94 protein-coding genes and 1 riboswitch (2 of these 95 running past the window's edge) are annotated in these 115,343 nt (G+C 48.9%); of the genes, 57 read left to right on the forward strand and 37 right to left on the reverse strand.

Going from position 1 to position 115,343, the window contains the following annotated elements; all coding sequences use genetic code 11:
• The 4 genes from pgm to glgB form a co-directional block, all read left to right on the forward strand.
• Window positions 1-1,298, forward strand: partial view of a phosphoglucomutase (alpha-D-glucose-1,6-bisphosphate-dependent) gene (gene pgm, locus ACO6UX_RS21900; RefSeq protein WP_422450411.1) — the 3' portion only. 346 nt of this gene lie to the left of the window's left edge; 1,298 of the gene's 1,644 nt are visible here — the last part of the coding sequence; its start codon lies beyond the left edge, outside the window; it ends in the stop codon at window positions 1,296-1,298.
• A gap of 174 nt (window positions 1,299-1,472) precedes the next feature.
• On the forward strand, window positions 1,473-2,696 hold the full coding sequence (glgC, locus tag ACO6UX_RS21905) for a glucose-1-phosphate adenylyltransferase (protein ID WP_422450412.1): 1,224 nt from the start codon (window positions 1,473-1,475) through the stop codon (window positions 2,694-2,696).
• Complete coding sequence (locus ACO6UX_RS21910; RefSeq protein WP_422450413.1) at window positions 2,686-4,137, forward strand: glycogen synthase; 1,452 nt, start codon at window positions 2,686-2,688, stop codon at window positions 4,135-4,137. Before glgC ends, ACO6UX_RS21910 begins: the two co-directional genes overlap by 11 nt.
• A gap of 368 nt (window positions 4,138-4,505) precedes the next feature.
• Window positions 4,506-6,734: a 1,4-alpha-glucan branching protein GlgB gene (glgB, locus tag ACO6UX_RS21915; protein WP_422450414.1), complete on the forward strand. Its 2,229-nt coding sequence runs from the start codon at window positions 4,506-4,508 to the stop codon at window positions 6,732-6,734.
• Window positions 6,735-6,779: 45 nt separating this feature from the next.
• On the opposite strand, the gene ACO6UX_RS21920 is transcribed toward glgB, so the two are convergent.
• On the reverse strand, window positions 6,780-7,463 hold the full coding sequence (locus ACO6UX_RS21920; RefSeq protein WP_422450415.1) for a DUF2726 domain-containing protein: 684 nt from the start codon (window positions 7,461-7,463) through the stop codon (window positions 6,780-6,782).
• A gap of 342 nt (window positions 7,464-7,805) precedes the next feature.
• The gene (locus tag ACO6UX_RS21925; RefSeq protein ID WP_269675240.1) at window positions 7,806-8,102 is read right to left on the reverse strand and encodes a cold shock domain-containing protein; all 297 of its coding nucleotides are present in this window, start codon (window positions 8,100-8,102) and stop codon (window positions 7,806-7,808) included.
• Window positions 8,103-8,533: 431 nt separating this feature from the next.
• On the opposite strand from ACO6UX_RS21925, the gene ACO6UX_RS21930 reads away from it, so the two are divergent.
• The 4 genes from ACO6UX_RS21930 (at window position 8,534) to ACO6UX_RS21945 (ending at window position 14,370) form a co-directional block, all read left to right on the forward strand.
• On the forward strand, window positions 8,534-9,400 hold the full coding sequence (locus tag ACO6UX_RS21930) for a cation diffusion facilitator family transporter (RefSeq protein WP_422450416.1): 867 nt from the start codon (window positions 8,534-8,536) through the stop codon (window positions 9,398-9,400).
• A gap of 405 nt (window positions 9,401-9,805) precedes the next feature.
• On the forward strand, window positions 9,806-10,933 hold the full coding sequence (locus tag ACO6UX_RS21935; RefSeq protein WP_422450417.1) for a hypothetical protein: 1,128 nt from the start codon (window positions 9,806-9,808) through the stop codon (window positions 10,931-10,933).
• Between the two features lie 306 nt (window positions 10,934-11,239).
• Window positions 11,240-13,210, forward strand: coding sequence for an ankyrin repeat domain-containing protein (locus ACO6UX_RS21940; protein WP_422450565.1), 1,971 nt, complete (start codon window positions 11,240-11,242; stop codon window positions 13,208-13,210).
• 365 nt (window positions 13,211-13,575) lie between these two features.
• Window positions 13,576-14,370, forward strand: a complete 795-nt coding sequence (locus ACO6UX_RS21945; protein ID WP_422450418.1) for a hypothetical protein — start codon at window positions 13,576-13,578, stop codon at window positions 14,368-14,370.
• Between the two features lie 152 nt (window positions 14,371-14,522).
• Here ACO6UX_RS21945 and ACO6UX_RS21950 read toward each other — a convergent pair whose 3' ends face one another.
• The 6 genes from ACO6UX_RS21950 to ACO6UX_RS21975 all read right to left on the reverse strand — a co-directional run bounded on the left by ACO6UX_RS21950 (window position 14,523) and on the right by ACO6UX_RS21975 (window position 22,772).
• Complete coding sequence (locus tag ACO6UX_RS21950; RefSeq protein WP_422450419.1) at window positions 14,523-15,053, reverse strand: hypothetical protein; 531 nt, start codon at window positions 15,051-15,053, stop codon at window positions 14,523-14,525.
• A 155-nt stretch (window positions 15,054-15,208) separates the two neighbouring features.
• Complete coding sequence (locus ACO6UX_RS21955; RefSeq protein WP_422450420.1) at window positions 15,209-15,928, reverse strand: hypothetical protein; 720 nt, start codon at window positions 15,926-15,928, stop codon at window positions 15,209-15,211.
• A gap of 272 nt (window positions 15,929-16,200) precedes the next feature.
• On the reverse strand, window positions 16,201-17,382 hold the full coding sequence (locus ACO6UX_RS21960; protein ID WP_422450421.1) for a hypothetical protein: 1,182 nt from the start codon (window positions 17,380-17,382) through the stop codon (window positions 16,201-16,203).
• Window positions 17,383-17,698: 316 nt separating this feature from the next.
• Entirely contained in the window at window positions 17,699-19,252 is a 1,554-nt protein-coding gene (locus ACO6UX_RS21965) for a SpoVR family protein (protein WP_422450422.1), read from the reverse strand.
• On the reverse strand, window positions 19,239-20,528 hold the full coding sequence (locus ACO6UX_RS21970) for a YeaH/YhbH family protein (protein WP_422450423.1): 1,290 nt from the start codon (window positions 20,526-20,528) through the stop codon (window positions 19,239-19,241). Before ACO6UX_RS21970 ends, ACO6UX_RS21965 begins: the two co-directional genes overlap by 14 nt.
• 321 nt (window positions 20,529-20,849) lie before the next feature.
• Entirely contained in the window at window positions 20,850-22,772 is a 1,923-nt protein-coding gene (locus tag ACO6UX_RS21975) for a PrkA family serine protein kinase (protein WP_422450424.1), read from the reverse strand.
• Between the two features lie 482 nt (window positions 22,773-23,254).
• Between ACO6UX_RS21975 and ACO6UX_RS21980 the strand changes: the two genes are divergently transcribed.
• A complete protein-coding gene (locus tag ACO6UX_RS21980) occupies window positions 23,255-24,037 on the forward strand; it encodes a sulfite exporter TauE/SafE family protein (RefSeq protein WP_422450425.1) in 783 nt (260 codons plus the stop codon).
• 263 nt (window positions 24,038-24,300) lie between these two features.
• Here ACO6UX_RS21980 and ACO6UX_RS21985 read toward each other — a convergent pair whose 3' ends face one another.
• Complete coding sequence (locus ACO6UX_RS21985) at window positions 24,301-24,897, reverse strand: DUF84 family protein (RefSeq protein WP_422450426.1); 597 nt, start codon at window positions 24,895-24,897, stop codon at window positions 24,301-24,303.
• 264 nt (window positions 24,898-25,161) lie between these two features.
• On the opposite strand from ACO6UX_RS21985, the gene ACO6UX_RS21990 reads away from it, so the two are divergent.
• The 3 genes from ACO6UX_RS21990 (at window position 25,162) to ACO6UX_RS22000 (ending at window position 29,547) form a co-directional block, all read left to right on the forward strand.
• Entirely contained in the window at window positions 25,162-27,693 is a 2,532-nt protein-coding gene (locus ACO6UX_RS21990) for an inositol phosphate phosphatase SopB (protein WP_422450427.1), read from the forward strand.
• 118 nt (window positions 27,694-27,811) lie between these two features.
• A complete protein-coding gene (gene lgt / locus ACO6UX_RS21995) occupies window positions 27,812-28,717 on the forward strand; it encodes a prolipoprotein diacylglyceryl transferase (protein WP_422450428.1) in 906 nt (301 codons plus the stop codon).
• Window positions 28,714-29,547 carry a thymidylate synthase gene (locus ACO6UX_RS22000; protein ID WP_422450429.1) on the forward strand — a complete coding sequence of 278 codons (834 nt, stop codon included), beginning with the start codon at window positions 28,714-28,716 and terminating at the stop codon, window positions 29,545-29,547. Before lgt ends, ACO6UX_RS22000 begins: the two co-directional genes overlap by 4 nt.
• Before the next feature lie 73 nt (window positions 29,548-29,620).
• On the opposite strand, the gene ACO6UX_RS22005 is transcribed toward ACO6UX_RS22000, so the two are convergent.
• Entirely contained in the window at window positions 29,621-30,745 is a 1,125-nt protein-coding gene (locus ACO6UX_RS22005) for a protein-tyrosine phosphatase family protein (RefSeq protein ID WP_422450430.1), read from the reverse strand.
• A gap of 1,533 nt (window positions 30,746-32,278) precedes the next feature.
• Between ACO6UX_RS22005 and ACO6UX_RS22010 the strand changes: the two genes are divergently transcribed.
• Both ACO6UX_RS22010 and ACO6UX_RS22015 read left to right on the forward strand, forming a co-directional pair.
• Window positions 32,279-33,100, forward strand: coding sequence for a hypothetical protein (locus ACO6UX_RS22010; protein WP_422450431.1), 822 nt, complete (start codon window positions 32,279-32,281; stop codon window positions 33,098-33,100).
• Between the two features lie 232 nt (window positions 33,101-33,332).
• Complete coding sequence (locus ACO6UX_RS22015) at window positions 33,333-34,427, forward strand: hypothetical protein (protein ID WP_422450432.1); 1,095 nt, start codon at window positions 33,333-33,335, stop codon at window positions 34,425-34,427.
• Between the two features lie 8 nt (window positions 34,428-34,435).
• On the opposite strand, the gene ACO6UX_RS22020 is transcribed toward ACO6UX_RS22015, so the two are convergent.
• The 3 genes from ACO6UX_RS22020 to ACO6UX_RS22030 all read right to left on the reverse strand — a co-directional run bounded on the left by ACO6UX_RS22020 (window position 34,436) and on the right by ACO6UX_RS22030 (window position 37,005).
• On the reverse strand, window positions 34,436-35,491 hold the full coding sequence (locus ACO6UX_RS22020; protein WP_422450433.1) for a succinylglutamate desuccinylase/aspartoacylase family protein: 1,056 nt from the start codon (window positions 35,489-35,491) through the stop codon (window positions 34,436-34,438).
• Window positions 35,492-35,598: 107 nt separating this feature from the next.
• Window positions 35,599-36,501 (reverse strand): 30S ribosomal protein S6--L-glutamate ligase, encoded by a 903-nt coding sequence (rimK, locus tag ACO6UX_RS22025; RefSeq protein ID WP_101747669.1) that lies wholly within the window; start codon window positions 36,499-36,501, stop codon window positions 35,599-35,601.
• A gap of 327 nt (window positions 36,502-36,828) precedes the next feature.
• Window positions 36,829-37,005, reverse strand: a complete 177-nt coding sequence (locus ACO6UX_RS22030) for a hypothetical protein (RefSeq protein WP_422450434.1) — start codon at window positions 37,003-37,005, stop codon at window positions 36,829-36,831.
• Window positions 37,006-37,463: 458 nt separating this feature from the next.
• Between ACO6UX_RS22030 and yccS the strand changes: the two genes are divergently transcribed.
• Window positions 37,464-39,614 carry a YccS family putative transporter gene (gene yccS / locus ACO6UX_RS22035; RefSeq protein ID WP_422450435.1) on the forward strand — a complete coding sequence of 717 codons (2,151 nt, stop codon included), beginning with the start codon at window positions 37,464-37,466 and terminating at the stop codon, window positions 39,612-39,614.
• Window positions 39,615-40,253: 639 nt separating this feature from the next.
• On the opposite strand, the gene ACO6UX_RS22040 is transcribed toward yccS, so the two are convergent.
• The 4 genes from ACO6UX_RS22040 to ACO6UX_RS22055 form a co-directional block, all read right to left on the reverse strand.
• Window positions 40,254-41,507, reverse strand: coding sequence for a hypothetical protein (locus ACO6UX_RS22040; RefSeq protein WP_422450436.1), 1,254 nt, complete (start codon window positions 41,505-41,507; stop codon window positions 40,254-40,256).
• Between the two features lie 531 nt (window positions 41,508-42,038).
• Window positions 42,039-43,184, reverse strand: coding sequence for a M20 family metallopeptidase (locus ACO6UX_RS22045; protein WP_422450437.1), 1,146 nt, complete (start codon window positions 43,182-43,184; stop codon window positions 42,039-42,041).
• Between the two features lie 480 nt (window positions 43,185-43,664).
• Window positions 43,665-44,675, reverse strand: coding sequence for a phage integrase (locus tag ACO6UX_RS22050; protein ID WP_422450438.1), 1,011 nt, complete (start codon window positions 44,673-44,675; stop codon window positions 43,665-43,667).
• 23 nt (window positions 44,676-44,698) lie between these two features.
• Window positions 44,699-45,028: a helix-turn-helix domain-containing protein gene (locus tag ACO6UX_RS22055; protein WP_422450439.1), complete on the reverse strand. Its 330-nt coding sequence runs from the start codon at window positions 45,026-45,028 to the stop codon at window positions 44,699-44,701.
• A gap of 228 nt (window positions 45,029-45,256) precedes the next feature.
• Here ACO6UX_RS22055 and ACO6UX_RS22060 point away from each other — a divergent pair, with 228 nt between their 5' ends.
• The 9 genes from ACO6UX_RS22060 to ACO6UX_RS22100 all read left to right on the forward strand — a co-directional run bounded on the left by ACO6UX_RS22060 (window position 45,257) and on the right by ACO6UX_RS22100 (window position 51,626).
• A complete protein-coding gene (locus ACO6UX_RS22060) occupies window positions 45,257-45,472 on the forward strand; it encodes a MerR family transcriptional regulator (protein WP_422450440.1) in 216 nt (71 codons plus the stop codon).
• Between the two features lie 21 nt (window positions 45,473-45,493).
• Window positions 45,494-45,802, forward strand: a complete 309-nt coding sequence (locus tag ACO6UX_RS22065) for a hypothetical protein (RefSeq protein WP_422450441.1) — start codon at window positions 45,494-45,496, stop codon at window positions 45,800-45,802.
• Window positions 45,803-46,227: 425 nt separating this feature from the next.
• The gene (locus ACO6UX_RS22070) at window positions 46,228-46,518 is read left to right on the forward strand and encodes a hypothetical protein (protein WP_422450442.1); all 291 of its coding nucleotides are present in this window, start codon (window positions 46,228-46,230) and stop codon (window positions 46,516-46,518) included.
• Window positions 46,518-46,730 (forward strand): hypothetical protein, encoded by a 213-nt coding sequence (locus tag ACO6UX_RS22075; protein ID WP_422450443.1) that lies wholly within the window; start codon window positions 46,518-46,520, stop codon window positions 46,728-46,730. Before ACO6UX_RS22070 ends, ACO6UX_RS22075 begins: the two co-directional genes overlap by 1 nt.
• A 19-nt stretch (window positions 46,731-46,749) precedes the next feature.
• Window positions 46,750-46,953, forward strand: coding sequence for a major capsid protein (locus tag ACO6UX_RS22080; RefSeq protein ID WP_422450444.1), 204 nt, complete (start codon window positions 46,750-46,752; stop codon window positions 46,951-46,953).
• A gap of 94 nt (window positions 46,954-47,047) precedes the next feature.
• Window positions 47,048-48,421, forward strand: coding sequence for a virulence factor TspB C-terminal domain-related protein (locus ACO6UX_RS22085; RefSeq protein WP_422450445.1), 1,374 nt, complete (start codon window positions 47,048-47,050; stop codon window positions 48,419-48,421).
• Window positions 48,422-48,447: 26 nt separating this feature from the next.
• Window positions 48,448-48,765, forward strand: coding sequence for a DUF2523 family protein (locus tag ACO6UX_RS22090; RefSeq protein WP_422450446.1), 318 nt, complete (start codon window positions 48,448-48,450; stop codon window positions 48,763-48,765).
• Window positions 48,766-48,895: 130 nt separating this feature from the next.
• Window positions 48,896-50,200, forward strand: a complete 1,305-nt coding sequence (locus ACO6UX_RS22095) for a zonular occludens toxin domain-containing protein (RefSeq protein WP_422450447.1) — start codon at window positions 48,896-48,898, stop codon at window positions 50,198-50,200.
• Between the two features lie 118 nt (window positions 50,201-50,318).
• Entirely contained in the window at window positions 50,319-51,626 is a 1,308-nt protein-coding gene (locus ACO6UX_RS22100; RefSeq protein WP_422450448.1) for a hypothetical protein, read from the forward strand.
• Between the two features lie 409 nt (window positions 51,627-52,035).
• Here the strand turns inward: ACO6UX_RS22100 and ACO6UX_RS22105 are convergent, their stop codons facing one another.
• Window positions 52,036-52,254 (reverse strand): hypothetical protein, encoded by a 219-nt coding sequence (locus ACO6UX_RS22105; RefSeq protein ID WP_422450449.1) that lies wholly within the window; start codon window positions 52,252-52,254, stop codon window positions 52,036-52,038.
• Between the two features lie 637 nt (window positions 52,255-52,891).
• Here ACO6UX_RS22105 and ACO6UX_RS22110 point away from each other — a divergent pair.
• From ACO6UX_RS22110 to ACO6UX_RS22130, 5 genes are all read left to right on the forward strand, one after another.
• Complete coding sequence (locus ACO6UX_RS22110) at window positions 52,892-53,869, forward strand: hypothetical protein (protein ID WP_422450450.1); 978 nt, start codon at window positions 52,892-52,894, stop codon at window positions 53,867-53,869.
• Window positions 53,856-55,655, forward strand: a complete 1,800-nt coding sequence (locus tag ACO6UX_RS22115) for a hypothetical protein (RefSeq protein WP_422450451.1) — start codon at window positions 53,856-53,858, stop codon at window positions 55,653-55,655. Before ACO6UX_RS22110 ends, ACO6UX_RS22115 begins: the two co-directional genes overlap by 14 nt.
• 44 nt (window positions 55,656-55,699) lie before the next feature.
• Window positions 55,700-56,602, forward strand: coding sequence for a hypothetical protein (locus tag ACO6UX_RS22120; protein ID WP_422450452.1), 903 nt, complete (start codon window positions 55,700-55,702; stop codon window positions 56,600-56,602).
• A 33-nt stretch (window positions 56,603-56,635) separates the two neighbouring features.
• A complete protein-coding gene (locus ACO6UX_RS22125) occupies window positions 56,636-57,580 on the forward strand; it encodes a restriction endonuclease (RefSeq protein WP_422450453.1) in 945 nt (314 codons plus the stop codon).
• Window positions 57,581-57,853: 273 nt separating this feature from the next.
• Complete coding sequence (locus ACO6UX_RS22130) at window positions 57,854-58,618, forward strand: alpha/beta fold hydrolase (RefSeq protein WP_422450454.1); 765 nt, start codon at window positions 57,854-57,856, stop codon at window positions 58,616-58,618.
• A gap of 81 nt (window positions 58,619-58,699) precedes the next feature.
• On the opposite strand, the gene maiA is transcribed toward ACO6UX_RS22130, so the two are convergent.
• The 6 genes from maiA to ACO6UX_RS22160 all read right to left on the reverse strand — a co-directional run bounded on the left by maiA (window position 58,700) and on the right by ACO6UX_RS22160 (window position 64,286).
• Window positions 58,700-59,326 carry a maleylacetoacetate isomerase gene (maiA, locus tag ACO6UX_RS22135; protein ID WP_422450455.1) on the reverse strand — a complete coding sequence of 209 codons (627 nt, stop codon included), beginning with the start codon at window positions 59,324-59,326 and terminating at the stop codon, window positions 58,700-58,702.
• Between the two features lie 5 nt (window positions 59,327-59,331).
• Window positions 59,332-60,687 (reverse strand): fumarylacetoacetase, encoded by a 1,356-nt coding sequence (gene fahA, locus ACO6UX_RS22140; RefSeq protein WP_422450456.1) that lies wholly within the window; start codon window positions 60,685-60,687, stop codon window positions 59,332-59,334.
• A gap of 52 nt (window positions 60,688-60,739) precedes the next feature.
• A complete protein-coding gene (gene hmgA / locus ACO6UX_RS22145) occupies window positions 60,740-62,038 on the reverse strand; it encodes a homogentisate 1,2-dioxygenase (RefSeq protein WP_422450457.1) in 1,299 nt (432 codons plus the stop codon).
• A gap of 382 nt (window positions 62,039-62,420) precedes the next feature.
• Window positions 62,421-62,645, reverse strand: a complete 225-nt coding sequence (locus ACO6UX_RS22150) for a hypothetical protein (protein WP_422450458.1) — start codon at window positions 62,643-62,645, stop codon at window positions 62,421-62,423.
• Between the two features lie 363 nt (window positions 62,646-63,008).
• Complete coding sequence (cpdA, locus tag ACO6UX_RS22155) at window positions 63,009-63,797, reverse strand: 3',5'-cyclic-AMP phosphodiesterase (protein WP_422450459.1); 789 nt, start codon at window positions 63,795-63,797, stop codon at window positions 63,009-63,011.
• Between the two features lie 24 nt (window positions 63,798-63,821).
• Window positions 63,822-64,286, reverse strand: coding sequence for a DUF1249 domain-containing protein (locus ACO6UX_RS22160; protein WP_422450460.1), 465 nt, complete (start codon window positions 64,284-64,286; stop codon window positions 63,822-63,824).
• Between the two features lie 207 nt (window positions 64,287-64,493).
• Here ACO6UX_RS22160 and ACO6UX_RS22165 point away from each other — a divergent pair, with 207 nt between their 5' ends.
• Both ACO6UX_RS22165 and ACO6UX_RS22170 read left to right on the forward strand, forming a co-directional pair.
• Window positions 64,494-65,882 carry a TolC family outer membrane protein gene (locus ACO6UX_RS22165; protein WP_422450461.1) on the forward strand — a complete coding sequence of 463 codons (1,389 nt, stop codon included), beginning with the start codon at window positions 64,494-64,496 and terminating at the stop codon, window positions 65,880-65,882.
• A gap of 116 nt (window positions 65,883-65,998) precedes the next feature.
• Window positions 65,999-66,289 carry a hypothetical protein gene (locus ACO6UX_RS22170; RefSeq protein WP_422450462.1) on the forward strand — a complete coding sequence of 97 codons (291 nt, stop codon included), beginning with the start codon at window positions 65,999-66,001 and terminating at the stop codon, window positions 66,287-66,289.
• A 6-nt stretch (window positions 66,290-66,295) separates the two neighbouring features.
• On the opposite strand, the gene waaA is transcribed toward ACO6UX_RS22170, so the two are convergent.
• Complete coding sequence (gene waaA / locus ACO6UX_RS22175) at window positions 66,296-67,585, reverse strand: lipid IV(A) 3-deoxy-D-manno-octulosonic acid transferase (RefSeq protein ID WP_422450463.1); 1,290 nt, start codon at window positions 67,583-67,585, stop codon at window positions 66,296-66,298.
• 114 nt (window positions 67,586-67,699) lie between these two features.
• On the reverse strand, window positions 67,700-67,948 hold the full coding sequence (locus tag ACO6UX_RS22180) for a hypothetical protein (protein ID WP_422450464.1): 249 nt from the start codon (window positions 67,946-67,948) through the stop codon (window positions 67,700-67,702).
• Window positions 67,949-68,452: 504 nt separating this feature from the next.
• Between ACO6UX_RS22180 and ACO6UX_RS22185 the strand changes: the two genes are divergently transcribed.
• From ACO6UX_RS22185 to ACO6UX_RS22205, 5 genes are all read left to right on the forward strand, one after another.
• The gene (locus ACO6UX_RS22185; protein WP_422450465.1) at window positions 68,453-69,943 is read left to right on the forward strand and encodes a cobyric acid synthase; all 1,491 of its coding nucleotides are present in this window, start codon (window positions 68,453-68,455) and stop codon (window positions 69,941-69,943) included.
• A gap of 59 nt (window positions 69,944-70,002) precedes the next feature.
• The gene (locus ACO6UX_RS22190) at window positions 70,003-70,602 is read left to right on the forward strand and encodes a cob(I)yrinic acid a,c-diamide adenosyltransferase (protein WP_422450466.1); all 600 of its coding nucleotides are present in this window, start codon (window positions 70,003-70,005) and stop codon (window positions 70,600-70,602) included.
• A 318-nt stretch (window positions 70,603-70,920) separates the two neighbouring features.
• Window positions 70,921-71,108: riboswitch (cobalamin riboswitch) on the forward strand.
• A 132-nt stretch (window positions 71,109-71,240) separates the two neighbouring features.
• On the forward strand, window positions 71,241-72,257 hold the full coding sequence (locus ACO6UX_RS22195; RefSeq protein ID WP_422450467.1) for a cobalamin-binding protein: 1,017 nt from the start codon (window positions 71,241-71,243) through the stop codon (window positions 72,255-72,257).
• Window positions 72,258-72,315: 58 nt separating this feature from the next.
• Entirely contained in the window at window positions 72,316-74,166 is a 1,851-nt protein-coding gene (locus ACO6UX_RS22200; RefSeq protein ID WP_422450468.1) for a TonB-dependent receptor domain-containing protein, read from the forward strand.
• Window positions 74,167-74,307: 141 nt separating this feature from the next.
• Complete coding sequence (locus tag ACO6UX_RS22205; RefSeq protein WP_422450469.1) at window positions 74,308-74,874, forward strand: cobalamin adenosyltransferase; 567 nt, start codon at window positions 74,308-74,310, stop codon at window positions 74,872-74,874.
• A gap of 46 nt (window positions 74,875-74,920) precedes the next feature.
• On the opposite strand, the gene ACO6UX_RS22210 is transcribed toward ACO6UX_RS22205, so the two are convergent.
• The 3 genes from ACO6UX_RS22210 to ACO6UX_RS22220 all read right to left on the reverse strand — a co-directional run bounded on the left by ACO6UX_RS22210 (window position 74,921) and on the right by ACO6UX_RS22220 (window position 79,924).
• Window positions 74,921-78,010: an efflux RND transporter permease subunit gene (locus tag ACO6UX_RS22210; protein WP_422450470.1), complete on the reverse strand. Its 3,090-nt coding sequence runs from the start codon at window positions 78,008-78,010 to the stop codon at window positions 74,921-74,923.
• Window positions 78,011-78,013: 3 nt separating this feature from the next.
• Entirely contained in the window at window positions 78,014-79,117 is a 1,104-nt protein-coding gene (locus ACO6UX_RS22215; protein WP_422450471.1) for an efflux RND transporter periplasmic adaptor subunit, read from the reverse strand.
• Between the two features lie 90 nt (window positions 79,118-79,207).
• Window positions 79,208-79,924, reverse strand: coding sequence for a TetR/AcrR family transcriptional regulator (locus ACO6UX_RS22220; RefSeq protein WP_422450472.1), 717 nt, complete (start codon window positions 79,922-79,924; stop codon window positions 79,208-79,210).
• A gap of 302 nt (window positions 79,925-80,226) precedes the next feature.
• Between ACO6UX_RS22220 and ACO6UX_RS22225 the strand changes: the two genes are divergently transcribed.
• Window positions 80,227-81,165 (forward strand): CNNM domain-containing protein, encoded by a 939-nt coding sequence (locus ACO6UX_RS22225; protein ID WP_422450473.1) that lies wholly within the window; start codon window positions 80,227-80,229, stop codon window positions 81,163-81,165.
• A gap of 24 nt (window positions 81,166-81,189) precedes the next feature.
• Here the strand turns inward: ACO6UX_RS22225 and ACO6UX_RS22230 are convergent, their stop codons facing one another.
• From ACO6UX_RS22230 to ACO6UX_RS22240, 3 genes are all read right to left on the reverse strand, one after another.
• Window positions 81,190-81,336, reverse strand: coding sequence for a hypothetical protein (locus tag ACO6UX_RS22230; RefSeq protein WP_422450474.1), 147 nt, complete (start codon window positions 81,334-81,336; stop codon window positions 81,190-81,192).
• An 18-nt stretch (window positions 81,337-81,354) separates the two neighbouring features.
• Window positions 81,355-82,881: an IucA/IucC family protein gene (locus tag ACO6UX_RS22235; protein WP_422450475.1), complete on the reverse strand. Its 1,527-nt coding sequence runs from the start codon at window positions 82,879-82,881 to the stop codon at window positions 81,355-81,357.
• A 165-nt stretch (window positions 82,882-83,046) separates the two neighbouring features.
• Entirely contained in the window at window positions 83,047-85,632 is a 2,586-nt protein-coding gene (locus ACO6UX_RS22240) for a hypothetical protein (RefSeq protein WP_422450476.1), read from the reverse strand.
• Window positions 85,633-85,953: 321 nt separating this feature from the next.
• On the opposite strand from ACO6UX_RS22240, the gene ACO6UX_RS22245 reads away from it, so the two are divergent.
• From ACO6UX_RS22245 to ACO6UX_RS22340, 20 genes are all read left to right on the forward strand, one after another.
• Window positions 85,954-87,192 carry an NAD(P)/FAD-dependent oxidoreductase gene (locus ACO6UX_RS22245; RefSeq protein WP_422450477.1) on the forward strand — a complete coding sequence of 413 codons (1,239 nt, stop codon included), beginning with the start codon at window positions 85,954-85,956 and terminating at the stop codon, window positions 87,190-87,192.
• Window positions 87,189-88,010 (forward strand): aldo/keto reductase, encoded by an 822-nt coding sequence (locus ACO6UX_RS22250; protein ID WP_422450478.1) that lies wholly within the window; start codon window positions 87,189-87,191, stop codon window positions 88,008-88,010. The genes ACO6UX_RS22245 and ACO6UX_RS22250 overlap by 4 nt, the downstream gene beginning before the upstream one ends.
• 232 nt (window positions 88,011-88,242) lie before the next feature.
• A complete protein-coding gene (locus ACO6UX_RS22255) occupies window positions 88,243-89,706 on the forward strand; it encodes a sigma-54 dependent transcriptional regulator (protein WP_422450479.1) in 1,464 nt (487 codons plus the stop codon).
• Window positions 89,707-90,295: 589 nt separating this feature from the next.
• The gene (locus ACO6UX_RS22260) at window positions 90,296-91,153 is read left to right on the forward strand and encodes a P-loop NTPase (RefSeq protein ID WP_422450480.1); all 858 of its coding nucleotides are present in this window, start codon (window positions 90,296-90,298) and stop codon (window positions 91,151-91,153) included.
• A gap of 59 nt (window positions 91,154-91,212) precedes the next feature.
• Window positions 91,213-91,893, forward strand: a complete 681-nt coding sequence (locus tag ACO6UX_RS22265; protein ID WP_420810348.1) for an RNA polymerase sigma factor FliA — start codon at window positions 91,213-91,215, stop codon at window positions 91,891-91,893.
• 242 nt (window positions 91,894-92,135) lie between these two features.
• Window positions 92,136-92,597 (forward strand): rhodanese-like domain-containing protein, encoded by a 462-nt coding sequence (locus ACO6UX_RS22270; RefSeq protein WP_422450481.1) that lies wholly within the window; start codon window positions 92,136-92,138, stop codon window positions 92,595-92,597.
• Window positions 92,598-92,902: 305 nt separating this feature from the next.
• Window positions 92,903-93,562: a cytochrome c biogenesis heme-transporting ATPase CcmA gene (ccmA, locus tag ACO6UX_RS22275; RefSeq protein ID WP_422450566.1), complete on the forward strand. Its 660-nt coding sequence runs from the start codon at window positions 92,903-92,905 to the stop codon at window positions 93,560-93,562.
• Window positions 93,531-94,247, forward strand: a complete 717-nt coding sequence (gene ccmB / locus ACO6UX_RS22280) for a heme exporter protein CcmB (RefSeq protein WP_422450482.1) — start codon at window positions 93,531-93,533, stop codon at window positions 94,245-94,247. Before ccmA ends, ccmB begins: the two co-directional genes overlap by 32 nt.
• Window positions 94,248-94,395: 148 nt before the next feature.
• Window positions 94,396-95,130: a heme ABC transporter permease gene (locus ACO6UX_RS22285; protein ID WP_422450483.1), complete on the forward strand. Its 735-nt coding sequence runs from the start codon at window positions 94,396-94,398 to the stop codon at window positions 95,128-95,130.
• Window positions 95,130-95,459 carry a heme exporter protein CcmD gene (ccmD, locus tag ACO6UX_RS22290; RefSeq protein ID WP_422450484.1) on the forward strand — a complete coding sequence of 110 codons (330 nt, stop codon included), beginning with the start codon at window positions 95,130-95,132 and terminating at the stop codon, window positions 95,457-95,459. Before ACO6UX_RS22285 ends, ccmD begins: the two co-directional genes overlap by 1 nt.
• On the forward strand, window positions 95,456-95,950 hold the full coding sequence (gene ccmE / locus ACO6UX_RS22295) for a cytochrome c maturation protein CcmE (protein WP_422450485.1): 495 nt from the start codon (window positions 95,456-95,458) through the stop codon (window positions 95,948-95,950). Before ccmD ends, ccmE begins: the two co-directional genes overlap by 4 nt.
• Entirely contained in the window at window positions 95,940-97,952 is a 2,013-nt protein-coding gene (locus ACO6UX_RS22300; RefSeq protein ID WP_422450486.1) for a heme lyase CcmF/NrfE family subunit, read from the forward strand. The genes ccmE and ACO6UX_RS22300 overlap by 11 nt, the downstream gene beginning before the upstream one ends.
• Window positions 97,949-98,527 carry a DsbE family thiol:disulfide interchange protein gene (locus ACO6UX_RS22305; RefSeq protein WP_422450487.1) on the forward strand — a complete coding sequence of 193 codons (579 nt, stop codon included), beginning with the start codon at window positions 97,949-97,951 and terminating at the stop codon, window positions 98,525-98,527. The genes ACO6UX_RS22300 and ACO6UX_RS22305 overlap by 4 nt, the downstream gene beginning before the upstream one ends.
• Window positions 98,524-99,066, forward strand: coding sequence for a cytochrome c-type biogenesis protein (locus ACO6UX_RS22310; RefSeq protein WP_422450488.1), 543 nt, complete (start codon window positions 98,524-98,526; stop codon window positions 99,064-99,066). The genes ACO6UX_RS22305 and ACO6UX_RS22310 overlap by 4 nt, the downstream gene beginning before the upstream one ends.
• Window positions 99,066-100,241, forward strand: coding sequence for a c-type cytochrome biogenesis protein CcmI (ccmI, locus tag ACO6UX_RS22315; protein ID WP_422450489.1), 1,176 nt, complete (start codon window positions 99,066-99,068; stop codon window positions 100,239-100,241). Before ACO6UX_RS22310 ends, ccmI begins: the two co-directional genes overlap by 1 nt.
• 301 nt (window positions 100,242-100,542) lie before the next feature.
• Window positions 100,543-104,052: a chromosome segregation protein SMC gene (gene smc / locus ACO6UX_RS22320; RefSeq protein ID WP_422450490.1), complete on the forward strand. Its 3,510-nt coding sequence runs from the start codon at window positions 100,543-100,545 to the stop codon at window positions 104,050-104,052.
• 256 nt (window positions 104,053-104,308) lie between these two features.
• Complete coding sequence (gene zipA / locus ACO6UX_RS22325; protein ID WP_422450491.1) at window positions 104,309-105,505, forward strand: cell division protein ZipA; 1,197 nt, start codon at window positions 104,309-104,311, stop codon at window positions 105,503-105,505.
• Between the two features lie 84 nt (window positions 105,506-105,589).
• Entirely contained in the window at window positions 105,590-107,644 is a 2,055-nt protein-coding gene (ligA, locus tag ACO6UX_RS22330) for an NAD-dependent DNA ligase LigA (protein WP_422450567.1), read from the forward strand.
• Between the two features lie 142 nt (window positions 107,645-107,786).
• Window positions 107,787-108,368, forward strand: a complete 582-nt coding sequence (locus ACO6UX_RS22335) for a hypothetical protein (RefSeq protein ID WP_422450492.1) — start codon at window positions 107,787-107,789, stop codon at window positions 108,366-108,368.
• A 446-nt stretch (window positions 108,369-108,814) separates the two neighbouring features.
• Entirely contained in the window at window positions 108,815-109,426 is a 612-nt protein-coding gene (locus ACO6UX_RS22340; protein WP_422450493.1) for a hypothetical protein, read from the forward strand.
• A 185-nt stretch (window positions 109,427-109,611) separates the two neighbouring features.
• Here the strand turns inward: ACO6UX_RS22340 and ACO6UX_RS22345 are convergent, their stop codons facing one another.
• The 5 genes from ACO6UX_RS22345 to ACO6UX_RS22365 all read right to left on the reverse strand — a co-directional run.
• Window positions 109,612-109,848, reverse strand: a complete 237-nt coding sequence (locus ACO6UX_RS22345; RefSeq protein WP_422450494.1) for a YheU family protein — start codon at window positions 109,846-109,848, stop codon at window positions 109,612-109,614.
• The gene (gene tsaA, locus ACO6UX_RS22350) at window positions 109,848-110,600 is read right to left on the reverse strand and encodes a tRNA (N6-threonylcarbamoyladenosine(37)-N6)-methyltransferase TrmO (RefSeq protein WP_422450495.1); all 753 of its coding nucleotides are present in this window, start codon (window positions 110,598-110,600) and stop codon (window positions 109,848-109,850) included. Before tsaA ends, ACO6UX_RS22345 begins: the two co-directional genes overlap by 1 nt.
• Before the next feature lie 126 nt (window positions 110,601-110,726).
• On the reverse strand, window positions 110,727-111,884 hold the full coding sequence (locus tag ACO6UX_RS22355; protein WP_422450496.1) for a MalY/PatB family protein: 1,158 nt from the start codon (window positions 111,882-111,884) through the stop codon (window positions 110,727-110,729).
• Window positions 111,885-112,161: 277 nt separating this feature from the next.
• Entirely contained in the window at window positions 112,162-113,283 is a 1,122-nt protein-coding gene (gene mnmH / locus ACO6UX_RS22360; RefSeq protein WP_422450497.1) for a tRNA 2-selenouridine(34) synthase MnmH, read from the reverse strand.
• 179 nt (window positions 113,284-113,462) lie between these two features.
• Window positions 113,463-115,343 carry the end of an Ig-like domain-containing protein gene (locus ACO6UX_RS22365; protein WP_422450498.1) on the reverse strand. The gene runs 8,853 nt beyond the window's last position, so 1,881 of the gene's 10,734 nt are visible here — the last part of the coding sequence; its start codon lies beyond the right edge, outside the window; the stop codon is at window positions 113,463-113,465.

A 115,343-nucleotide genomic window follows, 5' to 3' on the forward strand; every position in this document is an offset into this window, starting at 1 on the left:
CGCCAACGCCTGTTATCTCCCATGCCATCGTTTCCTATAATCGCTGTCACAGCAAGCTGGCGGACGGGGTGGTCATCACCCCTTCCCACAATCCACCGGAAGATGGCGGTTTTAAATATAACCCGCCCCATGGTGGCCCGGCAGGTAGTGATATTACCGGCTGGGTGGAAAAACGGGCCAATGAGCTGATCGGTGAAAACCTGTCTGGCGTTAAAAGAATCTCTTTTGAACAGGCGCTAAGATCCGGCAAGGTTCACAAGTATGACTTCGTTAGGCCTTATGTGAATGACCTGGAAAATGTGCTGGATATGGCGGCCATTGCCAACGCTAAACTGAGCATTGGTGTTGATCCTCTGGGCGGTTCAGGTTTGCACTATTGGGCACCTGTTGCGGATCGTTATGGTCTTGATCTGACGCTGGTCAGCAAGAAAATTGATCCGACCTTTTCGTTTATGCACCTTGATAAGGATGGCCGGATCCGTATGGACTGTTCATCCTCCTCCGCCATGGCCGGACTGATCAACCTCAAAGATGACTTTGCTATTGCTTTCGGGAATGACCCGGACTTTGATCGCCACGGTATTGTGACCCGTGGTCATGGATTGCTGAATCCAAACCACTATCTGGCTGTCGCCATCCAGTATCTCTATACCCACCGTCCGCAATGGTCACCAGAGGCGACTATCGGTAAGACGCTGGTTTCCAGTGCCATGATTGATCGTGTCGCCAATGGTCTGGGTCGTACCGTGACTGAAGTTCCGGTCGGGTTTAAGTGGTTTGTTGATGGTCTCTCAGCAGGCACTATGGCATTTGGCGGCGAAGAGAGTGCCGGAGCCTGTTTCCTGCGCCGGGATAGTAATACCTGGTGTACCGATAAGGATGGTTTCATCATGGCGCTGCTGGCGGCAGAAATTACCGCCGTTACCGGGCGTGACCCTGGCGAACATTATCAGGAGCTTACCCGGAAATACGGTGCTCCGGTTTATCAGCGGCTCGATGCTGTAGCCAATGATGCCCAGAAGAAAGTGCTTGCTGCATTGAGTCCAGAACAGGTTAAAGCAGAAAAACTGGCGGGTGATCCTATCATTGCCCGTTTAACCCACGCACCTGGCAATGGTGCCGCCATTAGCGGTCTGAAAGTGGTTACCGAGCGGGGCTGGTTTGCAGCCAGACCTTCCGGAACCGAAGCCGTTTATAAGATTTATGCTGAAAGCTTTGAAGGGAAAGAGCACCTTTCCCATCTGCAGAGTGAAGCTCAGGAGATTATCGCCGAAGTCTTTAAGGCAAATGGTGTTTGAGGTGAGCTGAATGAGCCTGACATCAGAATGCTTTGTCTGAGGCTGGCAATAGGGGGGGGCTGGCTTTCGGCAGGAGGGGGATTCTTTCGGGGTATTGCTTGCAATGGCCCGGAATGGGTCAGGGATTGACCTTAATACTTTCAGATCGTAATGCATAAAACAGGAAAATCGACCATGGCTTCAGTCCTTTCCATGATCCTGGCCGGAGGGGTAGGGTCCAGGCTTGCTCCACTCACGAGCATAAGAGCAAAGCCAGCGGTTCCTTTTGGCGGACAATATCGAATCATCGACTTTGTGCTGAGTAATTTTGTGAATTCCGATCTTCACAAGATTTATCTGATTACTCAGTTCAAGTCGCACTCACTGAGCAAACACCTGCAACGTTGCTGGCGTATTGCCGGTCTGGCGGATAAGTTTATTGATACGCTGCCAGCCCAGATGAATACCGGCAGTGACTGGTATCAGGGCACCGCGGATGCGGTGTATCAAAACCTGAATCACATTGAGTCGCACAACCCCGATCTGGTTTGTGTCTTTGGTGGTGATCATATCTACACCATGGATGTGCGGGATATGGTTCAGTATCACCAGCAACACAGTGCTGACTTGACCGTTGCGGCGATTCCCGTACCGGTTAATCAGGCCCATCACTTCGGTATAATCGAGGTTGATGAAGATGGTCGTATGATCGGTTTTGCCGAAAAGCCAAAGGATGATGTGAAGACCATTCCCGGCAATCCGGACTTTGTGCTGGCTTCAATGGGGAATTATGTATTCACCAAAGAGTGTCTGGTGCAAGAGCTGCTGGATGATCACGCCAATGAAGGGTCTGACCACGATTTTGGCAAAAACATCATTCCATCCCTTTACCCACGGGCAAAAGTCATGGTGTATGACTTCTCCGGAAATACAGTTCCTGGGGGCAAAAATAACGGCTACTGGCGCGATGTAGGTACCATTGATTCATTCTGGGAAGCGAATATGGATCTGCTGACCAGTGAACCGCCCATCGACCTGCATAATCAGGGCTGGCCGATTCGTACCTATATTCCACCCTATCCACCGGCCCTGATTGCTTTTGATCGTGAAGAGCGTAAAGGTCAGATCAACAACTCCATGGTGGGTGTGGGTTGCGTATTCTATGACATTTATATGCATCGCAGTGTGGTGGGTTACAACGTCAAAATTGGCGACAATACTCACATATCTGAATCGGTTATTCTTCCCAATGTCACCATCGGTGAAGATGTCGTATTGAACCGGGTTATTGTGGATAAGCGTGTAGAAATTGCACCGGGAACCCGCATCGGTGTTGATCGTGAAGAGGATCTTAAACGCTTCAAGGTCACTGATTCTGGTCTGGTGGTTATTCCCAGAGGAGCAAAAGTTGGGTTCTGATTTAAACATACTTTTTGCGGTATCAGAGCTGGCAGGTATTGTCAAAACCGGAGGGCTGGCCGATGTGGCCGGCGCTCTCGGGCCCTGGATGCGCAAGCTCGGAAATGATGTCCGGGTGATTATGCCCGCCTACCGTCAGGCTCTGGAAGCGTTGACAACGGATGTTGCCGGAGCTGGAGAAGTTTGTCTCGGCTCACAGGGAAAAATGGGTTTTGCCATAAGACAGGGAACGTTTGAAGGTGTCCCTGTTTACCTGATTGAGCATAACCATTACTTTGACCGCAGTGGTCTCTACACCCATGAGGGTGAAGGTTTTGGTGATAACACTGAGCGATTTGCTTTTTTTTGTAAAGCGGCACTTCAGGTCTGCCGGATTTTAAGCTTTAAGCCGGATATTATTCATGGCCATGACTGGCAGTCAGCACTTCTGCCTTACTACCTGAAAACCCATGAGTCTGGCAATGCTTTCTTTGCTGATACACGGACTGTCCTGACCATTCACAATGGTGCCTATCAACAGCATACTGACCGTGCTTTACTGGACGTGTTGGGGATCGATCACCACTGGTATACCCCGGATTTCTTTGAAGACCATGGGCATATTAATCTGCTCAAGGGCGGTATTGCCTTTGCTGATAAAATCACTACCGTGAGTCCAAGGTATGCTGAAGAGCTGCAGACAGATCTTGGATCTCATGGCCTTGCCTATATCATCGGGCGAAGAAAGCAGGATTTTTCCGGTATTCTTAATGGCTGTGATTATCAACAGTGGAACCCTGGAACAGACGCTTTGCTGCCAGCCAATTACTCCCTGCATGATCTTTCTGGCAAGGCGGTCTGTAAGCAGGCTTTGCAGGAACAACTGCAGTTACCGGTGAGCACCGATAAACCTCTGTATGGGCTGGTCAGTCGCCTTGCCGGGCAGAAAGGTTTTGCTTATCTGATACCAGCCCTGTGGCAGTTTTTGCAGGATGATGTTCAGGTTGTACTCCAGGGGGCAGGTGAGCGGACTATTGCCGCTGAGCTGAGCCGGTTGGTCAGTGCCTTCCCCGACAAGTGTCGCTTTGTTAAGGCTTATGACAACCGTCTGGCGCATCTGATTGAAGCAGGCTCTGATTTCTTCCTGATGCCTTCATTGTTTGAGCCCTGCGGCCTTAACCAGATGTACAGCATGAAGTACGGTACCCTGCCCATTGTTCGGGCGGTTGGTGGGCTGGTGGACACCGTTAAAGGCTATAATTCAGCTGGCGGGGAGGCAACCGGGTTTATGTTTGATTCGGCTGACAGTGATGCCCTGTTGCATTGTCTTAATCAGACCAATGTCGTTTATCAGGATGGGCAACTGATGAGTCGATTGGTGGTTAATGCCATGAATGAGTCATTTACCTGGGAGCAGTCTGCCCTGGATTACCTTGAGGTTTATCGGGCTGCAGTTGGCTAGGAGGCTGACCGAAAATAGACTGCCCTACACGGCAACTGCTCCTGCGTTGCTCTAGCTCCTGCATCCATGCAGTCGTACGGTGGCAGCAAATTGGTCTAAAAATTCGCTTTTGTTCGGCAAATAGCCCCGCTATTCACCTCACAAAACCGAATTTTTATCCTCAATTTTCTGCCATCCTCGCTACGGGGTCGCCTAGATGGGCGCTATTCTCGGTCAGCCTCCTAGCGACAAGCCCCGGAGTGGCTTATCTTGAAGGAAAGGCGGAAGGCTGAGGTGCTCAGTCTTCCAGACACAAGTTTTCCCTGTCTTCCCGGGAGTCCGTCTGGTTTTGTCGACAGGCAATTTTTGCACTGAAATAAAGCAACACTATGAATATCGCTGTATCTTCCAAAACATCATCAACGCCAAAGGCTGCCATAAAGCCTGTGGTGGCGGATCTGGCTAACAGTCAGTGTGCAACTCCTTTTGATCAGCTGGGGTTGCATCCTCATCCGCAAGGAAAAGGTCTGGTCATTCGCGTATGGCGTCCGGATGCAACCATGGTCGAGGTGTTTGATCACCACACCGGCAAGCTGCTTGGCGAAATGAGCCGCAATGAGGCTGGTGTCTTTGAGCTGCATCTGTCCAGAAGAAAAAAGCCGTTTCTTTATCAGTTGGCGATCCATTGGGCAAATGGCCACCGCTTTGTGGTTTATGACCCATACTGTTTTGGGGAATATATTCTTGCCCAGTCAGATATTGAGTCGGATGGCCTTTATCGACACCTCGGGGCACAGGTGGTCTCCCATAAGATCAACAGCAAACTGAATATACAGGGTGTGTTGTTTAAGGTTTACGCGCCTTATGCCCGGTCAGTGAGTATTGTGGGAAGCTTTAATGGCTGGGATGACCGGCTCCATCCAATGGCCAGTGCGGATGATGGCATCTGGCGACTGTTTGTGCCCGGCGTTCAGGCTGGCGATCAGTATAAATACGCTATCCGTGATTATCACGGCAATTCGCTGCCACAGAAAACCGATCCGTTCGCCCGCCATATTGAGCAGTGGCCCGGACTGGCTTCTGTCGTACAGGGCGTCGATAGCTATGCCTGGCAAGACCAGCTGTGGATGGGTAAAAGAAAAGACAAGGCAGATAAAGAGCAGCCCTTCTCTATCTACGAAGTCCATGCGGGCTCATGGAAAAGAAAAGAGAACGGTGACTTCCTGAACTTTCGTGAACTGGCCGATGAGCTGATTCCCTATGTGATGGATATGGGCTTTACGCATGTTGAGTTGCTGCCTGTGTCGGAGCATCCGCTGTTTGATTCCTGGGGTTATCAGCCGGTTGGTCTTTATGCGTCCAGTAGCCGTTATGGTTCGCCGGATGATTTCCGCTATTTTGTTGATCAGTGTCACCAGAAAGGTCTTGGTGTCATTCTGGATTGGGTGCCTGCGCACTTTCCCAATGATGAGCATGGGCTGGCCAGGTTTGACGGCTCTTCACTTTATGAGCATCCGGATCCTCGTCGTGGCTGGCACCCTGACTGGCAAACCTGTATTTATGATTTTGGCAAGCCCTGGGTTCAGGACTTTCTGATCAGTAATGCCCTTTACTGGCTGGATGAATTTCATATTGATGGCCTTCGTGTCGACGCGGTTGCCTCCATGCTCTACCTGGATTACTCACGAGGTCAAGGTGAGTGGGAGGTCAATATTCATGGTGGTAATGAGAATCTTGAAGCCGTGGCTTTCCTGAAGAAGTTTAATGAGAAGGTACACGCTGCATTCCCGGATGTGATGACTATTGCGGAGGAATCAACCAGCTGGCCAGGTGTTTCCAAAGCGGTTGCAGACGGTGGGCTTGGGTTTGACTTCAAATGGAACATGGGATGGATGAATGACACGCTTGAGTATATGAAACTCGATCCTGTCTATCGCCAGCACCATCATGGGCAGATGACGTTCAGTACGGTTTATGCCTGGAGTGAAAATTTTGTTCTACCCCTGTCCCACGATGAAGTCGTTCATGGGAAGGGCACTATTCTGACCCGTATGCCTGGTGATGATTGGCAGCGTTTTGCCAACCTGAGGGCTTACCTGGCATTTATGTATGCGCATCCCGGTAAAAAGCTGCTCTTTATGGGCACTGAACTGGGCACCCATAACGAGTGGAATCAGAATGCTGAGCTGGACTGGGGCTTGCTGGACAATCCAGAGGGTTTCAGTGTGGGGGTTCAGAAGCTGGTTAAAACCCTTAACCAGCTGCATGGCTCAGAGCCTGCGATGTTTGAGCAGGATCTCAAGGCAGAAGGTTTTGCCTGGACCACCGGGGATGACAGGAGCCAGAGTGTGCTGGTGTTTCGTCGCTATGATAATGAAGGGAACTCAGTACAGGTTATCTGTAACCTGACGCCGGTTGTTCGTGACAGCTATCGCGTTGGTGTTCCAGAGGTTGGTCGCTATTGTGAAATTTTGAACACCGATAATACCTGCTTTGGCGGCAGCGGTGTTTCAGTCGGCGAGCTGCTTGAAACTGAGGAAATCCCGATGCATCATTTGCCATACAGTCTTTCTCTGACATTGCCGCCTTTGGCCACCGTGATCCTTAAGTGCTCCTGATCTGGATTCAAGGAACTGGCTACATCTGGTAGCCAGTTCTGTTGATCACGAGTGAACCATTCTGGCACCTTTGCAGCTTGGGTAGGTGCTGCATACCCAGCACTCCAAGCCTGCCTGATGACCTTTTTTAAGCGTTCGCAGTTGCATGGGGCTATGGCATTTGGGGCATTGCGGATCAACGATGGTCTCGACTTCGGCAATAGCTTCTCTTGGGGTCGGGAGTTCGTAATCAGGTGTTCCTTCCTCGGTAAATCCGCAGGTGGCGAGAACGGTACGTCGCAATTCGGTAACATCCCGCCAGGGCTTCATATCATATTCCAGTAACGGCAGTTCTGCCGCTTCACAGAGCTGGCGTAATATCTTGAACTCTTTTGAGTTGGACTTTGTGTTGTAGGGGATCAGGTTGATCACACAACAGATTTCCATCTTTTTGCGGTGATAGAGCACAAAGTCAAATCGACGGTTTTTTTTGATATTCAGTGCCATGGCGGTCCGGCTGAACCTGCCAGCTGCAAGAACGTCACCAACGGGCAAAGAAGGCAAAACCATTAAGTGACTGCGAACGGCAATATCCAGCTGACCGAAAAAAGCACGCTTATCCTGGTCGAAAAGAGGGGTGTTGGGTTTGGCTTTGAAAGGGCTGAAAGTCAGCCATAGAAACCAGGCAATCGCTGCAATAAATACTACCAAAGAGCCTGAAACAACGAGGGAAAAACTGTCCAGCAGCACTGCACTACCTTGTCTTGAATTTATGAGTCAATGATTGATAAAAACGTGGCTCTTTCAAAAGCGTCAACAATGGCCACCCCATGAAAACGTATTGGAGAACGAGAAGACCTGTATGACTAATCATTGGCGATGCAGAAAGTGCACTTGTGGTTTTTAACCGGCATGGGTAACCGGAAAAGAGCAGTCCTGATCATCCAGACATTCTTTTTATAAAAGAGTGACTGGAAATAATAGCAACAAATATTCTTTTGTCATAATAGGTGTTTCTCCACAATGTGTAGCACTGTGGAGAGTGACACAAGGCTATCTGGCAAAAGAGTATTCGGGTGGCCTGGCACCAGTTTAAACCGGGAATGACTCTTCCTGAGTAGCACTCTGAGTGCTTTCAGTGCCATTACCGTTGTCGGGTACGACTTTCGTGGCGATAAGACCTTTGGGACCATGGCCAATCTCAAAGCTGACAACCTGGCCTGCTTTCAGTGTTTTAAAGCCGTCCATATCAATGACAGAGTAATGAATGAGAACATCCTGATTCTCTGTCGCTTCCTGCGCCTGGATAAATCCATACCCTTTGGGGTTATTAAACCACTTGACTGTACCTACCAGCATAGCTTCCATTTCCTTCTTGGTCGCTTCCATACAGCTTGAATCCTTAAATATTACATTGAAGGAACTGCTGGGAAACTGCAACCCTTGTTGTTTTATTTTTTGGCATTTTTTTATGGTTATTCATAAAAAGTGTCGTCCTTGCCACTTTGTTCCCTTTACCTATGTTGAAATCCATCTCGATAAATGGAACTGAACCACAGATTTCCAGAAAAGGGAACTTACAATATAACATCATAAATTGTGCTTTTAATAGCCCTGTTCAGGCTTTATCTGCTGATATATCGGGCTTTTTCAGTTTTTTATTGGTGGGGTGTTGTGCATGGAGCAACGTCTGTGCTCGCACACGCTGGTCAATAAGGTACGACAGGTGACTTTTTATAGAGAGGAGGCTGTGGTTATTTTCAGCTGTATCAGCACAAAAGGCTACAATTAAAGCCTCTGGATATGGTGAGTAAACCTCCATGGACCAGCATAATGATTATGATTCCGTTGGTGATGGAAAGCTGATCCTTGCCCTGCTTATCAAGCTTTTCCTGAGTGGTGTTCAGGTCGTTGGGGGAAGCGTTGCCGGAAGCCTCTCCCTGATCGCAGACTCGCTGCATAACCTGGGTGATGCCGGTGCAATTCTGGTTGCTGTCATTGCCAGGCGAATAGGTTGCAAGTCAGCAGATAAACACATGACCTACGGATACAAAAGGGCAGATATTCTCGGGGCTTTAATAAACAGTGTATTTTTACTGGTGGTTGGGGGGTATCTGATCTGTGAGGCCACAGGTAAGTTTTTTTACCCCAGGGAAGTTGATGGCTGGATTGTGCTGTCGGTTGCCGGTGTTGCCCTTCTGGTTAACATCACCACATCGCTGCTGACTTTCAAGGCTGGAGCCAGAAGCGATATCAATATCAATGCGGTCTTTATTCACAGTGCTTCCGATGCGGTTGCTTCCCTGGTAGTCATCGTAGCGGGTGTGCTGATCATCAACTACCAGCTCTATATTTTTGATGTGATAGCCACCATCGGGATATCAGTCTACGTGATCTTTAATGGCGCAATTCTGTTGAGACGCTGCATTATTATTCTTATGCAGGGGGTTCCGGGCGGCATCGATATTGAACAGATCAGGGCGGCCCTGGAAAGCATTGAGGGGGTTAAAAGAGTAGGGCGCATGCACGTCTGGCAGCTGGATGATAAAAAGATCTTCTTTGAAGGCAGAATCCTTTTGAATGGCGCGGAGCCTGAAACGATTAAACGAAAAATCCGGGTGGCGTTACGGCACCAGTTCTGTATTAATCATACGACTCTGGAAACAAAAACCAGCCGTCGTATCTAACATCAAAACCATGGCCTTTGGTGATAAATTGTCACGAAATAATTAAATGGTCTAATCCCATGTTTGAACTTTATCTTGTGGCAAAACTCTTAACTCTAATGTTGAACCATAGAGTCTAGGGGATAACTGGCTATGAATGTGCCATCAATTTCTGCCAAAAGCACAGCTGTGTTCCAGCCTCAATGCCATGGCGATCAAGAGAGAGAAAGCGCCAGCGCAGCCCCGGTAAAGTTTGATCGCTGGATGATCAGTTTAAGCGAGATTGACAGTTTCCTGCGGGGCAAGGACCATGAGGCGGTTGAGCGTATCGCAGAGCGTATGTGCACAAGGTCGGAGCACCAGCAAGGTACGAAATCCTTCAATTTGAGTAACCCGGAAAAAGATTCTGGTGCCTGCGCTCTACCGGTGGATGACAGCCAGGGATGCAGCCAGGAGCAAAAGGTCAAGAACGTTACTGGCTTGATCCTCAGGCTCCAGTCAGGAGTGCACCAGTTGCTTGATGAAGTCAACGGCCATTTTGCCGAAGAGCCATTCACCGGGACTAAAGAGGCATCCCATGCAGATGATGGCAATATTGTGGCAGAAGACGATGGCTCAATGGGCTTCAGTGGGCTCCCTGCCGGTCAGCCAGATTCGGCTTATCAGTCTGCTACACTGCCTTCATCGTCTTTTGCGACGGCTGATCCAGCGGCAACGCCGGTAGCTTCAACGACCTCTTATGATGCCCTTTCGCATGAGGCTGAAACAAAGTTAGCGTATTTGAGTGCTCACATGGAACGATTGATGGGGGATCAGTGGGGGGATGGTCAGATAACAGAGTGTCGAAATCAGATGCAGTGGATCAAGGGAGAGCTGAACAGTTTAGAAACGTTGGGGCTTAAACATTTATCTGGAAAATTCAGGGAGGTCAGGAAGCAATTTGAGGAGCTACAGGTAAAGGATTTTCATCACCGTTTGGATAAGCTGGAAGAGGTCGTCAACATAGGGAACAGCAAGGCTATACAGTCGATTGAACGCGAAAATATGGAAAAAGGAGTATTGGAAGCAATGGGGGCTCGGTTTGAGCAAGTTAAATTAGAGCTGGCAGAGCTTCGTTCTCAATTCAATGAATTGAAAGAAAAACTACAACCATACAAGGGTCATATCAGTGATAGTCAACAAACAGCTACAAACAGTGAAGTTAAGAATAAGATAGATCCTCTTGAAAAAGAGTTTGGTGATTACTGGAAAGAATATGTTCGCAAGTCTAAATATCTGGAGGAACAGTTTCTGCAATGCTCCCACTTAGACCTCCTTAGAGAGCAACACTTGGGTAAAATGATGGAGCTTAGGGATTTCTATCTTCAGTCATCAGAAGCAGCAAAAGTACTGATCATAAAATTCGTTGGTATACCAGCCTATGAAAAGGAGCATCTGATGCTTAACAGGCATATTGAACATATGCTTACGCAGATCGAAGTTCTGAACAAACAGATCTATCAACATGAGCAGGAAGAGAACCGGGAAAAACGATCTGGTTGTATGCAATCCTGAATTCAGCTCTTGATGAGGTTCCGGTGTGAGCATCAGTTTGTGGTACAAAAATTGCTAACGGGTTAACTGTGTGGGTAGAGTAAAATCCGGGCTGAAAATCCAGTTCGGTTCCATGCGTCCGATGTCTTATTTTATCGTAGTAAAAAAACCATCTCTGTAGGCGTCATTTGTCAAGAAAAAAGCTTCAGTCGAAAGGGTATGCAGCGCTATCTTTGTGGTAATAATCAGTACCCAGCGATAACTTTCATCCTTGAGTATTAATACAAATATGTAGACCAGTCAAAGCCTCTGAATGAAGCCCCGATACTGGCTGCCTGTCGCAACAACCAGATTGACTTGTTACAGGATTTTCTGGCGGCAGAACCTGCGTTGGCTTACCGGGCAGCACCATCAGATATAACGGACAAGGATCGGGTATACCTATACCCCCTCGGTGTCGCTGCCCAGGAAGGGCATGAGAAAGCCGTGGAGCCGATGCTGACTGCTCTGGATAGACTGCCTGAGGGAAAAAGGCCCGGTGGTGGTTCCATCATGGCCGTTATCAATACGGCTGACCGATCGGGGAGAACTCCGCTTCACCTGGCTGCCTTGGGAGGTCATATCAAGGTGGTGGAGCAGTTGCTGAAAGCTGTGGATAGACTGCCGGAAACCGAAAGGCCGGCAGCCGTTCAAAGGCTTCTGAGCGCCACTGACGATGGCGGGCAGACCCCGCTCCAGTTTGCCAGGCAACAAAACCACCAGGCAGTCGCGGTTTTGCTGCGGGATGCTCTGAAAAAACCGGCACAAACAGCAAGGCTTGATTCCATCATTACAGAGGCCTTTGAGCAACCGGGTTCAAGCAAGCTTCCGGCAGCTCAACCAGGTGCATCGAATAAGACTTCTGAGGTTTTGGCACAACCGGCATTGCCTGTTGATACGATGGAACCCGCAGCAGTATATACTGCACCACCGCTTTCTTGTCTGAGCCAGGCTGCGAAAGAGGGCAACATTGAGTGCGTTAAGGCGTTACTGCCCTTTGCTGGCGTTCTGGTCAATGAAAAGAATAATGATGGCTTTGCGCCCCTGCATTACGCAGCCAAAAGCGGCCATGAGGCGTGCCTGCGGCTGTTAATTACCAGCAAGAATATGAAAATCACACTTCTCCACGCTGCCCGGGAGGGGCAAACCAAGGTTCTGGAGGAGATACTAAAAAACCTGAATACACTGAAGGAACCCGCAAAGTCTGAGACCATCATGCTGGTGCTGAATGTGTCGGACCGGGACGGTAGAACTCTGCTCTGCCGGGCTGCACAAGCCGGGCACGAAGAAGTGGTAGCCTTGTTCCTGAATGCCCTGAATGGTCTATCGAAGGAGAAAAAGCCGGAGGCTACCAAGGCGGTGCTGAGTGCGGCAGACAGTTTCGGCAGAACACCGCTTTATATAGCTGCTCATCTTGGCCACTATAAGATCGTTACCCAGTTGTTGGCTGAGGACGTTGAAACCGCGTTTTCCTATACCTGTGTGGCCAGCAAAGGGCAGGAGCAGGTAGCAGATCTTCTGAAGGCTTTCCCCATCTTGAGTGCTGCCCGGAACGGGCAAACAACCATTGTCGCCCGGATGCTGAAAATTCTGGAGACCTGGCCTGAATCTGAACGTTGTCAGGCAGTCTCGATGGTAATGACTCTCTCCAAAAAAGACGGGGAAACAGCGCTACACGTCGCTGCTCAAAGTGGTCAACAGAAGGTTGTGGAGCAATTCCTGAGTACTGCGAATAACTACCAGGAATCAGAACAACAAATTGTTGCTTTCGAAGCAATGATAGGTGCGGTCGTCACATTCAAAAGGACGCAACTGACCGCAGCTGTTGATAACTTCCACTGGGTCATCGTGGATCAGCTGATTAAGGCCTTCCCGCTCTTGAGTGCTGTTCTGGGCGGGCATAACCAAAGCGTGAAGCAGTTAATGCAAGCGTTGACAGCGTTACCGAGAGAGCAAAGGGGGGCTGCCATTATGGCGACACTAAAGAAACCCCGGAAAGAAGATGGCGCAACACCGTTGTATATTGCAGCCAGAGAGGGAAATATCGAGATAATGAAGCTGTTGTTGGATGCCGTGACTACGCTCCTGGCTGATGGAAAGCGCAAAGAAGCCAGGGAAGTACTGTACTCTGCTTGCGAGGTTAAAGAAGAGGATGGAACCCTGATGGCGATAACCCCACTCAGAATCGCTGCCATAAACCGGCATGATAAGGCTGTGAATTTGCTATTGGAGAAGATACGGGAGTTATTTATTACATAATAAATGTCGTTTAAAGAGCGGCTGTCACCACCGTTTGTAAATAATTAAACCGTCTAACCCAATGTTTGAACTTTATCTTGTGGCAAAACTCTGAACTCTAATGTTGAACCATAGAGTCTAGGGCATAACTGGCTATGAATATGCCATCGATTTCTGCCCAAAGCACAACTGTGACCCAGCCTCAATTTCATGGCGATCAATAGGGAGAAAGCGCCAGCGCCGCCCCGGTAAAATTTGATCGCTGGGTGATCAGTTTAAGCGATATTGACAGTTTCCTGCGGGGCAAGGACCATGAGGCGGTTGAGAGTATCGCAGAGCGAATGTACACAAGGGCGGAGCACCAGCAAGGTACGAAATCCTCTGGCTTGAGTAACCTGGAAAAAGATTCTGGTGCCTGCGCTTTACCGGTGGATGACAGCCAGGGATGCAGCCAGGAGCAAAAGGTCAAGAACGTTACTGGCTTGATCCTCAGGCTCCAGTCAGGAGTGCACCAGTTGCTTGATGAAGTCAACGGCCATTTTGCCGAAGAGGCGTTCACCGGGACTAAAGAGGCATCCCAGGCAGGTGATGGCAATAATATTGTGCCAGAAGACGATAGCTGGCCAGGATTCAGTGGGCTCCCTGTCGGTCAACCCGATTCGGCTTATCAGTTTGCTACACTGCCGTCATCGTCTTTTGCGACGGCTGATCCAGCGGCAACGCCGGTAGCTTCACCGTCCTCTTATGATGCCCTTTCGCCTCAGACCGAAACAAAGTTAGCGTATTTGAGTGGTCACATGGAACAATTGTTGGGGGGGCAGTGGGGGGATGGTCAGATAACGGAGTGTCGAAATCAGAGTAACCAGTTGGGCGAAGTAAAAAAGTGTTTTGGGGTTTGCAATGATATTAAATCATTAACTAACGAAAACCCGGACAAAGCTGAAGCTTTGATGACTACTTCAGTCAGTGATAGTCAACAAACTGCTGCTACAACAAGATGGAGAGCTGGGAACTTCTCATGTTACACAGGCTGGAGAGCTGGGAACTTCTTATGTTACACAGGACTTTATGAGTCGAAGAGGTTCTTGAAAGGAAAGCCTTATTTAATGAGGACAGTGCAGCATTTACCACCTCCCGGTACAAAATATCCAGACAAGAACCGCATCGAGATGCAGATATGACTTTCATGTGACAAAATAATCATCTGTAGTGGATCGAGCTCGAGAAATCACCTGACAGGGATAAAGGGTATGAACGATTAGAGATTACAACGGGTTCCGTTATGCATTCCCACTGGGGGCGTGGGAACGAGGCATTTATCCATGTACTTAAGTCAAACTATTTGTGTACTGAATTCCAGCTTTTTATCGAATTGTTGCAGCTCGGAGATTTTTTGATCAATTGTTTCGCTTTTGTTATGGCTGGCGGATCCGGAGAGAGTAGAGAATGTGTTGTTTATCATCTCGAGATCTCCCATTATCAAGCATGCTCTGCCTCTCATCGATAATGCATTGAATTCTGACAAGTTCTGGTCGATGGGGGTGGAAAGCAGGTTATTAGCTGCTTGCATCACCTCCTCCAGATTGTTCAAGAGCTGATCAGTATCACTTGCAAGCCAGGGAAGCGCCAACGGATAGGCAACATTTTCCTTCTTGCCAGATTGCGTGTCCTGATTCCCAACAGGCAAAGCGACGGCTCTTTCCTGAAGGGAAGGGCCTGTGCTTTCTGACGGGCATTTAGAACATTCATTACCAATAGTACTGGGTTTAACCTCTTTGTCACCAGCCTGGCCGACTTGTTCATCCCTTGATGGTGGAACATATTCTGCAAGAGCGGTAGTACTGGTTTGCGGTAGGTTAATCATTCCTGCTTTCCTCTTTGACTGAGTTAAGGCTTGGGATGCTGTCGAGGTGAAGCTTTATGCTCTCCTGCTCTCTCAGACTTCATGGGGGCTGGTGGCAGTCAGAACAGCGTCAGGTTATATCTTTAACCGCGGACTGACCGATGTGATCGAAGATTTCATGGCCAATCAAAAATAACGTTCGTATTTTCTTGGTCATCCAATTCATACGCTGCTTTCAGCCTGGAAACGTATTGGTTCAGCTCGGAGATTTTTTGTTCGATTGTTTCGCTGTCGCTGGGGAAATTTGGGTGAAGATGATGGAGATGTCCCAGTGAAGTGAGTGCTATGCCAGTCATTAGGTGTGCATCACGCTTTGACCAGTTTTGGTCAGGGGGATAGGAAAGTACTTCAGTAGCGCTTTTCAGAACCTCATCCCGCAGGGTGGTAGTTGCATGTATACTATAGTAAGGATTAATCATTTTTGCAGAACTGCTAGCCTCGGAATTATTTTCGCCTGATATTGAAAGTGAACTAGTGTCGGGTATTTGTATCTCATTTCTGGTTTTAAATGTACTGTCGTACATTGGGTGCAAACAACCTGACTCAATCAGCTCGAGTAAGTTGGAATAAGTATCAGCTAACAAGGCGAATTCCATGACAGGAGAGTCAGCAATCGCCTTGAGCCGTGTGAAACGATCCCCAAAAAACATGTCAACGGTTCTTTTCTGAAGAGAATAACCTGCGATTTCTGGCGGGCATTCCGAATGTTCATTGTCAATATCACTGGGTTTAACCTCCCTGAGACCCGCAAAAGTCCGGGCGAGTGGCTCAGACTCTTTTGACGGCGGAACATCGGCGGCTGGAAGTAGAGTACTGGTTGGAGATATGTAATTCATTTCTGTTTCCTGTGAAGGCTGGAAAACTTATGCACTTCTGTCGTCAAACCGGTATGGCAGTAGTCAGAAAAGCATGAGGTTATATATTCAAAAAGCGAACTGAACAATGTGATCGAGGATTCCATGGGCGGTATACTCAAGATTCTTTGCAAGCTTTGAAACATATAAATTTGAGATTTAGTTACTTTCTGAATTTGGACTAATAAAACAGGAAATAGTTCAAATGACCCGTCTGAATGCTCAAGAAATGACAGTGGAATGGATTAAACATCTTATTGCTGCTTACATGCCTCTTCCATCATTGGTTGAAGATCTTCTACGGTGGTCATTTTCTTCCCATTGGGTACGAAGATAATTGCCTCGTCAAGAGCGCCGATACATCGTCCCTGGTACTCTGGAATTTTGCAGGCATCAAAATACGTTTGCAGGTGTTCGTGAAAAATTGCACTCCCTGTAGCATTGTTGGTGTGCGTTGGCCTTTCGCCGATAAATAGTACAGGCTTGGTTATGCCCCAGGCTCTGAGTATTTGATAATCATCGACATGTTCTTGTGAGAAATATTCTTCAAGCGCTGGCAAATATGTCGGTAGGGGTGGCCAGCTGATTACCAGAAAATCGGATCTATGCTGATATTTCACCACTGTATCGAGTGAGTTTTCATTCCGAACAGCTATCGGTGGTGAAGCCGCAGCCGGGTGTTGATAATTGCTGTGGTTGTCACTTACCACCATCCTGAAACCATACTTTTTCAGAAAGTAAGAGAGATACCCCTTACCTCCCATCACTTCGATACCTCTCTTGCAGTTCAATGATCGCAGTTTCTCTGCCACAGGATTCAACCAGACAGACGACGGGGTAAAGTACAATCCAAATTCATCTTCCAATCGGCTGCTACCTCTAGCCTCTGCCAACAATGTATCTCTGAACAAGGCATATAACTTAGGGCTCTCTGCGTGATGCATCGCATTAAATTTTTTGAGTCCCTCTTCATGGCCCCTGGTATGATATTCATCGGGTAAGTCGAACCGTTTGAGCTGGTTAAAATAGTGTTCGTTGTTGTCTTGATAACGCCCAAGTGTCAGAATAAATTTAATGTCATCATCACTAAACTCACTGATGATCTCTAACAGTGTTTTCTGATCAAGTACTCGAAGCAGATTCCTGAAGCACCTGTTTTTAAAACTGGTGCAATCAGACTTAGTTATATTGTCTACTTTCGTTATTTTAAAATCAGACGTCTGTTTCGGCATCTCTGCAGCAGCCAGGGCACCACTTTCCTGTATGTCTACTATACTCTTTGCAGCGACTGGCTTTGGAAATGAGTTATCATCTCCTTGGCTGGGTGATGGCTTACGTGAACCAGCTATCGCCCTTGACGGCATATTTGCTAATAAATTATCCATTTTTAAACATCTGTCTGGAAGATTTGTAAAACAGGTAGAGATATCTCTCAAATTCATTAACTCTGACTTTCATTCACCGGTTTGGTTCCATTGGTTGGTGAAATTTTTTGGAGGTGCTTCCAGTCATTTAATGCATTTGAATGCTTACATTGAGCGATTGAAGGGAGATCAGCAGGTGGATGATCAGATAACAGAGTGTCGAAATTCGATGCGGAGGATCAACGCAGAACTGGCCAGCATAGAACCAGTGGAATTAAGAATTCCGGTTTGTTCGGTGAATAAACCCACTATTCACCGAACAAAATGGAGTTTTTATCCTTAAATTTCTGCCATCCTTGATACAGTGTCGCCCGGGCGGGCGTTATTCTCAAACAGCCTCTGAAGATTGCTTCTCTTTCGGCAGCCTATGTTCATATTGAACAATATTTTCTTCGTCCACAGACTCCAGTTTTACATCAAAGCCCCACAGGCGGTGAAGGTGTTTGATGATTTCACTGGTGCTGTTCTTATCAAGGGGCCTTCCTTTGTGCATGTAATGACGAAGGGTCAGTGAACGGTCACCACGGACATCCACGTTGTAGACCTGGATATTGGGCTCCCGGTTCCCCAGATTGTATTGTGCGGCCAGATTTTCCCTCAGCTGACGATAGCCTGTGTCATCATGGATGGCATCCACCTCAAGGTAAGGGTTAATTTCATTGTCGTCGATGCTGAACAGCCGCATATCGCGCATGACCTTAGGCGACAGGTACTGAAGAATGAAGCCTTCATCCTTGAAATTCTGCATGGCGAAGTGCACCGCATCCAGCCAGTCACTGTCGGCCAGGTCCGGGAACCACTGCCGGTCTTCATCCGTCGGATTCTCACAGATCCGGCGTATATCCCGGAAGATATTGAAGCCCAGAGTGTAGGGGTTGATGCCACTGTATCTTGGGTCGTCAAAATCCGGCTGGAATACGACACTGGAGTGAGAGTGCAGGAATTCCATGATAAAGCCTTCGGTAATCAGGCCTTCGTCGTACATCTCATGCATCAGGTGGTAATGCCAGAACGTTGCCCAGCCCTCGTTCATGACCTGGGTCTGTCTTTGCGGGTAGAAATATTGGGCAATCTTACGCACAATGCGGATAATTTCCCGCTGCCAGGTTTCCAATAGCGGCGCATTCTTTTCAATGAAGTACAGCAGGTTCTCTTCCGGATCCTTGGGGAAGCGGACGGTTTTTTTCTGCTGTTCAGTCTCGCGGACCGGGATGGTTCGCCAGAGATCATTCAGGTTGCGCTGAATATACTCCTCCCGCTCCTGTGAGAGTGCCTTTTCCTGCTCCGCAGACATGGATGTTGCCCGAACGTAGCGATTAACGCCCTGATTCATCAGGGCGTGGCAGGCATCCAGAATATCCTCGACGGCGCTGATGCCGTACTTCTCTTCGCATTTGGCCAGGTAGCTTTTAGCGAACAATAGGTAATCAATAATGGCACTGGCATCGGTCCACTGCCGGAACAGATAGTTACCCTTGAAGAAAGAGTTATGACCATAGCAGGCATGGGCAATCACCAGCGCCTGCATCGGCATGGTGTTTTCTTCCATGAGATAGGCTATGCAGGGATTGGAGTTGATCACTATCTCATAGGCCAGCCCCATTCTTCCCTGCTGGTAGTTCTGCTGGTTGCTGAGGAATGTCTTGCCATAACTCCAGTGGTTATACATCAATGGCATACCAACAGAGGAATAGGCGTCGAGCATCTGCTCAGAGCTGATCACCTCTATCTGGTTGGGATAGGTATCCAGCCGGAACTTGTCGGCCAGCCGGGCAAACTCCCGGTCATAGGCCTCCAGCAACTCGAATGTCCAGTCGGAACCGGTGGAAAGCGGCTCTTTTCTTTTTTTCGGTGTTCTTACCGGTGCTTCAACTTCCAACATGACTTCCCTCCTTTTTCTCAAATAAGCGGCGGAAGGTTGGGTAAATGTCCGCATAGCTGCGGATCTGCTGCATGGCAAAATGTCCCGGATGTGCCTGCTCTATTGCCTTGTACTCATACCAGAGGTTCTGGTGATGGCGATCGGTGATCTCTACATAGGAGTAGTACTGACAAACCGGCAGCAACTTTTCCAGAATAATATCGTGACATTTACTGGAGTCGGCTTCCCAGTTATCGCCATCAGAGGCCTGGGCGATATAGATATTCCATTCGTTGGGGGAGTATCGGTCAGTGATGATTTCATCGGCCAGGTGCAGGGCTGTGGATACCACCGTTCCCCCGGTTTCCCTGGCGTAGAAAAAATCATGCTCATCACACTCACGGGCTTCGCTGTGGTGCCGGATAAAGACCACTTCTACCGCTTCATAGTTTCTCTCCAGGAACAGATAGAGCAGCAGGAAGAAGCGCTTGGCCATGTCCTTTATTTCCCGGGTCATGGAGCCGGAAACATCCATCAGGCAGAACATCACGGCCTTGCTGGAAGGCTGGGGTACTTTGGCCATGTTATTGAAACGCAGGTCAAAATCATCAATAAATGGCAGGCGCTTCAATTTCTTGTTAAGTACATTGATCTCTTCACGGAGTCGGCGGGCCTGAAGCTGGTCAACTTCATCCGGGCTGACTTCCATTTCCCGCAGCTCTCGTTTCAGTGTTCTGATCACTTTCCGGTCTTTGCCAGAGAGTGCTATCCGCCGTGCATGGGCAGCGCGCAGTGATCGGACTACGTTCAGGCGGTCAGGGGAGCCGGCCGTGGTAAAACCTGCCCGCTTTAATTTATAGTCTGTGCTGTCTTTCAGCTCTTTCCTGACCAGATTCGGCAGTTCCAGATCATCAAACAGATACTCCAGAAATTCATCACGATTGATCTGGAAGGCAAAGTCATCAGCGCCTTCACCGCTGTCACTGGCCTTGCCATCTCCTGTGCCCTGACCACCACCGCCCGGTGGTCGCTGAATACGATCACCCTGGTTAAACTCTTTATTACCCGGATGCACATGGCCATGATGCCCCCCCTGACCATGATGGAAAAAGGGTTCACTCAGGTCTTTCTTTGGGATGGTAATATTGCTGCCGCTTTCAACGTCGGTGATTGAGCGTTGATCAACAGCACCCTGTACAGCCTCTTTGACCAGGCTGCGGTAACGCCTCAGAAAACGCTGTCGGTTGACAGTGCTCTTCTTTTTTCCGTTGAGGCGTCGGTCGATTATGATGCTCATAAAGACGCTCCCCCGATGGTTGCTAATGTTCGCTTAATAGAGAGTTGCCCTGGCTAATACAGGGCATAAGTAGCTAACCATATGAAATCATACATTTCTGACTCCTTGTTCAGGCACTCCCGGCAACTGCTCCTGCGTTGCTCTAGCTCCTGCATCCATGCAGTCGTGCTTCGTTACAACTCCGGTCACATAGCTACGGCTATGCTCCCTCCGTTGTGCCTCGCATAGCACCTGCCCAAGTAGCCAGAAATATATGATTCCATATGGCCAGCTACTTAAGAGTTATGCCCGCCTGTCGGTGACGGCAGGCGGACGTCGTTTTTATTGAGACTTGCGAACCCGGATATACCATTCGGATAACAGGCGAACCTGTTTCTCGGTATAGCCATGGGCAACCATTCGTGACACAAAATCGGCATGCTTGCGCTGATCTTCCTGGGATCCCTTGGCATTAAATGAGATAACCGGCAGCAGGTCTTCCGTATTGGAGAACATTTTCTTCTCAATCACGGTGCGCATCTTCTCATAGCTCAGCCAGCTGGGGTTCTTGCCGTCATTATTGGCCCGGGCCCTGAGCACAAAGTTCACCACTTCGTTCCGGAAGTCCTTGGGATTGGCAATACCCGCAGGTTTCTCAATTTTCTCCAGCTCTTCGCTGAGTGCAGCACGGTCAAGAATATGGCCGGTATCCGGATCACGGTACTCCTGATCCTGAATCCAGAAATCAGCGTAGGTGATGTAGCGATCAAAGATATTCTGACCATACTCAGAGTAGGACTCCAGGTAAGCGGTCTGAATTTCCTTGCCCAGGAACTCGATATACTTGGGCGTCAGGTACTCTTTGATAAACGACAGATAGCGATCGTGTATCTCTTCCGGGAACTGGTGCTGCTCAATCTGCTGTTCCAGAACATACAAAAGGTGTACCGGGTTTGCAGCGACCTCTGAAGGATCAAAGTTGAAGACCTTGGACAGAATCTTGAAGGCAAACCGGGTGGAAAGACCGTTCATGCCTTCATTAACCCCGGCCATATCCTTGTATTCCTGCAAAGGCTTGGCATTGGGATCGGTGTCTTTCAGGTTTTCACCGTCGTACACCTTCATTTTCGAGTAGATAGATGAGTTATCTGGTTCCTTGATACGGGACAGGGTGGTGAACTGTGCCAGCATCTTCAGGGTATCCGGTGCACAGGGGGCTTCCCTGAGGGAGCTGTTTTCAAGCAGCTTTTCATAGATATGAATCTCCTCACTGACTCTTACGCAGTAAGGCACCTTGACGATGTTAACCCGGTCAATAAAGGCTTCATTGGTTTTATTGTTGCGGAAAGACTGCCACTCAGACTCGTTGGAGTGCGCCAGCAGAATACCTTCATAAGGGATGGCACCAAGGCCTTCGGTGCTGTTGTAGTTACCTTCCTGGGTTGCGGTCAGCAGCGGGTGCAACACCTTGATGGGGGCCTTGAACATCTCAACAAATTCCATGATGCCCTGGTTGGCACGGCACAGCGCGCCAGAGAAGCTGTAGGCATCGGGATCGTCCTGGGAGTACTCTTCCAGCTGACGAATATCGACTTTACCCACCAGGCTGGAAATATCCTGATTGTTCTCATCACCTGGCTCGGTTTTGGCGATACCAACCTGATTCAAACGACTTGGGTAGAGTTTAACCACTCTGAATTTGGAAATATCACCACCATACTCATTCAGCCGTTTAACGGCCCAGGGAGACATGATGTACTTAAGATACCGGTTTGGTATTCCATACTCTTCCTGGAGAATGTCGGCATCTTCATCCGGATTGAATAAGCCCAGGGGAGATTCAAAAACCGGAGAGCCTTTGATGGCATAGAACGGTACTTTCTCCATCAGGTGCTTTAATTTTTCCGCAAGGGATGACTTACCGCCCCCCACTGGCCCCAGTAAGTAGAGAATCTGTTTCTTCTCTTCCAGGCCCTGTGCGGCATGCTTGAAATAAGAGACGATCTGTTCAATGGCTTCTTCCATGCCATAGAACTCTTTGAACGCCGGGTACTGCTTAATCAGTTTATTGGAAAAGATCCTGCTTGAACGTGGATCCCGGGAAGTGTCAATCACCTCAGGCTCACCAATCGCTTTCAACATACGTTCAGCGGCGTTGGCATAAGCCCAGGGATCTTTTTTGCAGAGTTCCAGGTACTCTGTGAGACTCATCTCTTCCTGCTGGACGGACTCGTATCTCTGCTGGTATTGAGCAAATATGGACATCTGTTTCCCCCTCGCCTGATCGTTGTGAGTCTTTTAAGGCGTACTGCTTAGTTATGATTTTCAGAAGTCTTTCTATCCTTTTGAACGACACATTATCAATAATGAAAAAAGTGTGCGTACATTAACGTTATAGAACTAATGGATAAGAATGTCTATACCTTTTACGTTTTGATTTTTCAGGAATTATTTGTAAAAGAAAAGAGTGGGGTGGGGATAAAATAGCCAACTGTTTAATAGGCATCCAGCCATTCTAGATTAGTTTTTCGATTATTTGAATATACTTTGTCGTATAAATATTAGTCGTATAAATATTGGTCGTAAGAGTTGGTTGATTTTCATAAAAATCTCAAAAAAGATATTTTATTTAATTTGCTTATCATCATTGAAATATCCAGGTTAATAGGTATTCCCTGAAAATAGACTCACCTGATAATAGTTTATCGTCGTATAATTGTTAATCTGTATTTTTATAAGGGATAACAATGCTCTTTCTACTCTACCTTGTCCTGGGGGCTTGTGCCGGAGTAATGGCCGGTTTATTTGGTATTGGTGGCGGGCTGATTATTGTTCCTGTACTGATCTTCAGCTTCACCGTCCAGGGTATGTCCCCTGAGGTTTTGACCCATTTGGCGGTAGGCACATCTCTGGCTACCATGGTGGTCACATCGGTAAGCTCCATTAAAGCGCACCAGGATGCCGGAGCTGTTCGATGGCGGATATTTGCCACGTTAAGTGTCGGTATTCTTGCCGGTGCTTTTCTCGGGGTGTATACCGCCGTGAATCTGAGTGGGCATCTGTTGCAGAAGCTTCTTGGTGTATTTGCGATCCTGGTGTCAGCAAAAATGTGGTTCGGGTTTAAGGTTTATGAAGGTGGCAGAGCGCCGGGGAAATCAATGCTGGTGAGTGCCGGTGTTGTCATTGGGACTGTCTCCAGTATGTTTGGTATTGGTGGTGGGACTCTGTCTGTGCCGTTTTTGCGCAGAATCAGCCTGACAATGCAGCAGGCAGTGGGTACTTCGGCGGCCTGCGGCTTCCCTATTGCCGTGATGGGAGCCTTATCCAACATGGCTCTGGGTGAAAAGAGTTCAGGCCTGCCTGCTCTGGCTACCGGGTATGTTTATTGGCCTGCTTTCCTGGGGATTGTCTTGACCAGTGTTCTATTTGCGCGAATTGGTGCCCGTATTGCTCATGGACTTGCCGCAGACAAGCTACAGAAATTGTTTGCCCTGTTTCTGTTTATTGTTGGAATACAGTTTTTGGCTTAACACCGGCTGATCCGTTCATTATCCAGTTGTAAGTAGCTAACCATATGAAATCATATATTTCTGACTCCTTGTGCCGGCACTCCCGGCAACTGCTCCTGCGTTGCTCTAGCTCCTGCATCCATGCAGTCGTGCTTCGTTACAACTCCGGTCACATAGCTACGGCTATGCTCCCTCCGTTGTGCCTCGCATAGTACCAGCCCAAGTAGTCAGAAATATATGATTTCATATGGCCAGCTACTTAATACTGATTCTGGCATAGCATTTCACACTTGATTTATCCGTTTTTCCCGCTCTAAGGTGCTCACCATTTCAACCAGTGTTTCTGCCAGATATTCCTGACGGGATTTAAAAGGTGGCAAGCTTGAGTGGGGGTCATCATGCTGAACCGTACTGTCTATTTCGGCCATAACCTGGCCTACCGTTGTATTTTCAAATCCTCTTTGTCTGGCGATAGTCACACATTCAGCGGGCAATAGAACCGGTGATGTTTCCTTGATGTACTGCGTGCCCCCGGATGTCTCGATAATAACGACGGCTTTATCTAACCATACTTTCTGACCGTTGACCTGCTCATGGAAAATACCATTTTCAATGGCCACCAACAAAAAATCAGCGTCATGATCAGCTGCCTGGTACTTTGCTTTCGCGTCTTTTATTCTGTTGCCAGCTCCCGTATAGGTTTCGTTTTCAACGGGCTGGCTATTTATTCCGGAACTTGCTTTGGTTGCAATCAGATTAACCTGGTAGCGAGCAAAAGCTTTCTCTACGGCACTAATTTTCATTTTTGACTCAGAGCCCACAACAATATCAATTGCAGGAATATCAATTGCAGGTTTGCTGCCAGGGACGGAAAGATTCATAGCAATGGCTCTGCTTTTTTTAGAAGATGCTGAGCAATTATAGTGAGCTTTTCGGATTGTGCTTCTGATAATTTTCAATTTGTGACTGAGCGAAAACTCCAAACACGTGAAAACTTAATTGCTGTTTTTTGAGGTCAGCGGACCAGGCCCACAAAGCTGATGGGAAACAAGTTTAGCGGGTGTTAAAAATGGCGATATATCAGACATTCAGTATTGAGATTGAATTTTTGAACTTTGCGGTTTTTAGCTAAAAAGGATTTACCCATGGCTCCTCCCATTGAACCCAACAAGCCTGGCTCCAGTAGCTTTATCCACGATTTTTCGACACCAGAAAGTAAACCAGCCAAAAAAAAATACCATAAAGATGTATCACCAGTCAGGCTGAATGAGCCCGGCATACAGGCAGATGATGGGCAGCAGGGAACAAAAGCGATCACCAGCTTTGAAACAATAAAGCCAGTTAGTGCAAGCCCTCTTGTGGATGAAAAAAACTGTTCTGTACCCGAGCAGGAATTGGAAGAGCTGCTCTCAACGGATGGAGAGCTTGCGAAAATTCATCGGGAAAATTCAGAAAATTACTATATCAGTGAATCTGATAGAGCGCTGAAATCGTTAATGGAGTCCATAAATAATGGTGTTCTGAACAATGATCTCTCCGACAAAAAAGCTTTCAATAGCTATAAAAATTTAGTCACACAACTGAATTTGCCAAAAGATCTGACAATCACCCTGACAATGCCATCAGGTGACATATTCTGTTTAATTCCTGTCAACAGCCGACTAAAGATTATAGATAACCTGCAACCACTGATTAGCACAGCGATCCAGCTTACTGAAGACATAAAAGATTCAAGAACCAGCCAGCAGAGAGCGCTACCCCCACCCTCCAGAAAAAAAGAAATTCTGGAAAACATCAATCAGCTACTTCCCAGGGTCAATAACCCTGAACCGTTTATATCGAGACTTAAAGAAATAAAAAAAACACCAATATGCATCACGACCGATAGCTGCAAACCATCTCCTGCTGATGTGCAAAGCCGATCCACACAGCTTGCCATCACAACCATAAATACCCCGGAACAAATAGAAAAGCTGGCTGACCAGTTAACGGCGCACCGGGAAAAAGTGCAATCGTTCATCCACTGGACGCAACGCTTATTGTTGGAAAATGGTCCGGATATGAGGTGGATAGCGCCACACTGGCCCGACATTGAGGGCGGCCCACTGCAACAGGCAAGGCAGCTGGTTGGCAGTGGCAGCGAACATCTCAGTGCAAGACTGATAGCAATGACTGGCGCTATTGAAGATGATATAGCGGGCTTGAAAAGATATATACGGGATGCCGCCAAATACGATTTCAGAGGTGGCGAGCAATATCTTGGACAGGTGGATATCTATGCCGAAGTGGTCAGGCGGTTATCCAATACTCAGTCTGGAAAGAAAAAGGCTGACGGGGAAATCGCTGCAATTATCGATAGTAAAAGGGCAATCGCACAGACCAGTACCGGCAAGACGGTCCAGTGCGTTCCTGACGCCATTCAGGAACTCACCGGACTGCACAAGCAGCTAAAGAAACGATTTAATGCCGATCTATTTGAACAGGAACTTATGAAGGTTCTGGCAGAGGATAGCACGTCGTTCAGCAGCCGACTTCATATTTATCAGCATGATCAATGGCACCAGGTCACTCTTGAATACACTCCGGCAGCGTCCATGCGTCTCCATGATGACACTGCTGATGCTGGAAACAGAGACCCTTTTGCAAATGGCTATCATGACAAATTGGCTCTTTCAATGGAGCGGAACTCGCCTCATGCAATAAATATGCTGGCCTACACCATGCAAGTTGATGGTCAGGAGACGGCCAGGCATATCCGGGTCGGCTGCCCTTATGCCTACAAGGAAAAAGGAGAGAATGTAGATCGCATAACCGACCAGCGCCTCGATGAAATCTTTACCGCCCTTCTGCTTCACAACCATAAACCGGCGTTACAAAATGCCATGAAAAACCCCGATCACCAACCCATTCAGCTGGATTGCCTGTACCTGAATTTGCTGAGCCCGGATCATATCCGAGATAGCCGTATTGCCAGAGCCGCAGGCCTGGAAAATGAGAAAGAATGGACTGAAAAGCTGCACGAAAAGTTAATGGAAATGTCCAATAAGGAGCGCACGCTAACCATTCATTACGCTGATGGCAGGTCCGCTGCCGTGAAAATCAGGCCACGGCCTGTCATGCTGGTTGCACCCTGCAATAAACTGGCCCTGGCAGACCGGCATAAATCATTGTCTGGCAAAATCCTGATGGCTAATGCCAATACCTGGAAAACGGTGATGGAGGTCAATGGCGCTGCACTGCAACAATTAGTCGGTTCAAACCATCAGTACGGCGGCTTACTGGGAGAAAAGCTGCCAGCACTATCCGCCAGCAACCAGTACAGGGCAAAGGAGCTGGCTGATGATTTATGGGCGCTGTACAACACACCTGGCGGCCTGCAACAGGTTGCCGAACAAGCAGGTCCCTTTTATTTCTCCGGAAAATTAAGAGAGCTATCCACCATTATGGGAATGGACCTTTTCACCGGTTGTAAAAGCAATAAAGATCGAACCGGGCTCTCTGAGGCAGTTCAACAGTCGATGTCAACCTGCGGTACTCCCGGTCTTACGGAGCAGTTTATGGTCTACGGTGGTCATATAATGATTCAGATGAAAAATACCGGCCTGCCCGGCTATAAACTGGATGGCACCCAGGCCAAACAGCTGGACGACAGTATATTTTCAAAGCTAATCCGTTAAGACAGGTTTATGGGCGAAGACATCAACGACTTTTCTTTTATTTCAACTGTTTCCGGCTGGCTCAGAAGCCAGTTACCTTGGTACACTTGAACTGTATTTTACTGATCGGAAATGGTTTGTGATTGCGTATCCTGAGATAGATCCCGTGGCGTTCAGCCTTGGCCCCCTGAGTGTGCACTGGTATGGCCTGATGTACCTTGCAGGCTTCGCCCTGGCACTCTGGCTGGGTGGTATTCGTGCCCGGAGATCCGGTGGCCTGTGGCGTCCGGAACAGGTCAGTGACCTGGTTTTCTATGGGGCTGTCGGAGTTATCCTGGGTGGACGATTCGGGTATGTCATCTTCTATCACTTTGACTATTTTGTCAGAGACCCGCTCTGGCTGTTCAAAGTGTGGGATGGCGGCATGTCCTTTCACGGTGGCCTGCTTGGGGTGCTTGTGGCCATGTGGCTCTATGGCCGTTCTCAGGGTAAAGGCTTTTTTCAGGTGACGGACTTTATTGCCCCACTGGTACCTTTGGGGCTGGGCCTTGGTCGAATAGGAAACTTTATTGGTGGCGAGCTTTGGGGCAGAGCCTCCGATGTGCCCTGGGCCATGGTGTTTCCTACCGATCCCGGTCAAATGGCAAGACACCCTTCCCAGCTTTATCAGTTCTTCCTGGAAGGGCTCGTGCTGTTTGGCATACTGTGGTGGTTTTCAGCAAAGCCCAGGCCAAGAATGGCCATTTCCGGACTGTTTCTGCTGATCTATGGGCTGGCAAGGTTTGCCGTTGAGTTTGTCCGGGAGCCGGATGCCCAGCTTGGTTTTATCGCCTTCGACTGGCTGACCATGGGGCAGCTGTTGTCTTTGCCGATGGTCGTTATGGGTATAGTGTTTATGGTCTGGGGTTATCGTCACCATTCACTGGTGAATGGTATGAATAGTGATGACGCCGCCTGGCAGGCAAAGACCAGGGCTAATAACAGCCCAAAGCACAGAAACTGCCCAGAGCCTAAGCAACGAAATAGTGGATCGAAAAAACGATGAAAGAATATCTGGACCTCCTGCGCCATGTAAAAGACCATGGCACGTTCAAAGCGGATCGTACCGGCACGGGTACCTACAGTGTGTTTGGCTATCAGATGCGGTTTGATCTTTCCCGGGGCTTGCCACTGGTGACCACCAAAAAGTGTCATCTGAATTCAATCATTCATGAATTATTGTGGTTCCTCAAAGGGGATACCAATATCGGCTACCTGCAGGAAAACGGTGTCCGGATCTGGAATGAGTGGGCAACCGACGACGGTGATCTCGGCCCGGTTTATGGCAAACAGTGGCGCAGCTGGGAGGGGGCCAATGGTGAAGTGGTCGACCAGATTCAGTGGCTATTGAATGAAATCAAAACCAACCCGGATTCAAGACGGATGGTGATCAGCGCCTGGAATCCATCGGTACTTCCGGATGTCGCCTACTCGCCAAAAGACAATGCCGCTATGGGGCGTCAGGCGCTACCACCGTGCCACTGCCTCTTTCAGTTTTATGTTTTGGATGGCAAGTTGTCCTGCCAGTTGTATCAACGCAGCGCTGACATCTTTCTGGGAGTGCCTTTTAATATTGCTTCCTATGCGCTGTTGACGATGATGATTGCCCAGGTCTGTGACCTGGAACCCGGTGATTTTGTTCATACCTTTGGTGATGCTCACCTGTACGCGAATCATCTTGAACAGGCAGAAGAGCAGTTAAGCCGCACACCTTACCAGCGACCCCGGATGAAGCTAAACCCGGCCATTCGTGATCTGTTTGAGTTTTCCATTGATGACTTTGAGCTGGTGAATTATCAAGCCCATCCCCATATCAAAGCGGCTGTGTCCGTTTAACCGACAGGCTCCTGGCCTCTTGGTGGTTTATCCGTGGGGCAACCTGCGGGTTAACTCTTCAGGTGTGAACCTTTCAGGGGCCAGGATTGCATACCCCTGCCTCAAACATAGCCTGCAGTATGGCGTTTCGGTTCTCTTGCAATGTGACCAGGTTCTGGTACTGGAGGGAGTTTTGCACAAACTTCAATGATCTGCGCTGTCTGGCGGCAAGAATCTTACTGTCTATATCCAGTGGGCCCCCTTGTGGATTTTGCCCATAGTGGCGAATGATATCGCTGGCGACAATAAATGTACCGGTCCGGCCTACCCCCGCGTTACAGTTAACCACCATCGGATTATTTGCCCGTTCCAGCACTGCGGGGTGTTTTCTCAAGGTTTCGGCAATCATCGTGATGGCTGCCAGCCTCACCGGATTGCTGGCTGTTCCATCAACCCACCCCATTTCATTGATGCGAAAGTGCGGTTTGCCATTAATTTCCAGTTGGTCAATCCTCAGCTTCATATCTGGCAGATCCATTGAACCGACCAGGCTTACTGATACAGAAGGCAATGTCTCCGTTCCTGTTGTGGTGGTGATTTCCAGTGCAGGAATGGTTTTCGGCTGATCAATGTCGGTTGGTCCAATGCGGGTGTTATCAGGGCGCTTGAGCTCATTTTCAGTGACCAGGGCAACGGAGATGGCCGTATCGTTCACTGCCAGCAGCTGCAGGAAACGGTCATGGGTTCTGTTGACGGACCCCTGTGCCGCAATGAATCGACCGTAATGCATGTCGATGTAGTTGGCATGGTATGCCTGACCAGGCATGGCGCAGTATGCCTCGTGACAGCTTATATTGCTGTGCTTGGAGAGGGCATAATTTCTAAAGTTAGCGGCACTGGCCCTGGGACAGGCCCCACCATTGAGATTTTGCTCAAAGGGAACATCGCTGGATCTTTTGCGCAGCTCCAGGAAACGTTTGGAGACCTCTGCGGAGCAGAACCGGGAGAAATTGGGAAACGTCTGCGCGACCGATCCAAGGGCCTTCAGGATGCCCTGCAGAGTTTCGGCAATGGCAGGCAGTTCTGTGCTGTTCCCGGTGATGACTGTCCGGATGGGCTGGGTATCGGACTGGCGGTCATTACTGGCTGCAAGGCCCTGCGAACCGGGCAGAAGTGATTCAGCCTGAGCCAGTGAGCCTGCTGTTGGTGAAAGTTGCACAATGCTACTTTGAGTTAATGACGATGGGGGAAGGATTTGACAAAGTGCAGTTGCCAGGCAAATAAGCCCGGCAGTGGCAAAAACCGCGGAAGGTATAAAAGTACCGGACGCGATCGCAGCAGCGATAAAACCCGCGCCGACAAACGCAATGGTACAGGTACGGACTTTTCGCCAGGGCACTCGGGCGATTATTCCGGTGTTATTCCCGGGCTGCGCAACTGGATTGTGGCGATAAACTCCAGTTGTTTCTGCAGTTGTCGAAGCTGTTGGCATCATTCTATTGGTACTGAAAGTCAGGTACTCCCCAAGTCAACGGTGAAACTTTTTCATTATTGTAGGGTCATTGAGCTAGCAATCACTTTTTAATGGCGAACGGCCAGAGAAAATTGAGGAGTTTTCTGATGGGACCAATTTCGTGTTTCTCAATGTTCCGTGAAGTCTGGAAAAGAAAGTTAATATAGTTCTTTATATCGAGATCGCAAGTCTTCTGAGTTATTCTGGCGTCATGGTACCGGGCATCAGACCTTTACTACTGATATTTACAGTGACAGTCTCTTAAAAGATGTAACAGTTGACCATCCAGGCTGTTGCCTGGTCTCTTTTGATTCCGGAAAACGAAAAAATATTATATTAAAAAACAGGAATATCTTCCTCAACTCAATGATGCCCGCAGGCAACCTGTTCTTAAACAGAACTACAGAAGCTTGCAGCTAAAAGAGAGGCTAATGCCGGTTCCGGCCTGGCGTTCAATAGTACAAACTGAACACCCTTGCCTACCCGAACTGCAGTTAATCATGCCTGCCGATTTTGATATTTTGCCCCATTGCAATCCTTCAGGTTTCGGTATTGCTGCCCGAACATGGCCGACAGGCCCGGGTGTTAGTTATGTCCATCCTCTACAGTTCCAGTTTTCCGACCGAAAGGAACATCGCTTCTGCCACATTTGAGGCAACCCGTCAAATCGCACCCGAGGTCATAGTGAGAATTTCCTGTTTTTCGATTTACATCATCCTGTTGGCTGGATGATAACCGCTCGTTGGTCATTGGGGCAACGCATTAACTATTCCAAATTCGCAGTTTGCCTCTGTGGCGGAGAGAGTCCGGGTTCAGTAAGAGGCGAATCAAGGAGGAAACTTTTTCATTATCGTATGGTCAGAAAGTTACCTGAAACCTGTTAAACATAGAAAGAAAATTGGGGAGATATTTCTAATGAGTCCAATTTCTTCACATTTCTCAATGTTTCATGAATTCTGGGGCGACGACGAAAATGTTGTTCGGGGTAGCCAATCTTCCAAGTTATTCTGGCGTCATGGTACCGGGCACAAGACCTTTACTACTGATGGTGCCAGTAACCGTCTGATAGAACAGGCAACAGTTGACCATGTTGGCTGTTGCCTGGTCTCTTTTGATTCAGGAAAACGAAAAGTTGCTCCGCTGAACCCTGACACTCGACTGCTTTTCAGACATCAACTACCCCATGAATCGTTCCTGGAGCCGGAAAAAATCAAGGAACTGTCCGACAGGAACATTATTGTGCTCCATGGTTTCTCTGAACTTCATGATGCGCAAGCCTTTGAGCACCATCTGAGAGTGCACTCTTATTATAACGACGATGGCACTTGCATATTGGATGAATTCCCGAAATGGCCTTCGGCTGACCAGATGGCAAGTTACGGTTTCGTTTTTTCTGAGATTCAGGTTCACGGTCCCGAGGGCAAAGCGTGCGTGGATATGGATTCAATCTGGCAAAGTAAATTGTGGACTAACTTTGCGATAGACGATATGAAAAGACAGGATGCTGACGACATGAAAATTGAGGATATATACTCTGATTCCTGTAGATTTACTCTGAATGTTGATAAACAGCAATACCTTGCTGAACTCAATGCCGCCCGTAGGCAACCGGTTCTGCAACTGAACCACCAAGGCTTGAAGAATAATAACATGCTGACGCCGGTTTCGGCCTTGCGCTCAGTGGTACAAACTGAAGACGCCTCCCTGCCCGAACTGCAGCTGATCATGCCTGCCGATTTTGATATTCTGCCCAGGTGTAATCCTGAAGGTTTTGCCGCCCGATCAGGGCCGGTTGCTGTTTGTGATCCATCCTTTACTATTCCTGTTTTCCGATCGAAAGAAATATCGCTTGTCTCGCAAGTGAGACAACCAATCAATTCGTACCCATTTTCTCCGGTGGAAGATTCGCACATGGCCGACTCTTCTGCTGATTCCGATTCTGCCACGCTGAAATTTACTGGAGAAAGTGTTACGGCACCTGATTTTTCGGCGGTAAAGTGCACATTAGTAAAATTGCCTTCAGTGTATGTGAACATAGTTGTCACCCCAATGGTACCTTAGTGCATATTACAACCTTCTTGCTTTTTGATATACATCATCCAGAGCTGGACGATGGCCGCTGGTCGTTCCCAATAGATTAACAGAACCCAAATTGGCAGGTCGCAGCTGTGGTGGGATGGGGGGGGAAATTGCGAATCAAACATGAAACTTTTTCATCATCGTATGGTTAGCAAACTGTCTGACACTTTTTAAAAGTGAGCAGTCGGAGAAAGAAAATTGAGGAGTTTTTTTAATGGGACCATTTTCTTCACATTTCTCAATGTTTCATGAAGTCTGGGGTTGTGACGATGACGGAAATGTTTTTCGGGAGCACCCGTCTTCTGATTTATTCTGGCGTCATGGTTCCGGGCATAAGACCTTTACCAGTGATGGTGCCAGTAACCGTCTCATAGAACAGGCAACCGTTGACCATGTTGGCTGTTGCCTGGTCTCTTTTGATTCAGGAAAACGAAAAATTGCTGCGCTGAACTCTGGCACCCGACTGCTTTTCAGACATCAACTACCCCATGAATCATTCCTGAAGCCAGAGAAAATCAGGGAACTGTCCGACCGGGATATTATCGTACTCCACGGTTTCTTTGAACTCCGCGATGCGCAAGCCTTTGAGCACCATCTGAGAGTGCGCTCTTATTACAACGAAGATGGCATTTGCATACTGGATAAATTTCCAAAATGGCCTTCGGCAGACCAGATGGCAAGTTATGGTTATGTATTTACTGAGGTTCAGGCTCACGGGGGCAAATGGTGTGTTGATATGGATTCAATCTGGCAAAGTAAATTGTTTATCAACTTTGCGATAGAAATGATGAATAAAGATCATTCTAACCTGACGATGGAGGACATATACGCAGCGTCCTGTCGCAACATGAAGGTAGATAAAGGGCAATACCTTGAGGAGCTTGATGTCGCCCGCAGGCAGCCTGTGCTTAATCTGAACTACAGTAGCTTGCAGAAAAATGACTGGCTAACGCCGGTTCCGGCCTGGCGTTCAGTGGTACAAACTGAAGATTCCTTCCAGCCTGAACTGCAGCTGGTCATGCCTGCCAATTTTGATATTTTGCCCAGGTGTAGTCCGGCAGGTTTCGGTATTGCCGCCCGAACCTGGCCGACAGGTCCGACCGTTGGTTATGGTTCATCCACTGCTAATCCTTATTGTCAGTTGCAAGCAACATCGCCTTTGCCACCAGTGAGGCAGCCAATAAAACCGCCAGCATATCCCTCTATTCAGGCAAGGGCTCTGCACGTGGCCAGGACGGGTGCTGATTCCTATTCTGCCACTCTGAGATATGCCGGGGCTGTGTTGAAGCACCTGATTTTGAGGCGGTAAATGACGGTTTAATCGTGATTTTCAGGTACCGGCAGCTGGGCAACACCCAGGTCAAGCACTTCTTCAACCACTTCCTGGTCATACTCGGTATCTGCCAGGGTACTGCTGACTTTGGCAAGATGAACCAGTGCATCGCCCTCATTGGCCAGTGGCAGCTGGCTAAGGCCAATAACAACACCATCAAACGGTGCGGTGATGCCTTCACTGTCACTGGCGTCAAACGGATTCACAATGGTCATCATGGTGTCCCCTTCCTTGACCAGGTGACCCTGTTTGATATGAAGTAACACCAATCCATCCCTTGAGCTTCTCAGCCACTGGCTCTGGTTGCACTCCCATGGCTGAATAGCCGGTGTTTTGGCGGGTTTCCCGGGCAGCATATTCAGATGACGCATAACACGCATAACGCCTTTGAAACCCAGCTTGATGGAAGCCTGTTCCAGTCGTAGTGCTTCACCGGCTTCATAAACCAGTGCCGGAATGTTGTACTCATTGGCTGCATGGCGGAAAGAGCCATCTCTCAGGGATGAGTGGAGGATTACCGGCGCACCAAAGGCCCTGGCCAGACCAAGACATTGCTCGTTGGTCAGGTCGGTTCTCAGCTGTGGCAGGTTGGTTCTGTGAATGGCTCCGGTGTGGAGGTCCAGGGCGTAGTCAACGTGTGGAAAAATGCCCGTAGTAATCAGGTTGGCGAGCCTTCCGCCCAGAGACCCTTTGCTGGATCCCGGGAAGCAGCGGTTCAGGTCTCTGCGATCAGGCAGGTAACGAATTTGCTGGATGAATCCGAGCTGATTAACCACGGGAATGACAATCAGGGTGCCATGGATTTTCGCCAGATTTTTATAGCCGAGGATTTGCCGGCAGATTTCCACGCCATTGAGTTCATCACCATGAATGGCCGCCGTCACTAACAGGCATGGGCCTTTTTTGCGACCGTGAATAACCTCAATCCGAAGATCAATGGGCGTATCGGTGTAGAGTCTGACGACCGGGATATTAAGGTGCTGTCGTGTACCTGGCAAAATGGTATGGCCAAATAGCTCTAGGGGTTGTGCTCTTTCCATGGAAGACTCCAGCCCCGGTCATCAGGCCTGAAAGGAAGAGACCGGGATTGAAAAGCATCACTCGGGTGTTTTTTTAATCAGAGTGATGGTGGGTTGGTGAAGTGAATTTATCCGGTAATTCGTGTATTACTCGTGCGGCGATAGTTATTTTCAAGGTATTCAATAATGCAGTTGGCTACATCGTTGGCTGTTGCCCGCTCAATACCTTCCAGCCCCGGAGAGGAGTTGACCTCCATCACCAGGGGGCCGCGATTGGAGCGAAGAATATCGACACCTGCCAGTCTCAGCCCCATGGCTTTTGCCGCCTTTACTGCGGTAGCCCGCTCGTCTTTGGTCAGCTTCACCAGGCTGGCACTGCCGCCCCGGTGAATGTTGGAGCGGAACTCGCCTTCAGGTGCCTGACGTTTCATCGCGGCGATGACTTTGTCGCCAATGACAAAACAGCGAATATCCGCACCGCCGGCCTCTTTGATGTATTCCTGAACCATAATATTGGCTTTCAGGCCCATAAATGCTTCCAGGACACTTTCTGCCGCTTTCCGGGTCTCGGCCAGGACCACGCCAATACCCTGGGTGCCTTCCAGCAATTTGATCACCAGGGGGGCACCGCCAACCATATCGATCAGGTCGGGGATATCGCCAGGGCCACTGGCAAAGCCGGTAACCGGCAAGCCCACGCCTTTACGCGACAGCAGTTGCATTGACCGTAACTTGTCACGGGAGCGGGCAATGGCCAGGGACTCATTCAGTGAGTAACAGTTCATCATTTCAAACTGGCGAATAACCGCAGTCCCGTAAAAGGTGTTGGAGGCACCAATACGTGGAATCACCGCATCATAATGAGGCAGCTCCACCCCTTTCATATGAATACTGGGGTGTTTGTCATTGATATTCATGTAGCAACTCAAAATATCAATAACATCGATCGTATGACCTCTGGCTTCTGCAGCCTCAATGATGCGGCGGGATGAGTATAACCGCTCGTTACGGGAAAGTAGCGCAATTCGCATTGGGTAATTCCTGATAAAAGGTCATTCTGCGCTCTGGCTGAAAACCTGGTTCATGACTGATTCAAATTAAAAGGCTGAGAAAAAGTATGGCTTACCAGAGCGCTTTTTACTGAATATACGCAGACCAGCAGATACGTAAAACGGTGTTATAAAAGTAGTACTCGTCTTTTGCTATGAACATGCTTTGTCACCATGCCATGGTCGCTTATTCCATCGTCACAAAAGAGGTCCGGGTAATCGCTTGTCAACAGCAATATAAATCAAAGCGGGCTGATCAACTGCAGCCCTTGGGTAGAGGAGGGATCCTGATCAGTAGCGGGGGGCAGTTTACCAGTGGTCAAAGACCAGGTGCTCGTCTTCGAGTAACTCCCGCAACCGTTTGCGTTCAAGGTGAAGCTCCGCTTTCGACCGTTTTTTCTCATAGTCGGCCTGGCGGGTGCGATAACGCTTTTTAGCTTTGGCCGCTTTTTCAAACTCTTCTTCGAAGTCTGGATACTCTTCCATCTCTGCCTGCTCTGAATGCCGGTCAAGACAAATAGCAAACAGCCGTTCCTCATCTGCAAACCATCGTTCACAAAGGCTGGTCTACAAGAGAGAGGAACTGGTGTTGCTGCGCTAATTTCTGGTAAAACCGGGGTTCAGTCAATAAAAAAAAACAGGGCCAGGGTAAAACAGGATGAATTCCTGTTTTTTATGATTTAGTTGTTTTTTAGTCTGAAAATAATGCGTTTTTCTATAATTTTGCCTTTCTGATGGCATATTTTTAGTGTTTTATGTTTTTTTAGTAATGGTGGTGAGTGATTTTTCCCGGTTTTTTGTTAGATGTTGCTGAGTGAAGCGCCATAAAACCGCTCCTAAAAAGTGGTTGCTCTGCGGTTACGGCCATCGTCACTTAGTCTCAACGCGTTTTTCGGGTATGCTCACAAACTTTAGATCAATCGTCCGGCAATCAGCTTACCATCATGTTCTTCCCTGAGATCTTCCACTTTTTCCGCAATTACTGGGCAAACGACCGGATTAATTACAGTGTAAAAGTCTTTTTTGCCCTGACTGGCGTTACCTTGCCTGCCTGGTATCGGGGATCACCTGATGACATCACGCCTGTGGTACTGGGTGTGATTGCCGCGGCCCTGGCTGAAGTGGATGACAACCTCTGGGGAAGGATTAAAGCGCTGATCATGATGCTGGCCTGTTTTCTGCTGGCATCACTGTCCATTGAGCTGCTGTTTGATTATCCATTGCTTTTTGCGCTAGGGCTGTGCAGTTCGACGTTTGGATTTACCATGCTCGGTGCCATGGGGCCAAGGTATAGCAGTATGACCTTTGCCTCGCTGTTGCTGGCGGTTTACACCATGCTGGGTGCGGGGGCAAGCCAGAGCCTGTGGGAGCAGCCGCAGCTGCTGCTCAGTGGCGCGCTATGGTATGGTGTGCTGTCTCTGGTCTGGCATATTCTCTGGCCTGATCGCCCGGTGCAGCAATCCCTGGCCAATATATTCAAAGAGCTGGCGGGTTATCTTGACAGTAAAAGTCAGCTGTTTGATCCCGTCGCCAATATGAACCCTCAGCCTCTGCGTCTGGAGCTGGCCAGAAAAAATGTCAGTGTTGTCAATGCCCTGAACCAGGCCAAGGCTTCTTTGCTCCAGAGAGTCCGCCGACAGGACAACGTGAGCGCGCAGCCTTTCCTGCACATATACTTTCTTGCCCAGGATATCCATGAACGGGTGAGTTCCTCTCATTATCGTTATCAGGATCTGGCAGAGCACTTTTCCCGCAGCGATATTCTTTTTCGCTTTCAGAAAATGTTGCGAGTTCAGGCTAAGGCATGCCGGGCCATCGCCCGGTCTCTGGCCATGGGACAGGAGTATTTGCATGATAACGAGAATGCAGCGGTTCTTGATGAGCTGCGCCAGTCGCTGAAATATCTGCAACAACAGGAAAATCCTCAGTGGCGATCTCTGCTGGTTCAGCTGGAATATCTGCTGAAAAACCTGACGACAGTGGAATTACAAATATCATCTGTAGGACACCCGGACTCAGACATATCCGCCGACGAGCGCATATTGGCTGATTCCAACCCCAGGGGAATCAAGGCTCACCTGCTGTGTATCTGGCATGAGTGTCGCCTGGACAGCCCTCTGTTCCGACATGGCCTTCGTCTGGCAACGTCGCTGACACTGGGTTACGGGCTGATTCAGGGGTTGCACCTGAAACCCGGTTACTGGGTTCTGCTGACTATCCTGTTTGTCTGTCAGCCCAGCTACAGCGCTACGCGACAGAAACTTGCCCAGAGGGTCGTTGGCACGCTTGCCGGGCTTCTGACCGGCATACCGCTTTTGTACCTTTTTCCGGGGCAGGAAGGTCAGCTGGTTCTGATGGTGATCAGCGGAATTCTGTTTTTTGCATTTCGTACCGTACGCTATGATCTGGCAACAGCGTTTATTACCTTGCTGGTGTTGTTTTGTTTTAACCAGCAGGGATTGGGCTTTGCTGTGATTATGCCTCGCTTGGGGGATACCCTGCTGGGCTGCCTGCTGGCCGTCACTGCGGTTGTGTTTATTCTGCCTGACTGGGAATCCCGGCGGCTGAATCGGATTATGGCATTGACCATAGCCAGGCATCGAGAGTATCTGTCTCAGGTTATGACGCAGTACCAGACGGGTAAACGGGATACATTGGCCTATCGTCTTGCGCGTCGTCATGCGCACAATATGGATGCCCGGCTTAATGCCGCCATTATGAATATGCTGACTGAACCGGCCCGCTATCAGCGGGCAAAGGATGAGAGCTTTCGCTTCCTGACCCTTTCCCATGCCATGCTGAGTTATATCTCTACTCTGGGGGCACACCGGATGCTGTTGGCTGGAGACTCTTTTCACGAAGGGCTGCTGGCACAATATCAGTCCATGGATAACCATCTGCAATTGTTGGAGAAACAGTTGATAGGGGGCTCTGTGCAAAGTCGTGGACGTTTTTCTAAAGCGGAATTAACCGACGAGCGGCCTGAAACCCGTTTATTGCTGCAACAGTTACAGCTAATGTTTCAAATCATGCCGGAAATGCATCTTCTGGCTGTTGAGATTTACAATAAATTAAATAAGCCTGACAGCCAGTAACTCAGGGCCTGTTGACGTTTCGTTGCGAGCAGGCAACGAAACGTCAACAGGCCCTGGTACATGGTTTCAATGGCTTTGACGGGTTGTTGTGCCTCCGCACTCCGTTCGTCCTGTCGAAGGACCCATAGGGCCTAAAGGCGGAAACTCCGGACTCTGATAGATCTTACCAATCACCCTTCGACTCCGCTCAGGATGAACGGGGTGTAAAGGTATTAACGCTATTCTGCACTGGCTATCAGTACGGAGGTTTTAATCATCATATTGTCGATCAATAATGGGGGCGAAGGATTTAACCCACTTTCACCACCAAAATAACGTAATCATTTGATTTTGAAGCATATATTCTATTCGAATATATGGTTGGCACGATATTTAATCGTTTAAAATCAAAATGTTACCAAGGGGTGGTGAAGGTCGGATTTAAATTAAGGTGAGCAGTCTGGTGCAAGGGTCATAATGGCATAAGCCTTTTTCTACCAACTGAGAGATACTTTGACGGGCTGCATTGGATGGAATATTTTCCAGACTGAAAAATTTCAGGTTGATAGTCCAGTACTTTTGCAGCGCAATCGGATTAAGTATGAGCTGATTTCTCGATGCATCATGCCATTCGGTGAATTTACGGCATTCATTCACATCTTACTTAATCCACTCAAGCATCGGGTTTTTCCGAGCCGCCAAAAGATTGGTTTTTTCCGTACCCGGGGGTTGATGACTGGCTCCTGGTTCAGATGCAGATAACGGCTTGTTGTTACTGGCCAGATCTGATGGGTCAGATGCCCGGATGGGCGATGATTGGCAGAGTGGTTCCTGAGTCGTTACTTTTAACGCATTCAGGACCATAGGGTGTCGTAAATTCAAAGAAAAAATATTCCGGCTTTCATCGTAGGTCCAGTAGTTCTGTACTGCAAAAAACCGGGCAAAAAAATCAAAGTCAGTCCGTTCACGATACCCGGATGGATTGCTTGATAGCCATTTGGTCGTCAATTTTTTCATGTCGATTATAAGCTCGCCCGCTGCTCTGTCATGCCATGTCGCAAAGCTTTGCTGTCCATCAGCATTTGAAAAAATAAAAGACAGGCAGTCTTCGCAGCTTTTTGTTGTTGGTGATTTATAAGTTGGCTTTATCGAATCAGTTGGTTTGGCGGACTGAGCACTCAATGGCGTTTTCCTGGCGTCTGTTCGAGCCTCAGGGAGTGTGCTCCTGATCTGGGCCTCACCAGGCGTTGAGCCCCCTGCATTTGCCAGTGTTGATATCGGGTTTGGAGGTGGGGTTGTATAAGGGGTAGCTTGCTTTGAAGTGGATAATGCAATGGATTGGTGATTTTCTGCTGACGAAATGGTATCAGCTGAGTAGTGTTTGAACTTAAGTTGGAAAATGATTTCATGTGAATCGGTAAGCACTACACACTCAATATCATTTTTTCCGATCTCTGTTATTAAGGCATCTTGTAATGTTTCGCCATTAGATACGTTAAATTGCCGCTGAAGTATACTCCATTCTTTCTTCACTTGCTCAGTATTTATTACTTTAAATGTTCCCCGGTCTTTATTAATCCATTGAACAGATAGGCCAATATCCGCCTGTCTTGCCAAAAAAGTACAGGCATACAACTGTGGTGACCTTGCTGTTTCATGTTGAGTCTGTGTGGTTATGTTCAGTCCTGTGCCCGAAGAGTGTGTAGATAAGCATCGCTCTGGCCCTTTACGTCGCTCTGGCCCTTTACGTCGCTCAGGTATATTGTAGGGCGCATGCTGATGACGCGATGCTCTGGTAGTTGTCATTTTGGTAACCAGGTCGGTCTTATACGACGAGAGTTTATACTGCTGACCAGACAGGGTGTCTATATCTTCTGAGTGGCATAAAGCATTACGTAATTCACTGGGATTCACGACGCCTTTAAGACGTTGATCTTGCTTCCATTGAGCTTCTGTCAGGTACCAGTCATTTATTTTCAGAATACCTTGTTTCTTATCAAGCCAGGTGACAGGGGGCTCATTTGCTCTGCTCTCTAAAAAAGCATGCAGACAGGATGGCTTGTTACGGGGTAAATGATTTTCTGTCTGGCTTCTAAGCGACATCTGTCTTTGTAAAACCGGAGTAGATGTGCTGGATGGCGCAACCTGATACACCGGGTGGTATAACGGTAATTGAGTGTGATCTACCAGCCACTGGTTATATACCATCTGTTCATGAGTGGCATTAAGTTTTTGAGCTAATTGTGGCTGCTTGCCCAGAGAGAGAAAATAGTTATGGGCAGTGGGGTATCCGTTTTGAATACTGGTCTTTTTAGGGTCCATTACAATAAACATGATTTAATGAAATTGAACTTCTAGACCGAAAATATGCCTGTTAGTTCCTTTTGTTTTTACTTTTGTGGGCTCACCGGTGGTGGATGAGCCCTGATTTATTGGTTTCTGTTGTTATCGGCCAATGGTTTCCGCCAGGTTGATCAGCACATTGCGCAGCAGTGTCAGGCGGGGCTCGATGGAGTCCAGCACCAGAGATTCTTTGCGGCTGTGCATGGCACCGCCAATCGGGCCCAGACCATCAATTGTGGGCACGCCCAGTGAGCCGGTCAGGTTGGCATCGGAACCGCCACCCACTGCCTGCCAGGTAATGTTCAGTCCCATATCCTGACCGGTTTTTTCAATCAGGGCCATCAGTTTTTCACTGCCTTCATTCGGGGTAAAGGCGGGCTTGTGGGCTTCGCGGGTCAGCTTGATGTCAATCCCCGGCAGTGACGGGTTTTCCAGCATGTGCTGGATCTTACTTTCCAGACGGGCGTAGTCATCGTTATCCCAGAAGCGGATATCCAGGACTGTGGACGCATAGTCTGGTACCACGTTACCGGCGGAACCGCCCTTGACAACACCGAAGTTCAGGGTGGTGCCAGTTGCAAAGTTGGTTTCCTGGTTCAGGGTGGTGATCCAGTGCGCCAGCTCAGTAATGGCAGAAATACCTTTCTCGGGCTCATTACCCGCGTGCGCCGCTTTGCCCTTGAACTCTACCTGGTAAGAGGCCATTCCTTTACGCGCTTTAACCAGTGATCCATCAGCACGGGCAGCTTCAGCCACCAGTACATAACGGCTCTTGCTGGCAATGCCCTTGAGCCACTCGCCGGAGTAAATGGAGCCGATTTCTTCATCCGGATTCATACAGACGCAGATGCTCAGACGATCAGCGACGTCTTCTGGCAGCTGGCTGATGGCCTTGAACATATTGAGCTGGCCGGATTTCATATCAGCCACGCCCGGACCGTAGGCTTTTTCACCATCATGGGTCAAGGACCATTCGGCCACTGTACCTTCCGGGAAAACAGTGTCCAGGTGTCCGATCAGCATGATGTCGTACTCTTCGGCGTCCGGCTTATTGGTCGCCAGCAGGCCGGGGCCTACTTTTTCATTAAAGGTATGACGGGTAACCTGCCAGCCGATGCCCTGGTATTTTTCGGTCATGATATCAGCAACCTTGCTGACACCGGCGGGGGTCCAGGTACCACAATCGACGTCAATCAGTGGCTTCAGTTCTTCCAGATATTGATCCAGGTTGAAGTGTTGATCACTCATGATGGCTTTATATTTCCTGCTTGGAGGTTAGGTTGCTTACCGGGACAGTGGTGATGATCATCATAAATAAGCCGCTGGCCTTTCTGGCAAAGCTGAATTTATGATCTTTGTACCAAATGCAGAGGCGGTTGTACTGACGTTTAGGTAGAATTCCTGATCAGTATTTTCCGTTTGTCAGCAACCTATCCCGGATATTTCATAAACTGCCCCGAATCTCGCGCAGGACTTTGTCGCTCTAAGGGATTTTGTGAGGGAGCGCCGTACCGGGGAGTACGGTCGACCGAACAAAACTCCCTTAGAGGGGCAAAGGACAAGCGAGAGCGGGAGCACGTTTATGAAATATCCGATCCCAAATCAGGCTATTTTATAACTGATTGTTTCTATGAAAATTATTCTGACCTTTTGGTCGATATTCTGAAAGGTGTCGAAAATGTGTCGAAGGATTGTCGAAAAAAATCAGCCCTGAATTTTATTATAATATCACTGTCGCTCAAGCTGGGCTAAAGGATTCAGGTTGATAGCATCCTTGAAGTGCTCAGGATCAAACTTTGCATATTTCATGGTCAGCTTGATATCCGTATGCCCCAGTATGTTCTGGAGAACGATGATATTTCCCTTGTTCATCATAAAATGACTGGCAAAGGTGTGTCTGAGTACATGGCTGTTTTGGCCTTCTGGTAAGCTTATTCCTGCGAGTTTGACTGCCTTGGCAAATCCTCTACGGGTACATTTGAAAGATCCATGCTGTTCAAGGTGCTGCTTTGCAGCTTCATAGATATCTTCATCGAGGGGAATGCTGCGAATTCGCTTGCCTTTGGTTTTGGTTAAATCAATCTGCTGGTTTTTGAAATGATGGACTTTCCGGCTGGTTATCTCACTCCAGCGGGCACCGGTAGCAAGGCAGAGTTTCGTAACCAATAGCAGATGATTACCTTTGAAATTCTGCTTTATGACCGCCAACAGGCAATCAATTTGATCACTGGTCAGATAGGCCAGTTCCGGTTCCTGAACTTTGATTTTATGAGCCTGTGCCAGCGGGTTGGGATAGTTAATCTCTCCAATGGCGATCAGGTAGTTATATACCGACCTGAGATAGGTCAGATAATTGTTCAGGGTAGAGTCGGCAATGCCCTTATTGTCCTGCTGGCTCTTTATGCGCCTTATCGCCTTGTAATCGTTAAATCGTTTCGGTGTCATTCGACGGGCTTCGGGGTTTCCAAGTACATCAGCCATGGAATGAAGCACTCTCCGGATTCGATCTCCTTTGACCAGTTCACAACCTCGACCTTCATACCAGAGATTAATGATGGTTTTCAGAGAACGATTGTCCTGACGATCATAGTCTTCCCGGTCAGCATGTTTCCATTTGATCTGGTGATAGTATTCCAGGCATTCTGCCTTGGTGTTGCAGGTTTTGCGATAGCGTTTGCCTTTAGTGATTTCTACATCGAGTTTCCATTTTCCGGTTTTGGGATTTTTTGTAATTTTCATAAGCTGACTGACCTTTTGTCACGCTAATAGCGTTTTCGGGGTTTAGAATTGAGGATCTCCTTGACCTTTTCAGGCTCATAGCCTGCCAGTTCTTTTAAGAATGCTTTCTCTTTTTCACCGAAAATATTCTCAGCCTGACCGGTAATAATGTACTCAATCAGGTAAGGAAAGCGTTCGCTGATGGCTTCCAGTAAATCACTGGTCGGCCTTTGACGACCATGCTCTATGTTAGCGATCAGGTTGACGCTGCATCCCAGCAAATCAGCCCATTCCTTACGGGTATACTCCAGCAATCTCCGAACCAGCTCCAGCCGACCATTCATGGTCAAACCGTTTTTGTCAGTCCTGCTCATTTTTCAGCTCCTATGCCCCTATCCAGCCTCCTGAGCTGTTAAATCGGGGGGTAGTGTTGGTATGTACTCAATACTACCTGCGCTAATAATTTTTTGCAGTACATGACAAATCTACATGCAAGGTAATAAAAACCTTTACATGGTCTAATTATAGATGTAAATATTACATCTGCATGTTTTATGCATAACTAGAAGTTTTCATAAACCTTAATCGTCAAGGATGATGGTATGGATATTGAAGACATGATCATTAAGGGCTCTTTGCCCAATGACATTATCTGTTCCCCAAGAGATTTTGCTGATTCTCTCCACGTTACCGAGCATGTAGTTCGTCACTGGATGAAAGAAGGTATTTTGCCTGTATACCGGATAGGACGGCGTACCTTTATTAACCTTCTGACGTTCAGAGAAATGGTGGCCAACAAAAACAACACTCTTCTTTAATCAAACAATAAGGACTATAAAATGAGCAATGTATTTATTTATACAGGAAGTGCTATTGAGGAAGTGGATATATTAAACGACCATTATCTTCAGCTGATTCTGATACAATATGCAATCAAATCAGTTGTTGATCAAAAAGATCGGTTGGAAAATGATTTAACTAATGGTCAGCATATCATTTCTGAAAATCTCAAGAACCAGTGGATAAATGAGTTAAAAACCATAAGAACCATTCAGGCTTTCTTGTCTGAGTGGTTGCATCAATTAAATAAATCCTGCCCAAACCCAGAAGCTTACAGCGATGAGACACAGAAAAAGCGCACGCATTAAGCCTGGCTGCTCTCTGGAGGAACGACACCTGGTAGCCATGGACAGGATCAAGGCCCATATATGGGAATGTGTCTACCATTATCACCGAACCAAAGGGGTGATTATTGGGCGTGAGCCTCCTAATGATACATGGCCAACCAGTAATAAGATGTCGTCTGATTCTGAATAATTAAATTGATTTATTGACAGTGAAGGCAAGGCGTTAATATTAATCGCAGGGCAACCCCTTGCCCTTCCATGCGATTAATCGCCTTGCCAAGGTTCGCTGTCAAAAAATCAATTTATCTTTTTGGATTGTAAAGATTTGCATTCCTTTTAGTGGTTATGGGCGGTTACAGGCGACTTTCAATACATCTATTGAAATCCTTTTATTTCCCAATTAAACCTGTAATTGCCAAAACAATTAATTCAACAAGGAGCAAAAAATGGAATCATCAATAAAGGCACTTTACCTGGGAGCAAAAGTAACAGAGTTTGAATCCAGTCGTTATTTGAAAGTCTTCTTATCTTCCACTGGAGAAGATGACGATCCCAATATTTTCGGTCTGGACGTTATGATTTGCAGTTCTGATTATGAAAAGCTTTATGACTTTCAATCTTTACAGCCTTTAAAGCCTTATGAGTTTCGAACTAAAGTCATGTCCGGTTCAAAGCAACGAATTTCCATCAAAATTCTTGGCATTAAAAAACCGGCATTAGAAAAGGCGGTTAAATAATGCAACTACTTCTGTGTGAGGGGTTTAGTACGGATGCCGAAGGTGGGATTTCCTGCTCAGGTGAATCCGCCACCCTGACACTGGAAGAGGTGCAGGCAATCCCTGCACCCAATGGGCTGACGAAAGAACAGGCGGATAGCCTGATTGGTGCCGCGCTGTTGGCACTGGTGATTGGGTTTATCTTTGCCCTGATCCTTCGTCAATTACGTTAAACCAACAAGGAGATTAGCCATGAAGAAGCTAAAACACCTTGCACTCATACTGGCCACTTCAGCAATGGCATCCAGTGCCTTTGCTGAGATTGATGTGTCAGCTGCAACCACGGCCCTGACCACCGATGGTTCCGCTGCAATTACTGCGGTGGGTACTGCTCTGGTGGGACTGGCTGGCATTGCCGTTGTGTTCAAGTGGGTCAAAGGCGCGATGTTCGGCTGAGACCTGTTTGAATGGGTTGGCGGGAGGTTTGTCCTCCCGTCTTTATGACCAGGAATGGTCGGTATGAACAACGATAAAAGGACAACAGGGTTATGTGGGTACCAGACTATGGATGGTTCTATGTGCTGGTTGTTCTATTGGCTGTCTGGATGATGCGGCCATGAACTATTTCAGGCTGTTTTTGTTGCTACCACTGTTCACTATTTCTGGTTTCTCTGAAGCAACCTGGATAGCAGATCGAGATTACCTGAACTGCAAATTCAATGAACCTTGTGATCCCAGAGCAGTTTGCCAGGAACCGAATTTTCTTTATCTTTATGATCGTGAAGCCAGTCCTTTGATCTGTTTCACTACAAACTACTACATCAAGGTTGGTTTTAACCTTGAGCAGCCTTGTCCATCTGGTATTGATCCCGAGACTTTTCAATGTGCAGGCCAGACCAGTTGCCTTGATGCAAAACCAGTCACCAGTTCTACCAATGCGCAAACAGCCTGTTTTAACCAGTGCAGCTACACCTCATTAGGCGGATTTCGTGACTATGATAATGCGCTGGCTCCCATTGCCTATGAATACATTCCTACCGGTGGAGCCTGTACTGGCAATGAAGAAACTGCCCAGCTTGCCGGTGTCAGTGAATACACGGAAATCAATGAAGATGAATTGCCCTGCCGCTCAGATGGCAATACTCAGGTGTGCATCAGTGCTGACAAGACTTGCAAGCTGGTGAATGGGGTTCCTGTCTGCATTGATAACCAAACAAGGGAAGACCAATTCAACTGTGGCACGTTTAACGGTGAGGTGGTCTGTTTTGAGAAGGACGCCTATAGCAACTGCCAGTATGTGAATGGTGAGTATCTGTGCGTCTATCCAGAGGGGAATAAAGTCGATCCCGATTCTGTTGATCATCCGGCAAATGGCGGTAACGCCAATGGCAAAACCAACGACGATATTTTGGACCAGCAGGATCTTGCCGAGAATACGCAAGAAGCCCAGTCAGTAAAACAAATCGTCAGAGAAACTGGCATTCGTCAGCAAGCTGAAAAACAAGCAGAAAGTAATAATCCTAAATCAGCTTTTTCAGGCTTGGGCTGTGATAAGGAAGTGACCTGCACAGGCGATGCCATCCAGTGCGCTATTGCCAGAATGCAGAAAAAACAGCTCTGCCTTTCCGAATTTAACGACAGTGAAATCAGTTCCATTATCAGCAGCCATTCAGACATGTCACCGTTGGGTTCACTGCCAGGCGATACGCTGGAAATTCATGTGGATGACTTTCTGGAAACTGATGAATACGTCACTTCCGATAACCAGTGCCCTGAACCCATCGGTTTCAGCGTGCTCGGTGCTGAGTATGAAATTGTCCTGACTCCCCTGTGCGATCTGGCTTCTTATATCTCATGGTTCATCCTGTTTGCCACTTGGTTCTCTATGTCGGTCGTTTTGGCGAAATCCCTTGGTAATGGATAAAAGGTGCAACGAATAAGGAGCAAAGTATGGGATATATCCTCACTTTTATTGTCACCACCATTGTTCCCATTGCCTGGCTGTTGTTGCGAGGGTTGGGTGCGGGTGTTGTCACCTACTTCGGCCTGGATCTCCTGATTGATTATCTCGGGGATCAGATTCAGGCAAATTTCGATGGTATGCCGGTGGCCATGTTCCAGATGCTTTCCTTGTTGGGTATTCCCAAAGCGGTAAATATCGCCTTGTCGTTTATCACAGTCATCATGGTGATCAAGGGCATCTCCTATTTTAATGGACGGCCAAAGCAAAGCGTTTCCTTCTGGAAAGGCTTTGGTGGCACGTCCTGAATAAACGGTAGGTAACGTTGTTCATCAGCCGCAGGAAACGATGTTCTTTTCGTGAAAAGAACTTCGTTTCCTGCGGAACACAAGGGCAGCGACCAGCAAGGACGCCTACAGGAGAAAAAGGAACCATGCCATGCTTCATTTTATCACTGGCAGGCCAGGTGCCAGCAAAAGCCTGAACTGTTTCAAAACCATCTGCACTGATAAGAAATATGCGGGTCGTCCCAAGTTCTACAACAATATCAAACTGAACCTGTTGGACTATCAGCAGTGCCAGAGTTTTCAGGCTTTTTTCTACGACTGCTACCTTCCAAGTCTGACTACCAGTCAGAAATCGGTTATTGAACCGATGATTCGTCCTGTCCATGAACAGAAACGATTTGTGGAATTGGAAGATGCACCATTTCTGGAACAGGCATTTAAACAGCATGATCCACTGAGGCAATGGCTGAAGTGGGTCAAAGTCTGCTATCCAGCAGCACTGGTGCAGAAGGTGTCAGAAATCGAGAAGAAGGCTCCTGAAGGTGTGGAACTCACCTTCAAGGACTTTGAGCACCTGAACTTGCACTGGTCACACTTTCCTGACCCTCATCAATGGTATGATCTGCAAGGTCATTCGGTGCTGGTGATTGATGAGGCTCAGGAGTTCTTTCCAGTGCGCTCCGGTAAAGATAAAGTGCCGTTGTACGCTTCTCGATTCGAGAAGCATCGCCATGACAGCTTTGATGTCATCTTGATCACCCAGCATCCCAATTTTCTCGATGTTCACCTGAGAAGGCTGTGTGGACACCATACCCACTACTTCAACTTCTGGGGTTCAACAAAAGTTACCCGATACACCTGGGACAAGTGCGTTGATCCCGATGATCATTTTGCCAAAGGTGAGGGACGAAAGTCCGTCACCAGTAAGCCCAAACGATATTTCGGGGTCTATTTCTCGGCGTTTGAGCATACTCATAAGTTGAGTCTGCCGCCGGTTGTCTGGCTGATCCCGCTGCTGCTCGGTGTGATTGGCTTTGCACTGTATCTCGGCTTCACCACGCTCTTCCCTGATCAACACGGCGAAGCCGCAACAGCTCCGGAACTATCCGACACTCCGCTGCCCGTTGCTGACCTCCAGCCCCAAAGCCGCGAGCAGTACCTTGAAGTCCGTAAGCCGAGAATCACCGGGCTGAAACATACGGCACCGGTCTACGATCACCTGACCAAACCCCGTTCTTTCCCGAAACCCGAGAACTGTGTGCTCTGGCGGGAGGGGACTGCTCAGGAAGTCTGCATCTGTTACTCCCAGCGGATCACCCGCATGGATGTGCCGGACTACCTGTGTAAGGCCATTGTCCGCAATGGCTACTTTGACGAAACACTCTCGGATAAACGACACGACCGAAACAGTCGCCGCAACCACCGACGGGAGATCGAGCCCTATGACGTACCTTGAGCCAGGCACTGCGCGAGGCTGCCACGCGCAGCGGCAGCCCTCGCAGGCGGACGTTCCTGTAGCACGTCTTTAAACTGAACTACATCGAAATGTAAAAGTTATAAGAAAAGGAATTCTTATGAAATCGTTAGAAAGATACGAACTATCAAAGGATGGTGCGGAAACTATTGCAAACGACAAAGGGCTATTATTTGTTCACCCCAGGTATGGCAAGGTGGCTGACTTTTATCAGGATAACTTCCAGATAGTAGGAACCTATGTGGATACCCTCAGACAGCTATACCGTGGGCAGATGAACCCTGATTTTCTGGTGGATTGTGAGGAATCCATTGAGTTTGGAGAAAAGGTATTTCGGTTTATCGGTTATGACTGGCTATTGGGCAAAAGTGGCAAGGCTTCAGGTTATCAGTACCGGCTCCAGAATAATGACTTGGGGATTATTGTCTTCTTCAAAATGTTCCACTCCAAAGCGGAGTCCATAGGCTCACACCTGAAGATCGAATGTTCTCCCTGGTTTCTGGATAACCGGAAGCCAAAGGCTGTGGATAAATTTCTCGATAAAATCGCAAGAAAAATTCTGAACTGTGCAGAACCTCATTATCCTGCTATCCACCTTGCCGTGGATATCCAGGGCTGGAAACCGGACAGTGACTTTTCGGAGAGAATGCTCTGTCGATCCAGACGGGTATCTCAATACAACGGTATTGATAAGGCTGAGTTCAATTTCTCGGAAATCTCAGGCATCTATGACCGTTCACAGTCGTTTAAATTTGGTTCGGCGGGTGCGGTACAACTGGCGGTGTATAACAAAACCATACAGGCTAAAAGCATTGATAAGTTTGATTACATTGAACATAAATGGGAAGAAAGCACCAAACTCTCAGATGGGAATGTTGGCTACGATGCTCAGCATGACGTTTTCAGGGTGGAGCTTCGCTACCATCACTCAGTGATCCAGCAGTTTGCCCTGGGAACCTGCAACAAGGAAACTGGAGAGATTGGGGTCAATCTGAAAACATACTCTCAGATTATCAAGCATATCCAGGCTCTCTGGCAGTATGGGCTGACCTCTTTCAAATTGAAGTACAACAGTAACTACCTTGACCCCATCTGGACGGTGCTTCAGGAAGACATTGAATTTACCTTCCCTGAGTCGTCTTACGAGGAAAACCTTCACTATAAGCGATACTACAAAAAAGCGACTTCCTTCTCGGGCAAGAACTACCAGCTTTATATGGGCAACTTCCTCTCAGCTTGTGCCAGAAAAGCAACGCCATTCTGTAAGGTGCTCAAGGAGCTACAGCGCAGTATGATCTGGAGTGATATAGCCCTGCACTATGAGAAGAATCAAACGACAGAAAACCAGCTGATAGAAAAGCTCAAAAAGTCATACCAGGAAAGACTGTTGTTAGGCTATGGGATTTGATAGTTTGGTGGTTCTGGTCATAGATGGTAGTGGAAAATGGATACGCACAGGTATGTGAATTTAATCGAATATGCAATCAATAATAAGTCGTTTACCAAAAAAGAGGCTTGTGATGCCTCAGGTGTTGACTTAACGGAGTTCGATTACATATGTCGTGAGCTATTCATTTTAACGACCATACAGAATCAGAGTATCCACGATGCTGAGTGTCAACGATGGACTCTCTCTCCGCAGGCATATTTCAACTACCTCCAGTACTGTGAGTTTAAACACTCGGTTGGAAGTGCTGAGCAAGCCAAAAAGGTCTCATTTTGGGCAATAGGTATCTCTGCTGCCTTAGCATTGAGCAACATACTTATGACTTTATTAAGTGGTTAGGCTAGTGAAAGTGGGGCTGAGCCCCACTCGGTTATTTCTTGGTTGATCGAGGCTTGCCATCGTGCAACTTGAGAACTGAGTCGAGTATATCTTTGATGGCTACCAGTTCTTCCACTTCTGAGTTATAGCTCTCGCGGATCACCTTGGTGGTGTACTGAGACAGGTTCGCGATCTCTTGTCTCTTGGCTTCCAACTGATTTTTGGTCAGATGGATCAAGGTGCAAAGCATTGAGTTAGTGAGTGTTTCCATGATGTTTTACCTCTTTTGCTGAATGTAATTTGTCCAGGAACAGCAAGAGGGCGGGTCAAAAAAATGTTTTGTCCACAGGGCAATAGATTTTTTTGAGTAAGAACGATGGTGTTCAAAATTATGGAAATTCAGGAGGAGAGGTGAAGGTTATGGGTGGAAACAGAGCTAGCAAAGTTTGACCCTGTTAGTTTGACAGGAAGCATAAGTAGAAAGCGCAGTAACGGTATTAGATGTGAGTAACTATGCATGACTATAGAGTTTAGTAGGCGGCAAAGATGTGATCGTGATTCAGCATACAATAAACGTCAATATCATGATAAACGGAGAGATGGTACTATTTGGTCGATGAAAATACGCACCATGTGCCGCACGAAAGTATTTTACTATTCCTGAAAATGTAGGGATGGGCGGTAGCGTGATTTTTGAAAGATCACTTCAAACTTCAAGTGCGTACTGTGAAAAGTGGCTGAGATCTCTACAACAGCCCGAAGAAAGAACTGATACTACGGCTCTACTTTTCAATCTCAAAATACTTATGCACGTCTTTATATAACTCTAAACACTTTAATCTTTATCTTTATATAGAGCAAATCAGGTTAAAAATCTAACCCGTTAAAATCACACAGGAGAAATAGCTGTGTCTGAAACAGGCAATATTGAAGAGTTAGCGAAAAAAGTATCGAAAGATATATTCAAATGGTTTAAATGGGAGGCTTGTCCTTTAAAAGATATTGATTGGGACTGTGTTACAGAACATCACTGCAAAAAAACACATCCAGCCGACGTCGTATACTATTATGATGACCCGTACTCAGGAAAAAAGGTATACCTTAATACTGATTTGAAAAGTTACAAAAAGGGAAGTATTACAAATCAAAGTGTAAACAATGCATTAAAATCTCTTGCCATGTCAATTGAATGTGCAAATGTAAGTTCTGATTGGCAAAGTAAATTCCTCTTAGATGATGCTGACTATTCAAAAGTTATTGGCTTGCTTTTTATTTACAACCATGACAATGAGTTTGATAAAGACTCTCAAGAAATCATAAATGCTGTAGATTATAAAAAAGTGAATATGCCAGAATCAGTAATGTTATCAATTTTCGCTCCTGATACTATTAGAAGGTTATTAAATATAGTAACCGACATCAAAGGATTGATTGCAGAAGAATTATTCCCAAGGCATGAATATACTTTCTACTATCATGATCTTGTAATGTCTAGGCGATATGGTGATGAGTGGGATCAACCAGCAACACTTGAGGCACTTACAGCACCATGGCTAATCATTAAGCACAAAGATGCTGGTGAAATTGAAGAGGGTTATTTAATATACTACCACGGAGAGGGAGCAACAGTTGAAGAGTTTATTTATCTGATTGATGCACTATCACATTATCAAATGCTTTTAAGCAATATGCCTATCCGTATAAGGTTTACAGATGCATGCAGAAGTGCTCCAAATAATTTCCACAAAGCTAAGGGGGAATATTTGAAAATGTGGGGAGCCGATGAATCTCGCGAAAAACGTCTCAATACATTGAAAGCTGAGCGCATTGATAAAGTCGTATCGAATTACTGTCCAATGGAAATAGGTATGCGTGAAGATGGGTAAGAAAATAGGTCCTTCAATTTATATTCCAACTGACAAGAATATTTATGATGCTTTACAGCACAAAAAAGTAAAGCAGTCAGATTTAGTTGCCTTATTAAGAAGAAGAAATATTCTAGTTTCACCTTCGCTAGACAAACTTGAGCTGTCAATTATGATTTCAGGTCTCACTATTGACTATGAGGATTTTATATACATAACAAAGCTTTTAGAAAACCCCAACAGGAAAGAAAAAACCACACAATCATCAGTTAAGGCGCAAGTGTCTGACGATGAGATTAAAAAAGCGTGTAAGATGCTAATTGACGCAGACATAAGTGATGACACATTTAAAATTGTTAAAAGTGATAGCGATACTATATCATTGGTTGTAACGTATACTGATATTGATTTCACTAAAACTGAATTAAGACAAAGAGCAATCAAGAAGTGTGAGATTGAAATCCAAAGAGAAAATGGTGAACTCACCTTCAGAATGCCTTCTAACGAGAAGGCAAAGACAATAACAAGCAAACTAAAAGAAAATTTATCTCAAGTAAAAGGTGAAGAGCTGGAAGAAGAAACCATATCACTGGAGAATTTTATTGAAGCTGAAGCAAGAAGTTATTTCTTTGACCGATTAATAAACTTGGTGCCTGGGTATAGCTTCGAAAATGTATCAAGTGTTGATGTTTATCATTCAATTGATTCTTTAGATGATGATGAGGATGAACTAGATGAGGAACAAGCTGGTAGGTTTGCTGGTTACATAAGAAAAGCAGTTCTTGCAGGAAATGGGGTTCTTGAATCTGCAGAGTTCAATCAGTTGCATGCCCGAGGATTTTTCATATCAAAGATCGTATGGACATGCGATGAAAATGTAACGGGCGGTAATAGGGTTGAATTTGAAGCGCAATTTGGAACCCCTTCATCATGCACCGACTTTAAATACCTTGTGCGTGGTATATATAACTATAATGATCGTACTCAAGAGCATAATGTTACTAGAAGATCGGCATTGCCAAAAGAAATAAAAAAGTTAAATATTTTGCTTGAGCAAGCTGCAAAATTATCTTTTGAGGCTGTGGAAAAAAATATTGAGAGCAAATCCATGAAAAAGGTTAAATGGTTATACTACGAATTACCAATACCTATTTTGAAATTATCAGAATTACTGATTGCTAATCAGTATTCTGAATATTTAGGCGAAGGTTTTTTGCTTTCAAAATCAACAGGTAAAACCATTGCCGGCCGCTATATAGAAAAAAACATTTCTAAAACAATTATCCAAGATCCATTTGGTAATGAAGTAGAAAACCCTGTAACGACATATTACGTATGTAATTTTAGCCTAGACATAAACTCAAATTTGTTGTGCATTTACGATCCACCGAGGACTCTTAGGAGGTTCATATCTAAGCTTCATAGCATGGTGGGTTTAGGTCTTGTACTATCAGATATTACTGTTGATCCATTAGCTTTGATACTCGATCTAGAGAAAGAAGTTGGTAAAACGAAAATTACACATATTTCATCTTATGGAATTAGAGTCGAAAAGGCAGGCCTGGCAAAAATCAGCGTTTCGGGGAAAAAAGATATTAGAAGTGAGTTTGAATCTATTACACGATCAATTAAATTTAAAACCGAATCTGTTAGATTTCAATTTCAATACAACAACCATTCAGTCACGGGGTCTTTTTCTAAAACCGGGCTATTTCAATTAAACTCGCCATCTGTATCAGAACTTATATCGAAGTTTCAGAAGTCCATTGAGAAGCAAGTTCTGACTTTTGGGCTATCTCCTTCATAAAGAATAATCAATAACAATTTAAGCATCTAGAAAGGAAGATGTATATGTCATGTGAAATTAAGAAAATTTCTACTAGTGCTCTTGCCAAACAAAGAGGATTAGTGTCTAAGGATTTCTTTCAAATACTGTTGAGTGAGGAGTTAATTGAAAGAAAGGACGATGCTTGGCACCTAACTGAAGCTGGTCTTCAATATGGCGGAGAAAACAAGACCAGCCCAAAATATGGTAATTATATTGTCTGGCCTGAGAACCTTGAGCTACCAGGTTCTGATTCATCAACAGAACAGCAAAGCTCACCTGGTAAGTTGTTGACGGCAAGTGCTGTTGCAAAACAGGTCGAACTCAGTGCTCAACGGGTAAACGCTCTCTTTTCTGAGCTTGGCTGGATCAAAAAAGCATTAAAGGGCTGGGAGATCACTCCACAGGGCAAAGCGATTAATGGAGTCCAGAAAGAAGATTATCGTTCTGGTGTTCCCTATGTCAGCTGGCCTGAATCCATCCTGGAAAATAAAGCGTTTATGCTATCCCTCAAGGAAGTTAAAGGGGAGCATGATGACTCTTCAGAAGTAACCACCACTTCAGAGCAGGTCAGCTTTCGAGAGAAATTCCCAGCGACTTTAAGAACGGCTGATGGCCATATGGTGCGTTCAAAAGCAGAAATGTTGATCGACAACTGGCTCTACATGGCAGAAATTGTCCATGCTTATGAACGTAAATTACCCATAGAAGAGGATATGTATTGTGATTTCTATATCCCCACTGGTAAGGTCTACATCGAATACTGGGGCTATGAGAATGATGATAAATACATCGCTCGTAAGAAGCAGAAGATTGAGTTATACAACAAGTATGGGTTTCATCTGATCCAGCTCAATGACGACGATGTGAAAAATCTGGATGATGTTCTGCCCAGAATGCTGTTGAAGTATGGTGTCCAGACCTACTGATCAGCGTACCTTGTGCTGATGTAGAGGGGTATTGTGGCACGACGCAGAAGAAAGCCTTCCAGGGGCGATATTATTTTACCACTGTCTGGTATGTTGGTTATTGCTTTCTGGAAAGCGGGAGACCAGCTTATAGCCATCCTGGGAGCTGTGTTAACCAGCCTCCTTTGGGTGGCGGCAGTATTCGGTGGTTTGTTTCTCATCATCCGCTTTCTTCTGAAAAAGAAAAAGCAGTTACAACTTGAGGTCAGGTCAGAATCAGAGCATAAGGTAAAGGTTTCTGCTTCCTGGGCTCCCATTCCAAAAGATAACACCAGCACATCTATCTTCGACAAGGTTAAGCTCGATGAACTTTCTATAAAGTCAGAGCAACCTCCCGCCAGTAAGCCTCCTCAATTATCAGTTGTTACCCTCCGAGAAATGGAGTGGAAGCGGTTTGAACTACTTTGCCAGGGCTACTTTTCGGCTTGCGGCTATGGCTCTCGTCTTACAAACCATGGCGCTGATGGTGGTGTGGATATTATTCTCGGAAAAGCAAATGCAGAAGGTAGCCGCCAGAAAATTTATGTGCAGTGCAAAGCCTGGTCTAATCAGAAGGTTGGAGTAAAAGCAGTGCGTGAGCTGTTTGGGGTTATGGCTGCCGATGATGTACCTTTGGGAGTCTTCGTGACTTCCAGTAGTTTTACCACAGAAGCTGAGAGCTTCGCTTCTGGAAAAAAGCTGAAGCTTATTTCTGGAGCACAATTGATCTACGCGATTTCTAAACTCCCAAAAGAACAGCAGGAATCGTTAACCAGAATCGCTATTGCCGGTGATTATAAAACACCCACCTGTCCATCCTGCGATATAAAAATGGTTCTGCGTACCAGTAAGAAAGGCGCTAAAATCGGTTCGCAGTTTTGGGGCTGTAGTAACTTTCGACGTTGCAGGCAGAACCTTCAGGTAAAGCAAGAATCCAAGCCGAAGAAACGGTATTTCTGAGAAGCAGTGGATAGCTGCCAATTTGCGTGGGTACACAAACTATCCTCTGCTTCAAGGAATGCCAAGAAATTCTTTGAAAGAGCATGACTCCTGACGCTTTTAGCGTGGACAGGTGTCGAAAAAAACTGCCTACAACCATTAATAACCATCAATGGTTGAACGAAAGTGCATTTATAACCACTTGATAAATATATAACTTATTGAAAATAAAGGAGGTAATTTATACCTCCTGTTAATATGAAATATCCGGGCTATAAGAGAAGCAGTGAAAACATGAAATTGTACGCAAGGCAGCAGGGGCAGGGGGCTGATGTGATCAGTTTGCATGGTCTGTTTGGCTCTGGGGAAAACCTGGGGATGATCAACCGTGGTCTTGCTGAATCATTTCGTGTTCATGGGCTGGATCTGCGCAATCATGGGCGCTCACCCCATGATGAGGCTATGAATTATCCGGTCATGGCGGAAGATGTTCTGGCCTATATGGATGATAACCAGCTTGAGAAAGTGCATTTGTTGGGGCATTCCATGGGCGGTAAGGTGGCGATGACCATTGCCCTGATGGCACCGGAGCGCGTCACCAGGCTGGCTGTGATCGATATTGCGCCGGTCACTTATCAGGAAAGGCGACACGACAGTATTCTTGAAGGGTTGTCGTCCATGCCTTTGAACACGTTGAAAAGCCGTACTGAAGCAGACCGTTTTCTGGAAGCTTATGAACCAGAACAAGGTGTGCGTCAGTTTCTGCTGAAAAACCTCTACCGTGATGAGCAGGGGCTCTATCGCTGGCGGGTAAATCTGCCTGTGATTATGGCGCATTATATGGAAATTCTTGCAGGGCAGGAGTCTGATACGGGTTTTGCCAATAAAACCCTGTTTATCAAGGGTGGCGAGTCTGACTATATTTTGCCGGAACACCGTGAGCAGGTGCTGGCTCTCTTTCCATCAGCATCCATGCGGGTGATACCGGGAGCGGGTCACTGGGTTCATGCCCAGAAACCAGAGTTGGTGACGCGGACACTGTTGCGCTTTTTCGGATGACTATTTTTACAGACGCTGCCCGCTACCCGAAAAGCGGAACCTCCTGAGCTTTTGCAAGCAGCGGGTGGCGACAATAATCCCTTACACAGCGTCCGGCTGGTTTTCCGGTGCCGCATCAATAAAGGCAGGCTGCGTATTGCAGTGCTGGTAGATTTTATGGATTTTTGGGAAGTCTGACATATTCATCTTAAAGCGCAGGGCATTAAACACTTGTGGTACAAGGCAGATGTCGGCTATGGAGGGCTGTGCCGAGCAGCAGAAGGGCTGGTCATCCAGCTGTGCTTCCAGTGCGGTAAAGCCTGAATGAATCCAGTGCTGATACCACTGTGTTTTGGCATCGTCACTCACGGCCAGTTCCTGCTGCAGGTATTTCAGTATTCTGAGGTTATTGATCGGGTGGATGTCGCAGCTGATCTGGTAAGCCAGGCTACGAAGCTGGGCTTTTTGCCAGGGATCTCCGGGGATAATGGAGCGTTCCGGGAATGACTCTTCCAACCACTCAATAATGGCCAGTGACTGGGTGAGCATTCCTTTGTCGGTGGTGAATGTGGGTACCAGTCTCTGGGGGTTGATCTGTTGATACTCCTCCGAGTTCTGCTCGCCTTTCAGAAGATTGATGGGCGATTGTTGATAATCAAGCGCTTTCAGGTTCAGGGCAATTCTTACCCGATAGGCAGCCGAGGAGCGGAAGTAGCTGTAGAGTTTCATGGTGTTTATTCTCCAGTCCCGGCAGGCAGAACCTCTTGAGCCGGTAAAATCGTCGCCTGCACTTCACCGAAGCCGATACGGGCATGTCCGGCTTTTTCACACCAGCCGTTGAAAATAACGGTGTCGCCATCTTCGAGGAATGTTCTGGTTTCACCGTTGGGCAGAGGCAGAGGTTGTTTACCACCATGGGACAGCTCCAGCAGGGAACCCGCTTCTTCCGGGTTGGGTCCTGACTGAGTGCCGCTGCCAAACAGATCACCCGGCCGAAGGTTGCAGCCATTTACGGTATGGTGTGCCACCATCTGGTTGATGGTCCAGTAGGAATGACGGAAGCTGGATTGGGACAGTTTCGCAGGTGAATCTCCTGCCTGTTCCATCTGTCTGCTCAGCAGATGAGCAGAGAGCTGAATATCAATGGAGCCCTGCTGGCGGTTTTTCCGAGAGTCAAGGTAAGGCAGTGGCTGGGGATCACTGGCAGGGCGTTCAAAGCTGGTCAGGTAAGGCACCAGCGCTTCCAGGGTGACAATCCAGGGGGACACGGTGGAAGCAAAACTCTTGGATAAAAATGGCCCCAGTGGCTGGTATTCCCAAGCCTGAATATCCCGGGCGGACCAGTCATTAAACAGACAGAGACCAAATACGTGTTGATCAGCCTGATCCAGCGTGATCGGTTCTCCCGGGGCATTGCCGGGGCCAATGAAGATCCCCATTTCCAGTTCATAATCCAGCCGTTTACAGGGACCAAAAGAGGGAGTGTCAGCATCCGGCGCTTTGGTCTGGCCGCAAGGGCGGTGAAAATTCTGGCCTGATACATCAATAGACGATGCACGGCCGTGGTAGCCAATGGGCACCCATTTGTAGTTGGGCAGCAATGGGTTATCGGGTCTGAACAGTGAACCTACGCTGGTGGCATGGTGGATGGAGGTATAAAAGTCGGTGTAATCACCAATCTGGCAGGGCAGGCGATATTCCACATCGTCCATGGCAACCAGACAGCCCGAGAGTTCAGCTTCTTCCGTGGCTCCGGCGCGCAGGGCTTTGGATAACGCCGATCTCAGGGATGACCAGTGCTCAAGACCAAGCCCCATAAATCGGTTGAGGGTTTCATCACCGCACGTTGCCAGGGCCTCACTGGACAGTCCTGATGCACCTTTCTGTGAAAAAGCTGAGGTGTGGGAAACGGCGGCAAGATCCAGAACCTGGTTGCCAATGGCGACACCTGCCCGAAAAGATTCACCACTGCCTTTACGTCGGAAGATGGCAAAGGGCAGGTTTTGAATGGGGAAATCACTGTTTTTGTTATTGGCTGATGTAACCCAGCTGGTCAGGTTGACATCGTGTGTTTCATTGAGTGCTAGCATGATGGGCTTTCAGTCTCCGGCGTATGTGAGAAAAACGGCAAGTTATTTATTCTTATCGGTTAAAGTGCTTCTTGAGCCCTTTCCAGCAATCAATATAGTCGGTTTGGCGGGCATTACTTTCCAGCGCAAACCGGGTTGGCGCATAGATAAAGCGGGACTCAAACATAAAGGCCATGGTGTCTTTGTAGCGCACGGGCTTCAGCTCTGCGGCACTGGCTTTGTCAAACACTTCAGCCTCGGGCCCGTGGGGGCTCATGCAGTTATGGAGGCTGGCTCCGCCGGGCACAAATCCTTGTTCCTTGGCGTCATAAGTGCCGTGAATCAGCCCCATAAATTCACTCATGACATTGCGGTGATACCACGGGGGGCGGAAGGTGTTTTCAGCCACCATCCAGCGGGGCGGGAAGATAACAAAGTCCACATTGGCGACCCCGGGGGTGTCACTCTGTGAGGTTAATACGGTGAAGATGGAGGGGTCTGGGTGGTCGAAGCTGACGGTGTTGATCACATTGAAGCGGGACAGGTCGTATTTATAGGGGGCAGAAGTACCCACCCAGGCGACCACATCCAGGGGAGAGTGATCCAGGGTGCAGCTGAACAGGTTTCCGGCAAACTTGGCCACCAGTTCAAACTCACCGTCGATATCTTCAAAGCAGGCCACCGGATAATGGAAGTCCCGATCATTGGCATAACCATTGGCTCCTACCGGCCCACGTTCGGGAAGAGTCAATGGTGCACCGTAGTTTTCGCAGATATAGCCTCTGGCTGTGCCTTCCGGAAGTTGAATCTGAAACTTGATGCCCCGGGGGATAACCAGAATCTCGCCGGGAGGCACATGCAGGTGGCCCAGCTCGGTACGTGCCAGGATGGCTCCCTGTTGAGGGACGAACAGCAGCTCACCATCGGCGTTGTAAAAGAAGCGGTCGGTCATATCCCGGTTGGCCAGATACATGTGCACAGCAGAGCCGGTCTGAGTGTGGAGGTCGCCATTGGCCGCCATGGTGACCAGGCCATCAACAAAATCGGTTTCTTCTGTCGGGAGGTCAAGAGCGTCCCAGCGCATCGGGTCCGGGGACGTTGGCACCTCAGTAACCGGGCCAGAGCGAAGCAGGTTTGATGCTATTGGCTGGAACTTGCCCTGGGCTGCTGACGGGCGAATCCGGTACATCCAGGTCCTTCTGTTTTGATGTCTTGGTGCGGTGAATGCGGTTGTGGAGAACTGCTCTGCATAGAGCCCCATGGGCGCACGTTGCGGATTGAATTGCCCGATGGGTAGGGCTCCTTTCAGGGCTTCGGTTTCATGTTCGTTACCAAAGCCATGGAGGTATTGGAGTTCGGAAGGTGTTGTCATTCGTCATTGCCCCATAATCGTACAGTCGATTTCTGATCAGTACAGAACATTTATGGCAACTAGTGCATGGTTTCAATGAGTTTGACGTGTACAATCTCCGTTCACCCTGAGCGTCCTTCGGCTCCGCTCAGGATGCACGGACGAAGGGTGCTTGGCACGATCTATCAGAGTCCGGAGTTTCCGTCCTTCGACAGGCTCAGGACGAACGGAGTGCGGAGGCACGACAACCCATCAAACTCATTGAAACCATGTACTGGCTCAGAAAAGCGTTACTACTGATGCTATTGAAGTTATGCCTTATTTATGAACCATTTCTATCGGCGATGCCATAAATAAAAAATGCCACATTCAATAAGTGGCATTTTTGGGCTGGTGATATGATTCAGAGGCGGGGTTTATAGCTGGGCTGGTTGACGTCATCAAAATCATCAAGCTCTTGAAAACTTTCTGAAATACTGTTTTTCAATTTGCTTTTCTCAAAGTAGTCTTCAATGCCCTTTCTTATGGTTGATGATTTAAGCCCCTTGTGCCTTGCTTTGCGTGCTTTAGCCTTTTTGTGTTCGTGATTGCTGTTCCACAAAGCATCGTCCCACTCATCCTGATGCATGGACTTTATCCTGGTCATAACTACATCCTTATGTTTACTGCTCCTAACAATAAATTTAGATAAAGGATGCGGACCTATTTAATAAAAAATGGTTATATGATTCTAATCGATTAATTCTGAAATATCCGGGCTAGGAGCCTGTCCGAGAATAGCGCCCGTAGCGAGGATGGCAGAAAATTGAGGATAAAAATTTCGTTTTGTGAGGTGAATAGCGGGGCTATTTGCCGAACAAAACGGAATTTTTAGACCAATTTGCTGCCACCGCAGTAGGGCAGTCTATTCTCGGACAGGCTCCTAGTACTGCTGACAGTGGCAGTGCTTCAGTATTCAGCGGAAAATTGACCATCGATTGTTGATGGTCTGTCAGTAACCGTTTGATCTCAGGTCAACGTTCATTGGTTTATCACCCACTCTTACAACGATGCTTTCTATCTGACCGTCTGGCAACAGATCAACCACACGAAAGCCCGGCTGCCTGGTATCCGCCTGAAAATCATCTGACTCAGGCGCAAACTGAACACAGGTCGAAGGGCTTGCCATAACGGGAAGATCGCAGAATTGATAGGTTCTGGCCTGGTGCACATGGCCGTGAATGATGCCCCGGACCGTGTTGTGACCAGTGATGACCCTGGCCAGCTCCTCCGGGTTTTGCAGCATGATCTGATCCATCCACCGGCTATTGATGGGAGCCGGGTGATGATGAAGAGCCAGAAGCGTATGTTTGTCCGGCTCCTGCTGCAAACAGGTAGCCAGCTGTTCCAGCTCAGTTTCCCTGAGATAGCCGTGTGTTTTGCCTTCGACCTGAGTGTTCAGCAGGACTATTTGCCAGTTACCCAGAATAATCTGCTTTTGCAGCGCCGATGGGTTTATCGCCGCCATAAGATGGGGCTGATCATGATTGCCCGGCAACCAGTAGCTGGGCGCATTGATTTTTAACAGTTTTTCTTTCAGGTGATGATAGGAGGCGGCACTGTCATCCTGGCTCAGGTCTCCGGTGACCAGAAGGCAATCAGGTTCCCGGTAGTCTTTCTGTATTTTTGCCAGCACCTCATCCAGGGTCGCCGAGGTATTCACTCCCATCAGTGTCGAGCCGGAATCAGCAAAGAGGTGAGGGTCGGTAATCTGCAGGACTCGAATTCTGGCGGTATTCATCGGTTGTTTGTATCAGTGTCTTCGTTATCCTGTCTTTTCTGTATAAGTTCGACAGGCAGGTAAAGCGTAATCAAGCCATTGAGCCAGAAACTGATTATGCTGCTCTTTTTCATCAGGCTGATGCATTTTACTATTGGGATAATCGTACCGTGGCTGTATTATCTGGCTGGTTTTTCGGGAGACAATTTCGGCCATCTTAACGTCGTGATAAAGGCGCACTTCGGCTTTTGGCATATTGAATAATTGTCCCCAGTCAGCTTCCATCTGCAACATTAACAAAGTGGTAAATGGTGACCGTTCCAAAACGTCAATGACCAGCCATTCCACGCCGCTTGCCAAACTGTTTTTGTGCTTAACCGGCAGGCGAAAATGCTCCTGATCTGATAACTCAGGCAGCAGACGCATAAGACGCAGGTAGTTACTTTCACAAACCTGTTGCAGGCGGATCAGGTTGACACGGTAGTTGGGTTTCAGCGAATGTCTTTTCATAGCACCTATTATAGCGTCCTCCTGCCTTCACCCTGAAGAAGCAATATCCATAGAGGAATTCGTCATACTACTGCATTTTTTGTGCAAATTAGTGTAGATTTCCTCGATCTGAGTTTGCTACAGCGATTTTATCCCCAACCAGGAACCAGTCAGGCTACCGTTAACCGGTGAAGAATGACTGGCGAACTTTCCAAGGATCACAAGATTATGTCACGAAATAGTCGTAGAGGATTTCTGCTTGCCGCCCTGGCGGGTGCAGTATTAAACGTGCAGGCTGCACCAACTCAGTACAATCTGCTCGATGTATACAATATGGCGCTGAAGAATGATGCCCAGCTGGCGGCGGCCGAGGCCTCCATGAAAGCGGTTCAGGAGACGGTTAACCAGGGCCGTTCTGCATTGCTGCCCACCCTGGGGCTGTCTGCTAAAACGCAATATAACAAGACATCTTCTGAGTTGACGAATGGTTCAGATACTGATGAAAACTATAACTCTCATGGGTGGGGCGCGACATTAACTCAACCACTGTTCAATATGAACAGCTGGTTCAATTATGAGCAGGCCAAGTCTGTCGGGGATCAGGCCACTGCCGTATTTGCCAATGCCCGGCAACAATTGATCCTGCGTGTGGCAGAGTCCTATTTCAATGTGCTCCGGTCGGAAGACAGCCTGATGACCGCGAAAGCCCAGGAAAGAGCATTAAAGCAGCAACTGGATCAGGCTCGTGAACGTTACAATGTGGGGCTGATTGCAGAAACAGACGTGCTGGTGGCCCGTGCAGCTTATGACAATGCCCGCGTAGCCCGCATTCAGGCTGAGAACCAAGTCTCTGTAAGCTACGAAGGGCTGCGGACCATTGTAAACCAGGATGTTACCGATATTGCCCAGCTGGAGAAGGCAATGCCAGTGGTTGCGCCAATGCCAAAAAATCCTGAAGAGTGGGTAAGCATGGCACTGGCCAATAACCTGGGGTTGAAAGCGGCCCGGGAAGGGTTAACGGCTTCTGAGTCCAAAGTAAAAGCCAGCAAGTCTGGTCATGCTCCAACAGTTAATGCGTTTGCCAGCTATAACTACAGCTCCAACAATTCCAGTCAGGCCTCTGGAAACGGTACTCTTTCTGGCGATCGTACTGACACCATTGTTGGCGTTCAGTTCGATCTACCGATCTTCGCTGGTGGCGCTACCAGCTCTGCTGCCCGTCAGGCAGGCTATCAACTGGAAGAAGCCCAGAAAAATTACGATCAGCAGCTCAGGGGTACCAATGCCAATACCCGTAACCTGCTGAGAACCGCTACCTCCGATGTGGACCGGGTTCATGCCAGCTGTCAGGTGATTATCTCGTCAGAAAGTGCCCTGAAAGCGACTCAGAGTGGTTATGAAGTGGGTACTCGCAACATCACTGATGTTCTGGACGCTCAGCAGCAACTCTACTCTTCCATCAGTAACTATCTGAACACCCGTTATGACTTTATCGTCAATACACTGAAGCTCAAACAGGCTGTGGGAACTCTCAGCCCGACCGATCTCGAAGAGTTGAACCAGTGGATGACGGATGCCAGTGACGAGCTGTCTGTTCCGGATCAGTGCGGTGGTTAATTACTGATCATCATGGCGTTTCCGTAAAAATGGCTCGTAAGTGGAGCCATTTTTATTTGGAGTCAAATAGCCGCAGATACTGAATCCACTCTTCTATAATGAGTAGATACCCGGCTATGGACGATAATGTCATGGATGAGCATATCAGGAACTGCGAAACCCGTATGAAATCTTATGTGGATGAAGGGTGTTCTCTGGCAGAGGCCTTTCTGAAGACCTTTGCCTATGAAGACCTGGAAGAACAGCAAAGGGTTATGAATCGGATTCTTGGCAAATTGTCCATCCAGGGGCTGCAATCCGGTAACGATTACTATTTTGTAGACGGCAGTCGTTTGAATATTGATCCTGCGGTGGATTCAATGCTGGCCACCAAATCTTCCAGCACCAACTTACGCCCCGGACTGTAACAATGTTTACTTGCCGGACGGCATAAGCTGATCAACCAGCATCAATGTCTTTTGCAGTGCTCCCCGGTTGTTACGGACAAACTCTCCGGCATGATGGCTCATGCTTTTATACTCCTCTTTATCCTGCACCAGGCTGATGGCGCTCCGGGCGAGCGCTTCGCTATCGTTAACAATGCTCAAACCTCCCGCCTGAATCAGAGATTCGCTGATCTCTTCAAAATTAAACACATGAGGCCCGGACAACACCGGCAGGTTTAATGCCGCCGGTTCCAGCAGATTATGTCCGCCCGTTGGTACCAGACTGCCACCCACAAAGGCTATATCAGAGGCGGAGAACAGCTTCATCATTTCGCCCATGGTGTCCCCGAGAATAACCCTGGTCTTATCAGAAGGCTGGGTTCCCTGGCTATGGCGGACCACAGGGAGCTGGTTGTCCAGGATCAGCTGGTGGACACGGTCAAACCGCTCAGGGTGCCTGGGCACCAACAGTAGTCGTACTTCCGGTGATGCTGCCAGAATGATTTTAAACGCATCAAGTACCTGCTGATCCTCGCCGTCATGGGTACTGGCGGCCACCAGAATACGAATGTCACTGCCCATACCCTGCTGCCACTTCTGCCGAAGTGCCTGACCTGAGGTTATGATTTCCTGAGCAACATCCAGATCAAACTTGATACTGCCGGTAACGTTGAGCTGTTGCCCGGGCAGGCCAAGCTCCAGGAATCGACGACCCGTCTCCTGGTTCTGGGCAGCAACCATATTGATCTGTTTGAGCATGGGACGGGTGAGAAAGCCGAAGCGTGCATACCCTCTTGCCGAGCGTTCGGAGAGTCGGGCATTGGTCACCAGTACGGGAATCGAACGTTTGTGGCAGGCGGCAATGGTGTTGGGCCATAGCTCGGTATCAATGACGATGGCCATGACTGGCTTTACCTTGTCCAGAAATCGCCTGACAGCACAGGGAAGGTCATAGCAGGCATAGACATGGTCCACGCTGTCGCCATGAATTTTGCCAACCTGGGCCGAGCCAGTGGGGGTCATGGTGGTAATTAACACTCGATGGGTTGGGTAATTCTTCTGTAATTGCTTTACCAACGGGCCGCTGGCAATGGTTTCTCCCATGGATACCGAGTGTACCCAGATAATGGGTTTATCGGAGGCGGGAAGACTGAAGAAGCCAAATCGTTCTCTCTTTCTCTGCCAGTACTCTGGTGCTTTTTTTGAACGCAAGTAGAGGCGGACCATTGCCAGGGGGGATATCAGATATAACAGCAGAGAATAAAAAATACGACTCATAAGAAACCACAGGTTGAAAATTTTTTGGGGCTGAATATTAACAAAATTCCTGCCAGCCTTCCTGAGAGTTGGGAGAAGAAACGGACGGGAAACCGGGTAAAGACAGCATTTAAGTCATGACGCATGCTCGGAGGATATATGTCCTGTCAATTCAAATGCCCATTCTTCTCTCATTCTTTGGGCACTTTGAAGATCCCATGACTTTTTACCCTTAATATCACTGAGATCAATTCTGGAGGTATCAATTCCCTCGACAGATTTACCTTTGGAAAGATCATACAGCTGTTTAATATCCAGAATGTACGCTTTCATTGCCAGGGAGTAGGCTTTCTGATCAGAATCATAAGATGGAATAGTTATCATGGTTTTTTTCACCGGAGACCATATCTGAATGAAGTTGGAGTTAATGTCATTTGTTGCGGTTGTTTCGTTGCCAGATTTATTTCCCGGTGGGCTATCGGGACTCATCCGGGTTTGGACGAGACTGTTTCGGGTCACCGCTCTATTAAACACCGACGAAAAACAACCGCTGTGCCGTCTGGTATCTGCTTCAGGCCTTTCTGTATTAGGCAGTAACATGGAAAGAGTGCGGGACACTCTCCCTCGGAAGTTGCCGGACCTGCCTGGCGGAACCTGATCTTTTTCAGTGCTGACTGGTTCAGAATCTATGGCAGAACCTGTACATTGTTGTGGAGCTGACAATTTGGCCGCTGCACTGGTCTCCATAGAATCGTTAACCCGGGGTTGCGTCAGGTACGCTCGATTAGACTCTTTATTCTATTAAAAGTTCTTCTATTAAATATTTTTTACCCTTGAGTTTTTCTGCCCTTATAATCCATGCCTTTCTGACAGGCTGGAATTCCCGCTATGGGCAGCAACCCAATACACACTTTGATGGTACAGGGTACAACCAGTGACGCTGGGAAAAGTGCCCTGGTCGCAGGACTTTGCCGGGTATTCCGGCGTCATGGTATTTTGGTAGCACCTTTCAAGCCCCAGAATATGGCACTGAACAGCGCTGTCACCGGGGATGGTGGTGAGATTGGCCGGGCCCAGGCGCTTCAGGCGGCTGCGGCAGGGCTTGAACCTCATACGGACATGAACCCGGTCTTGCTGAAACCAAACAGTGATATCGGTGCCCAGGTGATCGTTAATGGAAAAGCCGTGGGGGAAATGAATGCGGCTGAGTATCATGCCTGTAAACCGGAAGTCATGGCCGCCATTTTGCGTTCCTGGCACCGTTTGCAGAGCCAATATCAAACCGTGCTGGTGGAGGGAGCCGGTAGCCCGGCAGAGATTAATCTGCGCGAAGGCGATGTCGCCAATATGGGCTTTGCGGAACAAGCGGACTGTCCGGTGATTATCATTGCGGATATCGATAAGGGCGGGGTTTTCGCCCATCTGTACGGTACCCTGGCGCTGCTCTCGGAGTCCGAACAGGCGCGGGTAAAAGGGTTTGTGATCAACCGTTTCCGGGGTGACGTAAAACTGCTTGAGCCCGGACTCCGTTGGCTTGAAGAGAAGACCGGCAAACCAGTACTGGGCGTTTTGCCTTACCTTCATGGGTTACATCTGGAGGCAGAAGATGCGGTGATTGCCCAGCAACAGCTTGCAGACCGGAAAACCCTGTTGAAGGTAGCTGTGCCGATTCTGACCCGCACCAGCAATCACACCGACTTCGACCCTCTGCGCCTGCACCCTGAAGTGGATATTCACTTTGTTGGAAAAGGGCAGTCCATTCCGGCGTGTGATCTGGTCATTATTCCGGGGACCAAAAATACCCGAACCGATCTTGCGTTTCTCAAAGACAACGGCTGGGATCAGGATATCCTCAGGCACCTGCGCTACGGTGGCAAATTGATGGGGATCTGTGGCGGTTACCAGATGCTCGGTAAGGCAGTGTATGATCCGGAAGGCATTGAAGGTGCCGCCGGCAGCTCACAAGCGTTGGGTCTTCTGGATCTGGAAACCACCATGGTTCGTCAGAAGACACTCACCCGGGTCAGTGGCACTATGCAGTTGCCGGGCCAGGAACCTGTGCCCGTCACCGGCTATGAAATTCATGCCGGGGTGACCACCGGCACGGCCCTGGAAAAACCGTTAATCCAGCTGGATCAGAAGGTGGATGGGGTGATGTCTGACGATGGTCAGATATTTGCCACCTATCTCCATGGCGTGTTTGAACAGCCCGATGCCTGCACCGCCATTTTGACCTGGGCCGGTTTGCAGGAAGCTTCAAGGATTGATTATCACCTGTTGCGGGAAGAGGGCATTAACCGAATGGCGGATGCTATCGAAGAGCATCTTGATATGAGTAAAATCTTTGCACTGTGTGAGGCTGAACCACAAAGCCACTGAGTGCAGAAAAACACTAACAATGCTTTGTGGTGCAAAAATTGACTGGAAGAACCTGAGCTATGACTGAAAAAAAAGGCTACCGGCTAACCCGTATCTACACTCGAACTGGCGACCAGGGCATGACCCGCATTGGCGATGGCCAGCAGCTGCCAAAGTCACACCCCCGGCTCCACGCCATTGGTTCCGTGGATGAAGCCAACAGCTGGCTTGGCCTGTTGATCCACTCCCTGAAGCAGGGCAATGAAGTCACTGAAAACCAGTTGCAACAGATTCAGGATATCCAGCACCGGATGTTTGATGTGGGGGGTGAGCTGGCCATGCCGGGCTATCAGCTGATTCAGGAAGCCCATACCAGGGCGATTGAGGCTCTGATTGACGAACTCAATGAACCATTGCCGCCTCTGACAAACTTCACCCTGCCCGGTGGTGGTCAGTCTGCCTGCCATTGCCATATGGCCCGAACCGTATCCCGCCGGGCGGAGCGGCATATTATCGAGTTAAACGAAGCGCTTCAGGAAAGTGGTGAAAAGATCAACGAACCATTACTGAAATTTGTGAATCGTTTGTCCGATCTTATGTACGTCCTTGGCCGTCATTGTGCCCGACAGGATGAGGGGGAGGTCCTCTGGCAGGCATCCGAGAAAAGCAAAACAGGCTGATGGTAAACGGTTTCGATGTATTTGATGGGTTTCTTCTATCAATGATGCCCAAATTTCGTTCGTCCTGATCGCCCTTCGGCTCGGCTCAGGATGCACGGAAGAAGGGCGTAAACACCATACCCTGAATAAAGACTGTGCCAATCACCCTTCGACTTCGCTCAGGGTGAACGGAGATTGTACACATCAAACTCATCGAAATGATGTACCAGTAGCAAGATAAACGGCAAAAAATCCACAAACCCCTAGTGATTTAAGTCAACGGTTTGGGTAATATTGCGCAACTTTGTAAGGGGTTCGTCAGTGATTGGTATGAATCACGACACTTTTGACCGCGCATGTCGGCTATTGCTGAACCGGTCAAAAGAGGGAACGGGGTGAAAAACCCCGACTGTACCCGCAACTGTAATGGAAGAGTTCTCCGCGATTTATGCCACTGGTTCAACCGGGAAGGCTGCCGGGAACGATGATGCCAGAGTCAGGAGACCTGCCTTTGCAAAGCCCAAGAAGTCTGTACATGCAGGCGCAAACCGGGCGGGTAACCTGGCGGCTGGGAACACATCTCCTTTACACTGGGCTTTTTTGATAAGCCCGGTGACCGCTTGTGCCGCCCTGAGTATTGATTGTGACTCAGGGAGATCATGAAAACACCTTTAGCACCCTGCAAGACACTGAAGAACAGGCTGCCCCGGTTAATGCTGGTGCTGGCGATGGTATTGGCCAATGCCGTTGCGTTGGCTTGCAGTATTGCCCGGGCCAGCGAGTCTGACAGTCAGTATTGTGTGACCGATATGAGCGACCGCGCTGTCTGTCTGGATACCCGTTCGCCCAGAATCATCAGTCTGTCTCCGGGTTCTACTGAATTGTTATTTGCTGCCGGTGCCGGTGATCGTGTTATTGCGGTTGATCAGCACAGCGACTTCCCTGAAGCGGTCAAACAGCTGCCCAATGTGGGTGGCTACCCCAATGTGAGTGTGGAAGCCATTGTGGCCATGAAGCCCGATCTGGTGGTGGTCTGGACTGCCGGTAATTCCCAAAAGGTGATTGAGCAGCTGGAGTCCCTGGGCATCAGCACCTTTCATATCGATGTGGTGGATTTTACCGGCATTAAGCAGGCCCTCCGAAGTCTCGGGCAGGTGGCCGGGACCGAAAAAACAGCCGAACAGGTTGTTGGTGACTTTACCGCGCGTTTGCACACACTGCAGAGTCAGTATGCCCGGCGTGAGCCGGTATCGGTGTTCTTTGAAATCTGGCGATCCCCACTGATGACGGTGGGTAATGGCCTGGTGATTGATGATGTTATTTCGTTGTGTGGTGGCCGGAATATCTATGGTGATGTCTCCGAAAGTATTCCCAAAATCGGTATCGAATCCCTGATTACCCGTGATCCACAGGTCATTATTGGTTCTGATCCGCAAGGCGATACCCCAAAAACCCGCAAAGAGTTGCTGGGCTACTGGAGCCAGTGGCAAAACCTGCAGGCGGTGCAGCAGCAACAACTGTTTTCGGTACCCAGTGACCTGATTGCCAGACCAACGCCCAGGATTCTGGACGGGGCAGAGATGATCTGCCATCAGTTACAAGCGGTGCGCTCAAAGGCAAGCCACACAGAGCGTGTGGCTGCCCAGATACCAATTCATCAAGAGAGTCCGCTCTGAAAAGGCAGAGTTCTGTCCATTTTTAAGACAATTCGCTTACTTTAAGGATGCAAACAAAATGTCGTTTAATCATCGTTCTGTTTTTGCACGAACCGGGCTTTCGGTTGCTGTGGCAATGTCTGTGATGAGTTCTGCTGCGGCTGCAGAAGAGGTTTATAAGCTTGGAGAGATTGTTGTTACTGCGGCAAGGACCGCTCAAACAGTTGATGAGACGTTGGCTCCAGTGACGGTGATTAATCGGGAGCAGATTGAGCGGAGTCAGGCTATTTCCGTTACAGAACTTTTGACACAGGCACCTGGTGTTCAAATCGCCTATACAGGTGGTGTTGGCAGTAAGACGGGAGTTTATTTGCGAGGCACAAAAACACAGCAGACACTGATTCTCGTCGATGGTCATCGTATGAATGGAGCTTACGCCGGTGAGGCTCCTTTGCAGTATTTAGATCCAGATCAAATCGAAAGAATAGAAATTGTCCGTGGACCGCGTTCAACACTGTATGGTGCTGATGCGGTGGGGGGTGTTATCAATATCATCACTCGAAAAGGCGGAAAAGAACCTCAATTGACGGTTAAGGCTGGTGGTGGTAGCCGAAATACCGGTGAATATGGCTTGAATTTTAATGGCTCAGTTGGCAGAACGCAGTTCAATTTGGGTGCTCGTCTTTTTGAAACTCAAGGCTATGATCGCACGACGAATCAGCTTGGTTCGGACTGGGATGATGATGCGTTTCGTAATAAGTCCATTTCGGGCAGTTTGTCTCATCGCTTTGAAAATGGTATTGATGCAGGGGTCAATATCTCTCACTCCGAAGGCAAGGCTGAATACGATAATAGTTTTGGTAGCAATGCGCCAGAGTATCCAATTTCATTTTTTGAACAAACGACGTTCAATGTTTACGCATCCTTGCCGGTCAATGAACTGTGGAATACTAAAATTGATGCGGGTTACGTTCAGGATGATCGAAAAGATGTAGGAGCTCGCCCGAGCTATGCGGAAGGCGAAATTCTTTCCCTGAGCTGGCAGAATGATATTGCCTGGTCTGATGAGCAATTGCTGATTGCGGGTGTTGACTATTCAAACGATAAAGTAACCACCAGTAATAACTATGCTGTTGATGAACGTTATAATGTTGGGGTTTTTGCTCTTAATCAGTCGTCTTTTTCTGGTAGCGATCTACAGTTAGGTGGACGTTTTGACAAGAATGAAGTGTATGGCAATAACACAACGGGCAGTGTGTCCTGGGGCTTTGATTTGCCTGCTGACACTCGTCTGATCGCCTCTTATGGAACAGCATTCAGAGCTCCTCCATTCGTTGACCTGTATTCTCCATATGGTCCGAATCCAGATTTGAAGCCAGAAGAAGCCAGAAATACTGAATTAGAATTACGGGGTGTCTGGAGTCATAATACTCAGTGGTCGGTCAGCATGTATCAGAATGATATGGATAATATGCTCGATTATAATTCTGATACGCGTCGTACAGAAAATATTGCTAAAGCCAGGATGCGTGGAGTTGAGTTTGTGGTAACCTCACGGATTTTCGACTGGGACCTAAATACCAACCTGAGTTTTGTTGATCCGGAAAATCGGTCAGGAGCGAATGCTGGCAAAACGCTGCATCGTCGGGCCAAGCAGCTTTTTACCATGAATGTTGACAGAAATTTTGGCAAATGGGCGATCGGAGGAACCCTCAGGGCTCAGGGAAAAACATGGGATAATGCAGCTAATACGCTTGAAATGCCTGGGTTTGGTACGTTTGATTTAAGAGCGTATCTGGCTGTCACTCCTGAGTTGAAAACACAGCTTAAAGTTGTCAACCTGCTTGATAAGGATTATACAACTACCAACGGCTATATAGATGAGCCTGGAGGTGTATTCGCTACTCTTATCTGGTCACCCGAGCTATAAACTTCTTGTTCCCACGCTATTTCTCGTTCCCGCGCTCTGCGCGGGAATCATACCTTTACTATCAATGAGCTCTGTAGTGTCTGCTAGAATGCATTCCCACGGAGGTGCAGAAGGCTGGTTCTGCAATCGATAGGCTCTAATATGACTTTAAAATACTCCGGCGATATCCGCGAACTCTGCTACCCATTTATCTACGAAGACTCCCCCCTGTGTGATTATGAAATTATCACCGACGAACTGTGTGCAACGCTCGGTGGTGTTATCAGCGAGCTGGAAGGCGATCAGCGGTTTGTCGATATCTATGATTTCCTGGATCAACTGCAACCCAGAATTTTCCATATGAATGGTTCAGTCCGTGGCAAGCAGGCGATTTTTGAACAGCAGATACAGTGGCTGGCAGGTTACTTTGATCACTACCAGCAAGAGATAGAAGGCCTGCTGCACGGTTTTGTCCTTCCCAGGGGCGGTCGTCCCGTGCAATTACTACACAGCTGTCGTTCGCTCTCCAAAAAGGCAGTCAGGGCGCTGGTCAAGGTAGACGCCCATGGCATTAAGGTGCCGGATGAGTTACATCGGTTTGGCAATATGCTCTGTAATCTGTTCTTCCGTTTAACGGTGGTGATCAATCGCCGACTCGGCATTGTAGAACCTGAATACCAGAGTTTGAGCTATAACCTGAAGCCGCCATCCAGAAAAGAACAACAATAAAATGTGGCATCAGTCGGCTTCCGTCAGAAGCCGACATCGCTATGGATCAGTAGGCAATATTCCGGTAGTTGAACCCTTTAAAGCTAACCTTGTACAGCAGGGAATAGATCACCGGTAGCACGATCAGTGTCAGTACCGTAGCAAAGCCCAGACCGAAGATAATGGTCACGGCCATGGATTTGAAAAAGGCATCAAACAACAGTGGAATCATGCCCAGCATGGTGGTCAGGGCGGCCATACAGACGGGCCGCAGGCGGCTGACCGAGGCGTGGAATATGGCCTCATGTTCTTCCCGGCCTTCTTCCAGCTCCAGTTTGATCTGTTCCACCAGAACGATACCGTTCTTGATGATCATGCCCGACAGACTCAGCAGGCCCAGCAGCGCCATAAAACTGAACGGTGCATTCAGCGCCAGCAGCCCGGCCACAACACCAATCAGTGCCAGGGGAACCGTACACCAGATAGCTATAGGCTGTCGTATGGTGTTAAACAGGAATACAGTAATCAGAAACATCCCCAGATAGCCCAGCGGTATTGAGGCAAACACCGCACTCTGTGCATTAGAAGACAGTTCATGAGCACCACCCCATTCCAGCTGGTAACCATCGGGTAGTGGAATGGCTTCGATGTTTGCACGCACCTTGCGCAACACGCTGTCGGCGGTTTCATCACCCAGCAACTGTGGGTCAGCCATCACGGACATCATGCGTTTACGGTCCCGGCGGATGATCAGCGGGTTTTCCCACTCAGTATCAAAACTGGAAATGGCCTGGGTGATGGGCACATAACTGTTATAGTCAGCACTCCAAACCTGCAGATCGGTAATGCTATCGGCATTCAGGCGTTCGGATTCCGGAGAGCGGACAATCAACGGCATTAACTGGCTGCCTTCACGATAGACGCCAACCTGACGGCCGCTGAAGTTCACCAGCAGAGCGTCGTCCAACGCCTGTTTGGAGATACCGCTGCGGCGGGCACTGGCTTCATCCAGGTGAGGGCGAATCAGGCTGACCTGGTTACGCCATCCGTGTCGTATATGCGTGGCCATCGGTTCGTTACGCAGTACATTGATGGCCTGTACCGCGAGAGACCGTAATACTTCCGGGTCCTCGCCATAGAAACGGGCTTCAATTTCTGCGGCGGGGGAAGGGCCATTCTGTAAGTATTTGATCCGATATTCCACATCACCGAAGTCTTCGGTCAGGCGGATTTCCAATGTCGGGATCAGCGGTGTGATGGCTTCCAGGTTATCTGTCTCGATAATCAGCTGGCCGAAACTGCTGTATTGCTTTTCCGGCATATAAGGAAGAATAAAACGCTGTGCGCCCTGGCCAATCACCGTTGTGACATTTTTTACGCCGGGGAGGGTCAGCAGTAGTTGCTCAAGCTCTGCCACCCTTGTTTCGGTAGCACGGACATCACTGCCCTCCGGCATCCAGAAATCCACAAAGAACATCGGCGTGTTGGATGGCGGGAAAAAGACATTTTTCACCGAACCAAACCCCATCATCGCCAGCACCAGCGCCAGAACCGTCAAGCTGATGGTGATGGGGCGGTGGACCAGAGAGAACCCGAGCAACTGTTTATACAGGGTGAACAGCGCTCCCTGGTAAGGATCTATGGATTCACCCGCCGCCTGTCGGGCAGCCAGCTCGTCCTTCTTGAACAGAATGTTGCAGAAGAAAGGGGTCAGGGTGATGGCTGTGATCCAGCTCAGGAGCAGGGAGATCAACAGCACCTGGAACAACGACAGACAGAATTCACCGGTGGCATCATCAGAAAGGCCGATAGGTGCGAATGCCATAATGGCAATGACGGTGGCACCCAGCAAGGGCCACTGGTTCTGGCTGACAACCTGTTTGGCGGCCTGCAACCGGGTGAGTCCCCGTTGAATACCGACCTGAATCCCTTCTGTGACGACAATGGCGTTATCCACCAGCATCCCCAGGGCAATGATCAGGGCACCCAGGGAAATCAGCTGGAGCTCAATGCCGATCACCTTCATAACAATGAACGTTCCGAGGATGGTCAACAGCAGAACAGCGCCCATCAACAGGCCTGCACGTACGCCCATGGCCAGCAGCAGTACGACAATAACAATGGCAATGGATTCCAGCAGGTTGATCAGGAAACCATTGACGGATTCCGAAACCGTTGCCGGTTGGTCGTATACTTTGGTGAGCTCAATGCCAACCGGTTGCCCGGACTGAAGCTCATCAATGCGCTGACGAATAGCGTCGCCTATATCCACCACGTTAACACCGGAAGCGAAGGAAATACCCAGTGACAGAGCCTGGCGGCCATTGGAGGAATAGAGTGTGTCCGGTGTTTCATCGAAGTCTCGACGAACGGTGGCGATATCGCCGAGTCGAACCAGCTGTGTGCTCCCCGGCGGGCTGATGATCAGCTGTTCCAGTTCATGAATGTCATTGAACTCACCGGTGGGATGAATGCGTATGGAACGCCCTTCAACCAGCATATTACCGGCATTGGAGACCACATTCTGATTCTGGATCAGGGCGAATATCCAGGCTGGATCGATACCCAGGTTAGCCAGTTTGGCCTGGGACATCTCAACCACCACCTGCTCCTGACGGGCACCGGCGATGGAGACTTTCTTGACCCCTTCAACCAGCACCAGCTCACGTTTCAGGTAATCGGCGTAGTTTTCCAGGTCCCTGGAGGTATAACCTTCTCCGGTAATGTTGAACAGCATGCCATAGACATCGCTGTAGTCGTCCACCACAACCGAGGCGTAGACGCCGGGCGGCAGACTACTCTGGGTGTCATTGACCTTACGGCGCATTTCATCCCAGATCTGGGGCAGTTGATCTTTGTCGTATTGTTCTTTCATCTCCACCATAATCTGGGAACGGCCATTGCTGCTGATGGAGTCGATATGTTTGACATACTCCATCTGCTGAATGGCTTCTTCCAATGGCAGTGTCACTTCTTCTTCCACCTGTTCCGGGGAAGCTCCCGGATAGTGGGTAATGACCATGGCCTGTTTGATGGTGAACTCAGGGAACTCCAGCTGACCCAGCCCAAAAAACGACATTGCACCACCCACCAGCAGGATAACCACAAACATCCAGCTGATCACCCGGTGGGATATGGAATATTCGGCAATATTCATGGCTTATAGTCCCCGTTCCTTGTGCAGCGGTTTGACGGTCATGCCATCGTATAGCTGACTGAGACCTGCGGTAACGATCTGGTCACCGGTATTGAGGCCTGACAGAACCTGAATTCCCGCTTCGGTAATACGTCCTGTGGTCACTTCGACAGGGGCAACCTGACTGGTATCCTGATCAAAACGCCAGACCACCGTCTTATTGTCAGTGTCAGTTTTGGATACGGCTGAAATGGGGACCAGAACGTATCCTGGTTGCCCCCGGGTATCGATGACCCGGGCCAGGTCAATAATGACCGTGGCGGTCATACCGGGAAGAATGTTCATATTGGTGGGTGCCATCCGGGTGAAAATGACTTCATAACTCTGGGTACCCGGAGTTACCCGTGTCGCATGTTCTTTATAGTTGACCGGAAACTCCTTGCCAGGAGCCCCCGGGAAGGTAGCGATGGGCTGATAGCCATTGTTGACCGCATTGGCATTGACATGGGAAACGATACTTTCAGGTACCTGGATGCTGATATCGAGCCGGTCACTGCTTTGCAGGATAAGGACCGGCTGCTGGGCCTGAACCTGCTGGTGCGCTTCGGCCAGAGTCTGGGCAACCCGGCCACTGAAAGGTGCTGTCAGTGTCGTATACGCCAGTTTGTCCCGGCTTAATTTCAGCGCTGCTTCTGCAGATTTCAGTCTGGCACTGGCCGTATCGTAGCTCGATTGTGAAATCACTCTCTTTTCTAACAGGGAGCTGGCGCGTTCAAACTCGGCCTTGGCAAGTTCATAATTCGCCTGACGATCCTGAAGCTCATTGCGGATATCCCGGTCATCCAGATAAGCCAGCACCTGTCCTTCAGTAATATCATCGCCCTGTTTGACCTCGATCTTGTCGATCTGTCCGGGTATACGAAAGGATATTTCGGCTTCTTCGGTGGCTGTTACCTTGCCTGGAAAATAACGTAACTGCTGCTGCTGGGGATCTTTTACCTGAAAGAGTTTTACTGGGCGGATGACTTCTTTATGACCGGTTTGCTCCTGATCGCAACCGGTCAGCAGGGTGAACGTCATTAACACCATCACGGCGATGGATGATCGGGATGAAGGGGTGAGATGCATTCTGAGGTAGCTCCAAAACAGTTGGGTAGAAGTATCTGGTAGACATGCTTGATGTGTACCGCGTTCCTGGAATCGATAAATTCTGGCTGGTTAACTACTTATACAGGTAGCAACAACCTGCTCAGCCTGAAGCTTGCAGTTGTCAATCATGGATGGTGAAAACGGTGCTCTCCATCCCCAGCCCTGCAGGTATTTGGCCAGGTTGGAAGTAAGCAGGCTGAAGCCTTTGTCTTTCTGCACGGAGGGTTGTTTCAGGCCAAACCCGGACATGCTGATCTGGAACAGACCTTCGCCCAGACTCCAGATGCCCATCAAAATATCAGCCAGTGCACTCTCGCGATTCTGGTCAGTGATTGCCGGGTTGTCCGCCATTAACTCAATAATCTGTGCTTTAACCATCTGGCTCATCTTATGGTAGATGTCGTCCAGTGCCTGTGCCCGTCCTGTTGATGCCCGTTGCCAGATATCCGGGGTCATTGCCAGTTGTCGTAGAAAGTAGTGATGGGGCTGTCTGGCATAAGACAACCAGATGGCAATATTAAGCGTCAGCAGACGTTCCATGGCGGGTACCGGGCTGTTGAGCACTTTATGGAATACCGTCGCCATCGTGCTGGAGATAGTGATGGCGCAACCCAGCAACAGATCTTCCTTGCTGGAGAAGTGTGAATATACGGTTCCCATTGAAAACTGGGCTTGTTTGGCAACTTCAGACATTTTCAGGTCCATAAAGCCCTTTTCCTTAAGAATGGTCAGGGTGGACTGAATAATAGTTATCTCTCTCTGTGTCCGTTTGTCGGTTGCTGGCATGGAAAATACACCGTGGTGGAGAGCAGGAGTTAAAAAGCAGGGTTATATGAATACAAGTCGAATTATATTCGAATTTTGTTTTGAATAAAATAAGTACACCGTTATCCACACTCCTGGCAAATCAGGTGCTCTTTGCCCGGTGCTTCAGTTGCACTGAATAAGCATAGAGCTGACATTAATAAAGAAGAAACGTGGTCGAAAACAATACATTACAGGCTTTTTACAGGCGGGCGGGCTTGCCCAGCTACTGGTCCCCCAATTAAACTGCCTGCTGTCTAATTGCTGTTTTTCCGGAGGTATGGATGCTCCTGGTCGTTCTTTTTGCATGCCTGATTGTCGCTGTTACTGCTTTTCTATCCCTTCTTGAATCATCATTGGTGGCGGTGGATGAGTTAAGGCTGGTCACGATCCTGTACAAAAGGCCCGACAATAAAAAGGCTATCCAGCAAGTCTTTCAGAAAAAGCGAGAGCACCTGTCAGCGATCGTTTTGTTAAGCACGCTGATCAGTATTTCTGGCAGTACTTTCCTTGGAGCGCTGGCTGCCAGGGAATTTAACGATCTCTGGATGGTTATTTTTACGGCACTGCTCGCTTATTTTATGCTGGTATTTGCCAAGGTTCTGCCCAAGCTGCTGGCAGTGCAGATTGCTGATAGGGTCGTTGCCAGATATTCACCCTTTATCCATCTTATGTATTCAGTGACCAGACCTGTCTTGCTGTTAGCCCTGGTCTGGACCCGTCTTTTACCCAAGCCCGTTGAAGAAGACAGAAGCAGTGATGAACTCCGGAGTATTATCAAGCATTACAATAAGCGTGGAGTGATTGGTAAACGTCAGCGAAAACTGGCCGATGCTGTACTAACTTCCCATCAGCGCCAGCTGACTGAGCTTGTTGAGCGCTCAATACCCGCTGTCTGTCTGTTATCCGAGGCAACCGTCGCTTCTGTCGAAACGACGATTCGCTCGTATCCCTGTAAGCGTTATGTGGTCCTGAACGATGGCAAGCCGACAGGTATTGTTCTCTATCGGCATATCGCCCGTTGTCTGGTTAATGAAGAGGCAGATATCTCAGTGGGAGAGCTTATGAGAAAAACCATTAATCTGGCACCGGAAACCTCATTGCATGAGGCAATGACAGCGCTTCAGGAGGCCAGGGCATCCATTATCCTGCTTTTGGGAGAGACGGTAGAGCAGACCCGGATTGTCACCGCGAAAAAGTTGTACCAGGCTTTATTGCGCTGACTTCACATCAGGCGACAGATATTGTTAACTGGTCTGGTCTTTATCACCGTTGAGCATGGTCAGCAGGCAGGTTGGGGTCAGCCCTTTTTGGGTGGATTGCCAGAGCGCAAAACAGGCATCTTTACCGCCACTCCAGGAGGTGCAGAAATTGCTTTTAGAGGTTACAGGCATAGTAGTATCAGGAGCCTCCTATGGTCTTACCACACTGATATTCTTTCTTCGGGAGTATGCATCCTGATGCTGGAAATAGTGAGGAAGTGTCATTTTCACCAGTTCAGAAAACCATTCAAACTCTACGCAGGGTGTATTACAGGAATCGATATTGCCTATTTTATCCATAAAAAATGAGTAGTCATAGTCAGGGCAGCTTCTTTTGATGTTCAGGAAAATACCGTGGCGGGTCATCACTTCAAGCAATTCCCGGGCAAATATTTTTTCAAAATACCCATAGCGGTAAAAAGTCTTTGGGGTGTGGCGCGTTCGATGGTTATCTGTGCGCCCGTCGGCTCCTGGCAGTGTCCAGTTCTCCTGGTAGCCATAGACAGTCATTTTTGCACGCCAACAACAAAATTCCGGGTCCCTGGTGGTGGGTTCTGATTTAAAAAAGACTTTCGTCAGGTTGAACAGTACTTTTTTAGCGATTCCCTCCATTATGACGGCGGCATCAGGAATAAAGTTTGGTTCCCAGTACTGGGCATGACCACGGAGATGCTCCGGCAGCTGGTGTAGCTGGACGTCACCCAGACGGCAGTTAACGCCGCCCATGTCACGGTAGATAAAATCAATAGCGGGTAAATCGTTGTGATCCATGGTCAGCTTCAACAATACGTTCTGGCCATGGAACTCAAGATAGAAGCGCTGCCTGTAAATGTGATCAACCATTTCTTCCGCAATGGGCCTGAGTAATGCACCGGTAATAAACTGAGTAGGTGTTGTTTGACTTTGTTCAATCAGGGCATTGAGCAAAGGCCAGTTGTTTATGCCAAACAGTGCATATAGTGGAATAATGTAGTGGCCTTGAGTCGTGAATAATTCCGGAACAGGTCTATGGATCATACCGGCACCGGATAGCTGTACGGCTTCTTCTTTCGGGTCAATCAGGTGGGCATCAGGAACGAAAGACAAATTTTCTTCCAGACACGTAAACTTCTCTGTTTGTTTATTTTTTAATACCGACGAATTCGCTACGCTGGCTGCACACTCTTTTTGATAAAGCAACCTGCGAACCCCCCCTATTTCCTCATTCAGGCTGACTTTGACCATGGCAAATTCTGTTGTGCCGCCAGCGGGCAAGGCGATCAACAAGGTTCTGAATGAGCTCAATGCTAAAGCGGGAACATCAACCTGTGTATGCTGATATTTTGATATCAGGGGGGCAAACAGTGTTGCGGATTTTGGATGTACCAGATACAGGATTTGGTCCTGACCTTCGACCGTGCGCGTGATTGAACAATGGCCTTGGCGGAGCTGAAACAGTTTTCCTTCAGAACAGGGAATCCAGTAGCCTTTCATCATAAACGGCTGGAAAGTGCCAGGGTGATATTGATCATCGCTGGCTTCATACCCATGATGAAACCCGGCAACGATCTGTTGATTTTCATTAACAACGTGCCGGCTCTCTTCTGCCATCGCCAACCGGGTTTTTTCGGCGTATATATACGCCAGGAAGGTATCTGGCAGTGCTTTGAAAGTATCCCAGAGTGGACTTCTATCCATTTTTTCCCGGCAGGATTGGATTTCAGTCTGAAAAAACTGATCAACAAGAGATAAGCAGTTCCGTTCGGATAACGCACTATTGCCGGGGAGTGAACGATTTTCCGTCTCTGTCAGCGCAGTGTAAACATAGGGGGTACCTGTTGCGGCCGCTATCATCTTTCTATCCTATGATGTTTCCACTCTGTATCCAGTCTGAGCCATTCTGCTTTCTGGCTGAAAACCAAATCTACGGTCAGCTTCCAATTGATTGGTCTCCTGCGTGCCGACGGTTGCAGGCGGGCGACGTGGCTGCATGATTTTATCACTGCCTTGTGAAGCTTCCCGGTGGATATATAAGCCATCGTTCTCATTCGGACCTTTAGCGTCGATGAATTGCTCTTTAACCAGATAGCCAACAAGGTGCCTGGGCAGATCCTGCTGAAAGAGTGCGTATTGCCAGCGATTGAGTGCATTACCCCTTACCCGGTATTGTCGATCAATCTGATCTCGGTATGTCTCATTATCAGCACCTGATGATTGATCAGCCCCAAAACCGAGCAAGTGCATCAGTTGATAAATGTCATCATCATTTCTCTCGTGATTAAGACGCCAGAACTCATCGGATACAAAACGATAAACATGTTGGTAAAGCGAAACGGGGGTGTAGTGGGAGTGCAAAAGATGGCTAATGGTTTGCTGGCTTTCAGGCGTGAGGTTTTCATAGGCATCAGCCTGAGCCGACCCGGAGACGATGGACAGCCCTGTAAAGTGATTGACTTGTTCCTGACAGCGAGCCGCCATGGAGGATTCACTACTGTGTCCGATGGCACTGGCAAGAGATGCTGTAACGCTGTCTTGCAAAAATTGCTGAATACAATCCTTTATGTGGCTGTTACTGCCAGAAATCAACGGAAGTAACAGCGATTGTATCCGGCCTGAAAAACCTTCGTTGCAGCCTTCTAAATCATTGCCAGCTATAGCGACAAGATTATTCAAGGCATGGCTGATTGAGTTGTCTGTCAGGTTATAAACTTCTGCATAGAATAACTGGCTGACAAACATTTCAAAATACTCAACAGACTCGTCAACCATCCCGCGACCGCTGTAGCCATGATCCCTCATGCCTGAATAGCGATTAAGCCGCTGGATAAAGTTTCTTTCCAATGCGGCTAACGCCCCATCAATACCGGGGTTGCTGGCTTTGTATTGCTGATACGCATGGCAATCCCGGAGTGTCTGGCACAGAGCCTGGATATTCCTGTGCAGCTGCCTCCCCGCGTACATGACATCCCTCTCGCTATCGCCATAGATGGCGAAGAGTTGCTCCTCGTCAATGACCGGTTGATCCGCCGGTTTCCTGAAATAGCACACTGCGTGATGCCGTAAAAGGTCATGACAAAGTTTCAGCGATTTCTCCTCAATCCCTGAAATGTGTTGGATATTCGTCAAGTGGTTTTGAATTGAAAGTAATGCGGGATGGCTGTTGGTGCCTTTTATTTGTTGGTAAATCTCATAGAGTAAAGCGGATTTATAACTTTTTATGGAGTCCAGTTCGCTTATTCCCAGTTCCTTCAATACGTCAATGGCAGTGCGCAGGCTTTTGGTACTTGTCACCTCTTTCAGCAATTGTTGAAGCTTTAATAATTTATTGAGGTGCGGACAAATGAGACGTAACTGTGCAACATTCAGATTGGTGCTGTAGGTTCCGCGCAGAAACTGCTTGGGTTCTCCGTTAGCACCATACATCGCAAGTTCTGCGTAAATTGATTCAAACTTGTCCTTCAGGAAGTCCCTGTCATCATGATTCTCAAGATTAATGGAAAGGGTATTGAACAGCAGACAGGGTTGCGCCTGTGGTAAAGGGCTAATCAAACGTTGACACGCTGTCGTCATACGTATTGGATTTCTGAGAATTTCGGCCATTGATTTTTTTCCGATGCTGACAAAATGATCAGCGCTATCCTCTGAAATCCTGTCATCCACCCCCAGCAAATCACCCACAATACATAAAAAGTCGTCATACCATTTGTTTAATTCTTCCAGGTGCTCACTTAGTTTGATCATTTGATCTTTAGTTAATGAAAATCCGGTTTCTCCATCATAATTTGCTTCCATATCATGCAGTAGGTTCTGGCTGAAGAGCAGGTCGAAAAAGCTATAGCCAAGTGCATGATTGCCATCGGGGATTTTGATCAGGAAATGCCCCTCGGTTTCATAGGGAGTCTGTTGGTAGCCAATGTCTACCGTATACATCTCCCTGAACTCCGGTTGTACTTCAGCAAGTTCTATTAGATGAGAGAGCCTGGCCCTGACGCTATCGCCCAGGTGCTTATCACTTTTGCACTCCCGATAGGTGTCTGCCAGAGTGCTTGCGGCTAACTGATCGACTTCGTGTTGGTCCCAATGAAGCCAGTGACTGATCAGCTTTCTTTTCTCAATGGCAGCTTTTTTCTCCGCCAGTTGATCAGCATGGTTGGCAATGGCTGTTTCAATACTATTGGCATCCCCGCCATGTTCATGGAAAAAATTCCGAAGGTACTCCAGATGCCCGGCAATTTGCTGTCGCAATGGTTGAAGCTGCCTGAATGCTGATGCGTCTTCAAGAAGGGTAATAACTTTGGCCTGGATCTTTAAATCAAAACATTGAGTGAGATGTTCAATGCTTTGATGTGACCAGGTTCCTGACAGGTTTGATGTGCTGATAATTTGCTGAATAATATGACCATAATCAATATCAGGGGTTGTCTCATGGGGGGGCTGTGGTATATCCATGGCTACTGCCAATGGTTGATCAGTTTGGGAGGATGATTCGGATGGTTGCGCCCCTGCTGCGGATGTAATTTGAGGGGGGGGGCGATAAAGGGCGTTGAATGAGTTGAATGAATAGAGGGCATGGATACATCCTGATAAACGTTGAAACTAAATCTATTGACCCTGGAATTAATAGAAAGTTCTTGAGTACGATTCCGTTCATCAGGCACTGGTCATGAATAAGAACTTTCGATCAAAGTATTTTCCTGCCTGACTATCCATAATGTGAGCTATGTTATAAAGTCCTCCATTTCAGGTCATCCCAAATAGTTGAACTCTCTTATGTCTCAAACTGTAGAAGCCGATGTGGTGGTGATTGGTGGTGGTATCGCCGGTCTCTGGTTATTTCGCACCTTGAATACCCTGGGCTATCGAACCCTGTTGCTGGAGCAGAATGCTCTGGGCGGTGGTCAGACCATAAAATCCCAGGGCATTGTTCATGGCGGTACAAAATACACGTTAACTGGTCAGTTAACCAATGCTTCCCAGGCCATTGCCGGTATGCCGGAGCGCTGGCGTAATGCCCTGGCTGGCAAGGGTGGGGAGGTGGATCCGGATCTCCGTTCGGCCCGCATATTGTCTGAATACCACTATCTCTGGTCGCCAGGTGATATTGGCTCACGAATGACCTCTTTCTTTGCCAGCAAAGCGCTTCGTGGACGGGTTGATGCACTGACCAGTGAGCAGTTTCCAGCCATTTTCAAACATGATGGTTTTCGCGGAAAGGTATATCAGCTCAATGAAATCGTTCTGGATATTGCCACCGTTACCCGGGCCCTGGTCAGTGGCCTGGAAGATAAAACGCTGAAAGTAGACTGGAGCGAGCAGGGTAATGCCCGGTTGTTAACCAATGCCAACGGTGAGATTGATGCTGTTGCCTTGGCGGATAGCGATGGTCAGACCACCCTGTTGCAAGCCAAACGGTTTGTGCTGGCCGCGGGTGAAGGCGCTGAGGCGCTATTGAATACCTGGGGTGTCAGTCATCCAAAAATGCAGGTACGTCCCTTGCAGATGGTCATGGTTCGTCATTCCCATCCTGAACCTATCTACGCCCATTGTCTTGGCACAACACCACTGCCGAGAATGACCATTACCAGCCATCCGGATGCCGATGGCAAGTGGGTCTGGTATCTCGGCGGAGGCATTGCGGAAGATGGTGTCAAACAGTCTGCTGAAGAATTGATTGCTACGGCGAAAAAAGAGCTGAAAGTGCTGTTGCCCTGGGTAGACCTGAGTCTGGCTGAGTGGGACACCTTGCGGGTCAATCGTGCCGAGCCAAAACAGAGCCGCCTGCTTCGTCCGGATGCGGCTTTCTGTCAGCCGGTGGCCAACGGTATTGTCACCTGGCCGACGAAATTGGCACTGGCTCCTAATCTCTCTGATGAAGTGGTTCGTTTGCTGCAGGAGGATAATATTCGTCCAGCGACGGATGACAGTTTCGTTATGCCGGAAGGATTTTCCCGGCCGGAGATCTGTCCAAACTTCTGGCAGGGGCATTTTGTGCAAGGGAAGACATTATGAGTCAGTGTCTTGTTAACAAGCAGATCGCCGGTACTGATCTTGAAGTGTCGCCGCTGGGTTTCGGCACCGTTAAGTTTGGCCGGGATCAGGGCGTAAAGTACCCGGAACAGTTTACGATTCCTGATGACCGTGAAATGCTGGATCTGCTTACCCTGGCCCATACCCTGGGCATGAACCTGCTGGATACGGCTCCGGCCTATGGCACCAGCGAGGAACGCCTTGGACAGTTGTTTGCCAAACATAAAGGGCTGCGTGAACAGTGGGTCATCTGCAGTAAGGTTGGTGAAGAGTTTGTCACTGTTGAAAATGGTCGGGGAGAGTCTTATTTTGATTTTTCGGAGCAGCATATCCGCTTCAGTGTGGAGCGAAGCCTGCAGCGCCTGAATACCGATGTGATTGAATTGCTGCTGGTGCATTCCAATGGTGATGATGTCAATATCATTGAGCAGACAGGTTGCCTGGAAGTGCTGGCTGATCTGAAAAAAGAGGGGAAAATCCTCGCTTCGGGTATGTCCACCAAAACGGTTGCCGGTGGCATCCTGGCGCTGGAACATTCCGACGTTGCCATGGTGACCTATAACCTGAACGAACAGGGCGAAAAGCCGGTGTTGGACTATGCGCTGGAACATGGCAAAGGCATCTTTATCAAGAAGGCCCTGGCCAGTGGTCATGCCTGCCTGTCAGGACAGGACCCCGTTCTGGAAAGTATGAAACTGGTGTTTTCACACCCGGCGGTTTCTTCAGCTATTGTTGGCACCATCAATCCTGCCCATTTGCGACAGAATGTGGAGGCGTATCTGAAAGCCAGCGGGATTTAAGCTGGTTTGGGGGCTTCTAACTATCTAGCTTCTAACTATCTATAGGTGAGGCTCCCATGCATAAAGGATATGGTTTAAATAATTTTCTTTTATGATTTTTTGAAATAAAAAACAAACAAAAATTTGACGAATCCACTTTTTGGTTATTTACTGAAATAATAAGCTGTAATTTAATTTCGAAAATTTGTATCTACGCTGTAAAAATTAATCGGATGACAAGGATCGTCGTCTTATGGAAACAGCTGAGCAGGTACTCATCATTGAAGACGCGGAGCAGCGTCGGCATGACTTCAGCACTATTTTGCAGTTTATGGGCTATCACACAGTGGCTATCGGTGCAGCCTACTGGGAAGATGCTGTTAGTGCTTATCCCCCGGAAAACTTCAGTGCCTTATTTCTAGGTGATTTTTTACAGGCAGAAAGCTCCCTGCAGGGAATGCTTTCCCGAGTCCAGGGCTGGTGTGGTGGCGTTCCGGTTATCCGGATTGCGGAGTCACTGCCAGACAATCTGTCGTTAGCACTGGCCAGGCAAATCATTGCACGGGTTGACTGGCCATGTAGCAAGCCGCAACTTTTATCCAGTTTGCATTATGGTCAGGTCTACCGTGAGCAGTGGCGTCAGGCACACCAGACTGGCTACAACCAGCAGGTACAACTGTTCCGTGGGCTGGTTGGCAAGAGCGAGCGTATTCGTAAAGTTCGGGCCGCCATGGCCCAGGTGGCGGATCGGGACGTCAATGTTTTGATCACCGGTGAGTCCGGCACCGGCAAAGAAGTGGTTGCCCGCAATCTTCATGAGCATTCCTATCGCAGAAGTGCGCCATTTGTTCCGGTCAATTGCGGTGCTATCCCCACTGATCTGTTAGAAAGTGAGCTCTTTGGCCATGAAAAGGGGGCTTTCACTGGTGCTGTGACCAGTCGCAAGGGGCGGTTTGAGATGGCCCAGGGCGGAACACTGTTTCTTGACGAAATAGGCGATATGCCTCTGCACATGCAGGTCAAGTTGCTCAGGGTTTTGCAGGAGAGGACCTTCGAACGGGTTGGTGGAACAGAGCCTATTGAGGTGGATGTTCGAATTATTGCTGCAACCCATAAGAATCTTGAAAGTATGATCACTGAGGGAAGCTTCAGAGAAGATCTTTATTACCGTTTGAATGTATTTCCCATTGAGATGCCCTCGCTGAAAGAGCGGCCTGAAGATATTCCGCTGATGATTAATGAGCTGACCCACAATATGGAGAAGCAGGCCAGGGGATCAATTCGACTCAGTTCAGCGGCAATATTATCGCTTTGTCGGCATGACTGGCCGGGTAACGTCCGGGAAATGGCCAATCTTCTGGAGCGCCTGGCGATTATGTATCCCTATGGGGTTATCGGGGTTCAGGATCTGCCAGAAAGTTTCTGTCATTTCGATTTGATCAGTCAGGAAGATGATGGTGTGGCGGATTTATTTCCGGACAGTATCCAGCCTGCCGGTGCTGCTACTTCGGAAGACCTTGCAGTACTGCCGGTAGGAGGGTTGAACCTTAAGGAATATCTGACCCGACTGGAAAAGAGTTTGATTCAGCAGGCGCTGAGTGACTGCAATAGTGTTGTTGCCAGGGCAGCAGACAAGTTGCAGATACGGCGAACGACCCTGGTGGAAAAAATGCGCAAGTATGGTTTGCAGAGATATGAGGATTCTGTGAAAAACTGATATTCAGTGATGCAGAAAAAATGACTACATTTTTGTAGCCATTTTTTTTGCTAACAGATTCATTCTCAGATTTACTGCGTTAATCAATGCGTTCCGGTTTTTGTTTCTGTATTGTTCTGTTGTGCTTCGACTCCCTTCTTCTTGCTGATCCACTGTTCGATAATTGTTGCTGATTGGTTTGCAGGTAATCCTTTATTTGCATATTTAATGAATGCGCTAATCGACATCATGTCACGATCTGGTTTTTTTCTTCCCTGTTTTGTCGGTCAAATGCTGCCATTTTTGCGTCACTATAAAGTGACACTGTCAAATAACTATCTTTTTGGATAGTTCAAAAAAGTGTTCAAGATATTTTCAAAGCAACCGAAAATTAATCTATGTCAAAAAAATAGCGAAATGAAATCGGTGTTGTTTTAGAAAGTTGTGAAAAAACAGGTGGTTGTGTTTTTTTATTTTTCTTTATGTATTTTTTTGGGGTTTGGTAGCTGTTTTTATTTTTCAAATTAAAGTTGGCATGTTCATTGATATGTATATTGTGTCGTTTTTCTATATGCATTTTCTGAGCAATTGAAAAATTAAAGTGAGAACGATGGCGCAAGTAAAGAAAAGAGTGATTGCGGTTTCAGGATGTAAAGGAGGTGTCGGTAAAACCGTAGTTGCAGTAAACCTTGCCCTGGCGATGGCAAAGCTGGGTCAGCGTGTCGTTTTGATGGATGGTAATCTTTCTGTACCAGATGTTGAGTTCACCCTCGGGATGAATGAAGAAGGTTTAAAAGAACAATTGTCGTCTGATTTTATTTTTTCATCACCTGCTGAAGGTGGGTTCGTTACTGAGAGCTCGGGCCATCAGCAGAAAGGACTGTTGGATGGTCCATCGGGTGTAAGGGTATTTACACCGGCTGCTCAGGGAGACTGGAAAGACAGTATTCAAATTATTCAGGCAGTAGAGTTGATTCAGGACATGGATGATCTTGCGTCAGATCTGGATACTTTGATTATTGATACGGCTCCGGGCCTGGCCCCGGATAATGTAACTCTCATTCAGGCGGCAACAGAGGTGGTCGTTGTCGTCAGTCAGGAAGACGTGTCTGTTATTGATGCTGTTCGACAGATAAGGCTTCTGTACCGGGTTTTCAATGTTCACCAGTTTTATATTGTTGTTAATCAGGTGAGCAGCAGAAGAGGCGGTGCTAAACAGTTTGAGAAATTACAGGAGTATCTGAAAGACGACAAACAGATAGTTTTAAGCTTTCTGGGTGCAATTCCACATGATAAGGCTGTAAGTGAAGCGGTATTACAGCAGTCGGCACTGTTGACTGTCAGTAACGATTGTCGGGCTGCAAGAGCGTTTCACAGAATTGGACATCAGCTAGCAAAATTACCGGTGCCTGAGCCAAAAGGTCGTATAGAATTCTTTTTGCCTGGTAGGATCAAGGAGAGGATCTAATCATGACAGAGACAGCACAGGACGTGCAAACCAAGTCGGCACAAAAAACGACACTGAACATGGAAGAGATGGTGATAAAACATCGCTCATTGGTAAAAAGAATTGCCAATCATCTCGCCGCAAGAATGCCCGCCAGTGTTCAGATTGATGATCTGGTCCAGTCAGGAATGATTGGGTTGCTTGAAGCAGCTTCAAAATATGATGCATCCAAAGGTGCCAGTTTTGAAACGTTTGCCGGTATTCGAATTCGTGGCGCAATGCTGGATGAAATTCGAAAAGGGGACTGGGGACCAAGATCAGTATATCGCAACAGTCGTCGTATTACTGAAGCGGTTCAGGTTGTTGAAGCGAAACTGGGAAGAGATGCCCGGGATTCTGAAGTCGCCAAAGAACTTGATGTGAAAATTGATGAGTATTACACCATTCTGAGTGATTTAAGAGGGTGTCGTCTTTTTAGTTATGAAGAGTTATTTGACAGTGAAGAATCAAGAATGCAGGCTCGCTCAGGAGACAGGGGCCCTTCAGCAGATATTCAGGAAGAAAAATTTAAAACAGCACTGATTGAAGCTATTGATAAACTGCCTGAAAGAGAAAAGCTGGTATTGATGCTTTATTACGATGAAGAGATGAATCTGAAAGAGATCGGTAAAGTGTTAGGGGTCAGTGAATCAAGAGTCAGCCAAATTCATTCTCAGGCTGCACTGCGTTTAAGGTCACGGTTGCAAAACTGGCTGAGTTAACGTCTCAGCCACACCGTTTTTACAGGGCAGTGACAAAATATGGTCAAGCGTCGGGAATCGGGGCGTTTTCTTTTTTGATTTTGACAGCGTTCAGTTGAGTTGATCTATTTTCAGAAATATATGCCGGTTATATGCTGCATAGCTTTGAACATTTTATTTTTAGTTTCTTATTGTTCCAAGTGAGTGGGTCTTAGCTCCATATACTTCTTTTATTAAGTTGTTTAATAACGGACCTGCATAATATGAAATGGATTTCTATCTCGGCCGCCATTCTGTTGTCGGCACTCTCCTTTACTCTTCCGGCTCAGGAAGAAGCACCAGAAGAAATTAATGGTGTGATTACCATCAATACCCACCAGGCAAAACGCCTTCATGATATTGGCGCACTCTTTATCGATGTGCGTCCCTATCAACAGTGGCAATATGGACACGTAGACGGATCTCACAGTCTTGATCTAAGGGGTGGGTTTCGTCAGCTGCTGGTGCCGGGGGTTCTGGAAAAAGAGACTCCTATCGTGATCTACGGAAACAGCACATACCATATGAGAGGGGCTATTGGCAGTTATCTGGCCGCATTATGGGGTTATGAACGGGTGTTCTTCCTCAGGGACGGTTACTATTCCTGGTTAGCCTTGGATTATCCGGTGACATTGAAGTCTGATGTTGTGGGTGAGTCCTACACCACAGGGGTTATGGCGCAGTAACAACGCCTTGATCCTTGCAAATACTTTCCTTTCCTTCTGTACCCGTTTCCAAATGCCTTTTATCTTCACTTTCTCTATTGGGAGTGAAGATCGGTATGCCCTGAGCCCTTCCAAGGCTTCTTCAATACTGTTAATGAACACTATTTACCTCCGCAGTCAGTAAAATTTCCTGATATAATCGCCAACCAACGCTATATAGGGACATCTTGGAAAGCAGGGCTTTTCATTGCTCATGGCTGTGCTGCTTTGCGAATCAGGGTCTCGGCGATACACGCTTTTGGATTCAGGAGTTCGCTTTGCTTAATGTGGTTCAGTTGAGCTGTGAGCGGGACGACAGGCTGCTGTTCAGTAACCTGTCCTTTCAGCTTGGTAGTGGAGAAATACTCCAGATTGAGGGGCGAAACGGTGCTGGTAAAACATCGCTGCTTCGCATCATTGCTGGCTTTTCATCCAGTTTGAGTGGCGATATTTTCTGGAACGACCAGCCTTTATCGACAGTGTATGCTGATTTTCGTCTTGACTGTTTTTTTCTTGGCCACAAACCAGGACTGAAACTGGATCTGACGCCTCTTGAAAACCTTGTCTGGCGAGCCAGGCTGGCCAATACCATCATCAATCGGGAAGTATTGCTCGCTGCCCTTGATCGGGTCCAGCTTGCCGGTTATGAAGATATTCCCTGTAGCCATCTATCCGCTGGGCAGTTAAGGCGGGTGGCGTTTGCCGGGTTGATTGCCAGCCCGGCACGGCTCTGGATTCTCGATGAACCATTCACCGCGATTGATATTGAAGGTGTTTCCTGGCTGGAGAGACTTTTTGATGAGCACACCCATCAGGGAGGTATGGTGCTGGTTACCAGCCATCAACCATTGAATGATCGTCAGGGAAATCTGCGTAAGTTGAATGTGGAGCACTTTGGCGAAGAAAGGAGTGCTGATGGTGAGAGGGGGCAAGATGTCCAGGGTTGACCAGCCATCCATGCGGGGGTTCTCAGCCTGCCTGGCCCTGATTCGCCGGGACCTGACGCTCACGTTCCGGTCACCCGGTCAGGCCATTAATCCCATGGCGTTCTTTCTGATGGTGGCTACTTTGTTTCCCCTTGGGATTGCGCCGGATCGGGAGGTGTTGTCAGAACTGGCAGCAGGCATTATCTGGATTGGTGCTCTGCTGGCTGTTTTGCTGTCGCTGGACTCATTGTTCAAAAGTGACCAGGAGGACGGGGCGTTGGACCAATTACTGATGTCGCCACATCCGCTGCCCTTACTGGTATTGGCCAAGGTGTTCAGTCACTGGTTAACCAGCGGTTTTTGTTTAACACTAATGGCACCATTGCTGGCCATTATGTTGCATCTGCCATCAGAAGCTTTTTCTCCTCTTATGATGACGCTGTTATTGGGAACACCAGTACTCAGTCTGGCAGGAGCCATCGGTGCAGCATTAACAGTAAGAGTACAACGCGGAGGCGTGTTGCTGACCCTGCTTTCGTTACCGCTTTACATACCGGTACTGATTTTTGCCACAGGGGCCGTTAGTGCTGCAATGCAAAACATGCCGTATACAGGTCATATTCTCTGGTTGTCTGTGTTCCTGATACTTGGGATATGTCTGGCACCACTGGCGATTGCCGGAGCATTAAGGGTAATTAATGAGTAATGAATATGTTTCAGTATACGGTAAAGAGACGTGTCTTTATTCAGGCAATTTCTTGAAAAGTGAAGAGATTTCCAGCACTCTCTGCCTGCAGAGAATCCCTGCAAAATCAGGTCGCATTGGTGGCGGCCTCAGTAAGTAGAACAAGAGTATGAACTGGACGTTTTTTCATAAGTTGGGTTCTCCCAAGTGGTTTTATGATATCAGCGGTAAGTGGTTGCCCTGGCTTCAGGTGTCCTCCCTGGTGCTGATATTGGTGGCGCTGGTCTGGGGGCTGGCGTTTACCCCTCCGGATTACCTGCAGGGCAACAGTTACCGCATCATCTTTATTCATGTGCCTGCTTCGTTCCTTGCCCAGTCGATCTATATGATGATGGCAACCGCCGCTGCTGTGACCCTGATCTGGCGAATCAAACTGGCAGATATGGCGCTGAAAGTCATGGCACCTGTCGGGGCTTCTTTCTGCATACTCTCTCTGATTACCGGAGCCATCTGGGGGCAACCGACCTGGGGGACCTGGTGGGTATGGGATGCCCGCCTGACCTCCATGCTGATTCTGCTCTTTCTCTATATCGGTATTATTGCCCTGCGCGGTGCCATCCACACCACAGAGGCTGCCGCAAAAGCCTGCGCCATTCTCAGCCTGGTGGGGGTGGTCAACATCCCGATCATCAAGTTTTCGGTGGATTGGTGGAATACCCTTCATCAGGGTGCCACATTGAAACTGACTGAAAAACCTTCCATGGCCCCGGAAATGCTATGGCCCCTGTTATTGGCCATTCTCGGATTTTATCTGTTTTTTACGATGGTCACGGTGCTTCGTCTACGTATAGAAATTATCAGTCGTGAAAGAAAGACCCGCTGGGTTAAAGAGCTGGTGAGTTGATGTCTATGTATTTTGACAGTTGGAGCGGTTTTCTGGTCATGGAGGGGCACGGTCTCTACGTCTGGAGTGCCTATGCGATGGCTTTGGCCGTGATTGGTTACAATCTGATTGCACCGTTTATGGCAAGGCGGCGGATACTCGCACAGTTAGCTGCACAAGTGAGAAGACAAGAGCAATTGGTGCAAAGAAAAGTGATCGTGAATGAGGTCACTACAGGTAGAGGTGATAACAATGAGAATCGCTCTGCCAACCCTGAAAACACACAACCAAAACATCGCCCCGGGCGACAGGAAGAAGGCTCTGAGTCTGTAGAGAGGAGTGCTCAATGAATGCAGTTCGCAAACAGAGATTAATACTCGTATTACTGCTGCTGGCAGGCGTTGGGGTGGCAGTGGCTCTGATGTTGTTTGCGCTGCGCGAGAACATTAATCACTACTTTTCACCCGCTCAGATGGCTGCCGGTGAAGCTCCGTTAGGTCAGCGGATGCGCGGTGGTGGCCTGGTTGTTCCGGGTTCCGTTGAGCGTGATACCGAAAGCCTGAAAGTCAGTTTTCGCATCACGGATGGTGCCGGAGAGGTAACGGTGCACTATGAAGGTATTCTGCCCGACCTGTTTGTTGAAGGCTCTGGTGTAGTTGCCCTGGGAACGCTTGGCGATGACGGTGTTTTCGCGGCAACGGAAGTCCTGGCCAAACATGATGAAAACTATATGCCGCCGGAAGTTCAGAAAGCCATTGATGAGGCACATCCCGGTTACACCAGGCCGACGGTACAAACCACTGCTCAAAGTGAGCTGAGGAGTCTGCAAGATGGTAGCTGAAGCTGGCCTGCTGGCTCTGATTATTGCCCTGTGCCTGAGTCTGTTACTCAGCATTTTTCCGCTGGTGGGCAGTTACACCGGTAATCTCCGGTTGATGAATCAGGCTCGTTCCCTGTCCTGGGGACTGTTTGCCTTTGTGGGCTTTTCGTTCTTGTGTCTGGTCTGGGCATTTGTTACCGACGACTTTTCGGTGGATTATGTCGCCAGGCATTCAAACAGCCTGTTGCCGGTACAGTATAAAGTCAGTGCCACCTGGGGCGGACACGAAGGGTCGCTGCTGATGTGGGTGCTGATTCTGGTTGGCTGGATGGCGATGGTGGCTGTCAAGAGCGACCGCCTGCCCCCTGAGTTGTCCGCCCGGGTGCTCTCGGTCATGGGGATGATTACCGTTGGCTTTTTGCTGTTTACCTTGCTGACGTCCAACCCGTTTAACCGGATTCTGCCTTTTCCCCCGGAAGATGGTGCTGACCTGAACCCTCTGCTTCAGGACTTTGGCCTTATCGTTCACCCTCCCATGCTGTACATGGGTTACGTGGGTTTTGCCGTTGCCTTTGCCTTTGCCATTGCTGCTCTGCTGGGAGGTCAGCTGGATACCGCCTGGGCCCGATGGGCAAGACCATGGACAACCGTGGCCTGGGTGTTCCTGACCCTGGGGATTTCTCTGGGAAGCTGGTGGGCCTATTATGAGCTTGGCTGGGGTGGCTGGTGGTTCTGGGATCCGGTGGAAAATGCTTCTCTGATGCCCTGGCTGGTGGGAACGGCACTGATGCACTCCCTGGCAGTGACAGAAAAACGTGGTCTGTTTAAGAGCTGGACGTTACTGCTGGCCATTTTTACCTTCTCATTAAGTTTGTTGGGCACGTTCCTGGTTCGCTCCGGCGTGCTTACCTCGGTCCACGCCTTTGCCAATGATCCGGAGCGAGGCGTTTTTATCCTCTTTTATCTGATGATTGTCGTCGGTGCATCACTGACGCTGTTTGCCCTCAGGGCACCTGAGGTACGCAGTCGTATCAGTTTTTCCATGGCATCCAGGGAAACGCTGCTGCTGGTCAATAATATTTTGCTGACCGCCAGTGCCGCCACCGTGCTGCTTGGAACATTATTCCCGCTGCTGCTGGAATCCCTCGATATGGGCATGATTTCGGTAGGGCCTCCTTACTTCAATTTTGTCTTTGTGCCAATGGCCATGTTGCTGGCGTTTGCCCTGGGGTTTGGGGTTCTGCTCAACTGGAAGAACGGTTCGGTCAAATGGCTGATCAGCCAGACTCGATGGATTTTTCTGGTATCCATTCTGGGTGGTTTAGGGTTCAGCCTGTTCTACGGTGACGCTTTGGCCAAAAATTTCCTGATCAGTGAAGTGCTGGCCATGGCCCTGGTGCTGTGGATCGTGCTGACCATGGTCCGGGATATTCTGAATAAAACCCGAAACACCCGGGCAAAAGCGGGGCTGATTGATGCGCTAAAACGGTTAAAACCAGCGTATTACGGAATGCATCTGGCGCATCTGGGGCTGGCAGTCACCATTGTTGGTGTGGCCATCACCAGTGGCTACAGCAGCCAGCGTGATTTACGCATGGCTCCCGGTGACCGGGTAACGCTTGGTGGGTATCAGTTCCGTTTTGATGGTGTCAGTTTACAGCCCGGCCCTAACTTCACCTCTAACTATGGATCTGTCACAGTCTACAAAAATGGTCGTCAAATAGCGGTGTTGCATCCTGAGAAGCGAGTCTATACCGCACAGCAAATGCCTATGAGCGAGGCTTCTATCGACCCCGGATTAACCCGCGATATTTACGTTGCCCTGGGTGAACCATTGGGGGATGACGGCAGCTGGGCATTGCGACTTCATATCAAGCCCTTTGTCCGCTGGATCTGGCTGGGTTCCCTGTTTATGGGACTGGGTGGTGTGCTGGCGATCTCAGACCCGCGCTACAGAATGAAAGTTCGTCAGAAAGTGAATGCATTGAGACCACTGGGTAATGAGGGAGTAGCCAGCGCATGAAGCGGCGATTGCAACTGTTTTTACCACTGGCGATTTTTCTCGGTCTTTGCCTGATGTTTTATGTGGCACTGTTCCGGGAGAACCCGGGCGAGCTGCCCTCTGCCCTGCTGGATCAGCCTTTGCCAACATTCGAACTGCCAACGGTGAAAAATCCAGACAGGACTGTGACCAGAGAGAGCCTGCTGGGTGAAGTCGCCCTGATCAATGTCTGGGCTACCTGGTGTCCTGCCTGTCGTGTCGAGCACCCCTATCTGGTGGATCTGGCCAATAAAGGCGTACCCATTTACGGTGTGAACTACAAGGATGATCAGCCTGAAGCCAGAAAGTGGTTGAAGACGCTGCACGACCCTTATCGTTTCAGCATCAATGATAAAAGTGGTTCACTGGGCATTGATCTGGGTGTTTACGGGGCACCGGAAACCTATTTGATCGATCATCAGGGCGTCATCCGTTATAAGCATGTCGGCATTGTTGATGCCAATGTCTGGAAGAATGACCTTGAGCCCAGGTTCAGGCACTTGCAAAAACAAATGCTACTGGCACAGGCAAATAACCGTGAAGGGGAGGCCAAATGATACAGCGCATAACCTCCCGATTGATCGTTCTGCTATTGACCGTACTGTTTATGGGTGCAGCCTATGGTGTGATCGACTCCTATGAGTTTTCGACACCGGAACTGGAGCAGCGTTTTTTCGAGCTGACCAATGAGCTGCGTTGTCCAAAGTGTCAAAACCAGTCCATAGGCGATTCTAATGCGCCCATTGCCCAGGATCTTCGGCGGGAAGTGCACCGACTGTTAAATGAAGGCGCAGATAACCAGGCAGTTATCGAGTTTATGCTGGCCCGCTACGGAGACTTTGTGCTTTACAAACCCCGTCTTGCTGGTGTCAATCTGGTGCTCTGGCTTGGGCCTCTGCTTCTGCTATTGGCGGGTTTGATAGTACTTATTGTGGTGGTTCGCAACCATAAGGCGACTGCTTCGGAATCGGCATCAGCGGCTCCCGATGAACATAACGCAGATAAAGAGTTACTGGACAAAAAGCTGAACAGATTTCTGACAGACTATTTGACCACACACTCATCAGAAGATAATAAAACGGACGGTAAAGAGTAATGATGGAGTTCTGGTTGGTAGCCGCCTTGCTGATTGCCATTGCCGTACTGGTTTCGGTCTGGCCATTGGTAAAGCCAGTCGTTTCAGCACCCGGTGAGGATGAGTCTGAAGAGTCTGTAAACGTTGCCAGTTTCCGTGACCAGATGGCCGATCTGGACTGGCAGCTGCAACAGGGGCTGGTGTCAGCGGGAGAAGCGGAAAGGTTGAAACTGGAGTTAAGGCAGAAACTGGCAGATGAGTTGGGTGATGGGCAGCCAGCAAGCCCATGCTCTCTGTTGAAGAAGCCGGGGTTTGCACTGCTGATTGCTCTGATAGTACCTGTGTCCACCGTGCTCCTCTATTTTAAGCTGGGTGCCACCACTGAGATTGCTGTGGTCAACGCCATGAACAATGGCAACCTCAATGGTGGGCAGGTGGAAACGGTACTTAAAGAGTGGGTGGCCAAGCGGCCTGAGAATAATCAGGCGCTGTTCATGCTGGGCAGCCATTACCTGAGAACAGGCAAGCTGGAGGAAGCAGTTAAAACCTACCGGCACCTTGCCAGTATCAGTAATGGCCATCCCCAGGTCACTGCGGAATTGGCGCAGGTGCTGTTTTTAAGCAGTAATAATGTGGTAACACCTGAAATTCGCGAACTCTATCTGCAGACACTGCTGAAAGATAGCCAGAATACCACGGCACTGGGATTGAAGGGGATTGATGCCTTTACCAGGGGGAACTATCAGGACGCCATTGCCGCCTGGCAGCTGGCGTTGACCCATGAAGTGGATCCCGCAGCCCGGCAGTCATTGAGTGCGGGTATTAATCAGGCGCGTTCAATGCTCGGTGATACCGTGGTTGCCCTTCGGGTCATGATCGATCTGGCCCCTGAGCTGGGTGAGTTGCCAGATGATGCGCGGGTGGTGGTCTTTGCCCGGCCAGCGGGTGATGCCAAACAGCCTCCGCTGGTGGCTGTGCCTCTGAGTGTTGGAGATCTCCCCAGGGAAGTCTTGCTTGATGATAACAGCGCCATGATGATGGGCGGACAGCTGCTGTCATCCATCGAGAGTCTTGATATCACCGCACGGATCAGCCTCACTGGCAATGTAATGTCCCCTGATTATCAGGTGCAGGCAAAAGGGGTGAAAACCACAGCAACTGAGCCTGTCAGGCTGACATTTACGCCAGCGGGTTAAGCATTTGAACTAAAGAACCACAAAACAGTCTGCAATTATCAAAAATACTGGAAGTCGCCTTTTTCATTTCGGAAAGGGCGACTTTTCTATTGACTGTGTTAATGTGTAAGATCTGGATTGAAAGAAGTAGCAACTCTTTCAAACAAACGATTCGCTATGACAAGGAACCGGAGCCCAAAGCAACATGCTATGAATGGTGGTTTTGCCGGAGCATAAAGCCCCATAGCGTGAACTATTGGTCAGTATTCAGGCTCATACGTATACCGAGCCGGGCCCCGACAGTGAAGAGCTAAAGGAAACGATGCGTTTAAAGTCCATCAAACTGGCCGGATTCAAATCGTTTGTGGATCCCACAACGGTGCACTTTCCCTCCAATATGTGTGGGGTGGTAGGCCCCAACGGTTGTGGCAAATCGAATATTATTGATGCGGTTCGCTGGGTCATGGGGGAATCGTCCGCCAAGCATTTGCGTGGCGAGTCCATGACCGACGTTATCTTTAAAGGGTCCAACAGCCGCAAGCCTGCCAATCAGGCGTCTGTGGAGCTGATCTTTGATAATAACGAAGGGCGGGTCACCGGAGAGTTTGCCGCTTACCGGGAAATCTCGGTCAAGCGAACGGTTAACTCCGATGCCAAGAACACCTATTTTCTCAACGGCAGTAAGTGTCGCCGTAAAGATATTATGGATATCTTCCTTGGCACCGGTCTTGGACCCAGAAGTTACGCCATTATCAGTCAGGGCATTATCTCCAATCTGATTGAATCCAAACCGGAAGAGCTTCGGGTATTTATCGAAGAAGCGGCCGGTATCTCCCGCTACAAGGAGCGCCGTCGTGAGACGGAAAACCGCATCCGCCGAACCAATGAAAACCTTGAACGACTGACCGACCTGCGGGAAGAGCTGGGGCGTCAGCTTGGCCATCTGCAACGGCAGGCTCAGGCGGCGGAAAAGTACAAAGAGTACAAAGCCGAGGAACGGCTGAAAAAGGCCCAGCTGCAAGCCTTGAAATGGCAGACCATCAATACCGGAGCCCAGTCCCAGGAACAGGCCATCCGTGAGTTCGAGGTTCAGCTGGAAGCGGCAATCAGCCAACAGCGTTCAGCGGATGCCGCCATGGAAGATGATCGCGTTCAGCAGATGGAGCTGAGTGACCGTTTTCATGAAGCGCAATCCAGCTATTACGGCACGGGCAATGAAGTCACCCGTATTGAACAGACCCTGCAGCACCGGGAAGAACGTTCCAAAGAGTTGAGTCGCGACCTTGAACAGGTGGAGCACAGCTGGGAAGAGGCCCGTGAACAGCTGGCGGATGATCAGCAACAACTGGAGTCTTTCCAGGAAGAACTGATCGAGCTGGAGCCGGAGCTGGCCATGCTGCAGGATCAGGAGGCGGACTCTGGAGATGTCCTGACCCGGGCAGAAGAGGCCATGCAGCGCTGGCAGCAGGAGTGGGATCATTTCAATCAGCGATCCCATGAACCAAAACGGACCGCTGAAGTTGAGCAGTCCCGCATCCATCATGCCGAACAGGTGATGGGGCGTTTGCAGGAGCGGGAAGGTCGCCTGAAAGAAGAGTCCGCCGCGCTTGGGGGGACTGAAGACCAGGAGGAGATGACGCTCCTGTCGGAAAAACTGACCGAACTGGAGTTGACCGCAGAAACCGTTGAACTGCGCATCGAAGAGTGTGTTGACGCAGTTGAGCAACAGCGTGATCAGGTGCAGAACCTGACGGCTGAGCTGGAAAGCAACCGGGATGAACTCAGCATGGTGCGAGGTCGTCATGCTTCTCTGGAGGCTTTGCACCAGGCATCACTGCATCAGGATACGGGCACCATTGAGTGGCTTGAGCAGCACCAGCTCAATAACCATACCCGTCTGATGGATAAGCTTCAGGTCGATACGGGCTGGGAACGTTCGGTTGAAACCGTACTGGGCGATAGCCTCCAGGCCGTGTGCCTGGATAGCCTTGATCCTGTCGCTGATGCGCTGGGTGCGTTAGAGCAGGGATCGCTGGTGCTGCTGGAGGCTGGTGCAGGCCAGCAACATACCCCTTCATTAAGTGAGTTGCCACTGCTGGCCGACAAAGTGATCAGCGGTCAGGAAGCTCTGCCCCTATTGGCTGGAATCTATGCCGCAGATTCACTGGAAACGGCCCTTTCCCTGCGGGCAAAACTCCAGGCTGGCGAATCGATCATTACACCGGATGGCATTTGGCTCTCTTCCGGCTGGCTGCGGGTTAACCGGGGTGTCGATAATAATGCCGGTGTGCTGGAACGCCAGAAAGAGATGGACGCCCTGGGTGATAAGCTCACGACGCTGGAAGAAAGCAGCCTGCTATTGAAAGAACAGCTGGAAGGCGCAAGGGCAAAACTCGAACAGCATGAGACTCAGCGAGAGCAGCTGCAAAAGCAGCTGTCCGAGCTCAACCGGAACCAGGGTGAGGTGCGGGCGGATCTTGGTGCCCGAAAGGTCCGGTTAGAACAGTTTTCCGAGCGCCGTCGACGCCTTGAGCAGGAGCTGCAGGAAGTCAGGGAGCAGTATGGGCTGGAACAGGAGGTGATCGGCGAGTCCCGCATGCGTCTGCAGGAAGCTCTGGACCACATGGAAGAAGACATTGGTCGTCGGGAAGCGATGCAGGAGCAGCGTGAGAAGCTTCAGGCCCGTCTCGAAGAGGTACGTCATCAGGCCCGTTTTGATCAAGAGCGGGCCCATCAACTTGCCCTTCGCCAGCAATCCATCAATACCCAGATAGGCTCTCTGAAAGCAGCCATTGAGCGTTTGAGTCAGCAGTCTACCAAGCTCCGGGAGCGACGGGAGTTTCTCCGGGAGTCCATGTCTGAATCCAACTCACCAGAGGGGGATCTGCGGGAACAGCTGGAGGAGATGCTGGCCAGACGTCTTGAGCAGGAAGAGACGATGCAGCAGGCCCGGATGGCACTTGAAGAAGTGGAACAGCGGATCCGTGCTGGCGAGAAGGTTCGCCACAGTGCTGAGCAGCAGGCGCAGAAAATTCGCGAACAGTTGGAAAAACTGAGGATGGACTGGCAGGGCATGCAGGTTCGTCGAACGACACTGGCTGAACAGCTGAAAGAGGATCAGTTTGATCTGGCAACGGTACTTGAGAACCTTCCGGATGACGCATCTGAACAGCAGTGGGAGCAGGAGCTGGAACGGATTGCCGCACGCATTGAGCGTTTGGGCGCGATTAACCTGGCGGCTATTGAGGAGTACGAAACCCAGTCAGAGCGCAAACAGTATCTGGATGCCCAGAACGATGATCTGGAGTCAGCCCTGAATACCCTGGAGAATGCCATTCGCAAGATCGACAAGGAGACCCGTCAACGGTTCAAGATGACGTTCGATAAGGTCAATGCCGGTCTCCAGGAGTTGTTCCCCCGGGTATTCGGCGGTGGGCAGGCCTATCTGGCCTTAACCGGAGAAGACCTGCTGGATACCGGAGTGGCTATAATGGCTCAGCCCCCCGGCAAGAAAAACAGTACGATCCACCTGCTTTCCGGTGGTGAAAAGGCGCTGACGGCGATTGCCCTGGTATTTGCCATCTTCCAGTTGAATCCGTCGCCTTTCTGTATGCTGGATGAGGTGGACGCCCCTCTGGACGATGCCAACGTAGGACGGTATGCCAAAATGGTCTCTGAGATGAGTGATAAAGTGCAGTTTGTTTACATCACTCACAACAAAATCGCCATGCAGGCTGCCAGTCAGCTGGTGGGTGTCACCATGCATGAGCCGGGTGTATCCAGACCGGTATCGGTGGATATTGAGCAGGCGGCGGCGATGGCTGAGTTGTAACTATCCGGTATGCTTAAGAGTTGGATAAATAAGCTATGACATCGACATTACACAGTTTATAAAGCACGTAAAGTAAACGTTCATGGCTTAATTTGTTATTTTTTTATTGTAATATTGCAACGTTGGTCGATTGCAGCAGTAATTAATGCAGATGTGATAAATGACGGTGGCCTATTTTTCATTGTCGTCAAGTGTTATCACAGGGAGGCAGACTGCAATTCGGGCGTTGTTTCAAGGTCTACAGGGCAGCAAGGACATGAGTTTGCGAGATTGGCTGATACTCATAGGAATACTGGTAATCGCCGGCGTATTGGCCGACGGTTATCGCAGGATGCGATTGGCCAGAAAAAGGTCATCGGAAATCAGCTTTGGTCTGGAGGAAGTCAAAGGCTATGACGATGATTTTTCCAGTGAACTGCCCAATGGCGGTGCCCGGCCCAGTGCGCATAAAGAAAGCACTCTGAAAGAGAGCTTTCTGAAAGAAGGGTTTGCCAAAAAAGAGCCTGCCAGACCCCGTGTTGAGCCCGGGTTTTCGGGGGGCGACTATTTCGATGGCTACCCGGAAGAGGGTATTGAAGAACCGCCCGTGTACCCTGAATCCTTGAGACAGCGCCATCGTTACCCTGAAGAAGCTGAAGGGCATGCAGAGCAAAGCGACGCCGGGGAAAAAGCGAGAGTTCAAAGAGCGCTTGATCTGGATGAGCCTGTTCCGGTGCTGATGAATCTGGACGAGTCACAGCAACCCTCAAGAAGTAAACGCCCGTCGTCTGCTGAGGATCATTTACACGGAGGTCTTTCACGGACCGCAGGCGCTGACCGTTCTGTTCGCTCCCGTGAAACGTCCCGATTGGATGCTGAGCCGGAAGAGTTTGTTGGTCAGCCAAGAGCGGCAACCAGTCAGGGCAAGGCACCGATTCAGGAGCGTGACGTTTCGGCCAGAGAGAGCTCCAATCCACAGAAAGAACTCAACCTGGGGGGGCGTGAGAAGGCAGAGAAGTTACAAGAGCGCCCGCCCGCCAGTGAAGTGATTGTGATCAATGTGCTGGCCAAAGGCGGCGGTGTTTTTGCCGGTGACCAGCTGATGCAGTCCATGCTGGCATCCGGCATGCGTTTTGGTGATATGTCGATCTTCCATCGATATACCAATGCCGATGATACCGGAAAAATTCTGTTCAGCATGGCCAACGGCGTAAAGCCGGGTACCTTTACCATTGATAATCTGGAAGCCACTGAAACACCGGCTTTGAGTCTGTTTATGAGTCTGCCTGGGCCGGAAAAACCCATGCAGGCCTTTGCCCTGATGGAAGAGACGGCCCGTCGTCTTGCCCTCGATCTGGGCGGTGAGCTGAAAGATGAACAGTTCAGCGTGATGACTCAGCAGACCCTTGAACACTGTCGTCAGCGTATTCGTGAATATGAGCGCAAGCAGCTGGCGAAACAGCCGACGCATTGATATTCCAGCTGGCCTGGCCATTGCTATCTAATGTTTTCTTCAGCGGGTTCTCAGGCAGAGAACCCGCTGGCCTTTGATAATTCCATGAGCATGACTTCTTCAGATATCCCATCGGTTCCTTCCCTTGAGCTTGCAGAGCAAGAGATACTTCAGCTGCGTCAGCAAATCAGCGAGCACAACCATCGTTACTATGTCCTGGATGAGCCGGAAATTCCCGACAGTGAATACGATAAGCTGTTTATCCGCCTGAAATCCCTTGAAGCTGCATACCCACAGCTGATAACTGAAGATTCTCCCACCCGGCGGGTTGGCGGCACGCCTCTGAAAGCGTTTGGTCAGGTTCGCCATGAACTGGCCATGCTCTCTCTGGACAATGCTTTTGACGAAGAAGACCAGGCGGACTTTAATCGCCGGGTTAAAGAGCGGCTGGGCACCACTGAAGACATTGAATATGCCTGCGAACCCAAGCTGGATGGTATCGCTGTCAGCCTGTTATACGAAGATGGTCTTTTGGTCAGGGCAGCTACCCGTGGCGATGGCACTACCGGGGAAGATATTACCCAGAACATTCGTACGATTGAATCAATCCCACTCAAGTTGATGGGCGATGGCTGGCCTCGACGCCTTGAAGTCCGGGGCGAAGTGTATATGCCAAAGGCTGGTTTTGAACAGTTAAACCGGCGGGCCAGTGCCAAAGGTGAGAAGACCTTTGTTAACCCGAGAAATGCAGCGGCTGGCAGTTTGCGCCAGCTGGATTCGCGGATAACGGCTAAACGACCATTGACGATCTATTGCTACAGTGTTGGCGTTGTCGATGGCGGAGTACTGCCAGACACGCACAGTGAGATACTTGCCTGTCTGAAAAAATGGGGGATGCGAGTCAGCCCCGAACTGCAGGTGGTCAAAGGTGTTCAGGCCTGTGAAGACTACTATCAAGCCATGGCTGAAAAACGTCAGGGGCTGCCTTATGAGATTGACGGTATTGTTTATAAAGTGAATGCCATTGCCCGGCAGCAGGCTCTGGGGTTTGTTGCCCGGGCACCGCGCTGGGCCATCGCCCGTAAATTTCCGGCACAGGAAGCGATCACGACTCTTAAGGATGTGGAGTTTCAGGTTGGCAGAACCGGTGCTATCACTCCGGTTGCCCGTTTGCAGCCGGTGTTTGTGGGAGGGGTGACGGTCAGTAATGCGACCTTGCACAACATGGATGAAATTGCACGGCTGGATATCAAAATAGGCGACAGTGTCGTTATCCTCCGGGCAGGTGATGTTATTCCCAAGGTGAACCGGGTTATCCACTCCATGCGTCCTGATGATGTTCGGGATATCATCTTTCCCGATCGCTGCCCGGTATGCGACTCTGAGCTGGAACGTGAAGAAGCCATCCTGCGCTGCTCTGGCGGACTGTTCTGTTCAGCCCAGCGCAAAGAGGCTATTAAGCACTTTGCCTCCCGCAAGGCAATGGATATTGATGGTCTTGGGGATAAACTGGTTGAGCAGCTGGTCGATCGTCAATTGATCGCAACGGTGGCAGACCTGTTCAGTCTTAATGCCCTGGAGATTTCCGGCCTTGAACGTATGGGGAAAAAGTCGGCTGAGAACTTGATTAATGCCCTTGATCAGTCCAGAAAAACCACGCTTCCCCGTTTTATCTACTCACTGGGCATTCGCGAAGTGGGTGAGACAACCGCACAGGGGCTGGCAGGTCACTACCGCGATTTGCATAAATTGATGGCCGCTTCGGTGGAAGACTTGCAAACCGTGGATGATGTTGGCCCTGTGGTTGCTGGTCATATTGAGAAGTTTTTCCGTCAGGAACACAACCGCGAAGTGATTGATGCACTTCTGGCGAAAGGTGTTGCATGGGAAACGGAATCGCCGGTTGTAGAAGGGGGCGATCAACCCCTTGCAGGTGAAACCTGGGTGTTAACCGGCACGTTAAACACAATGACCCGCGACGAAGCTAAGGCCATCCTGCAAAAACTGGGAGCCAGGGTGACTGGCTCAGTTTCAGCAAAAACATCAGCCTTGCTGGCCGGTGACAAGGCCGGTTCAAAACTGGCCAAGGCAGAGAAGCTGGGAGTGCGTGTCGTCACTGAGGATGACTTTATGCAGATGAGGCAGGCCTGGGGTGAGTAGTGCCTGAGGCAAATTGATTCGAGCTGAACCACAGAGATTATAAACACTCCTGGAAATCTGAGCTGATGAAGCAAGCTAAAGGTTCTCTTTTCTCAGTGCTCCTGGTGGTCTCTGTGGTTGAACATTGGAGGATGGCGGCTGAATGTCAAACCTGAGTCGAAAGCTGTTTATTTTGATCCTGTCTGCCGTGCTGGCAGGCTGTGCCAGTAAGGCACCACCCGAGAAGCCCCACAACCTTTGCAGTGTCTTCAAGGAAAAACGCGGCTGGTATAAAGATGCAAAAAAAGCCAATCAGCGCTGGGGCACCCCTATCCAGATCATGATGGCCATTATGTATCAGGAATCATCTTACCGGCACGATGCCCAGCCGCCACGGCCATGGTTCCTTTTCATTCCATTACCCCGTAACTCTTCCGCTTATGGCTACCCGCAGGCGCAGGATGGCACCTGGGAGCAATATGTCAGCGAAGCCGGAGGTTTCTTTGCCAGCCGCGAAGACTTTGGCGACGCGATTGACTTTATTGGCTGGTATACCCACAAGTCCCGCAAGCTGAATGGCACTTCACTGTGGGCCGCCGATCAGCAGTACCTGAATTACCATGAAGGCTGGAACGGTTACCGCAAGGGAACCCATAAGAAAAAGAAATGGTTGTTAAGCACCGCCAGCAAAGTAAGGCGCAGGGCCGGTAACTATGGTGAGCAGTTGCGCCGCTGTAGCCTGTAATGGATATAGTGTGCATCATTTCGATGAGTTTGATGGGTTCCTTCTATCAATGACGCCCAAATTCCGTTCGTCCTGAGCGGAGTCGAAGGGCGTAAACACCATGCCCTGAATAAAGACTGTGCCAAACACCCTTCGTCCGTGCATCCTGAGCGGAGCCGAAGGACGCTCAGGGTGAACGGGGATTATACACCTCAAACTCATTGAAATGGTGTGCCAGGCTTTGGCATCCTGCGTCGCCCTGCCTTTCACACCCATGTGGTCGTTCGAGATTCGGGGCAGCTTATGAAATATCCGGGCTGACGTTAACTGATCATTGGTCAGGGGTATTGAATCGTTGGATTGTCCGTTCACCGTGGGTTGATTGATTTATTGAATTATATTTTTGGAACCTTTCAAGCTTTATTTTGTCTGTTCAAGAGAACAGGTATTCAATAAAGGTAATACTTATGATTCCTTCTTCTTCCTTACCAGCCCCTTCGACACCGGATCTACCGGAAATTTCCCAGGAGACCAATGCTGTTACCCCTGAAAATGTTGGCACAGCTAAAACCGTTGGCCTTGATAACCCAGAGAACCATGGTGCTGCAGCTAAACCGTTAGCAGCATATTCCATTGAGTCTTCTGATGATGAGTCTGAAGGTGGTGGGAATGGCATTCTAAAGCTGGAAACTGGTGATTATGAATGGGTTACCATCAACAGGAATATTCAAGCTGTAGACATGGATGGTAGTTTATGCCTTGTTCATGTTCCTGATGATGGAAGGGGTTATGTAGCCTGGCATATGGAACCTCCCGATGTGACCTTTTTACTGAACCCCACTCGGCGAGCCATGGCTGCGATATTTTTTCCAGAAGAAATCCGTGCTGCTGAAAATCATGCTGGCTATTGGCAGGAAGAAGTGCAGAGAAAGCCCGGAACCACCTATTTATGTGGTCCTGTTGCTGATGGGTCGGCACAGAATTTTTTTAATGTTGATCCAGCTAATGTCCTCAGAACTGAAGAAGGCCCTGTCTCAGTTACATTTGACATTGCCACTCGAAGTTTTCATACAAATTAGCACGGCCGACATAGCCAGCCATGAGATTTTTCAGACAGATAGACGTCGTTGACAACGGGTAGGACACACTCTGTATCAAGTAAACGACAACGTTTCACATATTGCCCGCCCGGGTAACTTTGTCTGGGGGATCTGTCCAGAAGAGTGGTTCTATTTTCCTGGACAGCCTTCTGGAAAAAGGATGATCAGGAGTCCTGCTCGCTCAGCATTTGCCTGGCAACGTCCTTGTGCAGAATATTCGGTGTCTGGCTTTCCTGGTCAAATACGATCACCATGTCGCCGGATTTCAAGCGGGATAATACCTGCGCTACTCGCTTTGCAAGCGCGTCGTCATAGCCATTATCCGTCCCTTCACGGCTGACAAACTCTTCGATCAGACTGTTAAGCGTCTCGGGCTCAATCATGTCATAGGGAATAATCATTACCTATTACCTTCCACTGTTTTCACGTCAAGCTTCAGAGGTTCCAGCTCTTTAACCAGAAAGTGCTGGTTGGTGTACTCCCAGACCACATTCAGGTCCCATAGTGCGGTGCCATGGCGTCGTCCGGAGGATTCCCTCAGGTAGGCGGGTCTCGGGTCCTGGCCAAGTACCTGTTCGATCAGCAGAATCAGCTGCCTGCCGGTTCGCTGTTGATAACGCAGGCATTGGTGCATGGCCTGATCGGTGAACTTCACTTCTGCCATCGCCATTGGCAGGGGCGCAAAGCCACCCTTGGCATCAGGCAGTGCGTCGGCATAGGGCAGGTAAGGTTTGATATCGATAACGGGAGTACCATCAAGAAGGTCCACCGCCCCCAGCTTCAAGGTCAGCTTGCCATTGCCGGACTCAATGCCGCGCAGTTCAACCACGGACATACCCATAGGGTTTGGCCGGTGTGTGGAACGGGTAGCAAATACCCCCATGCGCTGTCGACCTCCCAGTCTTGGTGGGCGAATGGTTGGACGCCAGCCCTCATCCATGGTTTTGTGGAAGATAAAATGTACCCAGATATGTGAAAACCCATCCAGACCTCGTACCAGGTTTTCCTGGTTGTACGGGGGAAAAAGCTCCAGTGTGGCTTCAGCGGCGGTGACAATGCCGGGCTGACGGGGGATTCCAAATTTCTGGCGGTAGCAGGAGTGGATAACACCTATCTGTGCAAACTGAAATGAGTGGTTGGTGATCTCTTTCACGGTGAGTCTGACAAGTTGTTGGGCTGGATATAATGACCGCAGGTGCTGTTATAAGCAATTAGGCTTTGTGACCACAGAGGCACATCAAGAATAGATTATTTCTTTGTGTCTCTGTGGTGAAAGTTTTTAATCCATTGACTGCATTTGTGCAACGGCTCTGGCTATTCGTGTCACGCCTTCTTCCAGAACAGATCGGCTGCAACCAAAGTTCAGCCTCAGGTAGTTTTCATCGCCAAATTGCTTTCCGGGGGACAGGCCAACACCGGCCTTTGCAAAGAACTGGTGAGGATCTTCCAGCCCCAGTCCGCTGACATCAATCCAGGCCAGATAGGTGGCCTGCAGTGGTTCCATGGCAAGGCCGGGAATGTTATTGATGGCTTCCAGCAGGTAGTCGTGGTTACCACGGAGGTAATCCAGCAATGACTGACGCCAGGGTTCACCATGACGATAGGCCGCTTTCGCAGCAGTGTAGCCAATCAGGGCACTGTCCACTGACGGCACAATACCGGTGCGAACCTGGTTGAACTGATGACGTAACTGATGATTGGGAATAATCGCGAATGCACAGCCAAAGCCGGCCAGATTGAAGGTTTTCGACGGTGACATCAGGGTGACTGAATTGTCTCGGGCAAATTCGCTGATGGCCGCATAGGGAATATGTTCCGCACGGCGATCAAGAATCAGGTCGCAATGCACTTCATCGGAGCAGACCACAAGGCCATGTTTTTTACAGAGTTGCTCAAGCTTCTCCAGTTCTGCCCGGGTAAATACCCGACCGTTCGGGTTTTGCGGGTTGCAGAGCATCAGTAGTTTGCAGCTCGGGGTGATTTTCTGCTCCAGGCTGTGGAGATCAAGCACCCATTGGCCGTTTTGTTTAATCCATTCCACACCGATTAGCTCACGTCCGGCCAGTTTGGGTGCCACAAGAAAGGGATAGTAGACAGGAACGGGGGAAATAACGCCTTCGCTTTTGTCGGCATAGGCACGAACACAAACATTCAGGGCAGAAACCAGGCCCGGCATCCAGACAATCCATTCTGGCTCAATATCCCAGTGGTAGAGATGGCGACAGCGCTCAACGACAAGTTTTTCCAGTTCGCTGTCTGGCTCGGTGTAACCAAAAACCCCATGGTCGATGCGCTGGTGCAGTGCTTCGATGATTTCAGGCGCTGACTGGAAATCCATATCCGCTACCCACATGGGGAGAACGTCAGGGCTGAAGCGCTCCCATTTAAGGCTGGAGGTGTTGGTTCGATCCACCACTTTGTCGAAATCGATGTTCATTGCGCTATCCAGTGTTTGTTTTCCAGTGTTTATTTTCTGGGTATCTTATCAATATTCAGTTTTTTAATTGGCTTTTGGAATAAAATTTGGAACAAACGCCTAAAACTTTTGTCTACTGCTTAGTCATATAAAAAATAACATAGTAGAGTCAGGATGATATTGTTATCAATGACTTTGCCGGGATTTCCAGAATGCTCGACCGGTAATTCTTGATAGGGCAATTTCAGACAAGGCCCTTTAATCAACAGGGCCTTGCAGCTGCCAATGATGGCCCGAATCAGTTTATCAATGATGTGTTGTAGTAACTTTCAATAGCCTCACGATCTCCCCGAAAGATCACTTTACCCTCCTTCTGCTCCAGCTGATAGTCGTACATGGGGTCGTAATAATTGCTGAGCAGATCACTGATCAGAGGGCTGTAGCCTGCTATTCCCCCGCCCGATCTATGTTGCGCGATGGCGTTTTCCAGAATATTGGTTAACTGCTGATAGCGTTCTCCACCCAGTCGGCGGCGAATACGGTAAAGGCTACCAGAGAGGCCTTCGACAAATTGCTCAAAACCCTGTGGATCACCATAAGCGGCAATAAACTCGGCAAGATTGTCGGTCACATACTCCTTAAGACCAATCCTGACCCGCTCTTCCAGGGTCTCTTCAAGCAAAATTAACGGGGATTGCTGCATTTTGTCCCGCATCGTCTGGGGCAGGCTGCAGCGGCCAATCAGTTTACTTTCATCTTCCAGCAGTACCGGCATTCCGGGGTGCCTGTGACGGTGCTTCAGCAGCGCGATGGACAGGCGATTTTCGAAATCGATCTGGCCCGGCTGTCCACCGTATCGGCGGCCAAAGCTGGAGCCTCTGTGGTTGGCGAGGCCTTCCAGGTCAATGCTGTAAGGCAGTTGTTGAATCAGCCAGGTTTTGCCGGTACCGGTTTTGCCACTGAGGATAATGAATGGAATTTCATCAATGGAGCGTTCCAGTTCATCGATCAGAAAACGTCTCAGGGCTTTATAGCCACCTTTGATTAGTGGATAAGGGTAGCCAGATTCCTTCAGCCACTGCTGGGTAATATGGGAGCGTTGTCCACCACGAAAGCAGAACAGGTACCCTTTTGGCTGTTGCCTGATAAGTGATTGCCAGGCTTCGAGTCGCTGAGCCCGAATATCATCAGTAGCCAGTCTGTAGCCCAGGTTAACAGCCGCCTCAGGTCCTTCTTCTTTATAACAGGTACCAATCAGTTCCCGTTGGTGGTCATCCAGAATGGGGATATTGATCGCCAAAGGGAAGCTGCCCTTGGCGAACTCCACCGGGGCACGAACATCCATCAACGGAATGTCCTGAAGAAAAATAGACAGGAAGTCTTCAGTGTTGGCTCTTTCTTGATTTGCGGATGTCGTCATTGAGGGCTGCTGTGGCTGATCAAAACTGCATAGTTTCGTATCCGTAGCAGTGATTTGGCAAGTGTGAACAGGTGCAGGAGTAACCGTAACTACCGTTACTAAAAACCTACGATAATCATAGATTACTCGACACTGTTATTAGCCCCTACTGGAACGTCACCACAGCGCTTGAGCGAAAGCTAGATAGGAAACCCGGTGATCAGGTAACCTTGTTCCAGCTGGTATTTCAGCGCATCTTCCGAACTGCTGCCCTGTAACCAGTCGACATTTGCAAGCTCAATGGTATTGGTCCAGTGGTGGGCGCTGGTACTGGCAAGGTTCAGGTTGGTGCTGCTGCCGTTGGTGTTCAGCGCCATGTAATCATAAGGCTGGGCGCTGGCTTCTGCAGGCAGGAAGCCTGAGATATCGATAACATCTTCTGCACTGTGAAAGTTGAATACCCGGTCATAAGCGGGTGCAGCTTCACTGCCAGCGTCTTCTTTCCGCCAGTAGAGCCTGTCTATTGCATGGCTGGTTCGGCTCAGCTCCAGAATATCGTTGCCAGACCCGCCTCTCAGTTTGCTGCCCTCATTGTTGGCATACAGGTGATCATCTCCGGCACCGGCATTTACAATGCCATCGCCCTTTAATTCAGCGGCTGGTGGTGCATACAGGGTATCTTTTCCCTGGTGACCAAACTGATGGGAGACAATCAGGTGACCCTGTTCAACCAGCGAGCTTAAACGTTCTGCAGTATCCATGGTGTTTCCCCCTGGCAACAGCGTTTCCAGCGGTATGGTATCCAGGGTAATCACCTCGGATAGTGCAGTGATCCGCGCTTTCCCATCCATTTCATCAATGGTGACCTGGTTCGCCAGATCACTACCGGACCACACCTCGTCAAGGTTCAGCAGCTGGCTCAAATCAATAACGTCCACGCCGGGCTCGAAGTCCCGGATAGCGGTTGTGCCTGTATCGCCAGCCTCAAAGAGGAACGTATCACGGCGACCATCGCCTGAGCCTGAGTACGCTCCCCCCCAAACTGTATTGTTTCCTGACCCGGGAAGTATCTGGTTTCCACCGTTACCCCCGGCAATGAGATCATCTCCATTACCAGCGGAGATCTTCGGCGTTGTGCCATCGGAAATGATAATATCGCTGTTTGGGGTGCCGCTGATGTCTTTACTTTTTTCAACCACCACAATGTTCAGGGCAATGACATCACTGCTCTGGTTATTCCCATCACCAACATCGGAGATGGCCTCAACATTCAGGGTATAACTTCCGGTTTGATGATCTTTAAGGTACAGGTTTGGCAGCGCACTGCTGACCAGTGCAATACCTGCTGGGCTGGAGGAAGGCGTGCCGGTTGGTGTTCCGGCATGGTTAACCAGCGATGCACTGCCTGGCAGTCCCTGAACAAGGGTATAGAGCTCAGTGCCGACCAGATTGCTGACCGTCGCAGCCGGATTGATCACTGAAGCCCGGATAAAAACAGGCGCTGGTGTTTCTACGGTGGTAATGATGCTTTTGCGATCAATCTGCAGTGAGGGCTTATCGGACTTTGGCGCAATGGTAATAGTGCTGCCCATCACGACTTCAGGGCCATAGGCCGTTGTCAGTCCATCGGTTTTATCAACAGACCGGACGGCTAACGACATCTGCAGTGTTCCATGACCATCGCCCGGATTAAATTCCAGCACGGGTAATGTGGCATCCGCTGTTGCGATGGTTGCGGTATAACCGCCTGAGCCATTGGCTGAGAATACGGCTGTCGTTTGGCCAGCAATGGTAAGGCTGGGTTTGATGGCCTCTGGCTCAGGAGGCATCAGCGTGGGGGTGCTGCCCGGTAAAATCGTCAATGTGGCCTGAAGTTCTTCCGGATGGTCATGTTTGTCTGAATGGCTGTCTGTGGTTTTGGCATTCAGACGAAAGACGATGGGAGTGTTTTCATCCCCCGTCATTGCCCCGGGAATGTGATCCAGTGTGATGGGGTCACCCACAGGTTGTACCGTAATCTGAAATGCCTGCTCGTCACTGCAAACCGTACTCAGGCTCTGTTCGTGGCTGTGACTTTTCAG

It is taken from the genome of Endozoicomonas sp. ALB091 (assembly GCF_049310265.1).
In the GTDB taxonomy this organism is placed as follows: Bacteria; Pseudomonadota; Gammaproteobacteria; order Pseudomonadales; family Endozoicomonadaceae; genus Endozoicomonas.

Coding starts and splice junctions, on each gene's coding strand:
- glgC (WP_422450412.1), top strand. CDS start 1,473: ATGGCTTCAGTCCTTTCCATGATCCTGGCCGGAGGGGTAGGGTCCAGG.
- glgB (WP_422450414.1), top strand. CDS start 4,506: ATGAATATCGCTGTATCTTCCAAAACATCATCAACGCCAAAGGCTGCC.
- ACO6UX_RS21925 (WP_269675240.1), bottom strand. CDS start 8,102: ATGGAAGCGACCAAGAAGGAAATGGAAGCTATGCTGGTAGGTACAGTC.
- ACO6UX_RS21930 (WP_422450416.1), top strand. CDS start 8,534: ATGGACCAGCATAATGATTATGATTCCGTTGGTGATGGAAAGCTGATC.
- ACO6UX_RS21950 (WP_422450419.1), bottom strand. CDS start 15,053: ATGATTAACCTACCGCAAACCAGTACTACCGCTCTTGCAGAATATGTT.
- ACO6UX_RS21955 (WP_422450420.1), bottom strand. CDS start 15,928: ATGAATTACATATCTCCAACCAGTACTCTACTTCCAGCCGCCGATGTT.
- ACO6UX_RS21965 (WP_422450422.1), bottom strand. CDS start 19,252: ATGTTGGAAGTTGAAGCACCGGTAAGAACACCGAAAAAAAGAAAAGAG.
- ACO6UX_RS21970 (WP_422450423.1), bottom strand. CDS start 20,528: ATGAGCATCATAATCGACCGACGCCTCAACGGAAAAAAGAAGAGCACT.
- ACO6UX_RS21975 (WP_422450424.1), bottom strand. CDS start 22,772: ATGTCCATATTTGCTCAATACCAGCAGAGATACGAGTCCGTCCAGCAG.
- ACO6UX_RS21980 (WP_422450425.1), top strand. CDS start 23,255: ATGCTCTTTCTACTCTACCTTGTCCTGGGGGCTTGTGCCGGAGTAATG.
- ACO6UX_RS21985 (WP_422450426.1), bottom strand. CDS start 24,897: ATGAATCTTTCCGTCCCTGGCAGCAAACCTGCAATTGATATTCCTGCA.
- ACO6UX_RS21990 (WP_422450427.1), top strand. CDS start 25,162: ATGGCTCCTCCCATTGAACCCAACAAGCCTGGCTCCAGTAGCTTTATC.
- ACO6UX_RS22000 (WP_422450429.1), top strand. CDS start 28,714: ATGAAAGAATATCTGGACCTCCTGCGCCATGTAAAAGACCATGGCACG.
- ACO6UX_RS22015 (WP_422450432.1), top strand. CDS start 33,333: ATGGGACCATTTTCTTCACATTTCTCAATGTTTCATGAAGTCTGGGGT.
- ACO6UX_RS22020 (WP_422450433.1), bottom strand. CDS start 35,491: ATGGAAAGAGCACAACCCCTAGAGCTATTTGGCCATACCATTTTGCCA.
- rimK (WP_101747669.1), bottom strand. CDS start 36,501: ATGCGAATTGCGCTACTTTCCCGTAACGAGCGGTTATACTCATCCCGC.
- ACO6UX_RS22030 (WP_422450434.1), bottom strand. CDS start 37,005: ATGGAAGAGTATCCAGACTTCGAAGAAGAGTTTGAAAAAGCGGCCAAA.
- yccS (WP_422450435.1), top strand. CDS start 37,464: ATGTTCTTCCCTGAGATCTTCCACTTTTTCCGCAATTACTGGGCAAAC.
- ACO6UX_RS22045 (WP_422450437.1), bottom strand. CDS start 43,184: ATGAGTGATCAACACTTCAACCTGGATCAATATCTGGAAGAACTGAAG.
- ACO6UX_RS22050 (WP_422450438.1), bottom strand. CDS start 44,675: ATGAAAATTACAAAAAATCCCAAAACCGGAAAATGGAAACTCGATGTA.
- ACO6UX_RS22055 (WP_422450439.1), bottom strand. CDS start 45,028: ATGAGCAGGACTGACAAAAACGGTTTGACCATGAATGGTCGGCTGGAG.
- ACO6UX_RS22060 (WP_422450440.1), top strand. CDS start 45,257: ATGGATATTGAAGACATGATCATTAAGGGCTCTTTGCCCAATGACATT.
- ACO6UX_RS22065 (WP_422450441.1), top strand. CDS start 45,494: ATGAGCAATGTATTTATTTATACAGGAAGTGCTATTGAGGAAGTGGAT.
- ACO6UX_RS22070 (WP_422450442.1), top strand. CDS start 46,228: ATGGAATCATCAATAAAGGCACTTTACCTGGGAGCAAAAGTAACAGAG.
- ACO6UX_RS22075 (WP_422450443.1), top strand. CDS start 46,518: ATGCAACTACTTCTGTGTGAGGGGTTTAGTACGGATGCCGAAGGTGGG.
- ACO6UX_RS22080 (WP_422450444.1), top strand. CDS start 46,750: ATGAAGAAGCTAAAACACCTTGCACTCATACTGGCCACTTCAGCAATG.
- ACO6UX_RS22090 (WP_422450446.1), top strand. CDS start 48,448: ATGGGATATATCCTCACTTTTATTGTCACCACCATTGTTCCCATTGCC.
- ACO6UX_RS22095 (WP_422450447.1), top strand. CDS start 48,896: ATGCTTCATTTTATCACTGGCAGGCCAGGTGCCAGCAAAAGCCTGAAC.
- ACO6UX_RS22100 (WP_422450448.1), top strand. CDS start 50,319: ATGAAATCGTTAGAAAGATACGAACTATCAAAGGATGGTGCGGAAACT.
- ACO6UX_RS22105 (WP_422450449.1), bottom strand. CDS start 52,254: ATGGAAACACTCACTAACTCAATGCTTTGCACCTTGATCCATCTGACC.
- ACO6UX_RS22120 (WP_422450452.1), top strand. CDS start 55,700: ATGTCATGTGAAATTAAGAAAATTTCTACTAGTGCTCTTGCCAAACAA.
- ACO6UX_RS22130 (WP_422450454.1), top strand. CDS start 57,854: ATGAAATTGTACGCAAGGCAGCAGGGGCAGGGGGCTGATGTGATCAGT.
- maiA (WP_422450455.1), bottom strand. CDS start 59,326: ATGAAACTCTACAGCTACTTCCGCTCCTCGGCTGCCTATCGGGTAAGA.
- fahA (WP_422450456.1), bottom strand. CDS start 60,687: ATGCTAGCACTCAATGAAACACACGATGTCAACCTGACCAGCTGGGTT.
- hmgA (WP_422450457.1), bottom strand. CDS start 62,038: ATGACAACACCTTCCGAACTCCAATACCTCCATGGCTTTGGTAACGAA.
- ACO6UX_RS22150 (WP_422450458.1), bottom strand. CDS start 62,645: ATGCATCAGGATGAGTGGGACGATGCTTTGTGGAACAGCAATCACGAA.
- cpdA (WP_422450459.1), bottom strand. CDS start 63,797: ATGAATACCGCCAGAATTCGAGTCCTGCAGATTACCGACCCTCACCTC.
- ACO6UX_RS22160 (WP_422450460.1), bottom strand. CDS start 64,286: ATGAAAAGACATTCGCTGAAACCCAACTACCGTGTCAACCTGATCCGC.
- ACO6UX_RS22165 (WP_422450461.1), top strand. CDS start 64,494: ATGTCACGAAATAGTCGTAGAGGATTTCTGCTTGCCGCCCTGGCGGGT.
- ACO6UX_RS22170 (WP_422450462.1), top strand. CDS start 65,999: ATGGACGATAATGTCATGGATGAGCATATCAGGAACTGCGAAACCCGT.
- waaA (WP_422450463.1), bottom strand. CDS start 67,585: ATGAGTCGTATTTTTTATTCTCTGCTGTTATATCTGATATCCCCCCTG.
- ACO6UX_RS22180 (WP_422450464.1), bottom strand. CDS start 67,948: ATGATAACTATTCCATCTTATGATTCTGATCAGAAAGCCTACTCCCTG.
- ACO6UX_RS22185 (WP_422450465.1), top strand. CDS start 68,453: ATGGGCAGCAACCCAATACACACTTTGATGGTACAGGGTACAACCAGT.
- ACO6UX_RS22190 (WP_422450466.1), top strand. CDS start 70,003: ATGACTGAAAAAAAAGGCTACCGGCTAACCCGTATCTACACTCGAACT.
- ACO6UX_RS22195 (WP_422450467.1), top strand. CDS start 71,241: ATGAAAACACCTTTAGCACCCTGCAAGACACTGAAGAACAGGCTGCCC.
- ACO6UX_RS22200 (WP_422450468.1), top strand. CDS start 72,316: ATGTCGTTTAATCATCGTTCTGTTTTTGCACGAACCGGGCTTTCGGTT.
- ACO6UX_RS22205 (WP_422450469.1), top strand. CDS start 74,308: ATGACTTTAAAATACTCCGGCGATATCCGCGAACTCTGCTACCCATTT.
- ACO6UX_RS22210 (WP_422450470.1), bottom strand. CDS start 78,010: ATGAATATTGCCGAATATTCCATATCCCACCGGGTGATCAGCTGGATG.
- ACO6UX_RS22215 (WP_422450471.1), bottom strand. CDS start 79,117: ATGCATCTCACCCCTTCATCCCGATCATCCATCGCCGTGATGGTGTTA.
- ACO6UX_RS22220 (WP_422450472.1), bottom strand. CDS start 79,924: ATGCCAGCAACCGACAAACGGACACAGAGAGAGATAACTATTATTCAG.
- ACO6UX_RS22225 (WP_422450473.1), top strand. CDS start 80,227: ATGCTCCTGGTCGTTCTTTTTGCATGCCTGATTGTCGCTGTTACTGCT.
- ACO6UX_RS22230 (WP_422450474.1), bottom strand. CDS start 81,336: ATGCCTGTAACCTCTAAAAGCAATTTCTGCACCTCCTGGAGTGGCGGT.
- ACO6UX_RS22235 (WP_422450475.1), bottom strand. CDS start 82,881: ATGGATAGAAGTCCACTCTGGGATACTTTCAAAGCACTGCCAGATACC.
- ACO6UX_RS22240 (WP_422450476.1), bottom strand. CDS start 85,632: ATGGATATACCACAGCCCCCCCATGAGACAACCCCTGATATTGATTAT.
- ACO6UX_RS22245 (WP_422450477.1), top strand. CDS start 85,954: ATGTCTCAAACTGTAGAAGCCGATGTGGTGGTGATTGGTGGTGGTATC.
- ACO6UX_RS22250 (WP_422450478.1), top strand. CDS start 87,189: ATGAGTCAGTGTCTTGTTAACAAGCAGATCGCCGGTACTGATCTTGAA.
- ACO6UX_RS22255 (WP_422450479.1), top strand. CDS start 88,243: ATGGAAACAGCTGAGCAGGTACTCATCATTGAAGACGCGGAGCAGCGT.
- ACO6UX_RS22260 (WP_422450480.1), top strand. CDS start 90,296: ATGGCGCAAGTAAAGAAAAGAGTGATTGCGGTTTCAGGATGTAAAGGA.
- ACO6UX_RS22265 (WP_420810348.1), top strand. CDS start 91,213: ATGGAAGAGATGGTGATAAAACATCGCTCATTGGTAAAAAGAATTGCC.
- ACO6UX_RS22270 (WP_422450481.1), top strand. CDS start 92,136: ATGAAATGGATTTCTATCTCGGCCGCCATTCTGTTGTCGGCACTCTCC.
- ccmB (WP_422450482.1), top strand. CDS start 93,531: ATGGTGAGAGGGGGCAAGATGTCCAGGGTTGACCAGCCATCCATGCGG.
- ACO6UX_RS22285 (WP_422450483.1), top strand. CDS start 94,396: ATGAACTGGACGTTTTTTCATAAGTTGGGTTCTCCCAAGTGGTTTTAT.
- ccmD (WP_422450484.1), top strand. CDS start 95,130: ATGTCTATGTATTTTGACAGTTGGAGCGGTTTTCTGGTCATGGAGGGG.
- ccmE (WP_422450485.1), top strand. CDS start 95,456: ATGAATGCAGTTCGCAAACAGAGATTAATACTCGTATTACTGCTGCTG.
- ACO6UX_RS22300 (WP_422450486.1), top strand. CDS start 95,940: ATGGTAGCTGAAGCTGGCCTGCTGGCTCTGATTATTGCCCTGTGCCTG.
- ACO6UX_RS22305 (WP_422450487.1), top strand. CDS start 97,949: ATGAAGCGGCGATTGCAACTGTTTTTACCACTGGCGATTTTTCTCGGT.
- ACO6UX_RS22310 (WP_422450488.1), top strand. CDS start 98,524: ATGATACAGCGCATAACCTCCCGATTGATCGTTCTGCTATTGACCGTA.
- ccmI (WP_422450489.1), top strand. CDS start 99,066: ATGATGGAGTTCTGGTTGGTAGCCGCCTTGCTGATTGCCATTGCCGTA.
- smc (WP_422450490.1), top strand. CDS start 100,543: ATGCGTTTAAAGTCCATCAAACTGGCCGGATTCAAATCGTTTGTGGAT.
- zipA (WP_422450491.1), top strand. CDS start 104,309: ATGAGTTTGCGAGATTGGCTGATACTCATAGGAATACTGGTAATCGCC.
- ligA (WP_422450567.1), top strand. CDS start 105,590: ATGAGCATGACTTCTTCAGATATCCCATCGGTTCCTTCCCTTGAGCTT.
- ACO6UX_RS22335 (WP_422450492.1), top strand. CDS start 107,787: ATGTCAAACCTGAGTCGAAAGCTGTTTATTTTGATCCTGTCTGCCGTG.
- ACO6UX_RS22340 (WP_422450493.1), top strand. CDS start 108,815: ATGATTCCTTCTTCTTCCTTACCAGCCCCTTCGACACCGGATCTACCG.
- ACO6UX_RS22345 (WP_422450494.1), bottom strand. CDS start 109,848: ATGATTATTCCCTATGACATGATTGAGCCCGAGACGCTTAACAGTCTG.
- ACO6UX_RS22355 (WP_422450496.1), bottom strand. CDS start 111,884: ATGAACATCGATTTCGACAAAGTGGTGGATCGAACCAACACCTCCAGC.
- mnmH (WP_422450497.1), bottom strand. CDS start 113,283: ATGACGACATCCGCAAATCAAGAAAGAGCCAACACTGAAGACTTCCTG.